The following is a 115,343-nucleotide window of genomic DNA, read 5'->3' as shown; positions in this document are numbered from 1 at the left end:
GTAAATATTCCTTGCAGCTAATGCAGACGCACCAACCCCAAAGACATAAATTGTCGCTGTCCTGAGTAAGCGGGCAACTACCCCTTGGCAAATGCCCTCCTGCAACAATTCCTTAGTGTGCTTCAAATTTTCAATTTCATTTTTCATCAACTTATTAGATATTTCAGTAAACGAATCATTAGCTGAAATATCCAGTTTTTCATCCGCATCCTGATCTTTTTGCCCCGCCAAATCAACCGAAATCATTACTTTCATTGCCGGATAAGATTCAATCTGCAAACTTTTCACTAGTCGCGAGACAGTTGCCGCACTGGTTCTAGAAGCTTGTGCCAGCTCATTGATGCTCATTTTGACGGCCTTTTTAGGATTTTGCAAAATATAATCAGCAATCTTTGCCTCAGAAGTTGTTAAATATCTGCGTGTAGCTTCCACCCGATTTTTAAAATTCATTTTTGTCCCCAATAATTCCCTAAATTCTATTTTAACAAGTTTCTTATGATTAAAGCGGTTAAAATAAAGAGTTATATTGCAATATATAAATACCAATCAAATATAGTTTTGAATGCGATTACATTATAAAACATCAAAAAATGCATTTCAACTTCAAATAATATTATTCGATAATTTTTTTCACAGCTTGAAAGTCTGTAATTCTATACTAAAATAGCAGTTTAGCCCGATCTATTAGCTAATTCTATTGATTTTCTGCTCAGACTTCTTATAAAAATCAAAAGTATACATTTTTATTTTCTACGGCAATTAAATTTTAGTTAGCGATTGCAAATAGCTATAAATTAGGAAATTATGCCAAAAATTAAAAAATAATAATTATATTTTCTTGTACACAATAAAAAGACTTTCAAATACAATCATCTATTAGTGTTATTTTATGATTTTCATTTATACAAAATTCCCTTGCTATTTTAAGCTTATCAATACATATATATTTAACTGATTTTGGTTTCTAATGTTATTTTGAAAAAATATGTACGTTTTAGTCCAAGAGAGTGCTACAATCTATGTTATGAGAGAAGTATTATGCGCAAGTAAAGACTTAATCTCTAGGTAAACTTTTTTATACAGTTTTTTCTAAGTGGAACTTTTAAAAACCCAACATATAATGGCATACGTATAATTTATACATTAATAATAACTTTGAGCACTTTTTATACTAGCTCATCCTTCCACTCTATTCTTTGAATAAATTTTTCCATGCTGTTTAAGAAAGTTTGCTGCTAAAAAAGTGCATTACCCCAATTTAGGTAATGCACCTTTTTATGCTTGATTAACTTTTTCAAAAATGATTGCCTGATTGGCATCAACTTGTGCTAGAAGCGGCAAATCAACCGCTATTACATGGCCTAAAACGTTTACCCGCTCGTCTGCTGGTAGATCGGTCTTGGTCACCTGTAATTCGCCTTGATAGCGCAAATAACGGCGATTATCGCAAGTAATTGTGCCTTGTGGCCGCGGCGCAACCTTAGACTGCGATTCCACGTCAAACAGCTGCCTTCTTCTGCCTTCAACTAAGCGAATAACATCCCGTGCGACATCAGGACGATTATGCCACTTTTGCGCCGTTAATTGCTCAGGAGCTTCAGTTACATGCAGAGTAATCGCACCATGCTTTAAATAATTAGTAAAACTGGTAATCGTGGCTGGTTTAAGACTAGGATCGCCAATAAAGACACGATCACAACCCAATTTTTGTAATTCTAATGTTGCAGCCAGTGGATTTTCATCACGTTGCTCTTCTAACGTTGGTAGACCAGCACCAATTGGACCACGCTTAAGATGATCGCCTGCGACAAAAGCCATCGTCTTCAGACCGTTTTGGTGCAGCCATGTGTTTTTTTCATTAAGCCACACGCGATCAAGTCCAGTTTCGGGACGCGGATAATAGTTGTGCCAAGCTTCAAGGTGGTCAAAATCAGCACCATGCTCGCGCAAAGAAGCAATATCTTGATTGCTAAGTGTACTGGCATTCAGTGCAAGCGGCATTTCCTTTGACAACTTAGCAACAACGCTAAAGTCAACACCATCGTCAATTCTTAATCCCGTTAAATTTAGTGCCTTGACCTGCGTGAGGTCTGCAATCGCCACACCTAATCTTGCTAAACCAACCTGTGACACATCTGCAATCACGTCAAGATCAAGATTACGGCACCACTTGGTTAACACATTTAGACGCTGCAGCACAATCTGCGCGTAGTCTTCTGGAATATGCAATGACGTAAAGACAGCCCCAAAACCGGCATTCCGCATTGCAATTAAGTAATTATAATCTTGAGCAGTCAAATCCTCGCCCAAGTAGATTGAAAAACCTATCATTTTTTCCTCTTTTTCAATACCAATGCTTATTTAGCCAATTAATCTTACCATATTTTTACGACAACAAAAAAGCACCATCAAAATTATGATAGTGCTTAATTTATTTTAGTTAATTATTTAGTAGTTGTTGCGTAATCTGCAATATTTAATGTTTGTTGGAAGCCATTAGCACCGGTAATCGTCAAAGTAGTATTGTTATTACTAAATTGTACGGCACTTGTGGCAACGTCATTAGTACTTGCAGCTAATTGAACAATTTGATTAGCTTCAGCGACTGTTAAATTATTCAAATCAGCGACTACTACCTTTTTACCATTAAGTGCACTCTTGGCAGCTGTCAATTTAGCCAAGGCATCCTTAACTTGACCAACTGTTGCAGTTTGTGAACTATTAATTTGGCTGGCAGATGCAGATGCAGTGTCATAAGCATCGCGTAAAGACTTAACGGATAACTTATAAGCGTCACTACTCTTAACTGTTGAATCTTGGTTCAAAGCAATTTGCAAGTCGCTCTTATCAGTGGCAGAAGCTACTGTAATTGCTTCTTGTGCAGCTTGCGGAGTGTTTACTGGTGTTAATTTGGCACCACTGATACCACTAACATCATCATCTTTGATGTAGCCATTCTTGTCGCTTTGCAAAGCATAGAACAATTCTGCCTTATTATCAGCGGCAACCCAAATATAACGTAATTCAGTTACGCGTGCAGTATGACCTTTAGGAAAAGTATTAGTTGCTTGGGCAACACCTTGGGCGTTGTAAACATGACTGTCACGACCCAAAGTAATTACAGTTGCATTATCATCAGCAGCAGGTTGACTGTTTTCTGGCTTTAATTGGCTGCCAGTAACTACACCAACATTGCTCTTCTTAACCCATTGGTCCTTACCAGGGTAATTACTGTCGTTAATCCGGTAGTAAAGCTTACTGCCAATGTATTTTAATTGGTCAACAGTAACTTGTTGACCCTTTTTGACCAATTTTTTAGCTGTATTGCCTTGACCATCATAAATATAAGCATTGCGGTTCAATGTGATTACCGTTGCGCCAGTCTGATTATTGTTGTCAGCTGGCTTAGATGGCTTTTGTTCAGGCTTGCTGTTAACTGGCTTTAATTCAGCAGAAGTCGATGCTACATTGCTTGACTTGATGAATTGATTGCTTTGACCGCTAATTCTGTAATAGAGTTTTGAACCAATGTAAACTAATTGGTCAACAGTAACCTTAGCTCCCTTTTTAACCATTTTCTTATCGGTTTTGCCCTTAGCATCATAGATGTAGGCATTACGCTTAAGTGTTGCTGTAACCGTTGATGTAGCAGGAGTTGAAGTTGTCGTAACCTTTTGACCATCAACATAACCAACATTGCCGGCCTTTACAAAGGCGCCATTACCCAATCCGTAATATACAGTGCCGTTAATTGTCTTTTTGCCAGTGTAATTAACAGTTACGCCCTTAGCAATCGTAGTGTACTTAGCACTACCCATGTACTTCTTCAAACGCTTGCCGTTCTTGTCATAAACATAAGCATTATGACTAAATTGAATTGTCCCCTTCTTTGAGGTGTTCTTATTAGTCGATGTTTTCTTAGCTGCTTGCACAGTAGCTGCTTGCATACCGCTGACAACTGGACCTGCACTAAGTAATACCGCAGCCGAAACGGTCATTAACTTATGATTAAATTTCATATATTTTACCTCACACTATCTTCGAAAATATTCAGACTCTATTGTAACCTAAAAACTTACTAAGTAAATCATTGTTATTCATTCTTAAGACAAATTAATTTAATTACACAAAATGTCCTACAAGCGCAACGTTAATTAACGCTTATAGGACATTCAACAACTATTGCCAATCCTCACCCTTAGATAAAGGTAACTTGTGCCAATAATCTGGTTTATTAACCTGCCGCCCACGGGCAATCGCCATATCATACTTAGCAACGTCTTTGGTAATCGTTGAGTCAGCAGCCACAAAGGCATGGTCGGCCACGTTAACCGGAGCCACTAAAGTTGCCCCAGAACCAATAAAGGCACGGTCACCAACGTTTGTATGGTCTTTTTGAACACCATCATAATTAGCAAAGATAGTGCCGCAGCCCACATTAACATCCTTACCTAAAGTAGCATCGCCAACATAGGTTAAGTGTCCAACCTTAGAATTTTGCCCAATTTCCGCATTCTTAACTTCGACAAAATTACCAATATGGGCACCTTCGCGAATAATTGCCTTCGGGCGCAAGTGTGAATTAGGCCCAATATCAGTGTGGTCGTCCATTTGCGCCTCTTCAAGTGTAGATGAAGTTACTGTCACATCGTTGCCAATCTTGGTATCGACAATTCTGGAACCAGACGTAATTAAGCAATCACTGCCAATGGTTGTCTTACCCTTAATAACAACATTTGCCTCAATTACCGTATCGTTACCAATTGTAACATCAGTATCAATATAAGCAGTCTCTGGGTCAACAAAAGTCACACCATTACGCATGTGTTCCTCATTAATCCGTTTTTGCATAATTTTACTGGCTTGCGCTAAAGCAATGCGATCATTCACACCCAGACTTTCACTAAAGTCAGGCATCTTATAAGCACCAACGCGTTCGCCGCTATTGCGTAAAATTTCCAAAACATCAGTTAAGTAATATTCACCTTGAGCATTGTGATTTGTAACTTGTCTTAGAGCCGCAAAAAGCTTTTGGTTATCAAAACAGAACACACCAGTGTTGATTTCTTTAACCTTAAGTTCTTCATGATTACCGTCTTTTTGTTCGACAATCCGTAAGACATTATCCTGGTCATCACGAATAATCCGGCCATAACCATAAGGATTAGGTGCTTGCGCCGTTAAAACAGTGGCTGCATTACCCTTTTTTTGGTGATAGTCAAACAGACTCTGAAAAGTTTGACTGGTAAACAGTGGCGTATCACCGGTAATTACCAGCGTGGCGCCATCTTGACCCGCTAATTGCTCTTGCGCCGTTAGGACCGCATCACCAGTACCCAATTGCTGCTTTTGCAGGGCAAATTCGGACTTGCCAGCCAATACTTTTTCAACTTCTTCAGCGCCGTTGCCGACAACGGTCACAATTTTATCGGGATTGATTGCTTGAGCAGACTCAACAACATGCTCAACCATCGTCTTGCCGCAAACTTGATGCAAAACTTTGTACAACTTGGACTTCATGCGGGTACCCTTGCCAGCAGCAAGAACAACTACAAACTTCTTCATTAAATTAACCTCGTTCTATTCTTAAATTACAACTAGATTACAGTATATCATTTAATACTAAAAGCGGTTAAAATCGGTATGTACCACAAAATTACCCGGTTCAGCCAAAATAACTCGTTTGGCAGCGTCAACCTTTTTAATTTTCACTAAAGAAAGGTGACCTTCAATTAACTTAACATCATCAAAGTCAGCCTCACACAAGACGCAAATTCCAGCAATATTACTGTTAAATTCCTTAACTAATTGCTGCATCCCTGTCAGCGTTCCACCGGCCATCATAAAGTCGTCTACAAGCAAAACATTAGAATTTTCATTCAATACTCGCGTCGGCAATTCCATCTTGGACACGCGATCAAGTGATGAAGAAATATAGTTGACAGATACTGTCGCACCTTCTGTGACCTTTGAACGCTTGCGGGCAATAATGAACGGAACATTCAAGTAGCGTGCAACTGCTTGAGCCAAGGCAATCCCCTTGGTTTCAATGGTCATCACAACGTCAATGTTTGAATAAGCATAACGTGTAGCGATTAACTTACCAATCCGTTCCAATTCTTGTGGATCGCCCAAAATATCGGACAGGTAAACAAAACCTCCTGCTAAAATTCGGTTCGGATCTTCAATCCGCGCAGCTAGGTCTGTCAGGTAATTTTGCGCATGCTTCTTCCCCCAAAAAGGAACATACCTTACCCCACCGGCAGCCCCAGCAACTGTCTCTAAAATACCATCTTGATTAGCAGCTAAAGTGTGCTTCAAAATGGCTAAATCTTCAGAAATTGATGACTTTGCGGCACCATATTGCTTGGCAAAAAACGGCAACGGAATTAACTCGTGTGGTCGTTCCATTAACCGCTTAGTCATATCAACTAATCTCTCTGAACGTTTCATAATTTCTCCTTCCTAATGTTTGCTTTTTTGCTTTTAATTACTATACTCTAAGCCATAAAAAAAGGCACCAACATTTTACAAAATGTCAATGCCAAAAAAATTTACTTTTCTAAATTATGCTTCGGCCGCATTAGCCCCATCATCAAATTTTAATGTAATATTTTTGGTTAACAAATCAGTATAACTATAAGAAACATGCTTAAAATTATTTTGATCTTGGTCTAAATCGACAACAAAGACTGCAGGGAATGTTTCTCTTAAAATTCCCCGTCTCTTAGTTATCTTCTTCCGACCGGCTCTTGCGACTACTGTTAAAGGATCACCTAAATGTGAATCTAACTCATGTTTAATGGTAATAATTGATGTTGGCACTAAATAACAACTCCTTTGTTCGGTATTTTACTACATTATGACAAATATTTCAATTGTTTTTCATAATTACCGAACAAAATTTTGTGGTTATTAGTGCTTGATTGCCGCCGCTATTTGCGCAAATTGGGCAATTGTGAGCTGCTCTGGACGAATACGTGCGTCAACGCCCAACGATGCAATCAATTGTTCTCTTTCAGCGGCATCAGGAATCAAGTTCTTTAAGTTATTATTCAATGTTTTACGACGTTGCGCAAAGCACATTTTGACTACCCAATTAAAGTGCTTCGCGTCGCCAACATCCGGCTTTTGCGTCAATGGCGTCAAGACAACTACACTTGAATCGACTTTTGGCCGCGGGATAAAGGCGGTGCTTTTTACGGTTAATGCTTCAGTTACATTCATCTCAATTTGCACTGCAATTGAAAGCGGGCCGTAGGCTTTGGAGCCAGGCTCAGCCCCCAAGCGGTCAGCCACTTCTTTTTGCATCATTAAAGTAAGGCTGGCAAAGTTCAACTCGGACTCATTCAAGAAGAAAATAATTGGTGTCGTGATGTAATACGGTAAGTTCGCAACTACCTTGATTGGCTTGGTTAAATCAAAGAAGTCTTTTAAGTCTTCCTTAAAATCGGCCTGCAGAATATCCTTCATCATTAACTCAAAGCGTTCCTTAATCGGCACGCCATTAATCTGTTTAGGTAATTCATTGTCTAATATTTCTGGCAGATCATCATCAACTTCATAGGCAAAGACCTTTGCCCCAGCAATTAGTAATTGTTCAGTTAACGAACCAATTCCCGGGCCAATTTCTATTACCTGGTCGCCAGGTTGAATTTGTGCTGCCTGCACAATCCCTTGAATTGCAGCCAGATCAACTAAGAAGTTCTGTCCCAGATTTTTCTTCGCCTTAACAAAATAACGGTTAATTATTGCCTGCGTCCTTATCGGCGAGCCAATAGGAATCTCATTATTCATCTTTTGCCTCCTCAACTGCCGCAGTTAATTCTGCTAGTGTTACCCCAAAGGTATGCAGCCGCTTATAAAATTGCTTGGCATTGCCATAGCCCACGCGCAATTTAATTCCAACCTGCTCACGCAGCTTGCGCGAACCTTGCCCGCTAGCTAGGCCTAATTGCTGGTAGGCTTCTTTAGTTAAATCACTCTGATCCAGCTTAACCTCGTGAAGATCACTTAAAGCCCGTGTTAAGGCTTCTTTTGATGCATGTTCAACGCCCAGTGAGTTGCCTCGCTTTTGCGGAACGCCTTCTTTACGGGTAATAAAGGCTTGTTTAGCATTGGGGACTGCTTCAGTTACCAACCGGCGAATGCGTTCGCCGTTTAAGTCTGGGTCGGTCAACACAATGACGTCCCGCTTTTTATTTAGTTCCTGTAATTCAGTTAAAACCGCTTGGGGCACATCTGAACCGTTGGTTTCAATTGTTTCAATCCCTGGGAAAAATTGCTTCAGTCGAATTGTGTCGTCCTTTCCCTCAACGACCACAACTGCATTAAATTGTTTTTTAGTTAAGACCATAAACTCTCACAGTATTTGCGTAAGTTGCCGCAGCAACTTCTTCTATTGGAATATCTTTCAGTTCGGCAATTGCCTGAGCCACATAGTAAACATTGCCTGGCTCGTTTTGTCTGCCGCGGTACGGTTTTGGTGTTAAAAACGGTGCATCCGTCTCAATTAATAAACGGTCAAGCGGTGTTTGTCTGGCAGACTCGTGGACTTCGGTTGCCTTAGTAAAGGAAACTACACCAGAGTAAGAAAAACAAACATTTAGCTCCATAAACTTTTTGAGCCAAGTAATGTCCCCATTAAAACTATGCAAAATCGCCCCGTATTCAAGGTTGCTATTTTTCAAAATATCATAGCAGTCGCTAAAAGCATCCCGCGTATGAATATCAACCGGCAAGTGCAATTGGTGAGCTACTTCAATTTGCCGCGTCATAACTTCACGCTGCTTGTCTCTTGGAGATTCATCCCAATAATAGTCAAGTCCAATCTCACCCATGGCAACAACACCAGGTGTCTGCAGCTGCTCAATCAGCAAATCTTCTGCTTCTTGATCGTAATCCTTAGCAACATCAGGGCAATAACCAACCATGGCATAGACGTTACTAAAGCGTTGACTAAGGTCAATTGCCCGCTTATTAAAATCTGGATCTTGCCCCGCACAAATCATCTTTGTAACACCTAGCTCTTGGGCCCGGTCAATGTAAAACTCTTCTTTGCCGCGAAACGGTTCATCCTGCAGGTGTGTATGGTTATCAATCAGTTCCATTAACCTAATTCGGCCCCAACTTCGTGTTCATCGCCGACTAAGGCTAATTTAACTTCACCATTCTTCTCGCTGGACAATAGCATCCCTTGACTAAGTTGGCCGACCATCTTACGCGGCTTCAAGTTAGTTACAGCTAATACTTTGCGGTCAAGCAGCTCACTAGCATTTGGATAATACTTGCGGATACCGCTCAAGATTTGCCGTTCGTCACCGTTACCGAAGTCAAGCTGGAATTTCAATAACTTGCTTGATCCTTGAACTGGTTCAACTGACAGAATTTTACCAACTCTAATCTTAACCTTGTCAAAATCATCAATAGTAATCTCTGGGTCTTTGCCTTGTTCACTGCGGCTTTGCTTCTTTGGCTTAGCCTTAGCCATCTCATCCTTGATGTACTTAACTTCTTCTTCTGGTTTTAAGCGTGGATAAATTGGGGTTGGCTTCTCTGTTACCTTAACATCCCAAGCGCAGTCGCCAAAGGCTAGTTTCTTTTGGTCGGCATTTTCCCAATCCAAACCAAGTTGTCTAAACATCTCTACTGGTGTTCTAGTCATGATTGGCGCAATTAATAAGGCAACAATTCGTAAGCTTTCAGCCAAGTTGGACATTACCAAAGACAATTCGTCCTTCTTGCCTTCCTTGTTCAAAGCCCAAGGTGTCGTTTCATCAATATACTTGTTGGCACGACCAATAAACTTCCAAATGCCTTCAATTGCTTGGGTAAAGTAAAGCTTGTCCATATTCTTCTTGTAGTCAGCAATCGTTTCTTCTGCAGCTGCAGCTAATTGTTTGCCCAATTCGTTTTGCTCTAAAGCAACTGGAGCAACGTGACCATCTTGATATTGGTTAATCATTGAAACAGTCCGGTTAAGTAAGTTACCTAAGTCATTTGCCAAATCATAGTTAACTCTCTCGACAAAGTCTTCTGGTGTGAAGACACCATCTGAACCAAACGGCAATGCCCGCATCAAGTAGTACCGCAAGGCATCAACACCATAACGGCTAGTGATTGATTCTGGATAAACGGCATTCCCCTTGGACTTGGACATCTTGCCATCCTTCATCAGAACCCAGCCGTGACCAATAACGTGTTCTGGCAGCGGCAAGTCCAGTGCCATTAACATAATTGGCCAATAAATTGTATGGAAGCGAACAATTTCCTTACCAACCAAATGAACATCAGCTGGCCAGTATTTCTTAAATAAGGAATCATCGTCAGAACCATAACCTAGTGCCGTAATATAGTTTGATAGGGCATCAATCCAGACGTAAACCACGTGCTTAGGATCACTTGGTACTGGAATCCCCCAAGAAACCGTCGTCCGCGTAACTGACAAGTCTTCTAGACCCGGCTTTAAGAAGTTGTTAACCATTTCTTTTTCACGAGAATGAGGCAGGATAAAGTCAGGATGATCCTTGTAGTATTGCTGCAGGCGGTCAGCATACTTACTCATCTTGAAGAAGTATGATGGCTCCTTAACTAATTGAACTTCGTGACCCGATGGCGCCTTACCACCAATCACATTGCCAGCATCATCTTTGTAAACCTCTGCTAATTGCGATTCAGTAAAGTATTCCTCATCTTCAACTGAGTACCAACCAGTGTATTCGCCAAGGTAAATGTCTCCTTGCTTTAATAGCTTTTCAAAAATCTTTTGTACACTCTTAACGTGTTCTTCGTCAGTTGTCCGAATGAACTTGTCGTAAGAAATATCAAGACTCTTCCACAACTTTTTATACATGACAACCATGTTATCCACAAACTCTTGCGGCTTAATGCCTTGCTTTTCAGCCTTTTGTTCAATCTTTAAACCGTGCTCATCAGTACCAGTTAAAAAGAAAGTATCGTAGCCTTGACTGCGCTTATAACGCGCAATTGTATCAGCAGCAATTGTCGTGTACGCATTACCGATCGTCAAGCGGCCGGATGGATAATAGATTGGTGTGGTAACATAAAAAGTTTTTTTGTCAGCCATATTTGTTTCTCCTTAGGATTTATTTGTTTTCAGTTCATTATACTACACTAAGATAGCTTGAAAATCGTATTATGAGGATTTTTATGGTATAATTTCATTTTTGTTTCATTAATAATTTAACAATATTCTTCACAGACAAAATAAAAAAGTCCAGAAATTCTGGACTTTTTTAATTAGGCGACCAAATTTAGATAATTCAATTTAACAATCTTGCGCCACAAAATCACAACTAATCCTGATACGGCCATACTGATTCCGTTTATAAGATAGCCCAGATTAATTAGGTTATGGGTAGCAGCAGAACTTTGCCCATAAAAGCTATATGGCAAAATATTTAAATAAACCACATGAATTTGCGCATCTGGCGAAGATATTCCGATCATAAAATGCGCTACCTGCGTTTTTTCAATCTGCCAAAAAAGAAAAATTTCAAATGCAATAACTAAGACAGTCGCAATTAAGATTAACGATTCACCGACAACAGCCTTTCTAATATTCTTAAAAATCATCGCAAAAGCAAAAAGCAACATATAAAAGCTTAATAATGATATCAACTTACTAAATAAATACTGCCCAATATCTAGTTTGACACCAGACTTGTAGACATTTATTTCTTGATAAACAATTCCCAAAACTGTTGTTAAAACCGAATAAATTGCTAATTCAATCAAAGTCAGCAATTCATTAGAAAACGGCAAAATGTTTATCAAATCATCGCTGCCCAGATAATAAATTTTTATTAGCTGGTATGCCGTTACAAATAAGATAATTGCCGTAATCGCGGCGTACCATAAATCATGAATCTCAGAAATTGTCGCATTATTTGGCTTGGCAATTCTAAGCAACCAAAAAACAATTTCGCTTCCAATTGAAATAATAAATAGCGGCAGAACTTTCTTTAGTCTTACACTAAGATATGCTCTCATCTTCCTACCTCCTCAAAGTAAGCTTCTTCAAGACTGCTATATTTATTCAAGATATTTGTTTTAGTATCTTGCAAAATCAAGCGACCATTTCTCATCAAGATTATCTCGTCAAACATGCTGCCCAAGTCACGCAACAAGTGAGTAACGATTAAAACTGTACTGTCTTTTCGTCGATAGCTTTTAATTGCTTCAATAAAAGCTGCCCGATTAATTGGATCAATTGACGACAATGGCTCATCCAGCACATAGAAGTCTGTGTTCCGCGATAAAATCAATGCTAAATGGATTGCTTCATGATTACCTTTAGAGCCATCATGAATTTTCATATTGGGATCAAGTTCAAAATGAGCTAGTATTTTTAAAGCGCGCGCTTCATCAAAGTCAGAAAAAGATTGCTTAAATAATTTTATTGCCTGCTTAACGCGCATATTTTCATAAAGAAAAAAGCGATCAGGCATATAAGCAATGCTTTCATCAACTGTTCTTGTCCCTTTAAAGCGATTTAGTCTTCCTAGTATTACATTGATTAGGGTCGTTTTACCGGCACCATTTTCACCAAGAACACCAATAATCTTCCCATTATTTGTAAATTCAACACTTAAATTATCTAAGGAAGTGTTCTTACCATATTTGACTGTTAAGTTCTTTAATTTCATCGTATCCCTTTCTAAAATAATAATGTTATAGTTTTACTGTACTATTATGTTGTAACACTATTACAAATAGAAAGCAAACTCACCTTTAATGAATACACAAAAAAGCGACTTAGATAAAAATCCAAGTCGCTTTTTGCATTAACCTTTAAATTAAGAATTTTTCGCCCTTTAAATAAAAGTGCTTAACAATTGTTGTTAACAAAATATAGAGAATTAAAATTCCCAGAATTATCCACATGTAGCTAAGTGGCATTGGACCAAACTTAAGTGCACCGGCAACACCTGAGAATGGCAACAATGTTCCGATAATCCCGGCACCGAAAGTTGCCAAGATAACCGCATAAGTTGCATGCTGTCCAATAAACGGTAAGTGCCGGTCACGCAATGCGTGAATAACCATTTCTTGGGTCCAGAGTGATTCAATGAACCAGCCTGTATGGAACAAGGCAATAAAGGCAACCTGTTGAGCTGGCGAAATTGCATTGAAGTTGCCGCCCACAAGCTTGGGACAAATGATGAAGTACAGTAACGCAAACGTCACAATATCAAAGACCGATGAGGTTGGGCCAAAGTAAAACATGAACTTCGGCAACTTCTTAGTCGACCAAGTCCGCGGCTGCTTCAAATATTCGTCTGACATTGTGTCAAACGGCAATGACAAACAGCTAGTGCCGTATAGCAAGTCTAAGATCAAGAGCTGCAGCGGCAGCATTGGCAAAAACGGTAGAAACGATGACGCCACCAAAATTGACAAGATATTCCCAAAGTTCGAGGACAAGGTAATCTTGATGTATTTCATCGTATTGCCAAAGACCTTACGACCAATTCTAACACCCTTTTCTAAAACGTTGAGATCCTTGTGGAGCAGAATAATATCAGCTGATTCCTTGGCAATATCAACTGCAGTATCAACCGAAATTGAAACGTCGGCAGCCTTCATTGCAGGGGCATCATTGATGCCGTCACCCATGTAGCCAACTGTGTGCCCATTTTGCTTGAGCAAATTAATAATCTTCGTCTTGTCTTCTGGCGACAACTTGACAAAAATGTTGCATTCTTCAACCATTTTAGCCAGTTCTTGTGGATTTTTACCATCCAAATCAGCACCAGAATAAACGGTATCAACGTTAAGACCAACTTGCAGACCGACAGTTCTAGTAACAGCTTCATTATCACCAGTTAAGATTTTGACATTAATACCATCATGCTTTAACTTGGCCAAAGCATTCTTGGCACTTTCCTTTGGCGGATCAAGGAAGGCTAAAAAGCCGCACAAAATTAAATTGCTCTCATCTTTAGTTGAGAACTCACCAACTGGCGCAGGATTAGGTTTATACCCCAGCATAATGACCCGCAGACCGTCATCATTCATGTCGTTAATCTTCGCCATGACCTTTTGCTTGCGTTCTGGTGTTAATGCCAAAATCTGCCCATCAACTTCAACACGGTTGGAAACAGCCATCATTTCTTCAGCAGCACCCTTGGTTACCAAAAGATGCTCACCGTGTTCACGATCCGAATTCTCAATGACAACACTCATCCGACGTCTAGAAAAGTCAAACGGAATTTCATCAATCTTATTATAATCACGCTGAATTTCGTTAACATCTAGTTCATCGCCGGCGGCTTCAATAATCGCCTTATCAATCAGGTTTTTCATCCCTGTTTGGTAGTAAGAATTAAGATAGCCTAGTTCCAAAATCTTCGACGTTTCGCGCAAATTCAAATCATAATGCCGTTCCAAAACCACCTTGTCCTGCGTCAACGTTCCCGTCTTGTCAGTACACAAGACGTCAGCTGAGCCGAAGTTCTGAATCGAGTTCATCTTTTTAACAATTGTCCCGTGCTTGGACATCTCAATCGAACCCTTAACCAGGTTAGTGGTCACAATTACCGGCAGCATTTCCGGTGTTAAGCCAACAGCCGTTGCAATCGCGAAGATTAAGGCATCAATCCAGTTACCTTTGGTTAAACCATTAATGATAAATACCAGTGGGGCAATAATTGCCGTCATGGTAATCAGCAATTTAGAAATATTTTTAATGCCAACGTCAAACGATGTATTCTTAACATCATTTCTAGCAATATCATGCGCCAATTTACCAAACATGGTATGCGAACCAGTCGCAAAGACAACGCCGCGGCCGGAGCCGGAAACAATCGTCGTCCCCTCATACAAAATATTAGGGTAGTCAAGATAATCGCGATCCTGACCTATAATGGGACGCTTAGAGGCAATCTTTTCTACTGGACTAGATTCACCATTCAAAGAGCTTGATGAGCAAAACAGGTCTTTACTGGAAAGCAGCCGCATATCAGCTGGCACTAGATCTCCAGCAGCTAAGCGAATAACATCGCCGACAACTACTTGGTCAGTCGGAATCTCCTGGTCTTTGCCATCACGGATAATATCCGTTGTCACTGACACCATCTTCAACAATGAATTAACGGCATTGGATGACTTAACGTTCTGAATAAAACTGGTAATTCCAGATATTAAGACCATTGTCACCATAATCAGCACGGTACTTAAGTCTTTTTGTCCAGCAGGAACAAAAATATAGTCCGTACACAGCGATAGTGTTGCCAAAACTAACAACACCAACGTAAACGGTGTAATAAAAGCCTCAGCTAAAAAACGCAGCTTAGAATCGTGTTTGTTTGAGGCAATTTCGTTTGATCCATATTCCTCACGATTTTTTTCAGCTTGCTTACTAGATAACCCATTACTGCTCGCATGGAGCCGCGCCAACGTTTCGGAACGTGTCTCCTTAGCAATTGCTTTAACCCGCTGCAAGTCTTTGCTTTCAGCTGAATCATTAGGTTTTTTCAGCATTCTCACCACTCCTTATTTAAAATCTTAAACAAACAAAAAAAGCCGCACACAAAAGCTGCAGGCGACCTTCTTTTAAACAAGGTATCATGTATCATAATATACTCGTCGTTCAGTTTTAACACTACGTGACGTAAGCACATGCTAGCTATCTGGATCTCGCCTTAAATCGACGACACCTATTTAACCCGTTGGCATCTCTGGATGTTTCTGGGCGATAGCGTGTGTTCACGTAGGAGTCTCACCTAACAGTTTATTTGTTTATTTAATTACATAGTGAGTGTAATCCATAATCGTGCACCAAGTCAACTGATTGGGTCACGATTATTTCTGAGCGCGATTTTTTGAGTAAAAATTACGCCGGAAAAAGTAATATAGTCCAGCAACAACAATAACTAGCGCTAGAGCAATCGGCAACGCCAACCGGTGCGGGTGGGTAATCTGCGAACGCTCATCATTAGTTAAGTCGTACTTGTCAAAGGAATACTGGTATTGCTGGTCAATCGTTGTTGCACAAGCGCGAAAGACAAACCGTAATCCCTTATTAAATTCAGACTTACTGCTGCTGCGCAATTGATCTGATTGAGAACGAATAATACTGCCGCGCGTATCTGCCGTAAAGGCGCCATGCAAGTCTTTACTTGAATAGATCTGCACATTACGCTTTTTACCCTTAGTACCTACAATAATAAAGACGGTCCGTTTAGATTTTGTCAAGTTATTCGGTGTTAATTTATCAATTCGATTAAGCGTCCGCACAACAATTTGAGGCTGCTCACCCGTTTGCCAATAACGGTCATTTTTAGCAACAATCAGGTCTTTAGTTGCACGCTCTAAAAGACGACCATTATCCTGAATATTGGCATTCGCAAAACCGGTTACTGTACAAAAAAGACCAACTAACGCTATCACAAATATTAGTTTAGTTTTCAGCGTCTTCCAGTTTATGTGCCAATTGTTCCACATACTTGCGGTCAATCTTAATTTGCTCATAGGGAACCCCACAATCTTTAAATAGTGCAATTACCAGTGGACTGTCATGATAATCAAAATAATAGTTAATTTTTTTGACTCCAGCCTGAACTAAGGCCTTAGCACAATTATAACAAGGAAAATGCGTGACATAAATTTCCGTATTGTCCGTTGAAACGCCATTCTTTGCACATTGGATCAATGAATTCATTTCTGAATGAATTGTCCGCACGCAATGCCCATCAACTAATTGGTGACCAACATCGTCACAATGCGGAGCTCCAGTAACAGAACCATTATAGCCCGTCCCAATAATGCGGTTATCTTTAACCAGCACATTACCGACAAGTGCCCGATCACAAGTTGAACGCTGGGCAATTACTAGGGCCTGCATCATAAAATATTGCTTCCACGGAATTCGATCACGCATCATCTTTACCTCTTAATCAAAGTAATTTAAGCCGATTGCTTCGCGAACCTGGTGTAAGGTTTCATTGGCAACTTCATTGGCCTTCTTTGAACCCTCGATCAGCATTTCATAAACCGCAGCCTCATCTTCGGCAAACTTAGCCCGACGTTCACGAATTGGTGCTAGTTCAGCTTCCAAAACCTTGTTTAAGTAGCGCTTAATTTTGACGTCACCCAAACCGCCTTTTTGGTAATCTTCCTTCAATTGCGCTACCTTATCCTTATCAGGATCAAAAATATCAAGATAAGTAAAGACAGTATTGCCTTCAATCTTACCCGGATCCTCAACGTGAATATGGTCTGGATCAGTGTACATTGACATGACCTTCTTTTGCACCGTTTCGGCATTATCTGACAAGTAAATGGCGTTGTTCAATGACTTGGACATCTTGGCATTACCGTCAAGACCAGGCAGACGGCCGCTGCCGCCTTCTGGGAAGTAACCCTTAGGCTCAACGAGCACATCACAGTTATACACCCGGTTAAAGGTGCGCACAATTTCTCGAGCCTGCTCAATCATTGGTTCCTGATCGTCACCAGCAGGAACAAGTGCTGCCTTAAAAGCAGTAATATCAGCTGCTTGTGAAACAGGGTAATTCAAAAAGCCAACTGGAATTGAATCGTTAAAGCCCTTTTGACCGATTTCGGTTTTAACAGTTGGGTTGCGTTCAAGGCGACTAACAGTTACTAAGTCCATGTAGTAAGCCGTTAATTCAAACAAAGCTGGAATTTGTGATTGTACAAAAATCGTCGAAATTTCCGGATCAATGCCAACAGCCAAATAATCTAAGGCCACCTGAATCAGACTGTTGCGAATCTTTTCAGGATTACGCGCATTGTCAGTTAAGGCTTGCGTATCAGCAATCATGATAAACGGACGATATTTGCCTGAATTTTGAAGCATAACCCGGTTCTTCAATGAGCCAATGTAGTGCCCAATATGCAATTTGCCAGTTGGGCGGTCTCCTGTTAAAATAACTTTCTTTTCCATTTGTTTTTGGCCTTCTTTAAAAATTAAAATCTTATTTAATATAATAGCTATACTTGATTTTACCAAAAATCAAGCAATGATTAAACCTAGAGGAAAAATGTGTAATCAATTCCAGCTGCCGAGTTTGGCAGAAATCAAAAAATATTTAGTCACTGACCTGAACTTGCCATTAGTTGAACCAACAAATAACCTGCCGCAAAGTCAGCCGGTCTTCCCTAAAGCCGCTGCCCCTGTTCTACTTTATCAGAATAATCAATTGCAATTAGTGCCCAAAACTTGGGGTTACCCCAGTCCTTTTGACAGTAAAAAAGTGATTTTTAATGCCCGCGTTGAACGCTTCTTTGAGACTAAACCTTCAATGTGGGATAAGTCATTTGCTAAATCACGGTGCATTATTATTGCTGAGCAGTTTTGGGAATCTGGACATCAAACTTATACCGCTAATCAGCGCACTTATCACGAGCGGTACAGTTTTCGCGACCCTAATGCGCCCTTGACCTTAATTGCCGGAATTTATCAAGACGGATATTTTTCAATGGTAACAACTAAGCCCAATTCTAACATGACACCAATCCATGACCGCATGCCCTTAGTCATTACTCCCGCAGAATTACGCCGCTGGCTGTTTCAAAATTTTACTAACCTGATTGACCGTAGCAGTATGCCCTTAGCTGTTAATAAAATGCCGCAGAGAAAATAAAATAGCAACAAAGTTTATTTATACTTTGTTGCTATTTTTCATTTATTATAATTGCTTGCCGTACATATATTTAACATCAGAAGCTTTAATAAATTTATCTACTGAATCATTGCTAGATTGCAATTGATAAAATAATTCAGATTTACTCTCATTTGAAAGTTTAATGTAGGTCTTTTTAATTACACTTTCAACTGTTCCCTTAAGTAAAGTCTGTGGTTCTTTAGATGCTTTCACAGAACTGTTTTTATTACCAAGTATAATTTCATTTGAATTAACTTTTGGAACATATTGTTCACCATTATTGGTGTAAACATTAGTATCCCTTATTACATAGACCTGCATATAATTGCTATATGGAAGTAAAGCTTGTCTACTATTAATATTAACAGCAGTATTCCATAAATACTGATCGTCTTGACCTTTGATACCATATAATACGGTACTACCGCCATTATTATCAGGATCAGTATTGCTAAGTTCATGATAATTAGATTGCCGATCTAAAATCACTTTTTGGCCTACCTTAAGATAATTTTTAGTTTGCTTACCGTTACCGTCAAGAATTACTTCTTTCCCGGGTTTTCTAGAATATTTTAGAGCCTTAACTGTCCCTGTAGCCTGATTTGTATACAAACTATCGCCATCAATCTTATCAACATTCACTGCTTTAACATAACCGCCATTGCCGATATTATAGTATTCTTGGCCCTTGATAATTTCATACGGCAAATATAGCCAGTTCCAGTCATCATCATGGAATGAATATCTAACTGTACTTGGATCAGCTATTGCTTGTACTTTTTTAGCATAACTGACTGTTGAGCCTTTTTTAAGTAAGCCATTCATTCTTTGATAAGAGTATATTTTCTGCCCTTTTTTATTATAAATTCGAGTATTGTGGTTTAAAGTTAAAGTCCCACCTGCTGTATTTTTATCTTGAGTTTGGTCAGTAGTTTGCGCTGCGTGAGCCTGATTATTAAAAATAGTTGAGCCTGCTAAAGTTGTTGCCAAAACTGCTGCTGCCAAACTAACTATTACTTTTTTATTTTTTTCATCTCTACACCTCATAAAAAACAAATAATATATTTATTAAATTATAGTTTATACTTCAAAGTGATAAGTTTCTACTGTTTTCCAAAAATATTGTATGGGGTTTCATAAATTTGGCTTAAATTACCGTAAGCGTAAAACAAAAAAGACGATCCTTTTAAGATCGTCACCGCGCGTTGTAAGTAATCAGCTCACCTGCACGTTTTAACTACTAAAATCGTAGTTAACTAGTTTTCACTATTATTATAACATGTTAAAATATTATTGCACGTTTTTAATGCGCTATCTTTAAAAGCCTAATCAGCTTTTATGAAAGGAGGTGGCGACATGCTAAAAGACGTAGTTATACTAGTTTTCATTTGGATTATCCTTAATCAAGCAACTAAATTCTTAAATACCGTAGTAAGTATTTTAAAAGAATTAGTTAAACTATTTAAGTAATCCATTTAGGAGCAGGGAGAGTTTCCTGCTTTTTATTTTTATTAATTTAGCATAAATGTATTACTTGGAAACTCTGATACAATGATATAGCACAATTAAAAATTATGCTTGGCAATGTTCTTGAAACATGATAAACTATTTTAGTAACGCGGGTATAGTTTAATGGTAAAATGTTAGCTTCCCAAGCTGAAGATGCGGGTTCGATTCACGCTATCCGCTTAACTAAAAAAGGCAATGATTGAAAAATCATTGCCTTTTATTTTTTATATCATAATCATTAAAATGATGCCATTGACCACGGCTAAGTAAACCGGCATCCACATAGTCTGCGTGTAGAGGTAAGACCACGCAAACAATGCACCAAACACCGCATTAATCACTAAAAGAGGCAGTGACATCTGCCAATTCAAAAGACTGAACAGAATGCCCGAGGTCACAATGCCCAAAACTGCCGTAAACATTGTGTTGCGCCTAAACGCGTAATTGAACAAAAACCCCGTAATCAAAAATTCCTGCAAAATCGGTAGGATAATTCCTAACGCTACAACCAAAAACCAATACATCTTGACTGACTCATGCTGTAAATATAGTGTTTGGAAACTATACGGCTTAACTTTGCCATAAGCTTGCAGCCACGAAACACCAATTCGCAACGCTGTTACCACCAAAGTTAAGCTAATAGTCATGCCAAAATTACCAAGCCATGACCCCGAAAAGCTACGGTCAAAAAAGCGCTGCTCGCGATTAAAGCGATAAATGAAGAACAGCAAAACCATTAAAGAAATTAATGCAAATAAGATTAAATCCCAAAGGCGAATTGGTAAATTTATAGTAACCAGCTTAACAGTGCCGGCAGCCATTAAATAGCCAATAAAATAAATAATGTAGCGGATTAAGTTGCCCTCTCTTGATGCTGGTGTATTCACAAAAATTACCTCTATCCATTTGTGTACTCTACAAATTCCATATTATAGCAAAAAAAGACAATTTTATGAAATTTCAACAGATTTTTTCTAATCCATTTCGACCATTTATCATCAATTATAATACATTAAAAACAGCTTTTATTACTTACTCATCGCTTTTTGCCGCATCAGTTTTTCACTTCTTGCTGTATATAGTAAAAAGACAATTGCTAGGCCTGAAGCGAGGTACAAAATTGTGTTGCTGGCAATCCAGCCAAATTGATTAACTAAAATCCCAATCAGAGCTGTAGCTAGAGTTTCACCAAAGATATACTGGAAAAAGCCCATAAATCCTGTTGACGCTCCCACGGCAAACTTAGGTACAACTTCATTAATCATTAGGCCCACCAAAGTCAAAGGCGCATAGATCAAGTTCCCCATAATAATCAGGGCCACAATAATTAAAGTATGATTATTGGTAAAGAAATAAACCGTTAAGCATAGTAATACGCCAATAACACAAGCGATTGAAACTTGTGCCCGCCGTCCTTTAAGCAAATCCGAAATTGCACCGATAATAATCACCCCCGGAACAGATGCTAATTCGAAAATTCCGATTACCCATTTCGCAACACCGGGATCAAAGCCCTTCGTTTGAACTAAATACGATGGAATCCAGCTTTGAATTCCATAACGTACGAGATAAAGCGACATAGAGGTTAATGTCACGGCCCAAACAAGCTTATTCTTCAAAATATACTTAACAAAAATTTGGATAATACTTAACTGAGTTGAATCAGAAGTTACCGTTTGTCCATCGTCCAAAACGACCTTGTCACCAGTGTAAGTAGAAATATCGGGTAACCCCACGACTGCTGGCCGGTCAGCTCCTAAAAGCAAAATCAAAATACAAATAATAAACGACACTACTGAGGCTGTATAAAAGACAGCTGGCAAGGAACCAGCAAACAAAAAGCTCGCTAATTGCACCACAGCAACACAGATAAATGACCCAGCATTATGGGCTGAAGACCAAATCGAATACATCGTTCCCCTCATTCTTGGTCCCCACCATAACTGAATCATTCGCTGACAGGCTGCTGCTCCCATACCTTGAGTTACAGCAATTAAAAACATCAAGAGCATCATAATGTATAAATTGCGACTGCTGCCCAAAAAGATATTTAAGACTGCCGACAATAATAACCCAAGCATTAGATAACGGTTGGCATCACACTTATCGGCTAATGCACCCATAAACAGCTTGGCAACACCATAACCAATGCCAAAGCACGACAAAATCAGACCAATATCAGCGGTTGTAAAATGATATACCTTCATAATATCGTTCTGTTCAGTCGTAAAAACTAGCCTAATGATGTAATACCCAATATAGCCAATGCAAGTTGCAAGTAAAACACCAAGTTGCCGTAACTTATAAGTTTTCCCAATTTTTTCCTGCGGCACTCGTTTTTGAGAATCTGGTCGCGCTAAAATCCACTTAAACATAAATCTTCTCCTCCTCTTGTATTAAGCTAATGATAGCACTATCAGGAAATTAATAATATCTATTTTTTCAAGCCTGTTTAATCGACTTTAACAATTGTTACTTGATATTCACCAGCAGGTGCCGCCACTGTTACTGTCGTCTTTGCCGTCTGTTTCATAATCGCCTGCCCTAATGGTGAGTCAAATGCAACTTTTCCTTCATCTAAGTCAGCTTCCATCCGGCCAACGATGCGATATTCTTCAACTTCATCATCACCAGCAAACTTCAAGGTCACGGTCTTGCCTAAATCAACCTTGCCGTCATCAGTTTTTTCCACAATTTCAGCATATTTTAACTGCTTATCCAAGTACCGCAAACGGCTCTGCAAGTGTCCCAAGTCACGTTTAGCCTCGGTATACTCAGTATTTTCAGATAAGTCACCTAAGCTGCGCGCTTCCTGCAAAATCTTAATTCGACGCGGCCGGTCTTTTTTCAAATCTGCAATTTCATCCTTGATTTTTTGGTAGCCCTCCGGCGTCATTTTTTGATAATAAACCATCAAGATTACTCCTCTACTTTTTTAAATTTATAATTATCCACAAGCAAAATAACTGATAACGACAGTATTTTTTATCTAAAATTAGCACTCTAAAATTAAGAGTGCTAAATATTTTCATTTTCCTAATCTGCCTACTATAATAATCAGTGTAAGGAAGAAATGAAAGTCTTCTCTACAAATAATTTAATTTTTGAAAGGAAGTTTTTACTATGGCACAAGATTTAACGAATCGTCACAATGACTTATTTGACGCAATGAATGATTGGTTTGACCTTCCACAGAAATTTTTTGATACTAACGAAATGGCAAAATTAATGCAGGCTGATGTTGCCGAAAACGACAGAAACTATGTTGTTAAGGTTGATATGCCCGGCATGGATAAAGAAAAGATTAATTTAAACTACAATAACGGGGTTTTGAGCGTATCTGGCTCGAGAAAATCATTTAAAGATTTATCAAAAGATAGCAGTATTATCCACCGCGAAAGAAGTGCCGGACACATTTCCCGCAGCTTTAGATTACCAAATGTAGTTGCAAGTGAGATTCATGCAAAGTATGATAATGGTGTATTGACTATCACACTGCCAAAGCAAACTGCCGGCAGTAGTGATAACTCGATTTCAATCGATTAACTTATTATTATATTTGCAAGAAGTCTTAGATAAGTTGCCAATACATGTAATTCTCTAAAACGAGTTCAGCTGTTGAACTCGTTTTTATTTTGTCCTAAAATAATTATTAATAATTAATTAAAAAAGGAGAATTAACTAATGAACCATCAACTTTCAATTCAAGAGTTGGCAAAGTATTCTGCCGACTTTAACAGCGATCCCCAAAATCAGGTCATTGCCCGTGCTGCCCAAAAGAGCGGAATTTTTGCAGCTTCTTATAATGAACAAAAGGCCAGCAATGACTTAAACCGCGTCTTTTCAACCGAATTAGATGTCGGCAAAGTTACCGCGCAACAGCATTCCGGACGCTGTTGGGAATTCGCAGCTCTCAACGTTTTGCGCCACTATTTTGGTAAAAAATATCATGTTAAGGACTTTACTTTCTCACAAAGTTATAATTTTTTCTGGGATAAAATTGAACGTGCCAATATTTTTTATAACCATATTATTGCAACTGCCGACCAATCACTTGACTCGCGAACTGTCCGCAAGTATCTGGCAAGTGCTGGTCAAGACGGCGGTCACTGGCAGCTGGCCGCATCCCTAGTGCAAAAGTACGGCGTCGTCCCTAGTTATGCAATGCCTGAGAGCTTCAACAGCAACAACACCGATGCCTTACAAATGGCTTTAGGTAAAAAGCTGCGCAAAGATGCCTTAGTCTTGCGCCAATTAAAGCAAGACGGCAAGGATGAAGAAGTTGCGCAAACACAAGATCGTTTCTTAAATGAAGTCTACCGGATGACGGCAATTGCTATCGGTGAACCACCTAAGAAATTTGATCTGGAATACCGCGATGATGACAAGAAGTATCATTTGGATAAGGATTTAACGCCGCAAACCTTCTACCAAAAGTATCTTGGTGACCTTGACCTAGATGACTATGTCGTTTTAACCAACTCACCTAACCACGAATATAACAAATTATACGGCTTTTCTGCCGATAATAATGTTGCGGGCTTATGTGAAATCAAGCTGCTCAACGTGCCAATGGAATACTTGGCTACTGCAACCATTCGCCAGCTTAAAGATGGTGAGGCTGTATGGTTTGGCAACGATGTATTGCACGAATTAGACCGACCAAAGGGCTACCTTGACTCTGAACTTTACCAAATGAACCATCTTTTTGACGTTGACTTAAAGATGAGTAAGGCTGATAGACTGCGCACTGGCGAAGCAAACTTCTCACACGCCATGACTTTTGTTGGTGTTGATGAAGACCAAGGCGAGGTTCGCCGCTGGAAAGTTGAAAATTCTTGGGGCGATCAAGTTGGTAAGAACGGCTACTTTGTAATGAGCAACGACTGGTTTAACGACTATGTTTACGAAGTTGCTGTCCACAAAAAGTACTTGACACCAGAGCAATTAGCTTTAGCAGAAGGCCCAATTGCTGAAGATTTACCAGTTTGGGATCCATTAGGCTAACAATAAAAAAACCGGGTTCAGTAATTGAACTCGGTTTTCTTTTAGCTTAAAATTAGAGAGTAATTCAAAAAAGATTAAAAAGGAGATCCGATATGGGACACAAATTAACTGTGCAAGAACTTGAACAATTCGCTGACAAGTTTAACGATAATCCAAAAAATCAAGTTGTTGCCCGCGCTGCTCAAAAGAGCGGTGTTCTAATGGCTTCATATAATGAACGTGTACAAGGTGAACTGACACGCGTTTTTTCAACAGAATTAGATACGGAAAATGTTACCAACCAACAACAATCTGGTCGTTGCTGGGAATTTGCAACATTAAATATTTTGCGCCACAATTTTGGTAAAAAATACCATGTTAAGAACTTTACCTTCTCACAAAGTTACAACTTTTTCTGGGATAAAATTGAGCGTGCCAATATTTTTTACGACAATATTTTAGCTAGTGCCGATGAGCCACTTGACTCACGAACTGTCAGAGCTTATTTACGTGATGCTGGCGAAGACGGTGGACAATTCCACATGGCAGCAGCTTTAGTTGAAAAATATGGTGTCGTACCAACTTATGCAATGCCAGAAAATTTCAATACCAATAATACGAACGCTTTTGCCAAAGCCTTGGGCGATAAAATGCGCAAGGATGCACTAGTATTGCGGGAATTGAAGCAAGCTGGCAAGGATGAAGAAATCGAGGAAACACGGCAGCAATTCCTAAGTGAAGTTTACCAAATGACAGCAATTGCTGTTGGTGAACCACCTAAGAAATTTGACTTGGAATACCGTGATGATGATAAGAAGTATCATTTGGACAAAGATTTAACACCACTTGAATTTTTGCATAAATATCTCGGTGACGTAGACTTTTACGACTATGTCGTTTTAACTAATGCCCCAGACCATGAATATGACAAGTTATACGGTCTACCATTTGAAGACAACGTTGAAGGTTCCTACCGAGTTAAATTCTTGAACGTACCAATGGAATATCTTGAACAAGCTGCTGTTGCCCAATTAAAAGACGGCGAAGCCGTTTGGTTTGGTAACGATGTTGGCGAGCAAAGCGACCGTAAACAAGGTTATCTTGATACTAACCTGTATCAATTAGATGACTTGTTTGGCATTAACTCCAAGATGTCCAAGGCCGACCAGCTGCGCACAGGTTCAGCTGCTTCAACCCATGCCATGACCTTAGTTGGTGTCGATGAGGATAATGGTCATATTCGCCAATGGAAAGTTGAGAATTCTTGGGGCGAAAAGAATGGCGACAAGGGCTTCTTCGTAATGACCAACGATTGGTTTAAGCAATATACTTATGAAGTTGTTGTGCACAAGAAGTACCTAACACCTGCACAAGTTGCTTTGGCTGAAGGTCCAATCACTGACCTGCCAGTTTGGGATACTTTGGCTTAAAACTAAATTTTAGCTTTAATATACTTAAAAAACGAGATTCGAAAATCGAGCCTCGTTTTTTTGTTGATTTAATTTTGCCGTCGCACTATTTACTTTGCTCCAATAATTCGTCAAAGCGCTTGAAGAACAATTCCTTGTTAGCCTTAGTAACTAAAGTGATTTCACGGCCATTTGGATCATCTTCCATTCTTCCTTGAGCAATTCCTGAAGTAATCACTCGAACTTTACGCTGTTCAACTTCCGAAACAACTTCAGGATACAATGCACTAATTGTGGTCAAAACATCCCAGAAATATAGTTGCGCTGTTTGTACCGGCGGATTAACCAATAAGCTGTAGCCTTGACCCACCAAGTCCATTGCTGGATACTTGCGTAAGCTCGCCCAATGCATCCGTAATTCATCAGTCAGCGGTAATTCTTCACTGCTTTCAAGCCCCACGATTTGCATTGGAATGTGTGATGCTAACACACGACTAACAGCCTGTGGGTCCCAGAAGGCATTCCACTCCTGGCTGCCATCAGCATTAACCATCACTACATTACCGTGGCCATCAAGTGAGCCGCCCATCCAGTAAAGCTTGGCAATTTTACTTTCAATTGTTGGGTCCTCATCAAGTGCCCTTGCCAAATCCGTTAATGGGCCCGTCATAACTAAGGTAATTGGCTCTGTTGCATTCTTGAGCTTGGCAACCATGTCTAAATGAGCCGGCAGTTCTGCTTGTTTGGTAATCATCTTGCCTGATTCATTTAAAATTGGCAAATAATTAAAGGAATACGAAGCCGTCCGCCATTCTTGTGGGAACTGGTTAACTGCTCGCGAATCTGACTTGGCGACTTCTAACTTATCACCACGCAAATTAAAGCGGTCGGTCATCTTCCGGCAAACCTCAACTGCCGGATCAACATAACCATCGGCATCAATCGCACCCACGCCTAATAATTTAATATCAGGTGCCTGCAAGAGCAGTAAATATGAGACTAAATCGTCAATATTTCCATCATGGTTAAAATAAATTTGTTTCATACAATCTCCTTATTTTGACTTGATATAATTTTGACCATCGGCAGCTGGCGCAACCGATTTACCAAAGAACAATACTAACACTACAATTGTAATCACATACGGTGCAATCTGCATATAAACAGCAGGAATATGGTTGAAAAATGGCAGTTGGTTACCAATAATACTGATACTCTGTGCAAAACCAAAGAATAATGATGCCAGCATTGCTCCAAGCGGATTCCACTTACCAAAGATTACTGCCGCCAAAGCCATAAAGCCTTGACCAACGATTGTAGAAACAGAAAAGTTCCCAGAAATTGCTTCCGCAAAAATAGCACCACCAATCCCGCCAAGAAAGCCGGAAATTAAGACGCCAGCATAACGCATCCCGTAAACATTAATTCCTAATGTATCAGCGGCTTGGGGATTTTCACCGCAAGAGCGCAGCCGCAACCCAAAGCGTGTCTTGTAGAGCACCCACCAAAGGATAATGGTCACAATAATCGCTACCCAAGCTGGTGCCGAAGTATTTTGAAAGAAAATTTGACCAATCACTGGAATATTAGCCAAGCCCGGAAAAGAAAAATAACCAAAGCTCTGACTGATATTCTCTGTTTGCCCTTTATCATAAATAGCCTTAATTAAGAAAACACCCAGTGGTGGTGCCATTAAATTGAGCACCGTGCCGCTGATAATATGGTCAGCGTGAAAGTTAATAGTCGCTACTGCATGCAATAGTGAAAACAGCAAGCCAACAATCCCGCCGACTAATGCACCCAGCCACGGCGTGATTTTGCCAAAAGTACCTGCAAAGGTCAGGTTAAATACAATCGACGAGAAAGCACCCATCGTCATAATTCCTTCAAGACCAATGTTAGTGACACCAGAATTCTCACTATAAACTCCGCCTAACGCAGTAAAAATTAGTGGCGCCGAATAGACAAAAGTCGATGACACTAGTAAAGATAAAATCGCTACCAAACTCATTATTTTTGCCTCCCGTTATCTGCCTGAACTTCTTTTTTAGTAACCGCTAAATTAGGCGACCGCTTATCCTTAAACAAGCGGCCAATCACATACTGAATGGCAATAAAGAAAATAATTGCGGCAATCACAATTGAGACGATTTCATAAGGAATACCAGCAATTGTCTGCATTCCCAAGCCACCAATTTTTAAAATTGAGAACAATAATGCAGCCAGCAAAATACCAACAGCCGTACTGCCGCCCAACAAGGCAACAGATAATCCATCCCAACCAATATCCAAACTCGTAGTCTGCGTAAAGTAGTTTTGGTAAGTTCCTAAGCCTTGAACAACACCGCCCAGTCCGGCAAAGCCACCTGATAAAAGCATCGACAGCATAATATTTTTCTTAGTCGACATGCCGGCATAACGACTGGCATAAGGATTGGTTCCAACTGACCGAATTTCAAAGCCAGTGGTCGTCTTTTTCATTAAATACCAGTAGACTACAACTGCAATTAATGCTATAAATATCCCCGCATTAATCCGCGAATCGCCAAAGAAAGAACTCAACCAGTCAATCTTCAAACTGCCATTAGCGGCGATTGTCTTGGTCGTATCCGTATCCAGCCGCAAACTACTTGGCATAATCTGCTGCATCAAATATTGACATGAGTAGAGCACAATATAATTAAGCATGATTGTAGTGATAACTTCATTCGTCCCAAATTGGGCCCGCAGCCAACCGGCAATCCCGGCCACAATCGCGCCAGCAACAATTCCCGCAATTATCGCCAGCGGCAGTAAGACAACTTTGGGTAAATTAGGATTAGCTAACACGACCCAGATTGAAGCTAGCCAACCAGCTTGTGCTTGACCGGGCAAACCAATATTAAAAAAGCCGGCACTGGAAGCAATCGCGAAGCCAATCGCCGTAAAAATTAACGGCGTGGCCTCCCGAATGGTTTCGCCAATACCATTCATGTTGCCAAGCGCACTAGAGAACATTGAGGAATAAGCCTGAATTGGATTGTAATTCCAAATTAACATAATTACTGCACCAATTAAAAAGCCAGCAAGAATGGAAATAACTGGTACTAAAATTCTTTTGGTTCTAGATGTTATTTTAAGCAAGAGCAGTACCTTCTTTCTTAACTCCGGTCATCAGCAGGCCTAATTCTTCATCACTGGTTTCTCCTGGCTTAACTTCACCAGAAATATTCCCATCATGAAGCACAATAATGCGGTCAGATAATTGCATAATCTCGTCTAATTCATAAGAAATTAACAAAATCGCCTTACCTTTTGCTCGCTGCTCTAATAATTGCTTGTGGATATATTCAATTGCCCCGACATCTAGTCCCCGTGTTGGTTGAAACGCAATGATTAAATCACTGTCACGGTCTAATTCTCGCGCAATAATCACCTTTTGCTGGTTACCACCGGACAAGTCACTAACCGGTAAATTAATTCCAGTAGTTCGAATATCAAACTTTTTCACCAACTTTTGCGCGTGCTGACTAATGACATCACGACGCAAGATATGATGACGTGAAAATGGCTCTTGATAATAATCCTGCAATGCCAAATTATCCGCAATTGAAAATGGCAAAATCAAACCATACTTTTGCCGGTCGGCGGGAATATGAGCCACGCCCCCTTGGGTAATTTTACGTACCTTTTGGTTGGTCAAGTCCTGACCATTAATGATAATGTTGCCCGCACTAACATGGCGCAAACCCGTTATTGCTTCTACTAATTCATCTTGACCATTGCCGTCAATTCCGGCTACTCCCAAAATTTCACCACCACGCAGGTTAAAGGATAACCCCTTGAGCGCCGCAACGCCTTGCTTATTTTTAACTTGCAGGTTGGTTACATCAAGAATGGTCTTGCCTAATTCTACTGCCGGCTTGGTCAGACGCATATTAACGTGGCGCCCAACCATTAATTCGGCTAAGTTATTGTCAGTAACATCAGCAACGTTAAAAGTGCCGACACTTTTCCCAGCACGAATAACGGTCACGCGGTCAGCTGCTCTTTTGATTTCCTCTAATTTATGCGTAATTAGAATAATTGACTTACCTTCTTTAGCCAGCTCCTTAAGAATCTGAATAAATTCCGTAATTTCCTGCGGGGTCAATACTGCCGTCGGCTCATCAAAAATCAAAATATCTGCGCCGCGATACAGCACCTTTAAAATTTCTACCCGTTGCTGCTGCGCCACGGTAATATCGCCCACTCTTTTATTAGGGTCAACATTCAGACCATAACGTTTGGACAACTCTTCAATTTGCGTTTGCGCCTTTTTTAAATCTAATTTAGGTCCCTTGGTTGTCTCATGACCCAAAATAATATTTTCTAAAACAGTAAAGGAATCCATTAGCATAAAGTGCTGGTGCACCATCCCAATGCCCAAATTTTTAGCTACTGTTGGATTTTTAACTGTAACTTGCTGACCACGCACCAGGATTTCACCAGCAGTTGGTGTTAATAACCCCGATAAAATGCTCATCAAGGTTGACTTCCCCGCACCATTTTCGCCAAGTAAAGCTAAGATTTCACCATGATGCAAGACCAAATTAATATCATCATTAGCCTTAAAACCATTGAAGTCCTTAACAATATGGCGCATCTCAATTACGTTCGTCATATTTTCCATTTTGCTTATTGATTTCCTTTTTGTTAAAAAACTCTTTGCTTACACAAAGAGTTTTCAATTATTAATTATTTAGTCGTTTCCCGAACATTAATTTTACCGGCAATAATTTGTGCCTTAGCACGATTGACTGCAGTCCAGGTCTTAGCGGACAAGTTACCGCGAGTTAGTGAAACACCGTTACCTTTTAAGGTATAAACTAGGTGCTTGCCTCCTGGGAATTTGCCGCGATAGGCATCATCAGCCAATGACTTCGAGGCAACATCAAGACCCTTCAAAACTGAAGTCAAAGTAAAGTTGTCCTTCTTGCCATCTTTAGTCTTGTAGTTACCCAAGTTAACCTGGTCAACATCAACGCCGATGACCCAAACTTTTTGACTGGCTGGCCGTGTTTGATTGCGATCCTTAGCTTCCTGGAAGACCCCATTACCTGCAGCACCCGCAGTTTGAAAAATAATATCGGTCTTATTGGCATACATTGATTGCGCTATTGACTTAGCCTTGTCAGTTGAAGCAAAATTCCCAACATATTCGGTTGAAACCTTAATCTTCTTTTGTAAAGCCTTTGCCCCGTCTTGCACTCCTTGCTTAAAGCCAGCTTCAAATTTATCAATGATGCTGGATTTAGCACCGCCGATGAAGCCGACCTTATTTGTCTTGGTCGTGTAAGCTGCTGCTAACCCGCCCAAATAAGAAGACTGGTTACTTTCAAATGTAACCGAGGCAACATTCTTTTGCCCTGTAATCACATCATCAATAATGACAAAATTCTTTTTGGGATTCTTTTTAGCTGACGCCTTAACTGAATCAGTCAACATATAACCAACACCAACAATTGTTTGGTAGCCTGACTTAGCAGCTTGATTAAAGTTAGGAGTAAAATCTGATGCACTACCTGATTGAAAGTATTGGTAGCCTTTGCCCCGGGTAAAACCGTGTTCTTTACCATAAGCCTTGAAGCCCTGCCAAGCAGCTTGATTAAATGACTGGTCATCAACCCCATTGTCATCAGTAATTAGAGCAATACTGCCTTTACTAGTTTGATTTCCCGAACTTTGCTTTTTGCCGGAGCATGCACTCAAAACCAAACTAACTGATGCCACAACTGTTCCTAAAGCTAACAACTTACTAAATTTACGCTGCAATTTTCTGCCCTCCATAAATAACGAACTATTCATAATTATTTTATCTTAAAAATACGTAATTGCAATAGTAATGTTTTTTATTTTACGGATAAAGCAGTTTTGTATGCGCTAAACAGCGAACTATTCTGCTGGGTGAATTGGTACTTTAATTGAACCAGCAATAATTTGCGACCGCGCCTCTTGGGCAATTTTCCAAGCAGCAGGAGTAATTTGTCCCCGTTTAATTGAGACACCATTGGTCTTGAGGCCATAAACAAGATGTTGTCCGCCAGGGAATTTACCGTTATACGCCCGATTAGCAATATCTTGGGTGGCAATATTGACGCCCGTAATTACTGAAGTTAAGACAAAGTTCGCCTTTTTGCCGTCCTTTGACTTGTAATTGCCTAAATATGACTGGTCGACATCAACGCCGATTGCCCAGACACGCTTAGAAGCAGGGCGATTTTGGTTAATTGACTTGGCTTCTTGGAATAGACCATCGCCAGTAGAGCCAGAAGCGTGGAAGATAATATCCGCTTTTTTGGCATACATTGATTGGGCAATTGCCTTGCCTTTATCCGCACTGGTAAAACTGCCAGCATATTGGTTCAAAAGTGTTACCTTTTTATGCAATCTTTTAGCTTCATCATTCACGCCCTTGGTAAAGCCAGCATCAAACAGGTCAATAATATTGCCGTGAACGCCACCGATAAAACCAATCACGTTCGTCTTAGTTTCTGCAGCAGCAACAACTCCTGCTAAGTAGGCTGCTTGCTCACTCTTAAAGTTAGCCGAAGCAACATTCTTTTGGCCGTTAATTACTTCATCAACAATCACGTAGTTCTTCTTGGGATTCTTCTTAGCTGCCGCACTGACAGCATCTTTTAAGTTGTAGCCAATCCCAAAAATCGTTTGATAGCCTGCTTTACTGGCCTGGTCAAAATTAGGCACAAAGTCAGCATCACTGCTTGATTGGAAATACTGGTAGCCATTTTTGCCGCGCTGCAAATTATGCTGCTTGCCATATGCCTTGAATCCATTCCACGCTGACTGATTAAACGAATTATCATTGACCCCAGCTGCCGTTGTTACCAAAGCAATGGAATGTTTGGCACTATCACCTGTATTACCACTGCCGCCCTGCTTTTTACCAGAACATGCTGTTAACACCAGACCGGCCGTAAAGACCAGTGCTGCTGTTGACCAAATTTTCTTGAACTTTATGCTCATGTTGTAACCCCCTAAATATCTTTTCAGTTATTAAAATATCAAGATTTAGTGGTTATGTCAAAATCGCACCACAAGATGAAGTGCTGATTTATCAAGATTCTATAATTGGTCTAGAACATGTTCTAAGACAGACACACCATTATTTTTGTATGCTTCAAAGCAGAATTTGAAAATTTTTCAAAATTTATCGACTTATGTAAAATTAGCCAAACAAAAAGACGCTTTCGCGTCTTAAAAAACTATTTTAATGATTGAGTGACCTTAACTTTTCCAGCAATAATTTGTGTACGCTGCTTTTGAACAGCTGTCCAAGCTGCGGCACTTAAATTACCCTTAGTAATCGCAACGCCGTTATTTTTCAAGCCATAGACTAAGTGCCGACCCCCAGGAAATTCACCCTTAGCAGCCAAATCCGCTAATGATTTAGTTGCCACACCTAATCCTTTCAAAACCGAAGTCAGCGTAAAGTTATCCTTCTGACCATTTTTAGTTTTGTAATTACCTAACCCTGCTTGGTCGACATCAACGCCAATTACCCACACTTTCTGGGCTGCTGAATGCATTTGGTTGTAATCCTTAGCCTCCTGAAAAATACCATTACCAGCCGTCCCCGCTGCTTGATAAATGATGTCACACTTATCTGAATACAGTGACTGGGCGATAGATTTTGCTTTATCAGTCGATGTAAAGTTGCCAATATATTCATTCTTAACCGTTATTTTTTTGTGCAGCATTTTTGCACCAGCTTGGACGCCTTGGCTAAAACCTGCCGCAAAAGAATTAATGATGCCAGATTTAGCACCACCAACAAAGCCGACAGAATTAGTTTTAGTCGTATAAGCTGCCGCAACACCGGCTAGATATGATGCTTCATTGCTTTTGAAAGTAACGGATGCCACATTTTTTTGGCCGGTAATCACATCATCGATAATGACAAAATTTTTCTTAGGATTTTTAGCTGCCGCTGCCTTCACCGAATCTTTTAGCGCGTAGCCGACACCAAAAATCGTCTGGTAGCCAGAACTAGCTGCCTGATTGAAGTTGGGGGTATAATCTGCTGCACTATTTGATTGAAAATATTGGTAGCCACTTCCACGCTTTAAATTATGTTCTTTACCAAAAGCCGTAAAACCACCCCATGCGGCTTGATTGAATGACTGATCGTCAACTCCGCTACTGTCAGTAATCAATGCGATACTATTTTTACTGATTTTAGCTTTAGAAGTATCCTGTTTCTTACCCGTGCAGGCCGTCATAACAAGACTTATTCCAAGAACAATTGTCAACCAGCGCCATCGTTTTTTATTCATACTTTAACCTCTGTGAATTTGCTAATAATTTTGTTCAATATTAATCCTAATTAAGGGTAATTAAAACAAAAAAGCACCAGCATCTTTATTAAAAAAGCTGGTACTTAATTTTTGAAATATTCACTGATTTTTAACTTCGCCTGTGGAGGCATTAAATTAAGCTGGGGTAATTGACTAATTTTTATCCAAGTTGGCAAATAAATGTTCGTCAAACTTGATCGCTCTTGCTCCTCACCACTAATCTCAGGTGTCGTCACTTGCAAAGATTGGGCACAGAAAAAGACTTCACATTCTTGCTCCTGTAAGACAAACAACGGGTGTAAATCTTTAGTTGTTAACTCTATTTGTAATTCTTCACGAACTTCACGGATTGCCGTTTCAATAGGCGTTTCTTGCCCCTTAGCACCGCCGCCTGGAACTACCCAATAATCACGGCCATCCTTCAAGCGATGAATTAGCAGTAAAGCCTGGGTTTGACGATTATAAATCACAACCCTAGCTCGCATTTCACACATCCCACTCTTGGATAAATTCGTTAACAAAATTACGCATATATTCAGTTCTAATGTGTGCTTCTTTTTTACCACCTGCTGTATTCATTAAATCTTCAAGCTGAAATAATTTTTCATAAAAGTGATTAATTGTCGTCTCCTGGTGCTGTCGATATTGGTCATGACTAACTAATTTTTGCGGCTTAATTGCTGGATCATAAATCATGTTGCCATGCGCACCACCATAAGTAAAAGCACGAGCAATCCCAATTGCACCAAGGCTTTCAATTCGATCTGCATCCTGAACGTATTGCCCCGAAACAGGTAATTGATAATGATGCTCAATATTTTTAGAAAATGACATATGCTGCATTGTAAACAAGATGTCCTTAATTTCTAAAGTCGTAAAGCCTACCTGCGGCAATATTTCTTGAATATTAGCCAAGACAATTTCTGGATCTGAGCAAACTTTTTCATCAATTGTGTCATGTAAATATCCGGCTGCTTCAATAATCGCTACCATGCGACTATCTTGGTGGGCATTGGGATTATCTTGTAAATACATTTGTTTCGCTAAGTGGGCTACGCGCTGACCGTGATAAAAGTCATGACCAGTTTTTTCATCTTTAAGCTGCCTTTTAACAAAATCGATTACCTCAGTTATCTGCACTTTAGGTGTCCTTTCTATTAATTTCAATGACATTAAGCCACTTCCCAGATTTGAACTGGGGACCTCCTCCTTACCACGGCGGTGCTCTACCTCCTGAGCTAAAGTGGCACCTCTATTGTACCAAAAAAGCATCCTGCAAACAGGAGATGCTTTATTTTTTATTTAGATTGCAGTCATTATTCTTCTGAATTAATAAATTTAACTGCTGTCCCATAGGCAACAACTGATTGCATGTCACTAGCAATTGAGCCAGAATCAAAACGCATCATTACAATTGCATCCGCACCCTTGTCGGCAGCTGCTTGACACATTCTTGCCAATGCCTTATTTCGCGACTCTTCCAGCATCTTAGTATAAGAACCAATTTCACCGCCAACCATTGATTTTAAGCCAGCACCAATATTCTTAATCATATTCTTAGATTGTGTAGTTAAGCCAAAGACTTCTCCCAGAATTTCATATTTCTTACCAGGAATTTGCTCTGTCGTTGTCACCATGATCTGTTCTGCGTCCATAATTATTCTCCTAAACTTATTCACTAACTAGGCACTCTTTAATTATATAATGTTAGTTTATAAATTTAAATTATTAATATAGCTGTTTAGTAAACAAAAAATAGGTATCCCATATTTGGAATACCTATCTCAACTATTTAATTGTAACTAACGTGTACTTTCTCTTACCCTTACGGACAATGACGTATTTGCCATCAAATGCCTTGTCTGGGTCAACATCAAAGTCAACGGATTGTTCCCGATCGCCATTGATGTAGATTGCGCCATTCTTGATATCTTCACGCGCCTGACGCTTGGAATCTTCAACCTTAGTCTCAACTAAGAAATCAACAATGTTCTTCACACTGCCATCTGTCTCAGCAGCTGGCGCACTCTTTAGACCTTCCTCAATTTGCTTAACCGATAAGTTCTTGATGTCGCCAGAAAATAGCGCGTCAGTAATCATTTGTGCTTCTTTTAAGCCGTCTTCACCATGGACGAACTTGGTTACTTCTTCAGCTAATTTCTTTTGTGCTGCCCGCTTCCAAGGTTCCTTCTTAGTAGCCTCATCCAAGGCATCAATTTCTTCATGACTTAAGAAAGTGAAGTACTTCAAGTATTTAACAACATCACGGTCGTCTTGATTAATCCAGAATTGGTAGAACTCGTAAGGACTTGTCTTTTCTGGGTCAAGCCAAACAGCACCACCTGCTGACTTACCAAACTTGGTACCGTCAGCCTTTAACATCAAAGGAATGGTCAAGCCAAAGACTTGTCTGTCTGAACCCTGCAACTTATGAATTAAGTCGATTCCGGCAGTAATGTTACCCCATTGGTCACTACCACCGATTTGCATTTGTACACCGTAATTCTTGTTCAATTCGTTAAAGTCAATCGCCTGCAAAATTTGGTAAGAAAACTCAGTAAAGGAAATCCCATTTTCTAATCGGCTGGCAACAACATCTTTATTAAGCATGTTATTAACTTGGAAATGCTTGCCGTAATCACGCAAAAAGTCAATTAAGGTTAGCTTGTCCAGCCATTCTGCATTGTTAACGATTTGAAAGTTTTCTGTACCAAACAGCTTTTCCATTTGCTTAGTCAAAGCAACTTCATTTTGGTGTAACTTTTCCGCATCCAGCAAGGTCCGTTCTGACTTACGACCAGATGGGTCACCGATTGTTCCTGTACCACCACCAATAACAATTACTGGGTGGTAACCGGCAAGCTGGAATCTCTTCAAAATCATAAAGGGAATCAAGTGACCAATATGAAGCGAATCACCAGTTGGGTCGGTCCCACAGTACAATGCCAAGTCGTCGTGCTCTTCTAAGTATTTGCGTAAACCTTCTTCGTCAGTTTCTTGGTTAATGGCGCCACGCCATTTTAAGTCTTCTAAAATATCAAAGTTTGCCATTATTTTCCTCCAACAAAAAACGCCCCTAGATTCAATTCGAATCTAGGGACGACTAAATTGCTTTTTAGCCGTGGTACCACCCACGTTTACACCTATTACAGTGCCTTGTCTGGTCTTTACGGGAACCACCCAACTCGTATTTCGTCACCTTCGACCTGTCTAGCTCACACCAACCGCTAGTTCTCTGATCGCTGAATCGAAGTGCTACTTCATCATGATGTTAAATGCATAATACTAATTTTTTATTAATTAGTCAACATTATTTTTTAATTATTTGTAAAAGCCCTTTGCCTTCAAGCCATATGCCTTACCCGAAGTCATGTCATACTGAATCATTTCGTAATCAGCAAGCAGCTTTTGTTGCTTCTTCGTTAATTTCTTTGGATCAACCATTTCACCCTTACGGTTAACTAAGTTGAAGCCCTTGTCGCCAGCAAAATTAATCGTAATTGCTGGCAATTCCTTGTGAACTTCTGTTAACAAGGCTTGGTACGGTGTGACCTTCGAGTCAGTCTGTTGCAGCATCATGGCAATGAAGTCACTGGTATTCACATAATTATTGTCCTTAGTTGACAGCTTCATCTTGGCGCCATGGTCACGAGCATACTTATTTGAGTAAATAAAGTAGCGCGTTGAGTGCATTTGTACCGGATACTTCGCCGTGTAACTTTGTGACAAAATACTTGGGTAGTGATCGCCATAAAAGACCAAGGTAATTGGCTTCTTAATCTTATCAATTTGCTTGATAAACTTCTTAACTGCTTTGTCGGTATATTGTGTACCCTTAACATAAGTAGCCATTTGTTCACGATCTGCGGCAGTCTTGAACAAGTCACCGGAAATCTTACCCATGTATTCATTCTTTGGATACCAATTGTCATACGGCATGTGGTTCTGAATTGAAATCAGATTAATAAACTGGCCGCCTTTACGCGAATTAATTTGACGTAAACCATTGGCATAAGTAGTGAAATCAGAATTATAGCTGCTGTGACCTAATTTCTTCTGGTCAACAATCTTATAACCTGAACCCAAGTAAGCAAATTTATTAAACTTGAAAATCCGATAGTCACCAATTCTTGAGTAGTAAGTCCCAATAAATGGGTGAATCGCAGACTTGTAATCAAAGTCCATCCCGATTGTTGGATAGAACTTGTAATTCGGTACGATTTGAACGTATGGCGTCAGCGTTGACTTGAACATTCCCATGTTCAGACCCGTCAGCGTCTCCCATTCCATGTTGGCCGTACCACCACCATAACCGGCACTAAGCATCGAGCCATAAGTTGACCGCTTCTTCATCGACTGAATAAACTTAACCGGATTTGGCGCATCACGGTCAAACTTAATTGTTGGGAAAGTATATGGATCAACAAAACTTTCACTCAAGTTGAAGATTACGGTTTGCTTATTAACGTCATTCTTCCGCATCTTATTGATTTTAGCGGCAACTTTAGCATACTTTTGGTTTAGCTGATTGATTGTCGTTGCTGAATAGCCATTTGGCTGATCCATAATTTGCAAATCAATGTAATTCAGGAAGTTCAAAACCGGCCCGTTAACCTGAATATCACGTTCAGGGTTACGGAATTTTTGGTGGTTATCAAAGCCAAGGTTAATGTAATAAATAAAACCATCATCGTGATTAAACCGCAATGGTGTCAAGAATAACAGCAAGCTGAGCAGTGCCCAAATTCCACGCCGCTTCCATGAACCGCGCTTTTTAATTGGGTACTTCTTCTCTAAAAAGATGTCCAGAACAATTACTACTACTAGGGCAACTAAAATAGCAATAACCATCCCCTTGCCGATCATTGGCAGCAAGGTCTTCCAGTTAACTATTTCGCTAATTTCAGTTGGATAAATCGGCTCACCACGCAAATTCATCTTAATCTTATTAGCAACAGCCCAGCCAATCCCAATAATGCTGACCAGCATGTTGGAAGTCCAGTAGCGCGTGGTAATGAAGTAAAGAATTGAGAACAAGGCATCAAGGAAGATTGTCGTTAGAACAATCGCAAAGAATTTGGTTCCCAAAAGATAAACAATTGCATTAATATTTTTGGCCGTACTAATCTGAATACGTAAATTATCGGATTCAATTAAGAAAGACGCAAAACTTAAAATGTAGAACCAGCCCCACGTTAAAAGATTAACGCGGTTAGTAACTACCCACTTAGTAAAGCCTTGCCAAGCAGTTTCACACACATTGGCCAAATTAGTTTCGTGGTCGAGATAGTCAAGTGCCTGTTTAAACGGCCGCCACTTAAACAGATAGCGGTCCAAGATAAAGTACCAGCCCCAAGCAATTAACATCATTAAGACAATCATAATGAGCTTGTTAATTGTCGAAGAATCGGTAAAGGTAAAGACCTTCATGAACTTGCTTGAAATTGGCGCATCCATGAAAATAATTACTGGGATAAAGTAGCGCATTTCCCGCGCGCTGAAGGTAACAATAACCTTTTTAAAGAGTAAAAAGGCTGCTGCTACCATCAAAAACATAAACGGTGATGAGGGATTATTCAAAAATTCCCTGTTCCAATCGCCGCCACCATTACCAGAAATTAATTGTGACCAATAAACAGCATCAAACCCCGGAACCCCAATTAAAACGACAAAGAAAGAAACTAAGCCGGCAAATAAGGAAGCTCCCAGCATTTTGCCATCAATTTTGACATTGGCGAGAAACATTCCCCAAGCAAAGAACAAAATCAAATACAAGCCGTAAAGCGAATATTGAAAAGTTAAATTACCAGCACTTAAAGCAAAACCTAATACCGTTAAGATACTCAACACTAGCAGGTTTTGCTTGTCACTTAACTTGTGCTGCAGATCATACAGGTATGGCTGAGCCAGCAAACTGAAGATTAATCCTGCAAACAAAACTGACGTACTGGTAATTACTGGGAAGAGCATTCCCCATACACGCCACATATTAAAGTGACTTGGCGAAATAATAAAGAATAACAGGTAATAAACAATTAAGGTCGTTACCCCTAACAGCCAGTACCTAAGACTCTCACTTGCACGTTGCTTTTTCTTACTGTAGACAGCACCAAAAACCATTGGGACAAGCATTATTGTTGCGTGATACAACATATTTGGCACAAACCGAATAAACGAAAAATGTGCTCTAGAAGCAATGCCTCGTAAGTTAAACATTTGTACTAACATGAAGAAAGTCGCAACCAGCAGGCAGATGGCCTGCACAGTCTTTAACGTTTTTTTATTTTTATTCATGTTTCTAGTATATACCCTCACTAAAAATTGATTTTATCTCTTATTGTACCTTTATACCCAACTTTTTCTTAATTGTGTATAAAACATCGACTTCTTTACCCTTACCGACAAAAAAGTCATGAAGATCATGCCTAAACTTAAAAGTCATAATTAGCGCAATCACTAATAGGATAATGCCGACTTCCCTAATTTTTGTCAATTCATAACAACTAAACAAAAATATAAAGACCAGCGGCGGTACTGTTAGATTCTTCATGATAATCACCAAAATTAAGGCAATCAGCAAGGTAGTAACACCTGCTGGAAAATCATAAATCAAAGCAAACAATCCCGCCACGGCAACTCCCTTGCCGCCTTGAAACTTATTTAAAATTGGGAAGCAGTGCCCCAGAATCAGCCCTAAAGCTGTATAAGCCAAATTAACGCGCCCTGGGAAAAGACTAGCAACTATTAATAGTGCAACGGCAGTTTTCAAAAAATCACCTAAACAGGTAATTATGCCCCATTTTTTACCAAAAACAGCACCGACATTAGCTGTTCCGGGATTACCAGAACCGACTTTGGTCGGATCTTGATGAAAAATAAACCGGCCAATTAACATTGCACCCAGCAAATTCCCCAGTACATAACCAATTAAGATTGACCACAAACGTGTCATCAATTATCATCTTCCTCCTGTGAATTTTGCTCTTGATAATCCTGATAAATAGTATAATCCTGTGTGGCTGGATCAGAAAAGTCAAAGCCTCCAGCAGAATTACGCTTATTCTGGTAAGTTTCATTATTGTTGATTGGCATTAGAGTTAATCCCAATTCACCGCGCAAGTAGTCAGAGACGCGCTGCAACTCTTTAGTTGACTGCACCTGATAAGAAGCATCCCCGATTGTTGCGTTATGGCCATGGAGGTAATCGTTTTTAACACTTTCAGTCGAGCTGCGATAATTAAGCGCAATTTCTTCTAGCGCTTTAAACGGTAAGTTAGTCTTAACGTTACCCGAAATTGAGGTCAACACTGAATCTAGCTTGGTCAAAGTGCTGATTGAAACAGCCTTCTTAATCAAAGTTGTAATAACCTGACGCTGCCGCTTTTGGCGACCATAATCACCTTCTGGATCGTCATAACGCATTCTTGAATATGCCAAGGCGCCGCCGCCACCCATGTGGGTCAGCTGATTTTTCTTAAAAACATAGCCGCCATACTCAAAGCTAAGGGTTGGTCTGACATTAATCCCGCCAACATAACGAATTAGGCGCATAATTCCCTTCATATTAACCAAGGCATAGTACTTGATCGGCACATTGATTAACTGCGAGACACTAGCCATTGTCATCTTGGCACCACCTATCCCATAGGCAGCATTAATCTTTTCAGTTTGAAATTCTTCCGCACCAACCATTTGCGCCATTGTGTCACGCGGAACCGACATCAACGTGTACCGTTTCTTTTGCGGATTGACAACAGCTAGAATAATCGTATCCGTATTACCGACTTTTTCAGTTCGATCTAGTGCCCCTGTATCAGTTCCAAGTAATAAGACGGCAAATTTTTTCTTACCGTTAAACTCACCCTTTTTAATCTGGACTTGATTGTTACTGTCGTACGTATTATCAACCGCCGTTTTGGTTCGATAATAAACGTATGCCGAATAAGCAGCTGCCGCTACAACAGCAACCGCAATAATACTTATTAGCCAGGTCCAAACTTGTCGCCGCCGATGATAGTCCTTAGCATGCAACTCTACCCGACTCTTACTCCTGCGCTTATCGTTATGATCCATTTTCTTACCCAAATATTAATTAACAATGAATGTATTATAGCAAAAAAAGCAAACCAATGCTGGTTTGCTCACAACTTCTTATTAAAATCATTACCATCTTTAACTAAGTGCTAAAGTTAACTGAAATTCGTTATCATTGTCCCCAGCCAGCAGCGCATTATCAATTGAGGCAACTACCTGCTCGCCTTTAGCAGTTAAAGCAAAATTAGCAGAATTTAACTTAATCGTTGCCTCCTGATTGGTTAATTCAACTTCATTGACACTTTCCTTAACCGTCCAGCCAGTAATTACCGGCAAAACAAAAGACAAAGAAAACGGCATTTCTTTATGTGAATTATTCTTTAAATAGCATTTAAGGTCAATTCGGTTACCCTCAAGCGCATAAGTCAAAATCATTTCAAAATGATACGGAAACTTCTTGTAGCTTACCGCATCATCAATCAAAGCCAAACTAACACGTGCGTCTCCCTTATCGACAACAGTCCAATGTAAGAGCTCCGCCCAATTTTCACCTTGATCCGCACTCGGAAAGACAACCGTCAACTTCTCCTGCGCAGCATCACTTTTGAAATAATCAGACTGATTACCATGATTTACCAAACTAAGCATTTGGGCACCATCTTCAGCAATTGCGACGCGCAAAAGAGAATTTTCAATTGTTTGCATAGTTCACTCCAAACTTTCTCCCACTTAAAAATAGCACTTTAACACCACTTATGTCAATTCAGCCCTTAAACTAGCGCTTTTTTGCAAAATAAGCACTCTAAATTAATAGAGATTACATTATAATAGAAGAAAAACATTTTTCACACTAAAAAGCGTCAGCTACAAGAAATTTATTACCCTTATCAATAGCAATCTTGAGCTTTATATAATATAATAATTGTGTTCCCAAGGATTATAAGTTAGTTTTTGGAACAAGTTAATAAAAGAGCACTCCGCGAGGAGTGCTTTTTTATATTTCATAATTAATTCGATCACGTGAAGCTTCTGTCAAATCAGCCGAAACCAGCGCAACAAATGAGCCGTCATCACCAGGATCAATCTCATCAAGTGCGCTGCATTTAGGTAATACCGCCTTATCATACAACCGACTCGCCAAAGTATCGGCCGCCATCTTTAATGATTCGCGCAAGCCTTCACCTTCGGTAATTGCTCCTTTGACATCAGGAAAACTAATCACATAGAAATTATCATCAAGTGGTTTAAAAATTGCCGGATATGTTACTATTCTATGATCCATTAAATATTCCCTCCATCTATAGTACTAATTAATATTAATGATATACCTAAAACCAAAGTTTGCCGTAGGAATTTGCAATTTATTTTAAATATTTATCATATTGCCCATTGAAAGCAGAAGAATTATAATTAGTGAAGTCATACACATTTTATTGTTTTTGTGGAGGAATTATATTATGAAAATTGTGATTGCCGGCTCTGGTGCAATGGGCTTACGGTTCGGCTTGCTTTTGAAGCGCGGCGGTAATGATGTCACTCTCGTTGACGGCTGGGATAAGAATATTGCTGCCGTTAGAGAAAACGGCGTTAAGGCTGATGTTGACGGCGAAACTCTTACTGCTACCATGCCGATTTATAAGCAAAATGAAATTGCTGAAGAGGTTAACAATGTTGATCTTGTCATTGTTTTCACCAAGTCAATGGCTCTAGGCTCAATGCTTGATAGTGTTAAGTCAGTAATTGGACCAAATACTTATATTCTTTGCCTGCTTAATGGCCTAGGACACGAAGAAGTGCTTGAGCAATATGTTGCTAAAGACCACATCATCATGGGTGTCACAATGAACGCTGCAAGCATGCCAGCTCCTGGTGAAACCAAATTTGATGGTAGTGGACCAACAGAATTGCAATGCTTGGCTGCCAGTGGCCAACAAGAAGTCCAAAAAATCGTCGATGTCTTCAATGAATCAAAGATTGAGGCCCTTTATAGCGAGAACGTCTTGTACTCTATTTGGCGCAAAGCCTGCGTTAATGGGGTCGTTAACTCCGTTTGTGCATTGTTAGAGGGGACTACCGTTGACTTCGGTCATGCACAAAATGCCGACGCAATTACACGCACCATTGTAGATGAATTTGCCGATGTTGCTGAACGCGAAGGTGTCTATCTTGACCGCAAAGAAGTGGTTGAACACGTTGAAAGTACTTGGACAATGGACCACTACCCATCAATGTACCAGGACTTAGTAGTCAATCACCGGCCAACAGAAATCGACTACATCAACGGCGCTGTTTGGCGCAAAGGACAAAAATACGGCGTGCCAACACCATATTGTGCCTGCATTACCAACTTAGTTCACGCTAAAGAAGGAATGTTAAACGTTAAATAAGTTTAAACAAAAGTAAAAAGCTTCGCAATTCGGATTTGAATTACGGAGCTTTTTTAAGTGTGTTTATGCTAGGAAAATTGTGTATATATAAGAGAAATTTATTATTTTGCTTCTAAGTCAAAGTTGGTCTTACCAAGGCCTGTCCAACGAACATAAGCTTGAGTTAAAGCAGTTGCTGATGGGTAATCTTGACCATCAAATTCGCTGATAACTTGACCTAATTTAACTGACTTGTAGTTACCAAGCCGTAAATCATAGTCTGCAGCTTCCTTGACTAATTCATCCTTGGTAATTGGGAAGAAGTTAATCATGCCGCGTTTGCTGTTTTCAAGCATTTCGCGGTAACTTTGTGCAAAGTAATGTGAATCGTATTGTGCGACAACGTATTCTGCCATTGTATTAGTCCTTTCTGCTATCTAAGCCTTTGAAACCAATGTAATCATGGTCACCAGCATTTGGATTAGCACCACCACGGTGGTCATTCAAGTAACCTAAGTCTCCCATCATTGATGAGTTTTGTAAGTAGCTAGCTTCACGTGGGTTGAAAGTTGCCATGAACATTTCAGCGTCCTTGGAATCTGAATGTTGCAATAATTCTCCACCCGGTGCGTAAAGACCAGAGTGACCGAACCATTGGTAACCATCATCACGACCAGCTAAGTTAGTGTAAGCAACGTAGAAGTTGTTGTGGTAAGCAGCTTCATGGTTAGTAATCATTGTTCCTTCTTGGTATGGATCCATGTAAGCAGAGATCCGAATTACCAAGTTGGCACCATTTTGCCGTGGAAGATCCCACATTTCGTGGTAGTCACCATCAGCACAAATGATTGTGGAAATCTTTGAACCTTCTGGACCGTCAAATGGCATTAAGCCTTCGCCCATTCCTGGGTGAGTTGGTTCAGCTGGGTTCCATGGGTGAGCTTTAGCGTAAATGTTAACTACTTTACCCTCATCGTTGATAGTAATGGCAACGTTTCTTGCTTCGTCGTCACCTTCGAATTGGTAGTAAGCACCAACAACAAGCCAAACGCCCAAAGTAGCACATTTATCTTGCAATTGCTTCATGAATTTATCGTTTTCGTGCAATGGGTAATCATGAGCAACTGGACTAAAACCGTGAGTGTAAGTTTCAGGAGTGATTAACATTTGGTAACCAGCGTATGAGATTGTGGCTCTGTCCATGTACTCAAATAATTGGTCCAAATTGTCTTGAATTTGCATTTCAGCAATTTCAGTAGCAGATTTGCTTGCTAAGTATTCCTTAACTTCTGCCTTTTGACTATCAGTCTTAAAGCGGAGCCATTCGTTCATTGAAGCTTCTGAAACATAACCAGAAACAGGAGTCCGAGCGCCAGCTTGCATAAAGACCAAATTTAAATAACCAGGTAATGCGTAATTTGTCGTTAACATCGTTAACTTCCTTTCTTAAAAAATAATAAGCTTATTTACCTTCGTACAACGTTACAAAGCCGAATGCTATAGCAACTAAAATTGCCGAAACAATAAACATAATGCCGACCATGTTTGAACCCATGTTCATAATTGAACCGGCAAGCGGCGCTGCAAAGAAGGTACCAGCGTTAAGACCGATATTCATAATACCGATCGCATTAGCTGATAATGGTGCCTTCTTAACAGACATTGGTGCAAGCGAATAAATTGTTGTCGGAATTGAACCATCAAAAATTGGGAAAATGATGATAATGGCCCAAGCTAAAGCCGTTGTGTGGATGAAGTTAAAGGCTACTAAACCAATAATTCCGTATAAAACAGCACAGCTTATCCCAAAAATCTTCTTACCGTTTTCTGATTTAATCTTGTCCAAAACAACTCCAGCAAGAATCGTGAAGAAAATCTCCAAGAAGTACATGCTGCTAAGCATTGTGTTGATTTGACCGCGAAAAAGTCCCGGTACATTTTGAACCCAAACTGATTGGATCCAAGAAACAAACGTAAATGAGCATAAAGCAAAGAAGAATGCCGCAATACCGATGAATACAGATGACTTACCTGCAGCCTTAATTGCCTTAAATTGTGTCTTGATGTTAATTGAATCAAGCACCTTACGGGCAGTTGAACGGTTATCTTTGCGGCCGTCGTGTTCCTCCACAATTTCTTGTGGTTGGTGAACGAACAGCAAGAAAGCAACAAAGCCAACGATTAAGAAGGCAATTGCTAAGCCCCACATCCCTTGCCATGAAAAGCTGCTGGTAATTGGTGACGCCGTGAAGAAGATGATTACTTGTGAAATCGTCATCCATGATGTCCAAATTGCCATAATGATACTCAATCCGTTTTTCGAATTGAACCATTGGGTAATTAAGACCGGCCCAATAACAGCAACGATACCAACACCGGTTCCTTCAATAACTCGTGTTAAGAGCATGAACCAGATATTGGTTGAAAACATGCCAAGCACGCCGCCGACAATCGTAATAATCAAAGCGAAGATACCGACTTTGCGAATTCCGATTGAGTCAGCAAGATTAGCAGCAGTCATTGACAACAAGACAGCGATCAATGAGAAACTTGAACTAATCCAGCCAGCAACAGACGCACTGGTGTGGAATTGCGTAATGATCATATTCATTACCGGCGAAACTTTATTTTGCGCTGTGGCAACAGCAATTCCAGCGATAACAACAGACAGGCCAATCAGCCATCTGTTATCGCGCCAAGTTTTGTGCACAGATGAGTGTGTACCTTGTCCCATATGAAAATTCCTTTCATGATTAACTAAATATTTTAAAAACTAATAAGCACAACAGGGAGCAATTATAAACACGCGGATTTATGAGCGTCAATTTTAGTGCTCATTGCTCTTAACCCTACAGCCAGTAAAAGCGCTGTTATTTTTATTTTCAAAAAAGCGATTAACGTATAGTCTTCATCACAAATGAACTGCTTTCAAAAAATCGCTAAATGCGCGCGCAAAATTTTTTGAAAAAAATTGCACGAAAATTTTGCAAAAATGTAAAATTATTCGTGCAATCAAACTTATTTTTAGCCAAAAAAAGACAGATCTCCTTAGAAATCTGTCTTTTTGATTATGTAAATTAACTTAGATTGGATTTTGTTCCGTCAGCATTTGGCAAAGCACTCGACCCACGTTTTGTAAAAATTGCACAGCGTGGGACTTTTCATTGGGCGTAAATTTAGTCATGGCAACACACTCAATCCATGAATCACCTAATTCTAAGCGTGCGGCATCATGTTGATAATTAATTAGGTCCCCCGTCTTATTGTAAGACTTAATTTGACTATATTCACCCATTGCCACTGGCCAAACCAGCCGGTCATAAAACATTTGGTTCTGCATACTTATCTGCACGGTCTGAGCGTATTCATCGTCATATTTAAACGCCGCATGAAGTAATTTCCCCAGACTTTTAGCATTAGCTAAGTTTTCACCATTTGTCGGCGGCATCATTAACCGGCGCTGCAATAAAACATTGGGATAATTTTTCTTAAGCCAAGCATTAATCTTATCCATGCCCCACGTCGTCAGCAGTGCATTGGTCGCCGTATTGTCCGACTGAATTAACATTAACTGCAATAAATCCTTGATAGTATATACCCTTGGCGAGACTAAATTTAAAGTCCCACCCGGAACAATATCTTCTGGCTGCAACGTGACTTTTTCTTCTAAAAGATTAGGTTGCTTAAGAAATAATTGCTGCCCATAAGCTGCAATCGCCAATTTAATCAAACTAGCCGTTGCCCACATTTGGTCTGTATTTACTTCATATTCTAGACCCCATGAACTATGTAAATATAGTTGAAAGTCAACCGCATGCTTCAAGCTTGCCAGTTCTTGTTCAAAGTTAACCATGATATTTCACCCGTAATTCTCAGACAGCAAGTTCCACTCGGCAAATCTACCATTTTCGTGGGTACTTGCAAATTAAAATTATCGTTTATTTAAGTCTTCATTGAGAATGACACTTAATAATTATATCAAATAGAACCAATTATGCCTGATAATCTACAAATAAATTAAACCTTTACTAAAAACTATAAATTTAATTAAAAATATAGCTTTTGAAAATGAAAGGTAGTACTATTTTGCTAAAGTAAATTTAACAGTATTATTTTAATAAGGAATACTAATATGGATAAAATAAAAATAATTATCGATTCTAGTTCTAACGAACTATCAAATAAACAAGAAAACATTGAAATCGTTCCCCTAACAATCACTATCAACCAGCAAAACTTTGTTGATGATGAAACGCTAGATTTAAACGAGTTAAGCACTAGCATGGCAGCCAATACTGAGGCTGGCAAGACAGCTTGTCCAAGTATTGATGATTGGCTTAGGGCACTAGCAGGCAGCACTCACGCGATTATGCTGACGGTAACTAGCGGACTAAGCGGCAGTTACTCATCAGCTTACCAAGCAAAAAAGATTTATGAAGAAAATCACCCTGAAAGTCGCATAATCGTTGTTGATTCCAAGTCTGCTGGCCCAGAATTGTCACTGACCTTGCACGAAATTCAGCGCTTGATTAAGAATCATGTCCGGTTTGTTGATTTTGAACAAAAAATCGCCCATTGGCAAACTCATACACACTTGTTGGCCGTTCTGCAGTCCTTGCACAATTTGTCATTAAATGGCCGCATTAGTCCAGCAGTAGCCAAAGTCGCCCAGATGTTAAAGATTAACATTGTTGCCCAAGCAAGTACTGAAGGCAAACTTGAGCCACTCGATAAAATCCGCGGCATGAAGCGAGCACTCAAAGACGTTATCAGCCGCATGGAAGAACGCGGGTTTCATGGCGGTGAAGTGATTATTGACCACTTCCACAACCTAAAGGACGCTACCTCGCTCAAGGAAAAGATTATTGCCAAATATCCCCAAACCAAGATATTGATTCGTCCAGTTAAGGGACTTTGCGGTTTTTATATTGAAAACGGCGGGTTGATGATTGGCTTCCAAGATTAAATCCCAAAGCAAAAAGAACTTGAAGCTGTAATGCAGCTTCAAGTTCTTTTTTGTTAACTAATTAATACTAATCTTTTTTAAATAGACGCCAGTCACTTAAAATAACTGTTACCAAACAAATGATAATCGAAATTAAGAAGACAATGTGCATCCCATAAATAAAAATTTCTGGCTGCTTAGGTAAGTATTCTGTTACCCGCACACCCTTTTTGGCACTCATTGCCGCAAACAGAACAGTTGTCGCACTAGAAATACCAATTACCATCCCCAAGTTACGGGAAAGTGAATTAATACTGCCGGCAACTCCCAAGTCTTTTTGCTCAACCGAACTCATGACTAGTGAATTATTCGGTGAACTAAAAATACCACTGCCCAGTCCCATAATGGCGATACTGACGATAAAGAGCCAAAGCGGTGAAGTTAAATTACATAGATAATAACCAATTTGACTTACAAGTAGTAACAACAACCCAATAAAAGTAATCAATTTGGGACTAATTTTATCAGAAATTGACCCCGCAACCGGTGCCGCAAATAATTGTACCAGCGGCAAAATCATCAAAATATAGCCAGCTTGACTAGGCGATAAGTGCCGCGCATTTTCCAAATAAAATGGGGTCACAACGTTGAAGAAAAAGTTGGTAATAAAAATCAATAATGCACATAGCAAGCTTACTGAGAAGTCGGGATTTTTAAACAAACTAAACCGCAATAAAGGATTAGTCGCATGATTTTCTGTATAAACAAACCAGCAAAAGCTGAGTAAGCCAATCGCCAGCATTAATAAAACTGCTGCTGCCGTGAAGCCAAGCTGTTGACCAAGAAAAATCCCGCCAAACAGGCTGACCATACCCAGCGCAAACGCAAATGAACCGGTTTTATCAAGTGGTGCCTTAGTGAAAGTGATGTCCTTAGGTAAAAAGATGGCACCAATAATTGCCGCAACAAGACCAACGGGAACATTCAACCAAAAGATGTATGACCATGACAAATGCGATAAAATCAACCCGCCAAGACCTGGTCCCGCAATCGATCCTAGGGCTACGAAGGACCCAATTGTCCCAAGGGCCTTCCCACGTTCAGTATGCGGAAAAATTTCCGTAATAATGCCGTTGTTGGTCGCCATCGTCATCGCTGCGCCGAAGGCTTGAATTGCCCTTGCGATCAGCAAAAATAACAAATTAACTTTAAAACCAGATAACAACGAACCGGCGATAAAGAAGATTGCTCCTAACCGAAAAATTTTAATTTTACCTTGCAAGTCACTTAACTTGCCGAAGAAAAGAATAAAACTACAGACAACAATTAAGTAAAGCGAAACTACCCATTCTGATTGGCTCATCGAAATCCGCAAATCATTACTAATTACGGGCAGCGCAATATTAACGATTGTCCCATCCAAGGTTGACATAAAGGTAAACAAACCCACTGCCACCAAAATCCACCAGCGATTTTTTTGCACTTTGGCATCAGTCTGGTAACTTAAATTCTGTGTCATTATTCCAAGTCCTTTCAACTACTTTCAATTTAGTTAGGTACCTTATGAAGATAAATTATACACTTTATTTAGTTCTTGCCAAGTAAAAAATAAATAGCAGTTACTCAACAATGAATAACTGCTATTTAATAATTAACTTTGCATTTCTAAAATTTGTCCTAATTTTTTAATTCAATCAAGATGACAGAAATTAAAACTAATTTAGTTAAATAAAAAGTTTACATTTTGTCTAACTTAACTTCTTTCGCGGACAGCCACTTTTGTACTACAATTAAGCTAACTAACTACCATTAAAATGATTACATTAGAAAGAACACAAATGATCGATAACACACCTCAAAAAATCAAAGCCTACATTGCCGGCGTCAACTTAAACGACCCTAACTTTGATTATTACATGACTGAGCTGGCCAATTTAACCATGGCTAATAATATGGAAGTCGTTGGTCAGTCACACCAAAATGCCGTCCAAGTTGTTGCTGGAACATACTTTGGCCTTGGCAAAATCAATGAAATTAAGGACCTAGCCCACGGACTAAAAGCCAAAGTACTGATTATCAATGATGAACTGTCCCCAGTCCAAATTCGTAATTTAGAAAAATTAAGTAAATTACGGGTAATTGACCGCACCGAATTAATTCTAGAAATTTTTGCCAGTCGCGCCCGCTCAAAGCAAGCTAAATTACAAGTGCAACTAGCCAGACTGCAATATGAACTGCCTAGACTGCATCCTTCTGAAAATAATCTTGACCAGCAGCGTGGGAATGGTGGTTCAACCGGCGGTGGGTTTGCCAACCGTGGTGCCGGTGAATCCAAACTAGAAATGAACCGCAGAACTATCGGCAAGCAAATTTCGGCAATTAAAAAAGAACTAAAGGCAATCACTAGTCAGGAAGAAATCAAAGCTAAACGCCGCAACCAAAACCACATTCCTAAAGTTGCCCTAGTAGGCTACACTAACGCCGGCAAGTCAACTACAATGAATGGTTTACTCCAAGAATTCACCAACGAAAACAGCGACAAGCAGGTATTTGTTAAAAATATGCTGTTTGCCACGCTAGATACCAGTGTTCGCCGAATTGAACTGGGGAATAATTTTAGCTTCATCTTATCTGACACTGTTGGTTTTATTTCCAAGTTGCCCCACAATCTGGTGGAATCGTTCAAAGCGACTTTGCAAGAGGCAAAAGATGCTGACCTACTAATTAATGTCGTTGACGCCGCTGACCCTAACATGATTCAGATGATCCGCACTACCCAGAATGTACTAGCTGAAATCGGCATCAAAGATATTCCGATGATTACCGCTTATAACAAGGCTGACAAGACCGACCGTAATTATCCGCAAATCGAGGGCAGCGACATTCTATATTCAGCAACCGACCCGGCTTCAATCAAAATGTTGGCGCAATTGATTACCAAACGAATTTTCGCCAATTACGAGCAGCTTGAACTATTATTGCCGTTAACCGATGGCAAGGCACTAGCCTACTTGCACGAACATGCCCAAGTGATGGACGAGCAATATCAAGCTGACGGCGTTCATGTCACCGTTCGTCTGGCACCAGAAAAGCAGGCCCAATTTCAAAAATATCTTATTTAAATAATTACAAGCAAAAAGCAGTTAGTTGACTTAACATCAACTAACTGCTTTTATTAATCATTTTATTGTAAAACTCGTTTAGCAACTGACGGATAGAAGTATGAACTAAGTGTCTGTAACACTACCCCTTGCTCAGGTGTTGCGGCACTAACATATTGATTGTTACCAACATAAATCGCCACGTGATATGGTGCGTCCGTCGAACCCCAAAAAAGCAAATCACCCGGCTGCAATTGACTCATATCAACTGTCGTACCAACTTTGACCTGATCTGTCGTCACTCGCGGCAAATTAACACCGCCGGCTTGGTTATAGACATACTGAACTAATCCAGAACAATCAAAATTGTCAGGACCATTGCCGCCCCAGGCATAACCTTTACCAACCTGGCTTTCAGCTAAGTTAACGACTGACTTGGCTTTTTGACTAGCATTACCACTCACTACCGTATTAGCAACTGTGGTTACATTATTAGTAGTATTATTGGCGGCTGGCTTGTCCTTAGCCGGTTTTGTAGCTGCCGGCTTGGGCTTAGTCGTAGTTGGTGCCTGCGTTTTTGCTGGTTTTGCTTTCTTAGGCTTTTTTGCCACCGAGGTCTGCTCTTGCGGTTTAGCAGCAGCGTTATCATCCGTTACTTCCGTTGTATAGCGGGCTTCAATCCATTCATCAACGCCAACTTTATACCATAATTTACCTTTTTTATCGACGGCTGTAGCAGCAACGTTCCACTTACTTTCATTTTTAGCACTAAAATCAATCGGCCGACCGCCATCATAATTTGTCCAGATTTTAATGCTTTTTCCAGGTAAATAATTAATCTGTACGCGCTTAATTGGTTCTTTTAGCGTTGCTGCATTAACTGCCTTTTGTGGAGCAACAGTAGCAATGCCTGTTAGGGTTAAGGCCGCCGCCAGACCCATCTTTAAAAAATTACGTTTCATTAACATTGACTCTCCTTTTTTGGTAGCGAAAAGTGATTATAATTTTACTTAATAACCTTATTTTAGTCGCCTGAAATTTTTAATCAAGTCATGTCTTTTAATAAAGAAAAAAGACACTTAGAAAATTGTTCTAAATGTCTTAATTTATTTGGGTTATTTAGTTAAGAACCCGCTTAGCAACTGATGGATAGAAGTATGAACTAAGAGTTGCTTTAATAACTCCTTGTGATGGTGTTGCCGCATGAACAAACTCGCCATTACCAATATAAATTCCTACATGGTATGGCGCATCTGCAGAACCCCAGAAGAGTAAATCACCTGGCTTCAAATCTTGCATTGAAACCGTTCGACCTTGCTTAACTTGAGTATAAGTTGTTCGCGTAACGTCCTTACCAGCAGCTTGATTATAAACATACTGTACTAACCCAGAGCAATCAAAACCGCTCGGATCATTGCCGCCCCAGACATAAGCCTTACCAACTTCTGACTTAGCTAATTTTACAATTTCTTTAGCTTGTTTATTAGTTGTAGCTGCAACGTGTTCACGTTTAACAGGTGAATCAGCCTTGACTGTATACTGTGATTCAATCCATTGGCCAGGGCCGATTTTATACCAAGTATTGCCCTTAGCATCATTCTTAGTCTTAAGGACATTAACAACCGTTCCGTGTTGAACTTTTTGACCCGTGAAACTAGGATTTTTGTAACTGCTCCAGATATTAACACCATATCCCGGAACATAATTAACCTTGACCTTCTCAGTCGCAGCTTCAACACTGGAAGTTGTAGAATTTGCATTAACAGCATTGACAGTCGCAATACCAGTAACGGCAAGAGCTGCAGCTGTAGTAAATTTAGCTATATTACTCTTAATTTTCAAAATCAAATTCTCCCAATTACACCAGATGGTTGTTACAAGCCAACCATCATTGTTACACTTCTATCATTACATTGTAAATTTTACTCGTGTTATGTTACATAAATATTACAAAATAGATACTAGTGTGTAAAAAAGCCTTTTCAGAAATAATATTTTCCGAAAAGGCTCAGTTAAATTTAATTGTAATTGTTAAAAAAGATTTTGCAGCGTCAACTTAATTAAGAATACGTTTAGCTGCTGATGGATAGAAGTAAGTACTAATTGTTTGTTCCTTAACACCTTGATCTGGAGTTGCGGCGTGAACGAACTTGTTGTTGCCTACACAAATTCCCACATGGTAAGGTGCATCAACAGAACCCCAGAAAAGCAAGTCGCCCTTCTTGAGATTATTTAAAGATACGCTCTTGCCAACTGTAACTTGTGAGTAAGTGGTTCTTGGCAATGTCGTATTACCAGCCTTGCGAAAGACATATTGAACTAAGCCAGAACAGTCAAAAGAATAAGGACCTGTGGCACCATAAACATAGCTCTTACCTACTTGCTTTTTGGCAAGCTTAGCAACGGCATTACGCTTTTTAGTAACTGCGCTAGCACTAACAACTTCACTTGAACTAGCAACCGCAGAAACGGCAGTACTACTGCCAACAAAGAATAATGATATAACTGTAATTAACTTAATTAAACTATGTTTGTGTTTCAAAATTCTCTCTCTTCTTCCAACTTACAATTTTTTGATTTTAATAGTTTAATGGTTCTTCCAACCGTCAGTTTATATATTACCCATCAAATGTTACACGTTTATGTCAAACAAGCTACAAAATCATGAGAATTCAATTATGACCTGTTTTCAAGCGGTTAAAAAGAGAAATTTTAGTTCAATTAAAGGCTTGTAACAATTGCCTTTAGCAATTTTTTAGTTTTAGACCAATCATCATTAACCAGGATATGTGCACTTGCCGCAAGCTTGTCCGGCAGCTGATTTAACTCATCGCCGCTCATTCGCTCCTGAATCTTAGCTGGATCATCCCCACGCTTAACCAGCCGCTCTTCCAATTCCTGCTTGCTGCTGGTTGTCACGTACAAAAAGTAAACCTGCTGCTTTAACTGCTCAAGATACGAACTAGCTCCCTGAATATCCACAATCAACGACACCAAGTCATTGTGCTGCCAAGCAGCGTCCAGTGCCTCCTTACTTGAACCGTATTGATATGAGCCATACCGTACATGCTCAAAAAAGTGTAATTTACTAAAAGACGCATCATCTTCAAAATGATAGGCTTGATGCTGCTTTTCACCCGGCCGTTTCGGTCTTGTCGTATGCGTCACCACCCGCGGAATCCCAAATTCCTTCGTCAAATATTCCGAAATCGTTGTCTTACCTGCACCACTGGGACCAGCAATTAATATTAATTTTCGCAAAATGTAGACTCCCTTTACTTGAAAACAATTGACTTTTATAATAATATCTTTCTATTATAATGAAACGTGGGAGAGAGAGGAAGAAGCATTTTGAAAAAAGCAGATGTAAAATTAGGTGACATTGTCAGCGCAAAATCAGAGGAAGAACTTACCAAGCCATTTATCGGTAAAGTAGAAAAAACCTACGAAAATTCTGCTATGTTAAAAATTATTGACTTCGATGAAGCCGATAGAACCGCCATCGGTGACTTAAACAACAAGCTTGTTGTCAACTTCAAAAATCTAAAAGCAGCCCCAAAGCGTAAAGTTAAGGAAATTCAATCTTTAGCTGATAATGATGTCAAAGTTGAAAAAATCGCTAAGGCTAAAGAAGACGACCAAGAAAATGACGAAAAAGCGAAATAAAAATATTTTTTGCTTAAAAAGCAGTGATCTTATCTCACTGCTCTTTTTTTTTACACTTTTTTTGCCTAAAATTAGGCTAACAAAATAATTATTGCAAAATGGAGAACAACATTGAAAGAAAAAGCAAAAACCATTTTATTTTGGTTCATTCTCAGTCAACCATTTTTGGACTTATATTGGTTTTACCATGGCCAGCTTGCCAATATCCTGCCCTTTACCTTGCCAACAATCATTCGGATTTTAGTTGTTGGTGTTCTGCTTGGACTCTTCTTAAGTCAGAAAAAATCATGGTCTAAACTTACTCAGCGTAAATGGCTGTTGGTCTATTTGGCGCTACTTGTCATCTATTCAGCACTGCATCTAGTTCACGTGCGCAATTTTACCAGCGTTAATCCTACAGGATACGGCTACTCAACGACCAGTGAAATCTTCTATTTAATTAGAATGGCATTACCACTCATTGTCTTATTTTTAACCGATGAATTTAATTTCGGCCAAAGACAGCTGCGGCTTGTAATTGAGGGCGTCTCCGGACTGTTCTCAGGAACAATTGTATTATCCAACCTATTTGTCGTTTCCCTTAAATCTTACGAGACCGGAACAATCAGCGCCAATATTTTCATGTGGTTCTTCAATTCTAATATTGGTTACTCACACATGGCTTCCAAGGGCTTTTTTAACTTTACTAATATGATCTCGGCTGTTCTGTTCATGCTGCTGCCATTAATGCTCTATTACCTATTTACAGAATTTAATTGGCGCACCGTCACCCTCAATGTCGTCCAAGCACTTGCCATGATTGAAATCGGCACCAAAGTCGCAGCAATCGGACTAATTGGCGGCATTATAATTAGCTGTTTGCTCTTTATTTTCCACAAGTTTATTATTAAGGACGTTAAAAAAGGCGGCTGGGCACTTTTAACCGCTGTTTTAATTGAACTTGGATCACTAGTAATTTTGCCGTTTGGTCCCGCTATCCAACGCTATAATTATGAAATCTACCTTGCCAAGCAATCCGATCATGACCTAACAAGCGAAACGCGCGAACTCAAAGCCGGACTAGCAAAATATCCCCAAGGCAAAGAGCGCGACGAATTTTTACGGCATTTTATCAAAAAGAATTATCAGGCTTATGCGCTCAATCCCAAGTTCGTCTTCAAGAGCTATCCCTACCAATACGACCCTGAATTTTGGCTCAAAATCATGAATGAGCCCGGGCAAACGCGCATGCAAAACCGCCATGTTGAGCAGGCAATGCTCAACCAAGTCATTAAGACTAATAATAATCGTTTAGACAAATTTTTCGGTATTTCATATACTCGAGAAAACAATATCTTCAACTTAGAGCGTGACTTTTCGGCACAAATATATGCACTCGGCTGGCTGGGAATGCTGCTGTTTGTTGGGCCATATTTAGTCGTTCTTGCATATGCTTTTTACCAGTGGCTTAGATATCGAGCAGCACGAACCTACCTCGTTAGTTCTCTCATCTTATCCAGTCTGTTTGTTCTACTTGCAGCCTTTTCTTCCGGTAACGTCCTAGACTTTTTGACCGCCAGTTTCTTACTCGCCTTTATCGACGGCAACTTACTCAGACAGGTCAAAAAACCAGAAAAATAATCAACTAAAAAACGGTGACCTCAATTTTGAAGTCGCCGTTTTTATTTTTGTTTAATGAATGATGCATCTGGAATTCTAATCAAGTAGTAGGTCATCGCGTTGTGTCCCGCGTGCATCCCGATTCCATTCTGCCAAATCTTCTTGTAAGTTGCGGTATAAGTAGCAACATAAGCCCGCTGATACTTCTTATCCATTCGCTTCAATTGCTTAACGCTATAAGGCACCCGCTCAGCATTCAAATCCAGCGGATTCTTGCCGTAAGCCACTGTCGCAAAATCACTGGAAACCTTGACCCGTTTACCCGCACGATAAAAGGTATAAGTCTGTGTGCCAATCTTTTTCTTCTTAGAGTTAATGGTCACATAGCTTGAATTACCAGTTCCCGTGTCCATAACCAGCGGCTGATAAACAATATTTGACGAGATTTTACTCGTATCCTCCAAATCGGGATTATCCAGCATGGTCTTGGCAAATAAGCCGCCAATCCCAACTAGTAAAACCACGATTTCAACAATATCTAGTAAAAAATTAGGCCAACTAAAGCGGCGGTGCTTATTAATAATCATCCTAATTCGGCGCTTGCGGATATTCTGCACTACAAATACAAAATAAAGGATAACAATTACCCATAACAAGATGCCAAGTAGATTCCAGCTAAACATAAAAATCCTCCTGTGATTGCTTCCATTATATTGTAAAAAGTTCATTTTGAATAGTTATCTACTAAAAAAGACTGGCAAAAATGCCAATCTTTTTCGCTAAGCTGAATAATGATTTTCTTTTAAATTGCGTTCAAGTAAATGCGTGAAGGCATCTTTTTGCAAAGTAGACGAAATATAGATAACGGTTATCAAGCTTTGCTCATCAATAATAAAGGCAACTCGTGCCGAACCAGTCTTTTTTAGATTTACCCGGCATTCATAAACGCAGTCGCCATTCACTCGCTCACTTGCTGCCCGCTTAACCTTGGACATCCCTGTTTCAACCTGAATAGTCAAAGCTTCTTCAATACAGTGCTTAATTAGCTTGATTTCGTTCTTATGCTTTTTAAAAAATTGCTTGCAGCCCGAGCGCTCATATTCAACCTTCATTAGTCAATTCTACTCTTTTTTGCTCTTAGCTTTACTGGACTTAGCAGCAGACTTCTTCGCCGTTTTTTTCTTAGTTTTAGATGCCGCTGCCTTTTTAGCAGGTGCTTTTTTAGCTGCCGGTGCCGGTTTTTCATATTCACGCACCTGCTTAAGCTTTTCGCTAATTGCAGCCGCTAACTTCGTAATAACTGCATCTTCATCTTGTAATTCAGCCTCAGTTGCTAGCTGGTCAATGCGAAATTTCGACGCATTTAGATAATCTGACGCAGTCTCAAAGTAAATATTGACTGGATAATCTTGTCCTTCTTCAAAAAAGTTGCTGATTTTTTTGTAATTACTGTAAGGCAAATTAATAATATTGGTTTCCAAGGCAAAAGTCACTGGCCGCTGTCCCGTTACTTCAAGTGCAATATGACTTAATGATCCCTTCTTAACAGCCGCAGCGGTCTCCTTGACCATATTAGCAGCAGCTTCCTTAATTTTAGCCTTCGACTTACTCAAATCGGCATACTTAACAGTTGCCAAATCTTGTAAATAATCTTCTTGTTCAATTTTTTCAGTTAAATTCTTCAAATTAATCTTCAAACTAAAAATTCCTTTTTTCATTGTGTAATCTAATTTATTATTCTTCTATACGATACTCAACATCGACGCTAAAAACAATTTATTTATTTTTATTTTTAAAAAACGTTAATCTTTAGTAAGTAGCGCTGTAAGCAAATAAAACGAGTTGTTTAAGACAAAAATACCACTACTTTTAACATATTTTTGTTTCTAATTAAATAACATTTGTTGCCAGTTTTTCTGAAAACTAGTGCCTTTTATAATCTTGGCATAAAATCATGATTTTAACCACTTTACAAGCGTTTTCAGCAAGAGTAAATTTAAGGCGTAATGAAATTTTTTAACTGAAAATTTTTTAACTGAAAGGTAGACGAATATGTCAGATAAAGTTTACACAGATTATTTTTATAATTCAGAAGACTTTGACAGAAATCACGGTATGGGTTACAAAGAACTCACTATCCCTGACAATGTTGAAGCTCAACCGTTAATCGTTCCACCAGTATTGGAACCAGATAAAGCTGAAAACAATGATGTTTGGTACACAATTGAGTCACAAGAAGGCGACTTCCAATTCTTACCAGGCAAGAAGACCCACACTTGGGGCTATAACTTCCCAGTTCTTGGTAAGACTATGGTCTTAACTCGCGGACAACACGTTCACGTAACTTTGAAGAACAGCTTGCCAGAATTAACTACTTACCACTGGCATGGTATGGAAGTTTCTGGACCAGGTAACGATGGTGCTTGTCACTCACCAGTTTACCCAGGCGAAGAAAAACACATTGACTTCGTTGTTAACCAACCTGCTGCCCTTACTTGGCTGCACGCTCACCCATGTCCATCAACTGCTTCACAAGTTTGGATGGGACTTGCAATGGGTGTTGTTGTTACTGACGCTAACGAAGCTGAATTACCAATTCCTAAGACTTATGGTAAGGACGAATTCCCAATTATTTTGCAGGACCGGACTTTCCACGAAGATAACCAATTTGACTACAAGGCTGATTACAATTCAATGGGTGTTTACGGTGATAACCCAGTAATTAACGGTGTTATTAAGCCTTACGTTGATGTTACTACGCAAAAAGTACGTTTAATCTTCTTAGGTGGTTCTAACCGTCGTGAATGGAGATTACACTTCGACAACGATTTAGTTATGACGCAAATCGCTGGTGACGACTCATTCTTAGAGCATCCAGTTAAGATGACTAAGGTCTTAATTGGGCCAGGTGAACGTCAACAAGTAGTTGTTGACTTCAGCGACTACAAAGACGGTGACGTTGTCAACCTTTACACTGATGACTTCAAGTTAGTTGAATTTAGAATTCATCAATATGAAAAAGATGACAGTGTCATTCCTGATACCCTATTTACACCACATGATCCAGTTGTAAATCCAAACGCACCAATTCCTCATGTTACTATGGACAACCACAACGAAATTAACGGTAAGTTGTTCTCCATGGAAAGAATTGACATGAAGCAAAACTTAATGGACGCTGAATACTGGGACGTAACTAACACCAATGATAAGACTCATGGTATGTTACACCCATTCCACGTTCATGGTGCCCACTTCTTAGTAGTATCACGTAATGGTCACGAACCATACCCTAACGAACGTGGCGTTTACAAGGACACAATCGAAGTTGCTCCTAAAGAAACTGTCCGCATCAAGCTTTACTTCCAAAACACTGGTGTCTTCATGTACCACTGCCACATCATCGAACACGAAGATGCTGGTATGATGGCTCAAATTCAAATTGTTGATCCAAAAGATCCAGACAAGAAGTATCATTTGATGGATATGAAGACTTTGAACACAGCATTAGCCGAAGAAAAAGGTGTGCCAATGGACGAAGTATTCTGCCCAGGAATGGACGTTGAAGGAATGCCTGTTAAGGGTGTAGATCACACGATGGACGCATTTTCAGGTGCAAGTCATCACTAATCTGACCTTCAATTAATAACCAAAAAAGCACTCATTAAATTGAGCGCTTTTTTGGTTATGGATAGTTTTTTATGATTAAATAGCATTTATGAAGAACAAAAAGTCATTCGCTAAATATTTATCTTTATTAATAATGCTCCTACTTCTTGGAGCAATTATTTTTGCCTTTAATTCCAAAAGTTGGCGCAATCAATATGCTTGGCTAACCCTAAAGTCTGAACAAAAACTGGACGTACCACTTGAAAATCAGTATCCTGACCTTCCTAATGGCTGTGAAGTCACCTCTTTAAGTATGCTGCTAAACTACTATGGCATCAAAGTTACTAAGCTGGACCTCTCCCAAAATATTGCCCACGTTGCTTCATTTACTGACAACGGCCAATATCGCGGTAATCCCCATAAGGGCTTCGTCGGCTATATGAGCCAGACCAATGCCGGGTGGTGCGTTTATAATGAGCCACTAGAGCAAGTGGCGCGAAAATATACTAACCGCATTCAAAATTTTACGGGGCATGACTTTATTCAAGTAATGAAATTGGTCTCAACTGACCATCCTGTCATGATTATTACCACAACCAACTTTAACCATGTCGGTGACATGCAAACTTGGAAAACAGCTCAAGGCAACGTTCACGTTACGCCATCATCGCACGCCTGCGTTATTACCGGCTTTAACAAAAGGGCGCGAATTGTTTTGGTTAATGATCCTTTTGGACATAAAAACGAGAAAATTCCGTGGACTAATTTAGAACGGAGCTATAACCAGCAGGGCAAGCAGGCTTTATACATCAAATAAACAAAAAAGAGCAGGTTCAACTAAGAACTTGCTCTTTTTAATCGAGGCTATTTTTCACAAAAACAGTTGGCTACTTCTGTTCACATCAGGTAGACCAAACACCAGTACTTCCCGTACCTGTCAGTTAAGACGGGTATCCTCATAACAAAATTACGCATCTCGCGTTTTTTGTCGGCTCGTATTATTCATTATACTCAGATTATGGGTTAACGCAACTGACAAATTTTTACAGTTCCAAAATTACATTAAATACTTCCTGCGGTAATTTAACTTCTCCTTGAGCTGCCCGCCTTTTATTTAAACTTTGGCGTCTTAATAGTGCTGCCTTTTTAGAGACACTCCGCTGATTACCGTCAACCGCAGCGTTTTTGCGCAGCGGCGGAACATCAACTCGGGCAATTGCTTTGCCTTCAACGATTGCTTGAACTGGTGTTGGATAAAGCCGCCGTGGCACCGTATACTTCAATTCCTTGACCAATTTTTGCGCCATTTGCGGTGCATCCATGCGGTGAACAACAAATGAAAGCGAGTCAACCGGAGCGTAGTTAATATCCACCTCAATCTTAACTAAGTCTGCATCCTCATAATCCAAGAACTCCGTATTAAGTGTGGCATAGCCATGCGACACCGACTTTAATTCAGAAAAGAAATGGTACGCCACTTCCGACAACGGCATCTTAACTGTCACCAAAATTTGCGCTTCATCATTATCTAAGTCCAGCAGCGTCCCCTTATGTTGCTCTGTTAATTTCAAAATTGCATTTAACGTCTCACTAGGCGTCATAATTTCGGCCTTGATAAACGGCTCTGTCACATGGTCAATCAGACCAAAAGCCGGATATTGCGCCGGATTATTGATTTTCATTTCTTGACCATTCTTTAAATAGACAAAGTATGTTACGTTCGGTGCCGTTGTTAAGACATCAATGCCATACTCATCCTGCAGACGCTCGCGAATAATTTCTAAATGAAAGGTCCCTAAAAAGCCGCAACGAAATCCTTGCCCTAATGCTTCTGAACGCTCCTCCACAAATGAAAAGGACGTGTCATTTAAACTCAGTTTGTTAAGTGCCTGCTTCAAGGCTGGAAAATCATTATTTTTAGGATAAATACCGGCAAAAACCAACTGTTTAGCCGGTTCATACCCTGGCAGTGCCTCTTTAGTTGGTTCCACTTTAGTTGTAATAGTATCACCAACCCGAATTTTTTTCGGGTCCTTGATGCCAGTCACAATATAGCCAACTTCACCAGCCTGTAATCCCTTTTGGGTTTGCATATTAGGTGTCAACACCCCAATGTCTTTGGGACGAAATGACATCTTTGCTTGCATTAACTGTAAGTCAGTTGCGGCCGATAATTGCCCGTCAATTAGGCGCACATCAATAATTACTCCTTGATAAGCATCATAAACTGAATCAAATACCAATGCCTTAAGTGGCGCCTGATTGTTTCCTTGGGGCGCAGGAATCCGAGTTCTAATTGCTTCAAGTAATTCAGGAACTCCCTGCCCAGTTTTAGCAGAAATCAATAGCGTCTGCTCCGGCGTAAAGGATTTGTCTAACTCCAGTAACTGCTGCTGCGTGCGGGCAACATCAGCTGAAGCAATATCCACCTTGTTAATCACCGGAATTAATGCCAAATTGTTCTTCTTAGCAATGCGATAATTCGCAATCGTTTGCGCCTGAATACCTTGAGTTGCATCAACTAATAGTAGTGCCCCTTCAGTAGCTGCCAAGCTCTTAGCAACTTCATAATTAAAATCCACATGACCAGGAGTATCAATCAAATTGTATTCATACTCCTGGCCATCCTGTGCCTGGTAAAAGTTACGCACTGTTCTTGCCTTAACGGTAACACCATGCTCTTGTTCAACTTCCATATCATCCAGCATTTGGTCACTAAATTCACGTTCACTGACCGTTTTAGTTAACGTCATAATTTGGTCAGCTAATGTCGACTTACCATGATCTATGTGGGCAATAATGGCAAAATTACGAATTTGTGCTTGTTTCATTATCTGTTTGTTCCTTAAAAAATCCTGTTAAATAATATCGCATCTGGGCTTCGGCTTCCCCTACTAAATCAATCGTAAAGTCTGGATAAGTCAAGGCAACCTCTTGATGATTAAAACTAGCCAGCGAAGACATATTCATTAAGCCGCTGATAATTGCACTTTGAATAACGAATAAATGACTAAATTGTCCCTGCGTTAATAACTGATTGCTCTTCACCGCCAATAACTCCCCAAGTTCATGGCTAAGTGCATACAGCTTATTGCGGCGCTTAATCGTCTCCGTCATATTGGCTTTACCTTCTAGCACCGGGCCGCGAATGGCATTTAAGCGAACCAGCTCCGCATGGTTATTAATTAATGCCCGTGTAGAACTAATCATCAGGTCAATGAACTGAGCTTGGGTTACTTCTGGCTGCTGCTTAACCTGCTCGATAATTTTTGTGAAAAACACGCAATAATCTTCCAGCAGGATACTCATAAATAAGTCTTCCTTAGTCGCAAAATAATTAAAAATTGTGCCCTTAGCTACTCCAGCTGTATCAGCAATTTGTTTCATTGTAATTTGGGTATAACTTTGCTTAGCAAAAAGCTGCATCGCTACCTGCATAATTAATTCACGTTTAGCCTGCTTTTGCTGCGTTGTATGAATATTTGGCATTTTTTCACCTCAGTTTAAAAGTATTATTACGCAAAAATGACCAAAGGTCAATTTTAATTAATAAAAAAAGATCAGTTTACCTGATCTTTCGTCTATTTGTTCATCGTTTCAATATCAATTGTCTTATCTACCCAGTTGCCTTCAAAGAAATCGCGCTCGTGACTAACAATAACTACCCCACCAGGGAAATTAACAATTGCCTTACGCAATGCGTCCTTGGTATCGCGATCTAAGTGATTGGTTGGCTCATCCAGGAACAGCAAGTTGGCCGGCTCAAACTGCATCTTCGCCAGCTTAACTTTTTCCTGCTCACCACCAGATAGTTTCTTCAACGGGCTCATTGCCTGCTGTGCCGTCACACCCATGCGTGCTAACGCACCACGTAATTCCTTTGGCTTTTGCCGTTCAAACTCTTCCTGCAGATATTGCAGCGGCGTCATGTTATTGTTTGGCCAAGTTAAATCCTGCTTAAAATAAGCTAATTTGGCAGTTGTAGATAATTCAAAATCACCAAAAATCGGCTTTAATTGTCCTAACAGGGTTTTCAGCAAGGTCGACTTACCAATTCCGTTAAAACCAGTAATTGCCACCTTCTCATTGCCGCCAACTGAAAAGTTAAATGCCTCTTTAACTAGCGCGTGGTCATAACCAATTACCAAGTCTTGGGTCTGCAGCAATAAGTTAGACGCTGTTGCCACATAAGGAAAGTCAAAGCGCGCACGCCGGTTAGATTTCGGCGGTGTCAAAACATCCATGTGAGCTAGTTGCCGTTCACGCGATTTGGCACTCTTGGAGCGAGTTCCCGCCTTATTTTTACGGATATAAGCTTCCGTTTTGGCGATTTTACGCTGCTGGTTAGCATAAGCCTTGAGATAAGTTTCACGGTTAGCTTCTTTTTGCCGCATTGCTTGCTTCAAAGTTCCCGTATAACGCGTAATTGTGCCGACATCAACATCAATAATACAGTTGGTAATCCGGCCTAAAAAGTCGTAATCGTGGCTGACTACAATAAACGCACCCGTGAAGTCATTCAAGTAGTCGACTAACCAATCAATGTGTGACACATCAAGATAGTTAGTTGGCTCATCGAGCAATAATACATCCGGATTTTGCAGTAATAATTTAGCCAAAATAATTTTGGAACGCTGACCACCAGAAAGTTGGGCCACATCATGATCGTAACCTAATTCTGCTAAGCCCAAACCTGACGCAACACGTTCAATTTCGGTATCAATCCCGTAAAAATTATTTTCTTCTAAGTAAGTTTGAACTTTACCGGCCTTTTCTAATAGCTCGTCGTTGCCACTTTCAGCATATTTAGCGTAAAGTCCGTTTAATTCGTCTTCTTTTTGATACAGCGACGCAAATGCCGTGCGCAAAAATCCGCGGATTGTTTCCCCCGGCGTTAACTTGGCATACTGGTCAAGATAGCCGACATCAACTTTGTTCTGCCATTTAACTTGACCTTCATCCGGCAGCATCTCACCCGTCAAAATCTTAATTAAGGTTGATTTACCAACCCCATTTTGTCCCGTGACCCCCATGTGATCCTCTTTATTAAGGACAAAATTTGCATCCTCGTACAAGGTTTTATCCACAAAACTTTGGCCAAGATTTTTAACCGTTAGTAAACTCATCGTCCATCCCTTTCGAACTAAAACAACTCGTTCTAGTATATAATAAAGTCGCACTTTTAGCTCGAACAAAAAGCTGACCGCTGTTATTTGCTTACCCCAGCACAAAAAATATGATTATCATTGCGCCACTTTATGATAATTAATATTTTTACAATTTAGTATTGAATATAGCAATAAATTATGCTTTAATTAACTACAACAAACAAAGTATCAATATTAATTATAATATTTTTGAACCTTTAATTTATCAGTCTGATAGCTTTTGCAATCAAGACACTGATAATCATAGATTTAGTCACCTGCTAGATTAAACACCTAGCAGGATTGAGCAAATATATGCTCTATTCATTAAATCACTTACAGAAAACGTGCTAGGCTTTTAGCCTAGCATATTTTCTTTTGAAATCTTTTAATTAAATAAATTACTAAACTAATAAATCCCCAATTATAAACTTGATTGTAATTGCGGATTTTTGTCTGCCTAAAAAGCACTCACAACAAAAATTCGCTAAAGTCTTTTACATATTTTTGAAAGTAGACACAAATTTCAAGTATGCTTCCTGTTCGTCAGTTTCAACTACACTAATCTGTTGCTGGTCAAATTCTCCCTCATGTAAGCATTCCTCAGGAAGGTATATATGGTGAGTAACCGTTGCATTACCAATTAGTTCAACCCAGTAATTATCAGTATCCGCGTGAATTTTTGTCTTGACCAAGCCGCCCGGATTATAAACTGTTAGCAATTCATCCGCAGCTACCTGCTTGGGATAGGTCAAGTGTCCTGCCAAGCTGGTCGCCGACATTCCCGTTCCACAAGCGTTGGTAAAACCGACACCGCGTTCGTATGTTTCCACAAATAATTTGTTAGGAGCTAAAATTTGCGCAAAACTAACATTCACCCCATCGGGAAAATATTGATTGGGATGATTTAGTTCCTGACCCAACTGCCCCAAAATTTCATGAGCTTCATGAATATCTGACACAAAACTAATTAAGTGTGGATTAGGTACTGCTAACGCTGTAAATTTTAAACGATCAGAAAAAGCCGGAATGGATTGATTAATAATTTTGCTGAAAGCTAAATTATGCCAGCCGACATCATCTGCCGCAAACGAAACCGGCGCAATCTCAACACTAAAAGCCGGTACACCAGAAGCCAAATCCGGATATTGCTGCACACGTAAATTCGCAGCAGCCGTCTGCACCAAAAACTCACGCTGATGAAATTTGCCAGTTAAATATCGTGCAACCGTGCGCAAGCCATTGCCGCACATCAATGCCTGTGAACCGTCCTTGTTAAAAATGCGCATTTGCGCGATAGCTGCTGGCGTGGTCGCCGGTTCAACCACTAATAAGCCATCGCTGCCGCCAAGCAGCCCTGTTTGCTCATCCGTCAATTTAATTGCCAAATTCTGTAATTCTGCAGTTGTCAGCGGCTTAACTAATTTAGTTTGGTCTAGCAAAAAGAAGCTGTTTTGCGAGCCATGAACTTTTTCTATATTAATCATTTATTTTTGCTCCTTGTGTGAAAAAATTGTTGTAGATTTGTCTAACCGCTGCTGGAGCATCCTTGCGTTTAGTTCCCAGCATAATTGAAATCCGTGAGGCACCCTGATTAATCATGTGAACACCAATGTTTTGTGCCGCCAGCGGTTCAATAATTTTGGCCATTACGCCAACTTTATTGCGCATTCCTTCGCCGACTACCATGATAATCGCATAATCATCAATCCACTCTAAGCTATCCGGCTGCAGCTGCGTCCTAATTTCTTGGCACATCTTTTCGCGAACGCCAGCGGTAAACTGCCGATCATCAAAAATCACGGTCAGGTCATCAATCCCTGACGGCATATGTTCGTAAGAAATATGGTACTTATAAAAAATCTGCAGCAGCTTCAGGGTAAAGCCAACCTCTTTGTTTAACAAATAACGGTGTAAGTACAGTGCTGAGAAGTGCGTTGCAGTTGCCACTCCCGTAATTACGTTCAGCGCATGAAAATCCTTTGCTGGAACAATCATTGTCCCTTTAAGATTAGGGTGATTGGTATTTTTGACATTAATCGGCACGCTACCAGCTATCGCCGGCAAAATTGCTTCATCGTGAAAAACTGAAAACCCGGCATATGACAACTCCCGCATTTCTCGATAAGTCATTTTGCTGATTGCCTTTGGGTGCCTGACAATTGCTGGATTAGCCGAATAAATCGCATCAACATCAGTAAAGTTCTCATACACCCGCGCATGAAAGCCGCGAGCTAAAACAGCACCGGTAATATCCGAACCCCCACGCGAAAATGTGGCGATTTGCCCCTTCTTTGTTAGGCCATAAAAGCCTGGCACAACCAAATAGCCGATCGGCAGATGATATTTAGCCAAATTGTCATAAGTTTCCGGCACAATCATGGCATCTTGTGGATTAGCCGTTACTTCAATACCTAATTCGCCGCTACCTGCAAAATAGGCATTTAAGTTTAATTGTTGCAATATTAACGTTAATAGGTGTGCATTTAATATTTCACCATGCGCCTTAAATTCTGCTAATAAATAATTATTATTTAGATATTCTTTTTTTGGTAAATTGAGCAAAATTTGCTTTAATACCGCCATTTTTTCAGTTGACACAGAAAAATAACTGCCGATTTCCTCATAACGCTGCCAAATCTGCTGCTGAATAGCAGTCAAACTCTGATTAGCAATAGTTTTATGTGCATAATCGATTAACAAATCCGTGATTTTACAATCAGTTTCATCCCGCTTACCAGGAGCTGAAGTCACAATGATTTTGCGCTCTGGATCCGTTGTAATAATTTTAATAATTTTTTCAAAATGTGGGCCGTCTGCTAATGAACTGCCACCAAACTTAACTACTTTCATTTTGGGTCAAATCCTTTTTGTAAAAAATCTAGTCTGTCTTTTCGCGAGTTTAGGTGCAATTCTAGCATTTATTTTTTTATCTGCAAGGAAAATATTTTTTTCAGCTTGCAAAGCATTTTAATTTTTAAATTAAAATCATTGACATTATTCTCAAAAAAATATAATATTTATGCAATCGAAGAGGTTGCAGTGACCATCAGTAAATTAGTCGAGTTTTGCTAAAACTATGACGCTAATTAAAAGGGGAAGCTGCCGAAGCGTTAATTCACAAGCAGGAATTAACAGCTGGGCCATGGCCAAATAAGTCATGGACTGTCGTAGAAAATCTACGGAGCGCTTCCGACAATTTGATACCAGATATTAATTCGGTTCTTTTGTTTCAGCGCAAACAAAAGAACCTTTTTTGTTAGCTAATTTTGGAGGAATCAACTTGGTTACCGTTAATTCACAAGGACATTTATCAATTGGTGGTTGCGATGCAATCGATCTCGCTAGCGATTTCGGTACACCACTGTACGTTTACGATGTCAGCCTAATTAGGCAGCAATTACAACAATTTCATAAAGCATTCAAAAAAGCCGGCGTTAAATACGCAATTAGTTATGCCAGTAAGGCTTTTTCAATTAGGGCCATCGACCAAGTTATTGCCCAAGAAGACGGTCACTTAGACGTTGTTTCGGCTGGTGAATTAATGACTGCTGTTGAGGCTAATTTCCCAATGGAAAACGTCAGCTTTCATGGCAACAACAAGTCACTTGCGGAATTGCAGTTAGCCCTCGACAATCATGTTGGCACGATTATCGTTGACAATTTTTACGAATTGGAATTATTAAACAAACTGCTGCCTGAGCAGAAGCAGCCGGTCAATATCATGCTGCGAATCGCGCCCGGTATTTCAGCGCATACCCACCGCTACATTCAAACTGGCCAAGTTGACAGTAAATTCGGCTTTGATGTTCAGTCAGGTCAAGCAGAACAGGCACTGCAGTTAGTCTTACAAAATCCCAAACTGAACTTACGCGGTTACCACGCTCATATCGGTTCGCAGATTATGGCAGTCGCAGGCTTTACCGCCCTAGTTCAAAAAATGGTACAACTTGCAGCCATGTGGCAGAAAAAATACCATTATCAGCCGCAAGTTTTAAATTTTGGCGGTGGTTTTGGCATTAAATACACCAATCAGGACCAGCCTTTAACACCACAAGAATTTATTAACAGTATGGTGCAAACACTAAGAAAAGAAATTGCCCAGACTAATTTAACGCTGCCAGAAGTTTGGATCGAACCCGGTCGCTCCATTGTTGGCGAAGCCGGCTACAGCCTCTATACAATCGGCGCCCGCAAAAAGATTCCCGGTATTCGCACTTACGTTAGCGTCGATGGCGGCATGGGCGATAATATCCGTCCTGCCCTTTACCAGGCTGAATACCAGGCAGTCTTAGCTGCTAATCCCCAAGCAAGGCCAGTCGAAACCGTGACAATTGCCGGCCGCTATTGTGAATCCGGCGACATCTTAGCAAAAGACCAACAACTGCCTTTAAGCGCGCCTGGTGATATTTTAGCAATTTTGGCAACAGGAGCTTACGGCTACTCGATGGCTTCCAATTACAACCGCGTCGGTCGCCCCGCCGTTGTTTTCGCCGAAAACGGTCACGCCAAATTAGTCGTTAAACGTGAGACGCTTGCCGATTTAACCAGATTAGACCTGAATTATCTTTAAGTAACACGAGGAGAAGCCATGAAGCAAACTGCACAAGAAATTATTAATTTTATTAGCAATGCCCCTAAAAAGACACCCGTTAAGGTTTATTTACAGGGCAATTTGGCAAGTCTAGCTGTCCCTGAAAATGTTGAGGCATTTTTAGATGACAAAATCGGAATTCTGTTCGGTAATTGGACAGATGTTCAGCCATTTTTAACCAAAAACAAAGCACAAATCACCCACTACCATGTTGAAAATGATGCGCGCAACTCCGCCGTGCCGCTACTTGACTATACGCAACTTGATGCCCGTATTGAACCCGGTGCGATTATTCGCGACCACGTCAAAATCGGCAAGCAGGCCGTGATTATGATGGGCGCTGTAATTAATATCGGCGCAGAAATCGGTGCCGGCACCATGATTGACATGGGAACCGTGATTGGCGGCCGGGCAATTATTGGTCAAAACGTACACGTTGGTGCTAATGCCGTTGTGGCAGGAGTAATTGAGCCGGTTTCAGCTAAACCCGTCAGAATTGGCGACAACGTCTTAATTGGTGCAGGTGCCGCAATTTTAGAAGGCGTTGAGGTTGGCGAAGGTGCAGTAATTGGTGCTGGTGCAGTTGTGACAAAAGACGTTGCGCCTAAGACAGTTGTTGCCGGCGTCCCAGCCAAAGTAATCAAGCAGGTTGATACCAAGACCAAAAGTAAAACTGGCCTAGAAGCCAGTTTGCGAAAGCTGTGATGACATGACTGAATTTACCGAACAGGAGTTAGTCAGAATTAGACACCAGCTCCACCAAGTTCCCGAGCTGGCATTAAAAGAAACGGCAACCCAAAAATTCTTACTGCAACTAATTAATGAATTGCCACAAGAATTTTTAACGATTAAAACTTGTCCCGCACTACCAACGGCAATTATGGTGCACGTCAGAGGGAAAAATGCTGATAAGACAATCGGTTATCGTGCAGACATTGACGGTCTGCCTGTTACCGAACAAAATAACCTTCCGTACCAATCGCAGCATCCCGGTGTCATGCATGCCTGCGGTCATGATTTGCACATGACGATTGCTCTTGGCGCTTTAAGCTACTTTGCCACCCAGCAGCCGCAAGACAATCTAGTCTTCTTCTTCCAGCCAGCCGAGGAAAGTGAAAGTGGCGCCAAAATCGCTTATGACCAGCAGCTGTTTACCGGTAAATTAGCCCTAGACGAAATTTACGCATTGCACGATACCCCACAATTACCAGTAGGAACAATTGGAACTAGGCAGGGTACCTTGTTTGCGGGAACAACCGAAGTCAACGTTGACTTTACCGGTCAAGATGGTCACGCTGCCTACCCGCAAAATGCCAATGACATGATTGTTGCCGCCGCGCAATTTATCACGCAAGTGCAAACCATTATTTCGCGCAGTATTGACCCACTAAAGGCTGGTGTCATTACTTTGGGCAAAATGACTGCTGGCAGTGTCCGTAATGCCATTGCCGGTAATGCCCATATCGAAGGCACGATTCGTGGTTTAACTCAGGAAATGATTGTTTTAATTAAGCAGCGCTTGCGTGAGGTTGCCGCCGGCATAGCCACAAGTTATGGCGCGGATATCAAGATTAACTTTAACCAAGGCGGTTATTTTCCAGTTGAAAATGACCCAAGCTTAACCGCAGATTTGATTAATTATCTTAAACAAGCGCCCCAAGTCAACTTTGTCGAAACAGAACCGGCAATGACTGGCGAGGATTTTGGTTATTTAACTAATCATATCCCGGGGGCAATGTTCTGGTTAGGTGTCGGTGAACATGGCTCCCTGCACTCAGCAAGTTTTAACCCTGATGAGCGAGCAATCCCAATTGGCGTGCAAGCCGTAACTGGCTTTTTAAAAAGACGAATGCAGCACAATTAATAGAAAGGATTAACAATGTTATTACAAGATGCAGAAATTTTAACAGCTATCGTCACCCCGTTTAACGATGATGACACGATTAATTATTCAGGGCTTGAGGAACTGGTCAATTACTTATTAGACCACGGCAGCCAAGGCTTCGTTATTGGCGGCACCACTGGTGAAGTCGCTACCTTATCTAATGAAGAAAAGTTAGAACTTTACCAAAAATTTGTTGAAATCACAGGCAATCGCGTGCCCGTAATCGTTGGTACTGGCTCTAACAACACGCAAGCTACGATTGAACTAAGCAGACAAGTCAGTCAGATAAAAGGACTGGCGGCACAATTAGTGGTCGTTCCCTACTACAACAAGCCTAATCAGCGAGGGATGATTGCCCACTTTACCGCAGTTGCAGCACATTCAACGCTGCCAATTATTATCTACAACATCCCCGGACGTACCGGTGTCACAATGAGCAACGCTACCATTTTGGAATTAGCGAAAAATCCCCAAATCATTGGTGTTAAGCAATGCACTACTGTTGAAGACTTGGAATACTTGGTTGAACATGCACCCGATGACTTTTTGGTTTTCAGCGGTGAAGATGCACAAAGCTTGGCGGCCAAAACAGTTGGTGCCCAAGGAATAATTTCCGTTGCTTCTCACCTCTACGGTGACCAAATGAAACAAATGTACCAAGCGCTAGCTGCCGGTAACATTGCCGAAGCTGGAGCTTGGCAACGTAAATTAACACCTAAGATGGCAGCCTTGTTCATGTTTCCATCACCATCCGGCGTTAAAGCTGCACTAAATGCCCAAGGCTTCCATACTGGCGGCTGCCGCTTGCCAATCGCTAACTTAAATGACGATGAACAAAAGCAACTCGCCCGCGCATTCGGAATGCCAAACGATGATTTAAGTCAACCGATCAGATTACAGTTAGGAGATTAAGCATGATTAAAGTTTTAATTGCTGGCTTCAATGGGGCAATGGGACAGCGAGCTGTCAAGCTAGTGCAAAAATTGCCAAACTATCAACTAGCAGCAGTCCTATCGCCTCACCTAAATAGCCTTGATCCAAGTGACTATCATTTAGACCAAAGTACTGCAGTTTTTACCAAGCTGGCAGATATTACTGGGCAATACGACATCTGGCTTGACTTCACCACTCCCAGTGCCGTTTACGCCAATACCAAGTTCGCAATTGAGCACCAGATTAGACCCGTTATTGGCACCTCAGGATTAACTGATAGCCAAACTACCGAGCTGCAGACTTTGGCAGGGAAGCTCAAAGTTGGCGGCATTATTGCCCCCAACTTCGGCCTGTCAGCAGTCTTATTAATGAAGTTTGCCAAAATGGCAGCGGCATATTTTCCCAATGCAGAAATTATTGAAATGCACCATGCCGACAAAAAAGACGCACCATCAGGAACAGCGATCAAAACTGCCCAAGAAATTGCCCAAAATCGGGATCCGCAAACAACCGATGACTTTAACGACAACCCCGCACGCGGCGGCGATTATTACGGCGTGCCTATTCACGCGGTCCGCTTACCCGGTTACGTTGCTCACGAGCAAGTTTTGTTTGGCGGCGCAGGAGAAGCTTTAACTATCAGACAGGACTCATTTGACCGCAATTCATTCATGTCTGGTGTTGAACTCGCCCTAAAGCAAGTTCTACAGCTCGATGAACTGATTGTTGGTCTTGAAAACTTAATTTAACCTGAAGGAGTATATTTTATGCCAGAACTAGCTGCTAACTTAGAAGCAATTGCCAATCAGCGTTTACTAACCACAACACCATCAGCCATTCGTAAATTTGACCAAGAGATTTCTGGGATTCCCGGAATTATTAAATTAACTGTGGGCGAACCTGACCTAGACACACCAGAACATGTCAAACAAGCCGCGATTGCCAGCATCAACAATAATGAATCGCATTACGGTAGACAAATGGGCGATCTTAGACTAGCTCGCGCAATTAGTGAATATCTAAAACGCAAACAGAATTTAACCTATGACCCTGAAACAGAAGTGACTGTCACCGTTGGAGCTACTGAAGCCATTGCGACCACGATTGTTTCGCTCTTTAACGCCGGCGATGAAGTCATCGTTCCCACACCCACTTTCGCGCTTTACTTTTCACTGCTGCACCTATTTGGCGTTAAGGCAGTTACTATCAATACAGCTGAAGATGATTTTTTATTGCAGCCAGAGAAATTAGCGCAAACTCTAGCAGCACATCCTAATGCCAAGGGCATCATCCTGAATTATCCCAACAATCCAACTGGACGTGAATATCCCGAGAGTTTAATCAAAAAATTGGCCGCTATTTTAGAAAAACACCAGCTATACGTTATTTCCGATGAAATTTATAGCGAACTAATTTATGATGCCAAGCATTATTCCATTGCGCGCTGTCTCCCTAAGCAAACAATCTTAATCAGCGGCTTGTCCAAGTCTCACGCCATGACCGGTTACCGTGTCGGCTACATCGCCGCTCCGCAAAAAGTAACTAAACTGCTGACTACGACGCACGGACTGTTAGTAACTGCCGTCCCCAATATGACGCAAGCTGCTGCCGCCGAAGCATTATCAGTAAACGGCGATTCCGATCCGCAAAACGCCAGCAAAATTTACGCTGAACGCAAAGACCTGATTAGCACTGGTCTAAGTCAACTAGGTCTTGAGATTATCCCGCCAGAAGGTGCATTTTACTTATTCGTCAAAATTCCCGCTGAATATGGCACTGACGATATAAAGTTTGCGTACGACCTAGCACAAAAAGCCCGCGTCGGTTGTATTCCCGGCAGTGCCTTCGGCGATGGTGGAATTGGCTATGTTCGCTTTTCTTACGCAGCCAATCCCGAAAAGATTCGCAAAGCACTCACAAGAATAGCCGAGTTTTTAAATAATTAAGGAAGTAATAATATGAATGGTTATAACGTTGCAATCTTAGGAGCTACCGGCGCTGTCGGCAGCCGCTTAATTAGTCAATTGGCGCAGTCGAATATTCCCGTTAAAAACTTAAAACTGCTCGCTTCTGCCAGATCAGCTGGTAAAGTCCTAAAATTCAAAAATGAACCCTTAACAGTCGAAGAAACGACGCCGGATTCATTTAAAAACGTCGATTTAGTTTTGGCATCTGCTGGCGGCAACGTCTCCCAAAAGTTTCTTCCCATTGCCGTTCAAAGTGGTGCCGTCTGTGTCGACAACACCAGCGCCTTTCGTATGGACCCTGATGTCCCGCTCGTAATTCCAGAAGTTAATCGCGAAGCGCTAAAAAGACACCACGGGATTATTGCTAACCCCAATTGTTCAACTATCCAAATGGTAATTGCCTTGGCACCAATTTATCATGCTTTTGGCCTGAAACAAGTTATCGTCTCAACCTACCAGGCGGTTTCCGGTGCCGGTCAAGCTGCCTGGAACGAAATGCTGCATCAAGCGCAGCAGCGCCTAAATAATGAAGCAATGACGGCTAAGATTACGCCAGTTAAAGGTGAACCACACCACTATCCATTAGCCTTCAACCTCCTGCCGCAAATTGACGTTTTTGAAGATAACGGCTACACTCACGAGGAATGGAAGATGATCCACGAGACCAAAAAGATTTTACTGGACGACATGGATAGTCCCGACATCAAGGTCACCGCAACCTGTGTCAGAGTCCCAGTGGAACTTGGCCATGGCGAGTCAGTTTACATTGAAGTTGCTGATAAAAAAGCAACAGTTGCAGGTTTACGACAGCAATTAACCAGAATGCCAGGAATTATTGTTCAAGACGATCCAGCAGAGCAGCTCTACCCGCAGCCGCTCACTGCTGCGGGCAAGCGCGAAACTTTTGTCGGTCGTTTGCGTGCCGATGAAGAAAATCCCGGTGCCTTCAATTTGTGGATTGTTTCCGACAATTTGCTTAAAGGCGCAGCTTGGAACACCGTTGAAATCGCCGAATGCTTGGTCGAAGATGGTTTAATTTAACTAAAAAAGCAATACCTGATTTTGAATCAGATATTGCTTTTTTCTATTATAGTCCTGCCTGTTTACGTTCCTGCTCATACTTTTGCAGTGCCTGCAGAACCTGCGGCCAATAACGTTTAGGCAAAATTAATTGTAATTTGTCTTGATAAACCGGAAAATCGCTAGCCTTCATTCCCGTAATCCGGGCCAGATCTTGGTCGGACAAGTGATATTCTCTGGTAATCCGCTTAATCTCAACAGATGCATGCCCGCGAAACCACGACCAGACAAAAAAGACTAAAGCAAAGCCGCCCGCAGTTAACCCCGCATTGGATACCGTCCAGCCAAAGCTGCGCAGGCAGACAAAAAAGGCAGCAATAAAGGCAATCAATGCCGAAATTAAGCCATAAATAACTGGAAAAAGTGATTTTTTATGCATTTTGCCCTCCTAAAAAGCTAATTACCAAAAATATTATTATTGCTGCTATTTGAATTTGAATCGTCAGCCGGATCGTCATTATTAGTATCATTAGAAACAACCGAGGAATAAATCTGATAATTAGTGAAAGCATTGGGATCCTTCCACTTAATACTATTTCGTTCTTCGTTTAACTTATTAAGCCGTGTCTCATCATTATCTAAAGTCTCCGTTTCAAGACCCAAATTAGTCCGCAATTGATCCGAAGTTTTTTGCAAAATAGCAGTTGGGGCAACCTGAATTGATGAGCCATTAATCCAGGCATCATGGCCTTGGATATAGCCGCTCTCCAGATTGTCCATGCAGCCGCGATAGTTCATTGCTAAAGCAAGCATATCATTGAAAGTTAAATTGGTTTTGACATATTTAGTAAAGATCTTAACCAGCTTACGGTAATTAGTAAGCGTATTAACTGACATTGCCTTGTGGACAACTGCCGTAATTACCTGCCGCTGACGCATCTGCCGGCCATAATCGCCGCGAGGATCATCGTGGCGCATCCGAACATAAGCAACTGCATGCCGGCCATTTAAATGTTGCTTTCCTTTATGAAAATCGCACCAGTCATACGAGAACTTAAATGGTACGTTGACATCAACACCGCCGACGGCGTCTACCAAGTTCTTCAGTGCCTTCATATTAACTTCGATGTAATAATTAATCGGCACATTAACGAGCGCCGAAACAGTCTTCATTGATGCACTACTGCCGCCGACACCATAAGCCGAATTAATTCGGAACATATTATATTTATCGCCTGGGTCACCCAAGATATTAACCAAAGTATCACGAGGAATCGAAGTCATCGTCGCTTTATTCTTATCAGGATTAGCCGTCGCTAAAATTAAGGTATCAGAATTTCCCTTGTCATGACGGCCTTCAATTCCCTGGTCAACGCCAAGAATTAAAACCGATATCGGCTGTTTATTAGCAATTCGCGCGGAAGTTGCAGTGTTACCATCTTGACCGTCAATTGCGCTATGCAGGCTAAAATACATGTGTGCTGCCCAAGCTAAACCGCAGCTAACACACAGAACCGCAACAATCCCCACAATGCGCAAAAACGCATTTCCTTTTAAAGCAGCGGCCGGAGCCGCGAAGGCATGATTGCGATGAAGATTTAAAGAAGAGCGGTGGTGATAGTCTTCTCTTCGTTTAGAGTTTGGATTCATTCCTTTATCTATTCCCTTCCAATAACTGTCCAATGTATTTGTAACACTTTTAAACTTGAATTAAAATATTATCAAATATAATTAATAATATCTTATTTTTTGCTTTTTAGCATAATCATTATTAACATTAATTAGATACACAAAAGGAGAATTTTTTAATGACAATTCCAAAAAGAACCGCCGTTGACGAAGAATTAAAATGGGACTTAACCCGCGTTTTTAAATCTGATACTGACTGGGAACACGAATATACAACAGCCAAAACAAAAATACAAACTTTAAGCAAATTGCAGGCGAATTTTACCAGCTCAGGACACGACTTATATGATGGCCTAACCGAGATCTTAACAGTTGGCCGTAAATTGGAAAAACTCTACGCCTATGCGACATTGTCCAGCGATGTTGACACGAGCAATGCCCACTATTTAGGTTATGTTGCCCAAGTTCAAGCCTTAGCCAGTCAATTTGATGCCGCAACTTCTTTTATTAATCCCGCAATTTTGGGAATTTCTGAAGCAAAACTAAGCCAATTCAAAGAAGAAGAACCGCGACTTAAAAATTACGACCACTGGCTCGACCAGATTACCCAAATGCGGCCGCACACCTTGTCAGCTGCAGAAGAAAAACTAGTAGCCGATGCCGGCGATGCCATGAGTACTTCCGAAAACACCTTCAACGTTCTCACCAATTCCGATATGGAATACGGCTACGTCCAAAATGATGATGGCGACATGGTGCAGCTTTCTGATGGTTTGTATTCTTTATTAATTCAATCGCAAAATCGCGACGTGCGCCAAGATGCTTTTGATTCAATGTATGCTACTTACGGTCAATTCGAAAATTCGCTGGCTTCAACACTTTCTGGTGTCGTCAAGGAACATAATTACAATGCCAAAGTACATAATTATGATTCTGCACGCAGTGCCGCTTTACATGAAAATGGCGTCCCAACCGTAGTCTATGACACTTTAATTAAAGAAGTTGATGCCCACCTTGACCTGCTTCACCGCTATGTTGGTTTACGCCAAAAAATTCTTGGTTTAGACGATTTGCAAATGTGGGACATGTACGTGCCATTAACTGGTAAGCCGCTAATGTCCTACACCTTTGATGAAGCCAAACAAGAAGCCAAAAAGGCTTTGGCCCCATTAGGTGCTGACTACTTAAAGCACGTTGACTATATTTTCAATAACCGCGTTATCGATGTCGTTGAATCACAAAATAAAGCTACCGGAGCATATTCTGGCGGCTCTTACGATACTGACCCCTATGAATTGCTCAATTGGGAAGACAATATCGATTCACTTTACACACTGGTTCATGAAACTGGGCACTCCGTCCACAGTATGTACACGCGCGAAACTCAGCCTTACGTGTACGGTGATTATCCTATCTTTGTCGCTGAAATCGCGTCAACAACTAACGAAAATATTCTAACAGAATACTTCTTGGATCATGTCACTGACCCCAAAACCCGCGCCTTTGTCTTAAACTACTATCTCGATTCCTTCAAAGGGACACTCTTTAGACAAACTCAATTTGCGGAATTTGAACAGTTTATCCACGAGCAAGATGCTCAGGGTGAGCCATTAACTGCTGACAGACTTAATAGTTTCTACGGTGATTTAAACCAGCGCTACTACGGCAATAGTGTTGAACCTGGCGGCGACATTGCTAAAGAATGGGCACGGATTCCCCACTTCTACTATAACTTTTATGTTTACCAATACGCCACCGGCTTTGCGGCGGCAACTGCCCTAGCTAATAATATTGTCCATGGAACTGATAGCCAGCGTGAAGCTTATCTTGGTTATCTGAAGTCCGGTTCCAGTGACTATCCTGTAGAAATCATGAAGCGCGCCGGCGTTGATATGACCAAACCTGATTACTTAGAAGATGCTTTTAACACCTTTAGTAAACGATTAGATGAATTCGAGCAAATTGTCGCAAACAACTTTACAAAGTAATTTATTAATTTAATTGACTTTGTTTTTTAAGTATTTTATAATTTACACATTAAGAGTTGGAGGTAATTCTGATGAATACAATAGCATGTCGCGGATTACAATTGAATACTCGTTTTTACTTTAGCTATTTTAGATAATGTTTGAGTTCATCTAGGTGAATTCAAACGGAACGCAAGTTTGAATTTATCTATGATGGCTAAAGCAGTTTTGTTGCAATTAGTCACATACTTCTAAGTGGCTAATCACAACAATTATTTGAAGATGATTTTGAGATACCCACTTAGAAATAAGTGAGTATTTTTTTATGGAGGAAATCACAATGAATCATCGTCTCAAGAAATTAATTACTGGTGTTAGTCTAGCAGGTCTACTATTACTCGGCGGCTGCAGTCAAAACAAAACTAGCAAAACAGCCGTTAAGCATGTCGGGGTCTTGCAGGTTGTCCAGCACCCATCCCTTGATGATGCTTATAAAGGCTTCAAAGAAGGGTTAAAAGATGGTGGTTACGTCGAAGGCAAAAACCTAAAAATTGATTACCAAAATGCCCAAAACAGTCAGGATAATCTGAAGAGTATGAGTGATAAATTAATTAATGAAAAATCTGATTTACTATTGGGTATTGCCACTCCAGCTGCGCAGAGTTTAGCTAACGCCACAAACAAAATCCCAACTGTTGTTACTGCCGTTACCGACCTTAAGGCCGCAAAACTTGTTAATTCCGAAACTAAACCAGGAAGAAACGTTACGGGAACCACCGATATGGTCTCAATTGACAAGCAAATCAAATTACTGCTGTCCATTGTCCCGAAGGCTAAGACGATCGGAATTATGTACAATGCTGGTGAAGCCAATTCTAAAATTCAGGCTGACCTAGCAATTGCCGCACTTAAGAAGGCCGGCGTTAAGGTTATTGTCAAAACAGCCAATTCAACCAACGATGTGCAACAAGTTACAGAAACATTAGCAGATAAAGTTCAAGGAATATACGTTCCAACAGACAACACTTTCGCTTCAGCTTCTTCACTAATTGGTAAAGTCGTTAAGGAAAAGAAGATTCCATTAGTTGCTGGTTCAACTGACCAAATCAAAGATGGCGGCTTAGCCTCAATCGGAATCGACTACGAAGCCCTTGGCAGACAAACCGGTAAAATGGCCGCTAAAATTTTATCAGGCAAAGCTAAACCAGAAAACATGCCTGTTGAAAAAGCAAACAATCTAAAATTAGTCGTTAATAAGAAGATGGCTAAGGCATTGGGGATCAATCCTAACTCAATTAAAGCACCTAAATAATTAAACTAGATAAGGAATAATAATTTATAATGAATACTTTTGGAGATTTACTTATTTCAGCCACGTCCCAAGGTCTGCTCTGGTCACTGATGGCAATTGGTGTTTACTTGACATTCCGAGTTTTAGACCTAGCTGACATGACGGCTGAAGGCAGCTTCCCGCTTGGCGGGGCAATTACTACCATGTGCTTAATTCAGGGCGTTAATCCAATTCTCGCCACAATTGCCGCATTTGGCGGCGGCATGGTCGCCGGATTAATCACGGGCGTCTTGAACACTAAGTTAAAGATTCCCGACTTACTCGCTGGGATTGTTACCATGACCGGCTTATATTCAATTACTTCTCGTGTAATGAAAAATGCCGCCAATGTCTCCTTATTAGGCAAAGATACAATCTTTACTCTTGCCCAAAACTGGGGCCTGTCACGCACCAATGCGGTAATTGTAATGGGCGCGATTATTGCTTTATTAGTAATTATTATCTTAATTGCCTTTTTTAGAACTGAGATTGGTTTAGCTATGCGGGCAACTGGTGACAATCCAGAAATGAGTGCAGCTAATGGTATTAAAACCCAAAGCATGAAAATTTGCGGTTACATGATTTCTAACGGTTGTATCGCTCTTTCCGGTGCCCTGCTCGCGCAAAATAACGGCTTCGCTGACCTTAACTCCGGTGTTGGGACGCTGGTTGTTGGTCTTGCCTCAATTATTATTGCAGAAGTGCTGGTTCATAATTTGGGGATTGCCGCGCGTCTACTAACACTGGTCTTAGGTGCGATTATTTACCGGATAATTCTGGCATTAGTCTTCCAGATGAATGTTCAACCTTCGGATGCTAAATTAGCTTCAGCTTTGGTCTTAATCATCTGCCTTGCCCTACCTAACTTTCACTTACACAAGAGAGGAACTAAGAATGTCTCACGTACTAAAAATTAAAAATCTCCACCAAACTTTTGAACAGGGCACAGTTAATGAAAATCGCGTCTTGCGCGGCATTGACCTCGAATTAAACGCAGGCGACTTTGTCACAATTATCGGCAGTAATGGGGCCGGCAAATCGACTTTGCTCAACAGTATTGCTGGAACCTTGCCAATTCAAGAAGGGCAGATTATCCTAAACGGCGAAGATATTACCAAGCTGTCAGTTACCAAAAGAGCCAAAAACATCAGTCGGGTCTTTCAGGACCCCAAAATGGGGACCGCTGTTCGCTTAACTGTTGAAGAAAACCTTGCCCTTGCAATGAAGCGCGGACAGCATCGAACTTTTCGTGCTGGTGTTAAAGGTCAAGACCGTGAATTTTTTAAAAAGCAGCTTGCCCAACTTGACCTAAACCTAGAAAATCGCTTAAATGCCGAAATTGGCCTACTCTCTGGGGGCCAGCGCCAAGCAATTACCTTATTAATGGCCACCCTCAAACGCCCCGACTTAATCCTACTTGACGAACACACTGCTGCTCTTGACCCTCAGACTTCAATCACGGTTATGCAATTAACCGAAAAATTAATCAACGAACAAGAATTAACTGCCTTCATGGTTACGCACAATATGGAAGATGCAATCCGTTACGGCAATCGATTAATTATGCTTCATCAAGGTAAAATCGCACTCGACCTTGCTGGTGAAGAAAAGAAAAAGATGACTGTCCCTAAGTTAATGGATCTTTTCCAGCAGCACGTTGGCACTGAATTAAAAGACGATGCGGTTTTACTTGCCTAAAGTAAACATTCAATTACAAATAATACTTGCAGGTTATGCAAAAAAATAATATAACTATTAAAGGAAACAAAAAAGTTTCTCACATCAAGAAAACGACTTCTGCTTAAGAAGTCGTTTTTAGTTTATAAACAAAACTATTACGATTAAAATTTTACAATCAATAATCTCTTTAAAGGATCAAATTTATGAAAAAGCACTTCCATACAGCCGCTTGGCTGCTATTACTTATCTTGATCGCTGCAGTAGGATACCTATGTTTCTCCCCCAGCCTACCTGTCAATTTGCCCGCTGGTAATCAGCAAATTTCCTATATTATGGTTGGTCAGGCTCCCATAGCCTACGTTCCCTTTCAAGAAATTGGTCAACTAGGATTTTGGTTAAATATTTTAATGACTATTCCCTTAGGGATAATTATTGCAGCAATAACAAAATACCGGTGGCAATTAAAGCTAATCACGATTACCGGTATTGCAATTGGCTGCTTCATTGAAGTAACTCAGTTTATTTTGGATAACCTATCACTTGCAGCCCGCTGGGTTGACATCAATGACGTGATCGCTAATGGCTTAGGCTTCATTATGGGCTACTTGCTAATTAGAGCTATTGCAAAATTGTTTTCTAAATAAGCTAATTAACCAACTTTTTAAAAACTGTTAAGATTGAAGCTTTTAGAACAAATAATACTGCTAAATAAACAACAAATCCCACCATAACTTCGACTATTAACATTGACCAACTAGTAGCAACCACGCGGTCAAGCCACAGAACACATACGTACATAATTAAGCCTGCAAATAAATACTTATCAAACTCATGGAATAATTCACGAAAGTTCACTTGTCTTCGAATTACCCAAAGTTGATAACCAGTTATTGCCGCTTCCGAAATAACTGTTGTTAGTGCAGCACCAACTGCACCATTTAAGATAATAAAAATAATATTGCCCAGTACGTTGACAACTGCCCCTAAAATAACCGAAATAGTATAGTTTCTATTTTGATTAGTTGGCAACAAATACTGGTTACCAAGCACGTTACTCCAAGCAATCGGCAAGACTACAAAAGATTCAACCATCATAATTGGAATTACGTCAGTAAATTGGACCGTTAAAAATAACGGAATAAGTTTATGTGCAATTACTAACAATCCAAAGGTCATTGGCACTGAAATTGCAGAAACAAACGAAAAACTTTTATACAGATATTCTTTTGTTTTACGATAATTTCTATTGGCAAAGGCATTGGCAACGTGCGGCAGCATCACTGTTCCCGTTGCTGTGACTATTCCTAACAGCATCTTCACAATCTTGTCTGACTGATCAAAATAACCTGCTGCTTGAACGCTCTTTAACGATCCCAGCATAGTTTTATTCAATACCCAGTATATCTGTGAAGCCACTTGCGGAATAAATAAAGCTAGTGCTGGTTTAAGGTGGCGCAAAATAGCTAACGACCTAAAGTCAGGGTGACCAACGTACTTTTTTAAACTCGGAAACATTGTCAAGTTGCCAATTAATAGTGAAACCGATGAAATCAGGATATATTTGACCAAATCTGCAGGAGATTTAACAAAAATAAAGATACTAATAACCGTTAGTATCTTTACAATAAAGTTTCTGATAACAGTTACAGAAAAATTTTCCACACCCATAAAAAGCCATGAAATATCAAGAGCAGAGGCAACCAGCGAAAATGATTGTGCCCAATAATAGATGTGATATTGCTTAATGCATGACAAAAAAATCAGAAATAGTAAAAACGATAAAATACTTGTACCAATTTTTAAAAATAAAATTTCATAAAAAGTTTGTGTGACTAACTTATGGTTATCGCGAACAAAAGCGATTTGCCGTTCAGCGTATAAATTAATGCCAATACTACCTAGCAGAATAAAGTATTGCATTGTCGCAGTAGTAAAGGAACTAATTCCTACACCTCGAGGCCCAACAACTTGCGCAATATACGGCGTAGTAACTAAAGGTACAAGTACAATAAAAATCTGGTAAATAATATTATATAAATAGTTTTTAACGACTTTCATGTATCGGCCTTTAACTTAGTTCGGGTTGCACTTGCACATCTTTACCCTGCCACGCACTAGATGCTAGCAATATTGCAACAGGTATAAACAGTTCAAAGTGCTGCAGGGAAGTTTCAGTGAAGCCAAGCAGGACGTACATGGTGAAGATCAGTATATCTTTAATCCGCATTTTTTTAATTTGCCACCCCATCATCACCAAAATATATAGTAATTGCACTGTAAAAATTATTCCTTTTGCAAGTAATGCCTGCAAATAACCATTATCAAACATTGCCGATTCTAGCTGTGGGGTTTTTAACAGATGGATACCATACATTGAATAAAATTGTTTGTACAGGGCTAACCTGCCTGACAGCATATTATTCAATAGTGGCGAATATTGGTAAAACAAAGTACACAAAGAAAGCACAAAGAGTGCAATCGGTATTAGGCAAACTAATTTTGAAACAGTCGCATTAACTCTCAGATAGATTTTATTCCCCAATATAAATGCGATCAGACAATAAAGCAAAATAACATAAGTTGAAGTTCTAGACTGCGTCTGCGTATAAATAATGTAGGTCAGAATACCAACAGCCAAGTTAGCCACACGTTCAAATTTTGCTCGTTTAATAGCACAGAAATCCAGCACCACTGCCAGCCATAATTGCATCGCTACGTTAGGATGAGTAAAGCCCAAAGATTTTCTAAAAACATAACCATTGCCGCGCCACATTTCAAAGTTATTTGCACCCCGACCGGTTAATAAATTAGCTAATACTATTAGACCAAATGATACCCCCGAGATAATTGCCAACCACTTCAATATTTTGTTGGAATCAATACCAACTGTCGTATGCAGTACATAAATAAAGGTAATCATCAATGTACCCGAAATCATATACATCGCGCCATTTATTAGACAAATAAACAGTGACAACAAAAATAGAAAAATAAAAGAATAACTAAATTTATTATTTGAAAATAGAATTGCGAGCATTACCAGCATACTCACAACTGCTTGAATCGCACTTGAAAGTGAATTAGAAATTAGCCCTGCCCCACTTAGAATTGCCATCATCGAAACAATAACAGACATCATGATAATTAATTTAGTTACAGTAGTTACTTTCAAACGTAAATCCCCATCATCAATTATATAGCCGCAAAATCACTTGATTAACCGTTTAATTTTGTTATACGTACCATAACCCAATAGAAAATCAATATAATGCTTCAGATACTTCTTCATCACTAGCACCTTACCATTCCTATTCTTTTCATCTTTCCAAGAAGCAGCATAATGGTGGATTGAAATTGTATTCGGCTTAATCGTTAATTTTCCCTGCCAAAAATTTACAGGACAAAAATATGAACTTGGATAGATAACTACATTATCAATCTTTTGCTTAGTTCCGTTAAATTTAAATCCTCTTTTTGCCAGCAAGTGTGTTGTTATATCCGTACAAATCATTTGGTTAAACGTGCCGTCATGATTAATAAAATGCAGCTTCTGATACTCATTAAGATTAGCCCAGATAAGTTTATTACCCTTGACGGCGCCAAAACCCCCACCAGTATTAATTGTCAGCCGATCTTCACAGCCAAAATAAGCTTCCGCAGCCAGAACCGAATCTAAACTCTTAATTAGCTCAACATCAGTATCCAAATAAATGCCACCATGATGATAGATTATGTCTAACCTTGCGACATCTGAGACAAAAGCCCATTTTTGTTTTTCATAGGCTTCCCTTGTAAAATCGTACTTATTAACATCAAAATTACTTTCATCCCACCGCACAATCGCATAATCTGGGCAATATTTTTGCCAGGAACTTATGCAGCGCTGAACTTCGGATGGCAGAGGTGCCTTACCAAACCAGCAGTAATTAATAACTTTGGGTATCATTTGCGTATTCCTCAAAATAATTGCCTCACCAAAGTTTCCAAATTCTGATTGAACTTTTGATTATTACTATGAAACTTAGGCTGCTTATTATCTTTTTCAGCACGAATTGCTTCAGCCAAATCTTCAATATTAGTAATAACTTTAATGGGAAAACCGCGCTTTTGTAAGTCAGTACAAAAGATTAATTGATGATTATTAACATGTTCGTTGAATTTTTCCTGACGCGGAACCACAATTGGCGTCTTCCCCTGTCTAATGACTTCAATAAAAGACGATGGACCGCCATGAGTAATAATTACCGAAGCCTGGTTAATTAGCGCCTGCATTTTGGCCGGTGAAATGAATTTTTCATACCGGCAATTTTGGGGCAAATAAGTACTATAGCCAATCTGAATAAATACTTCATCCGTAATTTTATTCTGGGCCTTTAGTTGGTCGACTTTCTTGATTAAGCGGTTAAATGGTTGTTCGTGCGTCCCGACAGTTACAAAAATCATCAAAAAATACTTCCTAAATTTTTTGCCTTAGGATAGACCTGCTTCATTTCTTCCCACTGAACAATAAATAAGTCAGTGACAGGATAAACAAGTCTTCCCGTTAATGTCGGCTTGTTTATTCTGTCAAATACTTCAATATAAACAGTCTTCATTCCCAATAGCTTGCCAACATAAAAGAACGGAACGGCAACCGCTGCACCAGAAGAAATTATCAAATTTGGTCGTTCTTTTTTAAGAATTTTAATTGCCAAAAAAGTATTCCTAATTAAATTTTTCAAATTCCGATTAGTTGGAAAATAACACGGATACATTTTTTCCTTAGCCAATAAATTTACTGCATCTTTTTTGGGAAAAGTCACCCAAAAACGGTCCTTATCCCGCCAAAATTTTTCAAGCAGATATAAATGAGTTAAGTGCCCACCACTAGAGCCAACCAAACAAACTTTCATTAGTAATTCCTTTTTTATCTAATAGGTTGTATTAGGAAAGCAAACAACAACGACAGTTTTTAGCAAAATTTGCATATCTAGCCAAAGATTAGCTTTATTGATGTAGATAATATCTATTTGGACCATTTCATAAAAACTAACCGCATTTCTTTCTGTCACTTGCCACAAACCTGTACAGCCTGGCTTAACTACCAGTCTTTGCATATCAAAATTTGTATACTCAGTTAGTTCACGCTCTAATGGTGGCCTAGGGCCAACTAGAGTCATGTCCCCTTTTAATACATTCCAGAGCTGTGGCAATTCATCTAAACTATGCTTCCTAATTATTCTTCCCACTTTAGTCACGCGCGGATCATTCTTCATTTTAAACATTGCCCCAGCAACTTCATTTTTATGAAGCAAACCATTAAATTGTGCATCCGCATCGACCACCATTGACCTAAATTTATACATTCTAAATTTACGGCCGTTTTTGCCAATTCGAATTTGAGAATAAAAAATTGGCCCAGGTGAACTCTTATCTAATTTAATCGCAACAGCAATTACCAGAAAAAGTGGACTTAAAATTATTAGCGCCAGCAGACTTAACGCAATATCAAAACGTCTTTTTAAAAAAAGATACATATTCCGTCCATTAATCATATTTTGATCTAGCAAAATTTTATTTTTAAGTTCCATTGGCCCTCTTCCTTACTACAACAAATTTAAAATCTCTTGGATTTTCTAATATTGCTCAATCTTTTATTGAGTAGTTCGGAATTTTCTGAAAAATTTCGGATTACATGTTAGCTGAGTAATTACCGCCATCATTTATCGCTGCTTCATTCAGAAATCATTTACATTACGACCTGTTTTTTGGCACCACATCATTTAGTACGTAGCCTAATAAATTAGCCTTAGCGATTTGCAAAAGTTCCACAGACTTCTTAACAGCAACCTTTTGCGCTTGACCTTGACGAACAACCAACACAACACCATCCACTTTTGGAGAAATAACTCGAGTATCAGCTACTGTGAGTACTGGCGGAACATCCAAAACTAGCAAGTCATAATGATTTCTAAAATAAGCAAGCAATTTTTCCATTCGTCTTGATCCTAAAAGTGCCGCTGGATTAGGTGGGATAGGGCCATTAGTAATTATTGCTAAATTATTAATTGGACTCTGATGTACTACCAAATCAAAACTTGCATCACTTGCTAAAATTGTTGACAAACCGTGGCGGCTATCGTGTAAGCCAAATGCGCTTTGAATTGTTGGCTGACGCAAATCCGCATCAATAAATAAAACTTTTCGCCCTTGCTTGGCCCAAGCAACTGCTAAATTCGCGGAAACAGTCGACTTCCCTTCATTAGCTTGCGAAGAAGTAATTAGAATTGTTTTCAATTCATGATTAACCGCCGAAAAATTTATATTTGTTAGAATCGTTCGAAATTGTTCAGAAACAATATTTTTCGAATCAGTGTCAGCAATTAGCTTGATTCCTTTTTTGCTACTTGTAGTAGATTTTTTGCTTTTTTTGCGATGAAACATCTTCATAAATATCCTTGCTAATTAAAACTCACCGATGCCGCTTATAATTCTGAACTGGCTGGATTCTAAAAATATGACCCAAGTTCGGCAACCCAAGTTCAGTCGTTAAAAACTCGTCACCCTTAACAGCCGTATCGGTTATTTCTTTGATAAAGGCATAGCTCAAACCGATTAACAATCCAACACCCGCACCAATTAATAACATTACTGAGGTTTTGGGAAATGTTTTTTGCTTTACCGGTAAGGCTTTAGAAACAATCATCACGTTGTCAATGCTCATTATTTTACTGATTTTACTTTTAAACACACTGGCAATCTCGTTAGCAATCGTCGCTGCTTCATCTGGATCATGACTTTTTACGTTTAAAGCAAAGATCTGTGAATTTTGATTGCTGGTAATTGAAATATCTTTTCGAAGCTGCTTAACACTGACATAATAGGGTTTTATGGTATCACTTGGATTAGCCAAATTTTGACTGGCAGCTTTTAAGACCACTTGATTAGTAATAATATCTTTATACGTATTAATCATTTGCACATCAGCTTGCTGGCCCTGATAGATGCCATTAAGGTCAGAGCCAACTTTCTTTTGGTTGACCAATATTTGTGTAGTTGCCGTATATTGCGGCGCGATGACAAATTTTCCTATGCCTATTGCAGCAGCTAAACAAACTACAAAACTAGTTATAATAAAAATTATATGTTTGCGAATTATTCCAAGTATTTGATAAAAATTCAAATAGTCTTCCATACTATTCCCCAAGTCTCAAAAAGTTAATCTGCCTAATTCCAAGCTATTGAAATTTTATATTTAGGGCAAAAAAATAAATCCTCTATATTACTAATAAAGAGGATTAACCAAAAATTCTAAATAATATTTAAGCTAGCAAGTAAAATTTAATAGCTTTTGACTAATTCATCGGCAAGCATATCATTATTGGTAACATATATACATAGCTAGTTATAATGTATAACTATCCATGAATAATGTCAAATCATATTTGCCATAGCAATTGTAAACGTGTGCAAGTTTCGAATACTATATATTAATATAATTTATTTATTAATTTTAGCTTCAACGTAACGAGTAAAAAGCCACAGATCAACTGCCATCACAATCGCGTCATAAAATAAAAAGAGCCAAAAATCTCCAATTATGCCGACTTTGGGTACTATCATTTCCATATCTTGGTAAGAACTGCCAGTCAAAAAATGACTGATATTGGCAACTACATCCCACCAAATGTTATAACTAATCACCAATAACCAGCTAACTAGAATAATCATTACTAACCGCACCAGCCAAGTGATAATCCGGTGCGACTTACCAAACCAAAAGTCAATCACAGCATGACTGCTAAAATTCAAACAGCTGACTGTCAGATAAATTGCTAATCCAATAAGCAATAATAACAGCGCCGCTAATAGTAACTGCCCACATTTTAACAAGGTTAAGTGCGTGACCCAATAGCCAAAAGCTGCTATCTGCTGCCTGGTATATTCATCAACTGGATAAAGCAGCACTAGCATTGATGCCAATTCAATACCCAATAAAAAATCAAGATAAATAAACGCAATACCAGAAGAAATCGTATTAGTTAAATATAATTGGTCATCATGTAGTGGGATTAACCGCCACGTCTGGTCATGATTAAATTTTTCATTTTGCCAACAAGTAATTCCAAGATAAATTAAATTTGCTAATAAACCAAACAAAATAAAGATAATTTGCAAATCATAGGTATATGATTCCCACCGGTTTGCCTGCAGCGTCGTAAAGATCATTATTAATGAACAAACGACTGTAGCCAATAATTGTATGCCAAATACGCGATAAGTTAAGCGTGTTTTTTGTCTAAATAAGACTTTAAATAGCCGCCAACATTTTTTCATCAGATTTTTCACCTCAATTAATTTTAACACTATATACTGCTTAACTTTCAAGGATAATAAAAGGACCAAAATCAATCATGACCTTGGTCCTTTATTGTTATTTTGCATATTCCTGCCAGAACTTCCAAGCCAAATCTTGGTAAAGCTTGCAGCCAGCTAAATAATTACTTACTGGTGTATACTCATTAGGTTCGTGGGCAACATCCCCCGGCGCTGGTCCCATAATTACAATTGGAAAGTCGCCAGCAGCCCGGATATATTCCGACGCATCAGTTGCACCCGTATCGGCGACAAAATCACCACCATAAGTCATCGTTTCCTTAATGACAGCTTGCGTTAACTTGGCGAGCTTGGTGTGCTTCTGGTTAGGCAGCGGTACTTCTGGGAAACTATAACGAATTGTCAGTTCTGCTCCCTGCTGGTTCAACTCAGCCACAATTTCTTCAAGTTCCTTGTAAATTTGGTCATTCGGATAAAGCGGCGTTGTTCTGATATTGCCCGAAAGCCAAGCACTATCTGGAACCGAATTAATTTGACTGCCGCCCTGAATTTGACTAATCACATGTGTCAATGGTCCTAAGACTGGGTCTACTTGATCGTGACTATCCATCTTGGCTTGCGTTTTTTGAGCAAAAGCAACCAGCGGCATAATGGCATTTTTACCCTTTTCCGGTGTTGACGAATGAACTGTTACACCTTTGGCAGTCACATAATAATCAATAACACCCTTGTGCGTCACCACAATGTCACAGTTAGATGCTTCGCCGATAATTAACCCATCAAGGTCGTCGGCGTAACCTTCTTTAGTTAGTTGGGCTGCACCATATTCGCCTGTTTCCTCACCAACTGAGGCTAATAAACGAATCCGTCCCGGCAATTCTTGACCACTTTCTAGTAAATCAAGCATCGAAACAACCATTGCAGCTAATCCTGACTTCATGTCACTAGCACCGCGGCCATATAAGTTGCCATCTTTAATAGTTGCGGTAAACGGTGGCGTTTGCCAATTATCTAAACTACCTGCGGAAACCACATCTTCATGACCAGAAAAGCCTAATAGTGGTCCCTGTGTCCCCATGTCAATGACCAAATTATCACGATCTTCGGCATAAGTAACCCGCGTGATCTTTACTGGATAATCTTTGAACAACTTAACTAGGTAATCAGCCACTGCCGTTTCGTGATCGTTGGCCGATTCAATACTGATTAAGTCAGATAATATCTTAAGTGCTTTTTTGTCTTCCATTATATAGCCTCTATGCTTCCAACACTTTAGCCAAAAAGTCCTGTGCCCGTTCGGTCTTTGGGTGAGCAAAGAACTCACTTGGTGTTGCCTTCTCCTGAATATAACCGTCCGCCATAAACCAAACTTGATTGGCGACATTCTTGGCAAAGCCCATTTCGTGGGTAACAACAACCATCGTCATCCCTTTTTGAGCCAAATCCTGCATAACCTTCAGTACTTCGCCAACCATTTCTGGATCAAGTGCCGAGGTTGGTTCATCAAACAGCATCATTTCTGGATCCATTGCCAGTGCCCGCGCTATCGCGACCCGTTGCTGCTGACCTCCCGATAGACTACTAGGAAACGCATCAGCCTTATCAGCCAGTCCAACTTGCGCAAGTAACTCTTTTGCCTTAGTAGTTGCCGCTTCATCAGTCACATGCTTGACCTTCATCGGTGCCAGTTTTAAGTTTTCCAAAACACTCATATGTGGGAAGAGGTTAAATTGCTGGAACACCATGCCCATCTTTTCCCGCAAAGTATTCAGTTCATCTTCACTTAAGGCAGTTAATTCTTTATCTTCAAAAATTACCTTCCCAGAAGTTGGTTGGTCCAGTAAATTCAAACACCGCAAGAAGGTACTTTTACCAGCGCCTGATGGTCCAATCAAACAGATAACCTGACCATCTTTAACTTCAGCGTTAATATCTTTTAAAACTTCGTTATTACCAAAAGTCTTTTTTAAATGCTCAACTTTAATCAGTGGTTGTTCGTTACTCATGTTTCATCTTCCCTTCAAATACTTTCATCAGACTAGACAAACTAAACGTAATGATAAAGTATAGAATCATCGTAATTACTAATGGCATTACGCCCCGGTAAGTATCGGCCTGCACGATTCTTGATTGGTAAATCAAATCTTTAACCCCGATAACCGATACGATTGAACTTTCCTTAATTAAGGAAACAAATTCATTCCCCAGAGCTGGCCAAATATTTTTCATTGCCTGCGGCATAATGACGTAACGCATTGTTTCTGTTCTTGACATTCCCAAGGACCGCGAAGCTTCGGTTTGTCCGGGGGCAATTGAGTTAATCCCTGAACGAATAACCTCCGCAACATACGATGCCGAATTAAGTGAAACTGCAATAATCCCAGATAATAATGCCGGAATATTAACCACCAGTCCCAAGCCAAAGTAAATAAAGAGCAATTGCACCATCAGTGGTGTACCACGAACAAATTCAATATAAGCCGTGGCAATTGAATGGGCAACTTTATTACGGCTCAGACGCATTAAGGCAAGAATTGCACCTAATAAGAAGCCAAAGAAGACAGAAATTACAGAAATAAACAAGGTGTAGCCCACGCCAGCGACAAAGAAGTCTTTGTATGCCCACATGGAATTATCAATTTTAGCCGATTTTTTAGACTTGCCATTTGATGCCAAGTATTTACCTGCCATTGGCAGATAGTCTTTTTTAATTAGGTCTTTTGCTTTAATTTCATCAATTGACTTATTAGCCGCATTGACTAAACTTTGGGCACCCTTATGAAAGGCAACGGATGAGCCAACTGACTTATCCTTGAAGCCCGAACGAATATTGATAATCCCCGTTGTATTTTTAACATAAGCATCGGCTGAAGCTGAATCAACTGCAACCGCATCAAACTTATGTGTCTGCAATGCCAAAATCAGGTCGCTATCTTTATCCATTGTTTTCAGCGTGACCTTGGGTGCTTGCTTCTTAATTAAATCACTTTGTAAACTACCTGTTTGGGCGGCAATTGCTTTACCATCAAAGGAATGAAAATCGTGGTACTTGCCTGCATCGGCTTTTCTGATAATCAAATCTTGACCACTGGCATAATAGACCTGACTGAAGGCAACGCTCTTTGCCCGTTTAGGTGAAGCCGACATCCCGGAAATAACCATGTCAACTTTGCCAGTTTCTAGAGCTACCAGCAGCGAATCAAAGTCCATGGTCTTAACAACGAGCTTAACACCCATGTCATGGGCAATCTTTTTACCGACCTCAATGTCCATGCCATATACTTTTGACTTACCATTAACATTCTTTACAAATTCATAAGGCGGAAAGTCGGGACTAGTCCCCATAATCAACTCGCCCTTTTGTTTGACCTTTTGTAAATAATTATCTGTTGCTTTTGGTGCTTGAGCTGCCTGCACACCGCTAACACAATTGACTAACATAGTCAGTGTTACCAGCATTACTAAGGCAGCCTTGAGCCATTTAATTGCCTTTTTCATTGCTTATTCCTCACTTCTTGCTCTTAATCTGATTAAAAATGAACTCTCTTGGTTATATCGTCGTTTATTTTCTAAATTCATTTTTAACCTCCTAGATATAAAAAAACTCGCCCCTTCTTACATTCTTGTAAGAAGAGACGAGTTTTTACCCGCGGTACCACTCTTATTGATACAAAGTATCCGCTTATTAATTGACTGCATTATTGCCTAAGCACGCCTTCATCCATCTTCTAATTTGCCTTCCACTCTACGCAAATTCGCTTAATAGAAAAATGAATTACTACTCCTAAGCTATTTAACTAGCAATTATAACAGAAAAATCTGGATTGTCCATTATTTTTTGACTGAATGTTAAAAAATAATGATTAATAAGTGAGATTAGCAATTATTTAGTAAAACTAAATTCAGCCAACCTTTGCAAATAAAAACTGATGAAGAATGTTCCCCATCAGTTTTTATTTTTTAAATTAATTAAGCTTGTGAAGCACCAGAAACAGCGTCTGATTCGTCTTCCTTCATTTGGTTATCCTTAGTTACAGGGTAAGGCTTAATTCTTGAAGGATCTGTGTTTGACTTCAAATCATCAGTGGTGTAATTGAAATGTGTCAAACGTGCTTTCTTAACATCTTCAATTGTCTTGCAGCCAGTTAATTGCATATCAATTACTAATTCATCGTTCAATTGTTTAATAACTGATTCAACACCCTTAGCACCACCAAGAGCTAATGCATAAAGGTAAGGACGGCCGATACCAACAAGGTCAGCACCTAAAGCTAAAGCCTTGAAGACATGTGAACCACGACGAACACCAGAATCAAAGATAATTGGTACACGGTGATTTACTGCCTTGGCGATTTCTGGCAACATATCAATTGTTGCAGGACCACTATCAACTTCACGGCCACCATGGTTAGTAACGTAAATACCGTCAGCACCAGCACCCATTGCTAAGTATGCATCTTCAGCACAAACTACACCCTTAACGAAGACTGGAAGACCTGACATTTCCTTAATCCGTTTAACATCATCTGGACCAATCTTTTGTGCAGATGAAGCATACATTTGGGCAACGGTTTGACCTTCACCCTTACCACCTTGGTAACGAGTAAAGAAGTCTAGTGGTACTGGATAAGCAAATTGAGTTCTCAAGTTAGCTTCACGATAGCCTGATACCAAAGCATCAACAGTTAAGAAGATACCATTGTAACCAGCCTTCTTAATTGCATCAAAGACCATCTTGTTAAATTCCCAATCTTTACTTAAGTAAAGTTGGAAGAAACGTGGTGCGCCTGGGGCTGCTGCTGCAATTTCTTCAACACTCTTATTGCCATAAGTACTTGATGAGAATAATGCTCCAGCTGCTGCTGCACCCTTTTGAGTAGCAACTTCGGCATCCTTATGAGCAATTCCATGACAAGCAATAGGTGAAATCATAATTGGGGTCTTCAAATTCATCCCCATAAATTCAGTATCAGTTTGCGGATTATCCATATTAGTTAAAGCCCGCGGTACAATTTGAAAATGATTAAAAGCAGAGGTATTGTTCCGCCATGTCCACTCATTTTCTGAACCCGAGGCAATATAATAGTATGCGCCTTCTGGCATGACTTCTTTTGCACGTTCCTCAAGCTCATCAACGTTAATCATATTAATAGCTTCGTCACGATCACTTTGGGGAAATCCATTATAATATGCTGTCATTTTAAAAACTCCTTTATGTAAAACTTTTACATCTCTATTATACATGCAAATGCTTACAGTAGTTAGTGAAATTTCTCAAGAATGTTAAAATAACGCCAATAAGACTGCTTGTTTTTTCACAAGCAAAAAGAAAGCGACCTGTAAATCACTTTCTAATTTTGATCTTCCCTTATAAATTATACCTAATTAAATGAGTGAAATAAGTAACAAGATAAATAAAAACTTCAATGACGGCAATAAAAAAAGTTACCGGCAGATTAGTTACAAAACCTAAATACAATCCTAGCCAGACACCAACTAAAGCAAAGAAGACTGACCAGGCAATCATTGAACCAACCGTCTTGCCAAGATAGTTAGCAGTTGCCGGCGGCAATGTCAGTAATATAAACACTAATAGTGAACCCACAATTTGGGCACCAACCGAAACCGACATCGCTAATGCAATCAGAAAAATCAGGCTGACCATGCCCGTCTTTACCCCATGAGCTAATGCACCAATATGGTCAAACGAATCAAAGTTTAATTGTCGTTGAATCGCAAAGATTAACAGCAAAACAATTACTGACAAACCAACTAATTGAATCACGCCTTGACGGTCAACACCAATAATACTGCCGAATAAAATATTCGTCGCATAATTACTATTAGCACCAGAAATAGCCAAAAATAAAACACCTAGTCCAATAAACAAGGCAGAAATTGCACTAATTGACGATTCTTTTTGCTCACTATGCAGCGATAGTTCACCAACACTGATTGATCCCATCAAGGTAAACAAAAGCATCCCCCACAACGGATCTATCCCTAGCCATACAGCAAACGCCGCGCCAGCAAAGCCAATTTCCGACAAAGTATGCGCCAAAAAGCTAAAATTACGAGCCACGACATAGACGCCAACAGTCCCACAAGTGATGGCAATAAACGTGCTGGCCAAAAAGGCGTTGCGCATAAATGGTAATGCAAACATTATTCGTACGCCTCCTCAAACTGAGCCATCTTGCCCTGCTCAATCGTACCAGAATTTAAATACAGATAATCCTTCATATATTTACGTGCCAGCGGCACATCATGGGTCACAAATAAAACGGTAATTTGATGTTTTTCATTTAAATGCTGAATTAGACCCATCAATTCATCTTTAGCTACCGGGTCAAGACTGGCAGTTGCTTCATCCAAAATAATCACGTTGGGATTATCAAGCAGAGCCTGCGCCAAGTATGCGCGCTGCTTTTGCCCACCAGAAGCTTCGCCCATTCGAGTATTTCTAATAGGGTATAAATTAGTTTCTTCAAGTTGGGTTTTAATCGCCTGCTTAATTTTACCGGTTTTAATCACCGGCGTGTTTAACGCGATAAAGGCCTCAATTGACAATGGATATTCCGCATCGATATTGCGAAATTGTGGTACATAACCTAACCGAACCCCCTGGGCGAACTTAAATGATCCACTTGTCTGGGCCAGCATCTTCATCAAAATATTAATCAGCGTCGTCTTACCAGCACCATTAGGGCCCAAAAGTGCTGTCATCGAGCCCGCTTTTAATTTGAAACTTAGATCAGTAAAAACTTTCTGTTTATCAAATCTCATCCCGAGATTATTTACTTCTAAAATATCGGCCACGCTTGCACTTCTTCCTATCTTACCCTAAAAATTACCAACTTTAACAAATTCATTAACATCAATCTGGTAGTACTTGTGACCCGCAATCTTCACTCTGCCGCCGTAAGTTCTTACATAGTTACGCCGATATAGTTTACTGCTGCCAATTCGATAGCCATTAGCATTGTATAGATAAGCATTATGTCTAATTTGACGCAACTTGCCCTCAACGTTGCTGGCAACAACAAATTGATTTGAACCAATTTGCAGATATTTTCTGCCGTCAATTGTCTGGTCGCCATACAAAGTTAACTTAGTACCGGCCTTTTTCATTGCGGCATCGGTAACGTTGCCTTTTTCATCATAGACTAAGGCATCGTGCATCAAAATTTTAGTTCCAGTTGGCTTAGGTAAAGTTGCTGCTGGTTTATTATCAGCTGGCTTGTTGGCTGGCTTATCAGTAGTTGCGCTAGTAGTACCAGTTGGTCCCTGTTGGTCGTAATAATACTTCACAAGGTTATAGAAGTCATCCATTGAATAACCCCATTTGGCAAAGTAACCGTCGGGATCCGTGTGGTCAGTGCCGCCCAAAAATTGACTAACAGCGTGGTGTGACCAGATTGTGCCTTGGCCATCATGAACGGCATTATCTGGCTGCAAACCATAATGGTGCAACAGATTGGCCGCATAAATGGCATCATTATTAACGCCTTTAGCAAAGTCAGCGGCGTTATTTTCCTCACATAATTCTACATGGATAAAACGATCGTTAGCTTGCGGTCCCGCACCCCAAGTACCATTATCAGGCGACATCATTTGGATAACGCCCGTGCGGTCAACAAAGGCATGTACGTACGAATAGATATTCATCCATTCACGATTAAAGTAAACTGCTTCATCATGAGCCGTTGCATTTGGCGTTGCCGTCTCGTGAATCACAATCCCTTCTGGCTTACCATTGCGATAAGGGACTTCGCTTCCAGCAAAAGAATTATACTTAATGCCCTCTTGTGCCAGCATTTTGTCCGCATAAGTCACACCACCATAACTGTCTTGCTTAGCCAGATCATTGGTCGAACTAGCTTGAACTTGAACTGCCAGTGGAGCAGCTTGAGATGCTGTGGTAACTGTCGCTGCTAATGCCAAAGCCGTAATTAATTTTTTCATTTTGAATGTTCTCCTTTAATTATTTGCGTGCCACTTGGGCTAACTTTTGATAATTTGCCGTCATCCAATCGAGATACGTCATGTTATCGGGTAATGTTTCCCGCACTTTTAAAATTGGAATTTGTTGTTCTTGAGCCAGTTTAACAAAATTATTCACCGTTGAACTTGAAGTTTGTTCATTATCAACAAAGAAGGCGATCTTCCGTTCTTTAATTGCAGTCGTCATTTTTTGAATTGTCTCTGGACTAGGATCAGTATTATTCTGGATTGCCTGTTCAAAGTCGCGATCGCCCACCTTCAGATGAGCCGCAGCCAACGCGTAGTCAAAAACGGGTTCACTTACATAAACTGGCTTGCTGCTTTGACCGTCAATCTTACTGGCAATCTTTTCAATCTTGACCACCTTAGCCAAATAATGCTGACCATGATTGCGGTAATATGCCGCATGCTTAGGATCCTTCTTGCTTAACTTCGCTACTAAATAATTAACATATTTTGTTGGCATGTCTAAGTTGTACCAAATATGCGGATTATCACCTTTTTTCAGGCCCATTAAGTCTTCGCCAACCCAAACCGGCTTTTTTTCAACCGCGGAAGATAGCTTATCCATCCAGCTATCATAACCTAAGCCGTTCGCCACAACAATATCTGCCATTGATAATTCCTTAGCATCGTTAGTTGTCGGTTCAAAATCGTGCGGATCCATTGCCGCCTTTTTGATAATAGCATCGGCCTTACCATATTTACCCACAACATTTTGAGCAATATCTGCATAAATATTCGTCGTCGTGACAATTGAGATTTTGGCACTCTTTTTTGGCTGCTGCACGCACCCACTGAGTGTCAATATCAGGACAGCAAATAGACTTACCACAGCAAACCATTTTTGTGATTTCTTCATATCCATCTCTTTTCTCGCTGTTAATTTTCTACGCTAAATTCTATTTCAATCTATATAAGTATTAATCATAATTAAAAACCATTATACACTAAAATCTGTGCTGCTATTGTAGTTACCAGTTAAGCAAAACGGATTTTAACAGATAGCTGCATCCTTAATCGTAATTAATACTATTTAAGTTAAACGCTATCTGTATTTTTTGTCAACAGCCACTATGTCAGCTTAAATTTCAGCTGCCGCTAACCTTAGCTAGATTAAATCGTAACTAAGTCTATTTGGTAAAAATACCTACCATCAATCTTGAACCTGATTAGTTTTTTATGAATAAAGATGTTAAACTAGTAATGCTAAATTTTGCACATCACACGAGCACGGGAGCATGATTAATGGATAAATTGACAATCGCGTTAAATATTTTAAAAACTAATCATTATAAATTAACCAAGCAGCGTCAAGAGCTGCTTACTTATCTCTATCAGTACTCGGATTACTACCTATCCTTAACCCAGCTCGATAAACATTTACGCCAGCATTTTTCTAAGATGAGTCACGACACAATTTACCGCAATGTTAAGGAAATGCAGGAAATTGGCATTGTGGAAACCAAAATGTTTCCCAATGGTCTCCGTGTCAAATTCCAATGCGACTTTATCGCTTCTAACCACAGCCATTTTATTTGTCAAGAATGCGGGCGCACGATTGAGTTACCATTGCCCAACTTTAACAGCGTGAACGTGCAGCTGGTCGGATTTCAAATTGATGATTACCAAGTAGAAATTCACGGTTTATGCGATCAATGTCAACTTAAAAGCCAACAAAAATAGAGCAGCAAGTCAGCTGCTCTATTTTTATTTTCAATTTTACTTATCCACCGGTTTTTTCCACAAGCCTAAGATCACTCCAGCAACAAGCGAACCAATAATTGTTGCCACAAAGTATAAAACAATGTGGTTAGCCAGTGGCGATACCCACAAGCCGCCGTGAGGTGCAGGCACACCAATCCGCCAAAGACCAACTAAGGCACCACCAACAGCTGAACCAATAATACACGATGGAATAACGTGACCAGCATCAGCTGCCGCAAACGGAATTGCCCCCTCAGTAATAAAGGAGAAGCCTAAGATCCAGTTAGTAACACCGGCGTGGCGTTCATCTTCAGTGTACTTGTTCTTAAAGAATGTTGTCGCAATCGCAGTCGCAAACGGCGGTATCATCCCTCCGACCATTACGGCAGCCATCATCACAGCGGCAACCGTTGAGTGCGGGTCATTAGCAAAGGCACCAGAAGCAAAGACATAAGCAGCCTTGTTGAACGGGCCACCCATATCAATTGACATCATCGCTGCTAAGATCATGGTCAAGACAACCAGGTTGCCGGTTCCCATTTTATTTAAGAAGTTAGTAATCGCAAAGTTAATACTACTGAAAATCGGGTTAACAATGTAATACATAATTAAGGCGATCAATAACAAACTCAATATCGGGTATATCAGCATTGGCTTCATTCCCTCAAGCGACTTTGGTATCTTGGTACATAACTTCTTTAAGCCAACTACTAGGTATCCAGCAATAAATCCAGAAGCTAAACCGCCCAGAAAACCAGCCGGTGATTTGGCATTAGTGATTACGTTGGCTACATAAGTGCCACCGTAAGAGCCACTATAAACAGTCGCCATAAACCCACCGACAAAGCCGGGCATCAATGCCGGCAAATCACCGATTGACTCAGCGATATAACCTGACAAAATCGGCACCATAAAGGCAAAAGCCATGTTTCCGGCATTATTAAGAAAGATGAAGGCTGGTGATTTTGGTCCACCGGCATAATTTTCTACAATAAAGGAAATCGCCATCAAAATCCCGCCGCCGATAACAAACGGCAACATGTGAGAAACACCATTCATCAAATTTTGATAGATTGATCCCCAGACGCCCTTCTTTGAGCTGTCACTATCATCAGCCTTACTGTCTGAATGATAAACATTTGCCTTACCGTCCAGAATGGTTTCAACCAACTCGTCGGGTTTATTAATCCCGTCAACTACCGGTCGACTAATCAATGGTTTGCCATCAAAACGTGGCATATCAACCTTTTTATCGGAAGCAATCACGACACCTTGTGCGCGACTGATTTCTTCAGGAGTCAGTTTATCCTTAACGCCTTCTGAACCATTAGTCTCAATTCTAACGTCGGCGCCAAGCTTGTTGCCGGCTTTAATCAGAGCTTCTTGCGCCATGTAAGTGTGGGCAATCCCGTTAATGCAGGCTGTTACCCCAACAATTAGCGGCTTATTGCTGGCGCTACTTTTTGCTTGACTTGCCGCTTGCTTTTCGGCATCACTCTTAGATTCAGCTTGTTCAAACAGGGCGATTACTTCCTTAGGTGTTTGTGCCAATTTCAGTGCACTAACCAAATCGGGATTAATTAGTAGTCCCGATAACTTAGCTAAGGCTTCAAGGTGCGTGTTATCAGCACCAGCTGGCGCGGTAATCATGAAAAACAGGTAAACAGGCTTGCCATCAAGTGAATTATAATCAATTCCCTGTTTACTTTTAGCAAACAACACCCGCGCCTTATTAATTGACTTGTTGCGCGCATGCGGCATCGCAATGCCATCGCCAATCCCAGTTGTCGACTCATCTTCGCGCTCCCAAATCGACTTAATGAATTCATCTTCATTATTGACAATTCCGGTCTGCACTTCGAGGTCGGCCATCTCCTTAATCGCATCTTCCTTATTCGTTGCCTTCAGCGACATAATCATAGATTCAGGAGCTAAAATATCTTTGATTTTCATAGCTAATTCTCCTTTTTATGAAATCTGCTCTACCTTAATTTGCGGCAAAACCGCATCAATCTGACTTTTAACCGCAATATCCTTGGTAAAGGCAGTCGCGGCACCACAGGCCATCCCAATACGAAAACTTTCTTTAGGATTACCACTCTTGACATAACTGCCAACAAAGCCAGCAATCATTGAGTCTCCAGCACCAACGGAGTTAACGGCTGTACCAACAGCAGCCGGGGCATGATAAACATGTTCTCGCGTTATTAAATAGCCTCCCTGAGCAGCCAGCGACACCATGACATTTTGGGCTCCCTTGTCTAGCAGCTTCCGGGCACAAGTCAGCATCTCTTGGTCGCTGTTAAAAGTCGTATTAAACATCTCTGCCAATTCATGATGATTGGGCTTAACTACCAGCGGCTCATAACTCAAAGTATCTAAGAGTGCTTGCCCAGTTGTATCAATTACAAATTCAGCACCAGCCTTTTTAATTAGTGGCAGCAACTTTTGATAAAAATTGACCGGCAAATTTGGCGCCAGCGACCCACTTAAAACAACAATGTCGCCAGCTTGTAAATCGCTAAAGCGGTCTTCAAAAGCCGCAACTTCTGCAGGTGCAATCGCGGGACCGGCGGCATTAATTTCCGTTTCCTGCTCGGCATGCACCTTAACGTTCACCCGCGTCAAATCTTTGATGGTCACAAAATCGTTGACAATTCGGCGCTGATTCAATTGGCGCACTAATTCCTTACCAGTAAAGCCACCGACAAATCCCCAAGCTGTGTTTTCAATTCCTAGCTGATTAAGAATTTGTGACACATTAATGCCCTTGCCGCCAGCCAAAAAGGTCGCATCTTGTGTACGGTTCACTGCACCAGGAATAACTTTTTGCGGCTGCATGACATAATCCAAAGCTGGATTAACAGTAACTGTATAAATCATTATTTTGCCTCCTTTAAATCAATTTCGTGGGGTAGTATCTGCCTTTGCTCATTCGTTAAGTCAGCCGTAATTACGCTGACATCTTGACTATTAGCAAAAATCGCGAAGTTGCGTTCACCAATTTTAGAAGCATCAGTCAAAACATAAGTACGTCGCGCCTGCAGAATTTCCATTTTTTTCATCGCTGCTTCTTCTGGATCAGGTGTGGTCAAGTTGCCTTCCTGATCTAACCCGTTAGTCCCAACAAAGCTAGCGGCAAATTTCATCCCCTCTAGCTGCCTAATCGCTGATTGACCAACAACCGCGTGAGTATCATCTTTGACACGCCCGCCTAATAAGATCGTGTCAATTTCATGATTTAATGCCCCTAATGCTGTCTCCAGACCATTAGTCACAATCGTAACGTGAGGAATATCCGCCAAAAATGGCACCATTTCATAAGCCGTCGTCCCCGCATCAATAAAGATATAATCATTTTCATGAACAAAATGTTCCACTGCATAACGGGCAATTTTTATTTTCGCTTCATGGTTCATACTAAAACGAATATGCTGGGACACATCATGCGCGAAATTTTTCACAGATTGTGCACCGCCATGGATTCTTTTAAGTAATCCCTGTTGCTCTAACTGAATCAAATCACGGCGAATTGTCGATTCTGATGTGTTGGTAATCGTCGATAAATCCTTAACCTGACACATTTCGTGCTGATTCACATAATTCTCAATAATTTTTTGCCTTTCTTGCGTTAACATTCTATCCACCTCTTGCACATATTGTATTCGGTTCCATCACCAAAATCAATCATTTTAGTTCAAAAACATTCATTTTTATTCAAAGATGCGCATAAATAGCTATAAAAAGAGCACTAACCCGAAAAGATTAGCGCTTTTTAATTAATCTAACAAATAATCAACGGTTGCCATGCCGGCTGCTTTTGCCGCAATCAACATACAACGTTCATCCAGCATAAAGTTAGGACTATGGTGCGGATGGGTCTGACCATCAGCCACATCACAACCAACATATAAGAAAGTACACGGCTTTTGCAGAGCATAATAAGAAAAATCTTCGGAAGGATCTTGGGCGCCAAAATCTCTGACTTCTTTAATTTCCGGAATATTCGGCAGTTCCTTTTGCAAGTTGGCAACAACCTGCTTAGTAAAATCGGGATCATTATATAGCACTGGCACATCCTTGATAATTTCATATTCAGCTTTAACGCCAAACATTGCCTCTGTTCCCGTAATTAACTGCTTGAGCCGCTCATGAATAAGTGTCCGCGTCTTTTCCTTCATGATCCGAATATCACCCTTCAGTGTGACCGCCTCTTTAATGGCATTACTAGTGCCAACGCCATCAAACGAACCGACCGTAATACTAGCATGATCGGCTGGCTCAACTCGCCGAGAAACGATTGTTTGTAAGGCAGTCACAAAGTAAGATCCAGCAACAATGGCATCATTTGACAATTGCGGCATTGAGCCATGACCGCCCTTGCCGATAAATTTAACCGTAAAATTCGAGCGACCAGTTTGACTTTCACCTAAATGATAAGCAACCGAACCAACAGGCATTGTTGACATCACGTGAATCCCGATCACATTATCAACATTATCCAAAACGCCGCCGGCAATCATTGCTTGAGCACCACTTGGAGCCTTTTCTTCGGCTGGTTGATGAATAATCCTAATTGAACCCCGCAATTTATCCTTGAGTGCGATTAGATTTTTAGCTAAAACCATTAAATAAGCAGTATGAGCATCATGACCACAGGCATGCATTACGCCAGAATTTTGCGACTTAAACGGCAGCTGATTGTCTTCCTGAACAGCCAAGCCGTCAAAATCAGCCCGCAGCCCAAGTTTGCGTCCGGGTTTGCCGCTGTCAATATCTACAGTAATGCCAAACCCTGACCCGCAATCCTTAACCGTGCAGTCTAAGCCATCATAAAAATGCTTAATATAATCATGAGTTTCTTGCTCTTCATTTGATAATTCTGGGTGAGCATGTAAATGCCGACGAATTTCGATCATTTCGGCTTGGTCATGATCTAATCGCTCTAATAATTCTTCTTTAACAGTCATTTTATCCTCCTTATTAATCCTAAGACATCACAGTTAATTCAATTATACGTCACAATTTTGCTAGTACTAAAAATGGACTGGCTTCTTGTGCTAAAATTAAAAGGTTGTCTTTGATAAATAGTAAGGAAGTTTAATCAATGGAAGAAAACGAACCACAGATACGACGACACCACATTTCTGCCAGCCACCACATGAAAATTCAATGGAAAGAATTTTTCAAAAGTCCTGATGATACCCTAATTAAGGACACAACCTTAGTTGAAAAGGGGTCGCTAGTTGGCAGAATCGGCATTATGCTACTGGAATGCGGCACGGGTGCTTGGCGCGTGCGCGACTCAATGAACACCGTGGCGCGTGCACTTGACATTACTTGCTCAGTTGACATTGGGCTAATCTCAATCGAATATACCTGCTTCGATGTTAATAACAAATCATATTCGCAGACCCTAACATTGCCGACCACTGAAGTTAACATGAACAAGTTAAATAAAATGGAGCAATTTGTCCGCCAATTTGAAAATAATAATGACCATTTGTCAATTGGCGAAATTCATCACCGGTTAAATGAAATCGAACGCCACACAGCCAACTATCCTGTGATTATTGCAGCCTTAAGTGCCGGATTAGCCTGTGGGAGCTTCATTTTTCTCTTAGGCGGCGGTCTCCCGGAAATGATCTGTACCTTCTTTGGTGCCTTAGTCGGCAATTACGTGCGCGGCGAAATGAGTAAACGCAAAATTACACTTGTTGCCAAAATCGCCGTTGGTGTTGCCATTTCTTGTGCTGTTTACTTTTTATGCTTTATGCTGGGACAAAAACTTTTAGGCTGGAATCACGATCATGCTTATGGCTATATCGGTGCGATGCTCTACGTTATCCCTGGTTTTCCTTTCATTACTTCTGGTCTTGACATGTCTAAGCTCGATATGCGCTCAGGACTAGAGCGCTTGGCTTATGCCTGCTTAGTAATCATGACGGCAACAATGGTTGGGTGGGGCGTTGCAATTAGCCTGCACCTAACGCCCGGCGCAATGCCGAAGCTTAATTTAACGCCGACTGTCCTAACCTTTTGCCGGATTATTGCAAGCTTTTGCGGTGTCTTTGGCTTCTCCGTCATGTTCAACGCTAAGCCCCAAATGGCGCTTGTGGCTGCCATAATCGGTGCTATTGCTAACACCTTGCGTCTAAGTCTAGTTGACTATAACCATTTACCGGCAGCTCTTGCCGCCTTTATTGGTTCCCTACTTGCCGGGTTATTAGCCAGCTTTGTTCGCGAAAAGGTGGGCTTCCCTAGAATTGCAATTACTGTCCCTGCAATTGTCATCATGGTACCTGGGCTTTATATGTACCGCGCCGTTTTCAACTTTGGCATCACTAACATTAATGTTGGTGCTTATTGGATTATGAATGCATTAATGATTGTGGTCGCCCTGCCAATTGGCTTGTTAACGGCCCGAATCTTAACCGATGCTAAGTGGCGCCACGCCGACTAAACATTCTTAGATAAAATAAACGCTCATTTGTAATGAGCGTTTTTAATTTATGATAGAAAAAAAACGGACAAGACTTTCGTCTTGTCCATTTCTGTGTAAGTAAACATTAGCTACTAAATATTAATAAAACTAATAAATTTTTACAACCTATTTGCCTGTCCCAATCTATAAGCCCATCATATGAGCAAAAACCGGAACAAGCAAATTATCAACTAAGCCAGTAGCTACAACCGCAACTGCTGCCATGGCCCCTTGTACAGAGCCAAGTTCCAAACCGAAAGCTGAACCAATTGTGTGACCAGCAGCACCTAAGCCTAGGCCAGTTCCCATTGGGTCACTATCAAGTCTGAACCATCTAACCATTTGCTTACCTAAGGCATAGATGACAACCGCATTCAAGATGCAGGCCATTGCCGTAATTGAAGCATTACCACCAATTGCTGTCGTTAATGGCATAGCAATCGCTGTTGTAGCTGACTGACTAAGCATTGATCTGATACCTACTTTATCAAGTCCAACTGCCTTAGAAACTAAGGTAATCAGAACCAATGAAATAAAGGTACCAATAATCAAGCTCAATAAGATGATAACCCAATTCTTTTTAACAACGTCGTTACGTTTATATAACGGCACTGCAAAAGCAATTGTGGCTGGGGTAATAAACCAAAAGATAATATCGCCACCAGGCTTGTAAGCTTGGGTATAAACTTGAGCTGTTGAAACATTAAAGCACTTAGCTAATACCATCAAGATTACAATTCCCAAAACCATTGCAACAAACAATGGTTGGAAAATAAATAAACCATGAGATTTTTTAAACAACCACTTACCAATTAAAAAGACGAGCAGTGATAAAAAGACTCCGAACAAAGGATTACTGATATAAGCCATTATTTGCCATCTCCTGTCTTAACATCTTTAGAAACTGAACCTAATTTGGCTGAGGTCAACTTCTTTTTTACCCAAAGCAATGCTCTTGTTGTATATGCAGTTACAACTAACAAGATAACTGTTGCTAATAAAATAACTATAATTAGCTTAACTCCTTGGGCCTTCATAATGTCTAAATTACCCGCAATGGAAATTCCAGAGGGAACAAACATAAAGCTAATTAATGAAATGAGGGCACTACCAAATGAATCAACCCATTCAAGTTTAACAATATGAGTTGTTAATAGTACATATAATAGGACTAAACCGATAACTGGTGTTGGTACCGGGAAGCTCTTCGGCATTACTTCTGAAATTAATTGTGATGCAAACAAGATTGCTGCATAGACCAGCATTTGGAATAAAAGCGGCGCTGATTTATGTTCAGATTCTTTATTTTTCATCTTACTCATCCTTTCGCGTTTTCCTTATCTTCACGGATAAAGATACTAGAGAGAAGGCAGTTTGTGAGCAAAATTAGGCTGAACTGCAAAAATCAGACCGTGAACTGCAAATGAGCGAAAGTGAATGTTATTGCACTTAAATGCGCTTACATCCCTAACCTTTGACTTAAATCCTTTCTATATGAACGGCCAACCTGGACCTTTTCACCATTACTCATCACCAATAACAATGTGTTATTGAACCACGGCTGAACCTCTTTAACTTCCTCAATATTAACAATTGAATTACGGTGAACCTGCATGAACTTAGCCTGATTGAGGCGCTCCTTTAACCAAGCCAAAGTTTCATGAGTTTCATAATTATTTTGAGCTGTTGAAATTGTCAAGACACCACTATTAATCGTCGCCATAATCAAGTCGTTCTTCTTAATTACAACATTACGATCATCGAGTTCAATGCTAAGCATTTCATTAACCACATGATGCTGCTCCTTACTAATTTGCGGTTGCTCACGCGAGCCCATTACATTTCGCACCTTAGTTAAGGCCTGATCGATCCGTTCCTGCTCAAATGGCTTTAGGACATAGTCCAAAGCACCAACATCAAATGCCTTTACGGCATACTCATCATATGCCGTTGAAAAAATAATAATCGGTGAATAATCCGCGGGCTTCAATTCATTAGCTAATTCAAAGCCGTTTTCTTCATTAAGTGAAATATCCAAAAACATTAAGTCAATTTTGTTTTTAAGTAGTTCCATCTGTGCCTGCTTAATGTCTTCTGCCTGATAAATAGACAGCGCCATCCCACTAACACTGGGGCTTTTGGTAATTAAATACTCTAACTCTGTTCTTGCCAGCGGCTCGTCATCAACCAATAAAATTTTCATAATTCACACCTCTTTATTAATTATTATCAACCAGACTAGCTGGTGATTTACTCTTCAATGGAATAACCGTTTTAAAAATCGTACCACTGTCACTAGTTTCAATTTGCAGTTGACTGCTAGTGCCATACAATCCCTTAAGTCGCATATTCAAATTATATAGTGCTGTGCCCGTTCCACTGCCTTTTTTTGATTCGCTGACCGGCTTTTTACCTAAATATTTCAGAACATCTGGATCAACACCGTTACCGTTGTCAATTGCCGCTATTTCCATATGCTTGTTGTCTAATTTTTTAAGCTGGATAATAATTCGGTTACCCTGCTTTCGGCCCTTAAATGCGTGACGCACCGCATTTTCGACAAAGATCTGCAGACAAAACGATGGCAAAAGTGTATCGTCAGGAACACCAATTTGGTAATCAATTGTAAATTTATTAGGAAAGCGCAGTTTTTCAATGCTCATATAGGAATCGACATGCCGGCGTTCCTGATTCAGCGTTACTTCCTTTTCCTGACCATTACGCAAACTTGACCTGAAAAAGACACTTAACTGCATTAATGCCTGATGTGCTTTTTCCACGTTCACTCTCATTAATGCTCCAATCGTGTTAATCGCATTAAAGAAAAAGTGCGGGTTGATCTGGACTTGCAAGGCCTTAATCTCCGCTTCATTGAGTAAGCTCGTCTGCTGTTCGGCAATCCCAATTGCCAATTGTCCTGAAAAAATCATGGCTAACCCACGAACCAAGTTTTCTTCAACGACCGTCATTTTACTCCCCTCGCAAAAGTACAGCTTAAGGGCACCAATTGTCTGATTATTAACACGTAAAGGAAATACAATTGCCGAGGTTAATGGGCAAGATGATTCTGGACAGCCGATTTCTTTTTTCGAATAGGCCAACTTTTCCTTTCCCGTTAAGATAGCAGTCTTGGATAAATCAGTTATTACGGGTTCGCCTGCAATATGGTGATCTTCACCAGCACCAACGTGAGCCAGAACATTAACCCGGTCGGTTAGCCCTACCGCGTCAAAGTTAGTGTATTGCTTAATAATTTGACAAACGTGCTTGGCCGAATCAAAGTCAAGTCCCTTCCGAAAATAAGGCAGCGTTTTGTTAGTTAATTCCAAAACATCTTTAGTTTGAACCGCCCTCAACTGGCGCTCATTTGACAGGTAGGTCTTCAAAATCTCGATAAATAAACTTGCACCAATGGTATTTAACAGAACCATCGGAACAAAAATCAAGTTTACTAGACCTATACCATGGAAAGTAAAGATGAAGGCCATCTGAATTAATTCCGCAAAAAAAGCTAAGACAGCTACCCATGGTGTTGATGGGTAAAGGTTGTCGCCCTTAACGCGATCGCCGCATATTCCAACAAGATAACCAATTAAGACCGAACTAAAAATATAAAAATAATCAGAAAAGCCGCCAAAGACAACCCGGTGCAGACCACCTATTAGGCCAACCATCATCCCAACATACGGTCCACCAGTTAAACTAGCTGCTGTAATCACTAGAATACGCGTATTGGCGATCGAATCCGATTGCGGCAAACCCGTTATAATCAACGGCGTAACTACTTCCTTGGAACTAGTAATCTCAACCCCCGTCAAATTCGCCATCACAACAAAAATTGCAAAAATAATCGTCAGCCAAATTTGCGATTTTAACGTTCTTTTTTCAATTAAGTTCCTAAAAAAACGCATGTTAACAAGCAAAAATGCCAGCAGCATAATAATGCCCAGCCGTTCCATCAGCAAAATAAATAAGTTAAACATTGTCAATTACTCCCGTTGTGTTTTATTACATTTATTATTGCACAAATCAAAGTATTTTCTTTAAGCAACTTTTTATTGCACTGTCTTAAGTAAATAAAAAGTATTCTAAACTATACAATTTAGAATACTTTAACCTACTAGGTATTATATTTACAAATATAAAACTATGAAATTTCGACATCGCCTTCTTTAGTAGTTATCTTTACTAAAGGCTGACCGGAAACCGTCTTTGAAAAATGTTTACCCTTGTTAGAACCATGATATTTAATATCACCTTCAGGGGTTGATGCTGTGTAGCTGACACTTGGTGCATGCTTAATATCAACATCACCTTCCTTAAGCGTTAGCGTACTATTGCCAGTGAATTTTGTGCCGGAAAATTCAGCGTCACCTTCAGTTAATTGGGCAATCAGCTTTAATGCACCCTTGGTCACATCGAGGTCGCCTTCTTTTAAAGCAATTTTTGCACTTGAAGCTGAGACATTCTTAAATTCAACGTCGCCACCAGTATTTTTAATATACAAACTGCTTAACTTCAGATTTTTCAACTCAATATCGCCATCTGAACTAGTACTTGAGATCTTCGTCAATTTGCTCTTAGGAACAGTAATGCTAATATCGGCATCATCGTCGTCATCATCATCGCCGCCTTTTTGAGAAACATTTAATTGACCCTTAGTGACAGATGCATGCAGAGCGTGGTCGTCATCATCAAACTTGACTTGATACTTACTACCGGCATGAATCGAAACATCTGCCTCTTTCAAGTTAAGTTTAATTTTACTAAATGATCCAACTTCAACAGTCCGCCAATCATCAGAATCTGCTGCTACCTGTATACTAGTTTTTGAACTGAACAGTTGACCAGTTGCAATTGCACCAACTGCCATAATCATAGTTATAACTTTTGTACTCTTTTTCATTTTATCTCTTCCTAACAAACACAATTTATTATAACGTAGAAGATTTTAATATAAACTTTTTAAAAATTCAAATGTCTAACCAAATTCTGTCTTTTAGGAGCATGTTATTAAAGTAATTAAGCTATATTTAATTAGATAACTATATATTATATAAGACTATTTATTCTCTTCTTTAGCTGTTGGCAAACCAAATGAACCGATTAAGCCAATTACTGCAAAGATGAGCATTAAGATAAAGCCCCAATGGTAACCTGTTGCCAAAGCAGCAGCTTTATTCACCCCTGCATTAGCAGAACCAATAGTCACAACCAGCATTGCCAAGGCTGTTCCCAGTGACCCACCAATCTGGCGAATTGTTGACGAGCCTGCATTGGCGTGGGCCGTCATGCTTGACTGTACCTGGTTAATTCCCGCGGTAAAGGTTGTCATCATCGTAAAGGAAATCCCGACCATCCGCAAAGCGTAACATATACCAATCATCACTAAGCTAGTTTGCGCTCTGAAAGTCAGCATCGGTACCGTACCAAGAACTAGCATTGCAAAACCAAATAGTGATAACTTTTTAATTCCTAACTTGTCATACAAAGTCCCCGAAATTGGGTTGCAGATAATCATCAACAATGCCCCAGGCATCATTACAAGCCCAGAAGTCAAAGCTGTTTCGCCGCGTGTTGTCTGCAAATATAGTGGCAAGACCAGTTCAATTCCGACCATGGCTAAGTTACTGATTGTACTTAATAGTGTACAAAGGTTAAACTGCCAATTTTTAAAAACGCGAATATCAAGTAATGGTTCTTCTAAATGTAATTGTCTCCGGCAGAAAAGATAAATAACTACCAAACCAATAATAAAAATGAGAGCTAAGGTAAACGTGATTTTGCCAGTGTTACCAATTTCTGACAAAGCATACAAAATTAGCCCGAAGCCAAAAATTGATTCTAAGAATGAAATCACATCTGTTGTACTCATGTGCGGTGTCGTAATATTTTGCACCGTAAAGATTGCCAAGAGAGCCACAAGACCACTGGTAACACTCAAAATGATAAAGAGCATCTGCCAGCCAGAATATTTTAAGATCAAGCCAGAAATTGTCGGGCCTACTGCTGGACCAAAGCCAATGACCAATCCCGTAATTCCCATTGCCATGCCGCGCTTTTCAGGTGGAAACATCATCAAAATCACGTTCTGAATAAATGGCATTAAACCACCAGCCGCAATTGCCTCAATAATCCGTCCTGTTAACAAAACATAAAAATTAGGTGCGAAAACACAAATTATCGAACCAATAAAGAAAATTCCCATCATGGTTAGATAATTTTGCTTCATACTAAATGATTCAAAAATCCAAGCTGACATTGGAATCATCAGCCCAACTACTAATAAGTATGCAGTTGTCAGCCATTGGGCCGTAGATTGGCTGACGCCAAACGCAGCCATAATTGTTGGCAACGCATTATTTAGAAAGGTTTCTGCTAATAGCGCCACAAAGGCACCAAACAGCAGCACCGCCATCATTAAATTTCGCTTTTTTCCAGAAATTTGTTTTATTTCTCGTGTCATC

The 115,343-nt window shown here is 40.2% G+C and carries 107 protein-coding genes, 2 tRNA genes and 2 riboswitches (1 of these 111 cut by a window edge); of the genes, 26 read left to right on the top strand and 83 right to left on the bottom strand.

The genetic code is table 11. The features are described from left to right. From PT278_RS04120 to trpS, 16 genes are all read right to left on the bottom strand, one after another. Nucleotides 1–450 carry the 5' portion of a MurR/RpiR family transcriptional regulator gene (locus PT278_RS04120; protein WP_277130493.1) on the bottom strand. It extends 417 nt beyond the left edge of the window, so only the first 450 of its 867 coding nucleotides appear in the window; its start codon is at nt 448–450; its stop codon lies off the left edge, out of view. 825 nt (nt 451–1,275) lie between these two features. Further along, the gene (locus tag PT278_RS04115; RefSeq protein WP_277130492.1) at nt 1,276–2,331 is read right to left on the bottom strand and encodes a MupG family TIM beta-alpha barrel fold protein; all 1,056 of its coding nucleotides are present in this window, start codon (nt 2,329–2,331) and stop codon (nt 1,276–1,278) included. Nucleotides 2,332–2,444: 113 nt separating this feature from the next. Next, the gene (locus PT278_RS04110) at nt 2,445–4,019 is read right to left on the bottom strand and encodes an SLAP domain-containing protein (RefSeq protein WP_277130491.1); all 1,575 of its coding nucleotides are present in this window, start codon (nt 4,017–4,019) and stop codon (nt 2,445–2,447) included. A 160-nt stretch (nt 4,020–4,179) separates the two neighbouring features. Beyond that, a complete protein-coding gene (glmU, locus tag PT278_RS04105; protein WP_277130490.1) occupies nt 4,180–5,565 on the bottom strand; it encodes a bifunctional UDP-N-acetylglucosamine diphosphorylase/glucosamine-1-phosphate N-acetyltransferase GlmU in 1,386 nt (461 codons plus the stop codon). A gap of 57 nt (nt 5,566–5,622) precedes the next feature. Continuing rightward, nucleotides 5,623–6,453 carry a pur operon repressor gene (purR, locus tag PT278_RS04100; protein WP_277130489.1) on the bottom strand — a complete coding sequence of 277 codons (831 nt, stop codon included), beginning with the start codon at nt 6,451–6,453 and terminating at the stop codon, nt 5,623–5,625. Nucleotides 6,454–6,567: 114 nt separating this feature from the next. Next, on the bottom strand, nt 6,568–6,825 hold the full coding sequence (locus tag PT278_RS04095; protein WP_277130488.1) for a Veg family protein: 258 nt from the start codon (nt 6,823–6,825) through the stop codon (nt 6,568–6,570). Between the two features lie 90 nt (nt 6,826–6,915). Next, a complete protein-coding gene (gene rsmA / locus PT278_RS04090; RefSeq protein WP_277130487.1) occupies nt 6,916–7,797 on the bottom strand; it encodes a 16S rRNA (adenine(1518)-N(6)/adenine(1519)-N(6))-dimethyltransferase RsmA in 882 nt (293 codons plus the stop codon). Continuing rightward, entirely contained in the window at nt 7,790–8,356 is a 567-nt protein-coding gene (gene rnmV, locus PT278_RS04085; RefSeq protein WP_277130486.1) for a ribonuclease M5, read from the bottom strand. Before rnmV ends, rsmA begins: the two co-directional genes overlap by 8 nt. Continuing rightward, complete coding sequence (locus tag PT278_RS04080; RefSeq protein WP_277130485.1) at nt 8,343–9,110, bottom strand: TatD family hydrolase; 768 nt, start codon at nt 9,108–9,110, stop codon at nt 8,343–8,345. Before PT278_RS04080 ends, rnmV begins: the two co-directional genes overlap by 14 nt. Next, complete coding sequence (gene metG / locus PT278_RS04075) at nt 9,110–11,086, bottom strand: methionine--tRNA ligase (RefSeq protein WP_277130484.1); 1,977 nt, start codon at nt 11,084–11,086, stop codon at nt 9,110–9,112. Before metG ends, PT278_RS04080 begins: the two co-directional genes overlap by 1 nt. Nucleotides 11,087–11,259: 173 nt before the next feature. Further along, nucleotides 11,260–12,012: a hypothetical protein gene (locus PT278_RS04070; protein WP_277130483.1), complete on the bottom strand. Its 753-nt coding sequence runs from the start codon at nt 12,010–12,012 to the stop codon at nt 11,260–11,262. Then, a complete protein-coding gene (locus tag PT278_RS04065; RefSeq protein WP_277130482.1) occupies nt 12,009–12,668 on the bottom strand; it encodes an ABC transporter ATP-binding protein in 660 nt (219 codons plus the stop codon). The genes PT278_RS04070 and PT278_RS04065 overlap by 4 nt, the downstream gene beginning before the upstream one ends. 145 nt (nt 12,669–12,813) lie before the next feature. Then, entirely contained in the window at nt 12,814–15,504 is a 2,691-nt protein-coding gene (gene mgtA, locus PT278_RS04060) for a magnesium-translocating P-type ATPase (protein ID WP_277130481.1), read from the bottom strand. 93 nt (nt 15,505–15,597) lie between these two features. Then, nucleotides 15,598–15,761, bottom strand: a riboswitch (M-box (ykoK) riboswitch). 64 nt (nt 15,762–15,825) lie between these two features. Continuing rightward, complete coding sequence (locus PT278_RS04055; protein ID WP_277130480.1) at nt 15,826–16,494, bottom strand: TPM domain-containing protein; 669 nt, start codon at nt 16,492–16,494, stop codon at nt 15,826–15,828. After that, nucleotides 16,424–16,903, bottom strand: coding sequence for a deaminase (locus tag PT278_RS04050; RefSeq protein WP_277130703.1), 480 nt, complete (start codon nt 16,901–16,903; stop codon nt 16,424–16,426). The genes PT278_RS04055 and PT278_RS04050 overlap by 71 nt, the downstream gene beginning before the upstream one ends. Nucleotides 16,904–16,915: 12 nt before the next feature. Then, nucleotides 16,916–17,932, bottom strand: a complete 1,017-nt coding sequence (trpS, locus tag PT278_RS04045; RefSeq protein ID WP_277130479.1) for a tryptophan--tRNA ligase — start codon at nt 17,930–17,932, stop codon at nt 16,916–16,918. 97 nt (nt 17,933–18,029) lie between these two features. Here trpS and PT278_RS04040 point away from each other — a divergent pair, with 97 nt between their 5' ends. Beyond that, nucleotides 18,030–18,632, top strand: coding sequence for an SOS response-associated peptidase family protein (locus PT278_RS04040; RefSeq protein WP_277130478.1), 603 nt, complete (start codon nt 18,030–18,032; stop codon nt 18,630–18,632). 45 nt (nt 18,633–18,677) lie between these two features. Here PT278_RS04040 and PT278_RS04035 read toward each other — a convergent pair whose 3' ends face one another. Beyond that, complete coding sequence (locus PT278_RS04035) at nt 18,678–19,658, bottom strand: SLAP domain-containing protein (protein WP_277130477.1); 981 nt, start codon at nt 19,656–19,658, stop codon at nt 18,678–18,680. 613 nt (nt 19,659–20,271) lie between these two features. Here PT278_RS04035 and PT278_RS04030 point away from each other — a divergent pair. After that, nucleotides 20,272–20,342, top strand: a tRNA-Gly gene (locus tag PT278_RS04030). 44 nt (nt 20,343–20,386) lie between these two features. Here PT278_RS04030 and PT278_RS04025 read toward each other — a convergent pair. The 3 genes from PT278_RS04025 to greA all read right to left on the bottom strand — a co-directional run bounded on the left by PT278_RS04025 (nt 20,387) and on the right by greA (nt 23,076). Further along, nucleotides 20,387–21,049, bottom strand: a complete 663-nt coding sequence (locus PT278_RS04025) for a CPBP family intramembrane glutamic endopeptidase (RefSeq protein WP_277130476.1) — start codon at nt 21,047–21,049, stop codon at nt 20,387–20,389. Nucleotides 21,050–21,190: 141 nt separating this feature from the next. Further along, a complete protein-coding gene (locus PT278_RS04020; protein WP_277130475.1) occupies nt 21,191–22,537 on the bottom strand; it encodes an MFS transporter in 1,347 nt (448 codons plus the stop codon). A 77-nt stretch (nt 22,538–22,614) separates the two neighbouring features. Then, complete coding sequence (gene greA / locus PT278_RS04015) at nt 22,615–23,076, bottom strand: transcription elongation factor GreA (RefSeq protein ID WP_277130474.1); 462 nt, start codon at nt 23,074–23,076, stop codon at nt 22,615–22,617. 209 nt (nt 23,077–23,285) lie between these two features. On the opposite strand from greA, the gene PT278_RS04010 reads away from it, so the two are divergent. The 3 genes from PT278_RS04010 (at nt 23,286) to PT278_RS04000 (ending at nt 26,578) form a co-directional block, all read left to right on the top strand. After that, nucleotides 23,286–23,708 carry an Hsp20/alpha crystallin family protein gene (locus tag PT278_RS04010; protein ID WP_277130473.1) on the top strand — a complete coding sequence of 141 codons (423 nt, stop codon included), beginning with the start codon at nt 23,286–23,288 and terminating at the stop codon, nt 23,706–23,708. A 138-nt stretch (nt 23,709–23,846) separates the two neighbouring features. Next, nucleotides 23,847–25,169: a C1 family peptidase gene (locus tag PT278_RS04005; protein WP_277130472.1), complete on the top strand. Its 1,323-nt coding sequence runs from the start codon at nt 23,847–23,849 to the stop codon at nt 25,167–25,169. 92 nt (nt 25,170–25,261) lie between these two features. After that, nucleotides 25,262–26,578 carry a C1 family peptidase gene (locus PT278_RS04000; RefSeq protein ID WP_277130471.1) on the top strand — a complete coding sequence of 439 codons (1,317 nt, stop codon included), beginning with the start codon at nt 25,262–25,264 and terminating at the stop codon, nt 26,576–26,578. A gap of 85 nt (nt 26,579–26,663) precedes the next feature. On the opposite strand, the gene PT278_RS03995 is transcribed toward PT278_RS04000, so the two are convergent. From PT278_RS03995 to PT278_RS03915, 17 genes are all read right to left on the bottom strand, one after another. Next, nucleotides 26,664–27,602, bottom strand: coding sequence for a nucleoside hydrolase (locus PT278_RS03995; protein ID WP_277130470.1), 939 nt, complete (start codon nt 27,600–27,602; stop codon nt 26,664–26,666). Between the two features lie 9 nt (nt 27,603–27,611). After that, on the bottom strand, nt 27,612–28,568 hold the full coding sequence (locus tag PT278_RS03990) for an ABC transporter permease (RefSeq protein ID WP_277130469.1): 957 nt from the start codon (nt 28,566–28,568) through the stop codon (nt 27,612–27,614). Next, nucleotides 28,568–29,680 carry an ABC transporter permease gene (locus PT278_RS03985; RefSeq protein ID WP_277130468.1) on the bottom strand — a complete coding sequence of 371 codons (1,113 nt, stop codon included), beginning with the start codon at nt 29,678–29,680 and terminating at the stop codon, nt 28,568–28,570. The genes PT278_RS03990 and PT278_RS03985 overlap by 1 nt, the downstream gene beginning before the upstream one ends. Then, on the bottom strand, nt 29,673–31,208 hold the full coding sequence (locus PT278_RS03980) for an ABC transporter ATP-binding protein (RefSeq protein WP_277130467.1): 1,536 nt from the start codon (nt 31,206–31,208) through the stop codon (nt 29,673–29,675). Before PT278_RS03980 ends, PT278_RS03985 begins: the two co-directional genes overlap by 8 nt. A gap of 65 nt (nt 31,209–31,273) precedes the next feature. After that, entirely contained in the window at nt 31,274–32,350 is a 1,077-nt protein-coding gene (locus PT278_RS03975; protein ID WP_277130466.1) for a BMP family ABC transporter substrate-binding protein, read from the bottom strand. Between the two features lie 120 nt (nt 32,351–32,470). Then, complete coding sequence (locus PT278_RS03970; RefSeq protein WP_277130465.1) at nt 32,471–33,562, bottom strand: BMP family protein; 1,092 nt, start codon at nt 33,560–33,562, stop codon at nt 32,471–32,473. Between the two features lie 239 nt (nt 33,563–33,801). Then, the gene (locus PT278_RS03965) at nt 33,802–34,872 is read right to left on the bottom strand and encodes a BMP family protein (protein WP_277130464.1); all 1,071 of its coding nucleotides are present in this window, start codon (nt 34,870–34,872) and stop codon (nt 33,802–33,804) included. A 104-nt stretch (nt 34,873–34,976) separates the two neighbouring features. Next, complete coding sequence (locus PT278_RS03960) at nt 34,977–35,378, bottom strand: NUDIX domain-containing protein (RefSeq protein WP_277130463.1); 402 nt, start codon at nt 35,376–35,378, stop codon at nt 34,977–34,979. Nucleotide 35,379: 1 nt separating this feature from the next. Continuing rightward, on the bottom strand, nt 35,380–36,033 hold the full coding sequence (locus tag PT278_RS03955) for an HD domain-containing protein (RefSeq protein ID WP_277130702.1): 654 nt from the start codon (nt 36,031–36,033) through the stop codon (nt 35,380–35,382). Between the two features lie 35 nt (nt 36,034–36,068). Next, a tRNA-Thr gene (locus PT278_RS03950) sits at nt 36,069–36,141 on the bottom strand. Between the two features lie 68 nt (nt 36,142–36,209). Next, the gene (locus tag PT278_RS03945) at nt 36,210–36,548 is read right to left on the bottom strand and encodes a heavy metal-binding domain-containing protein (protein ID WP_277130462.1); all 339 of its coding nucleotides are present in this window, start codon (nt 36,546–36,548) and stop codon (nt 36,210–36,212) included. 133 nt (nt 36,549–36,681) lie between these two features. Continuing rightward, complete coding sequence (tyrS, locus tag PT278_RS03940; RefSeq protein WP_277130461.1) at nt 36,682–37,944, bottom strand: tyrosine--tRNA ligase; 1,263 nt, start codon at nt 37,942–37,944, stop codon at nt 36,682–36,684. 270 nt (nt 37,945–38,214) lie between these two features. Continuing rightward, the gene (locus tag PT278_RS03935) at nt 38,215–41,187 is read right to left on the bottom strand and encodes an LTA synthase family protein (protein WP_277130460.1); all 2,973 of its coding nucleotides are present in this window, start codon (nt 41,185–41,187) and stop codon (nt 38,215–38,217) included. Nucleotides 41,188–41,227: 40 nt separating this feature from the next. Next, entirely contained in the window at nt 41,228–41,845 is a 618-nt protein-coding gene (locus tag PT278_RS03930) for a glycerol-3-phosphate acyltransferase (RefSeq protein WP_277130459.1), read from the bottom strand. Further along, nucleotides 41,845–42,966 carry an LCP family protein gene (locus PT278_RS03925; RefSeq protein WP_277130458.1) on the bottom strand — a complete coding sequence of 374 codons (1,122 nt, stop codon included), beginning with the start codon at nt 42,964–42,966 and terminating at the stop codon, nt 41,845–41,847. The genes PT278_RS03930 and PT278_RS03925 overlap by 1 nt, the downstream gene beginning before the upstream one ends. A gap of 99 nt (nt 42,967–43,065) precedes the next feature. Then, nucleotides 43,066–43,632 (bottom strand): aldose epimerase, encoded by a 567-nt coding sequence (locus tag PT278_RS03920; protein ID WP_277130457.1) that lies wholly within the window; start codon nt 43,630–43,632, stop codon nt 43,066–43,068. Nucleotides 43,633–43,921: 289 nt separating this feature from the next. Beyond that, entirely contained in the window at nt 43,922–44,209 is a 288-nt protein-coding gene (locus PT278_RS03915; protein WP_277130456.1) for a type II toxin-antitoxin system HicB family antitoxin, read from the bottom strand. A 175-nt stretch (nt 44,210–44,384) separates the two neighbouring features. Between PT278_RS03915 and PT278_RS03910 the strand changes: the two genes are divergently transcribed. Further along, entirely contained in the window at nt 44,385–45,314 is a 930-nt protein-coding gene (locus tag PT278_RS03910; RefSeq protein ID WP_277130455.1) for a 2-dehydropantoate 2-reductase, read from the top strand. A 101-nt stretch (nt 45,315–45,415) separates the two neighbouring features. On the opposite strand, the gene PT278_RS03905 is transcribed toward PT278_RS03910, so the two are convergent. The 4 genes from PT278_RS03905 to PT278_RS03890 all read right to left on the bottom strand — a co-directional run bounded on the left by PT278_RS03905 (nt 45,416) and on the right by PT278_RS03890 (nt 49,146). Beyond that, a complete protein-coding gene (locus tag PT278_RS03905) occupies nt 45,416–45,709 on the bottom strand; it encodes a hypothetical protein (RefSeq protein ID WP_277130454.1) in 294 nt (97 codons plus the stop codon). 4 nt (nt 45,710–45,713) lie between these two features. Next, entirely contained in the window at nt 45,714–46,724 is a 1,011-nt protein-coding gene (locus tag PT278_RS03900) for a nitrilase-related carbon-nitrogen hydrolase (RefSeq protein WP_277130453.1), read from the bottom strand. A 31-nt stretch (nt 46,725–46,755) separates the two neighbouring features. Then, nucleotides 46,756–48,027: an MFS transporter gene (locus PT278_RS03895; protein WP_277130452.1), complete on the bottom strand. Its 1,272-nt coding sequence runs from the start codon at nt 48,025–48,027 to the stop codon at nt 46,756–46,758. Nucleotides 48,028–48,375: 348 nt separating this feature from the next. Continuing rightward, nucleotides 48,376–49,146 (bottom strand): serine hydrolase, encoded by a 771-nt coding sequence (locus tag PT278_RS03890; RefSeq protein ID WP_277130451.1) that lies wholly within the window; start codon nt 49,144–49,146, stop codon nt 48,376–48,378. 279 nt (nt 49,147–49,425) lie between these two features. Here PT278_RS03890 and PT278_RS03885 point away from each other — a divergent pair, with 279 nt between their 5' ends. Continuing rightward, nucleotides 49,426–50,259: a DegV family protein gene (locus tag PT278_RS03885; RefSeq protein ID WP_277130450.1), complete on the top strand. Its 834-nt coding sequence runs from the start codon at nt 49,426–49,428 to the stop codon at nt 50,257–50,259. A 67-nt stretch (nt 50,260–50,326) separates the two neighbouring features. Here the strand turns inward: PT278_RS03885 and PT278_RS03880 are convergent, their stop codons facing one another. Beyond that, nucleotides 50,327–51,757, bottom strand: coding sequence for an MFS transporter (locus tag PT278_RS03880; RefSeq protein ID WP_277130449.1), 1,431 nt, complete (start codon nt 51,755–51,757; stop codon nt 50,327–50,329). A 319-nt stretch (nt 51,758–52,076) separates the two neighbouring features. Between PT278_RS03880 and hflX the strand changes: the two genes are divergently transcribed. Next, nucleotides 52,077–53,360, top strand: coding sequence for a GTPase HflX (gene hflX / locus PT278_RS03875; protein WP_277130448.1), 1,284 nt, complete (start codon nt 52,077–52,079; stop codon nt 53,358–53,360). A gap of 62 nt (nt 53,361–53,422) precedes the next feature. Here hflX and PT278_RS03870 read toward each other — a convergent pair whose 3' ends face one another. From PT278_RS03870 to PT278_RS03855, 4 genes are all read right to left on the bottom strand, one after another. Further along, entirely contained in the window at nt 53,423–54,301 is an 879-nt protein-coding gene (locus tag PT278_RS03870) for a C40 family peptidase (RefSeq protein ID WP_277130447.1), read from the bottom strand. 157 nt (nt 54,302–54,458) lie between these two features. Further along, nucleotides 54,459–55,181, bottom strand: coding sequence for a C40 family peptidase (locus tag PT278_RS03865; protein WP_277130446.1), 723 nt, complete (start codon nt 55,179–55,181; stop codon nt 54,459–54,461). A gap of 214 nt (nt 55,182–55,395) precedes the next feature. Further along, nucleotides 55,396–55,881 carry a C40 family peptidase gene (locus PT278_RS03860; protein WP_277130445.1) on the bottom strand — a complete coding sequence of 162 codons (486 nt, stop codon included), beginning with the start codon at nt 55,879–55,881 and terminating at the stop codon, nt 55,396–55,398. 179 nt (nt 55,882–56,060) lie between these two features. Next, entirely contained in the window at nt 56,061–56,600 is a 540-nt protein-coding gene (locus PT278_RS03855) for an AAA family ATPase (protein WP_277130444.1), read from the bottom strand. Between the two features lie 90 nt (nt 56,601–56,690). On the opposite strand from PT278_RS03855, the gene PT278_RS03850 reads away from it, so the two are divergent. Then, nucleotides 56,691–57,005: a DUF2187 domain-containing protein gene (locus PT278_RS03850; protein WP_277130443.1), complete on the top strand. Its 315-nt coding sequence runs from the start codon at nt 56,691–56,693 to the stop codon at nt 57,003–57,005. A 111-nt stretch (nt 57,006–57,116) separates the two neighbouring features. After that, the gene (locus PT278_RS03845) at nt 57,117–58,625 is read left to right on the top strand and encodes an O-antigen ligase family protein (protein ID WP_277130442.1); all 1,509 of its coding nucleotides are present in this window, start codon (nt 57,117–57,119) and stop codon (nt 58,623–58,625) included. Between the two features lie 41 nt (nt 58,626–58,666). Here PT278_RS03845 and PT278_RS03840 read toward each other — a convergent pair whose 3' ends face one another. The 3 genes from PT278_RS03840 to PT278_RS03830 all read right to left on the bottom strand — a co-directional run bounded on the left by PT278_RS03840 (nt 58,667) and on the right by PT278_RS03830 (nt 60,301). Further along, on the bottom strand, nt 58,667–59,287 hold the full coding sequence (locus PT278_RS03840; protein ID WP_277130441.1) for an LVIS_2131 family protein: 621 nt from the start codon (nt 59,285–59,287) through the stop codon (nt 58,667–58,669). Between the two features lie 96 nt (nt 59,288–59,383). Continuing rightward, nucleotides 59,384–59,716: a hypothetical protein gene (locus tag PT278_RS03835; protein WP_277130440.1), complete on the bottom strand. Its 333-nt coding sequence runs from the start codon at nt 59,714–59,716 to the stop codon at nt 59,384–59,386. 9 nt (nt 59,717–59,725) lie between these two features. After that, a complete protein-coding gene (locus tag PT278_RS03830) occupies nt 59,726–60,301 on the bottom strand; it encodes a hypothetical protein (protein WP_277130701.1) in 576 nt (191 codons plus the stop codon). Nucleotides 60,302–60,656: 355 nt separating this feature from the next. On the opposite strand from PT278_RS03830, the gene PT278_RS03825 reads away from it, so the two are divergent. Together PT278_RS03825 and PT278_RS03820 are read left to right on the top strand one after the other, a co-directional pair. Further along, complete coding sequence (locus PT278_RS03825) at nt 60,657–62,234, top strand: multicopper oxidase domain-containing protein (protein ID WP_277130439.1); 1,578 nt, start codon at nt 60,657–60,659, stop codon at nt 62,232–62,234. 133 nt (nt 62,235–62,367) lie between these two features. Continuing rightward, the gene (locus PT278_RS03820) at nt 62,368–63,030 is read left to right on the top strand and encodes a C39 family peptidase (RefSeq protein WP_277130700.1); all 663 of its coding nucleotides are present in this window, start codon (nt 62,368–62,370) and stop codon (nt 63,028–63,030) included. 226 nt (nt 63,031–63,256) lie between these two features. Here PT278_RS03820 and lepA read toward each other — a convergent pair whose 3' ends face one another. The 5 genes from lepA to PT278_RS03795 form a co-directional block, all read right to left on the bottom strand. Then, nucleotides 63,257–65,044 carry a translation elongation factor 4 gene (gene lepA, locus PT278_RS03815; RefSeq protein WP_277130438.1) on the bottom strand — a complete coding sequence of 596 codons (1,788 nt, stop codon included), beginning with the start codon at nt 65,042–65,044 and terminating at the stop codon, nt 63,257–63,259. Then, nucleotides 65,022–65,702, bottom strand: a complete 681-nt coding sequence (locus PT278_RS03810) for a TetR/AcrR family transcriptional regulator (RefSeq protein ID WP_277130437.1) — start codon at nt 65,700–65,702, stop codon at nt 65,022–65,024. The genes lepA and PT278_RS03810 overlap by 23 nt, the downstream gene beginning before the upstream one ends. A 92-nt stretch (nt 65,703–65,794) precedes the next feature. Next, entirely contained in the window at nt 65,795–67,339 is a 1,545-nt protein-coding gene (locus tag PT278_RS03805; protein WP_277130436.1) for an ABC-F family ATP-binding cassette domain-containing protein, read from the bottom strand. 518 nt (nt 67,340–67,857) lie between these two features. After that, a complete protein-coding gene (gene dapF, locus PT278_RS03800; RefSeq protein WP_277130435.1) occupies nt 67,858–68,847 on the bottom strand; it encodes a diaminopimelate epimerase in 990 nt (329 codons plus the stop codon). Continuing rightward, a complete protein-coding gene (locus PT278_RS03795; RefSeq protein WP_277130434.1) occupies nt 68,840–70,213 on the bottom strand; it encodes an aspartate kinase in 1,374 nt (457 codons plus the stop codon). The genes dapF and PT278_RS03795 overlap by 8 nt, the downstream gene beginning before the upstream one ends. Before the next feature lie 170 nt (nt 70,214–70,383). Next, nucleotides 70,384–70,560, top strand: a riboswitch (Lysine riboswitch). Nucleotides 70,561–70,637: 77 nt separating this feature from the next. On the opposite strand from PT278_RS03795, the gene lysA reads away from it, so the two are divergent. Genes lysA through PT278_RS03760 form a run of 7 tightly spaced genes read left to right on the top strand, consistent with a single transcriptional unit; the run spans nt 70,638 to nt 77,780 of the window. Beyond that, a complete protein-coding gene (gene lysA / locus PT278_RS03790; RefSeq protein ID WP_277130699.1) occupies nt 70,638–71,933 on the top strand; it encodes a diaminopimelate decarboxylase in 1,296 nt (431 codons plus the stop codon). Between the two features lie 18 nt (nt 71,934–71,951). Beyond that, nucleotides 71,952–72,659, top strand: a complete 708-nt coding sequence (gene dapD / locus PT278_RS03785; RefSeq protein ID WP_277130432.1) for a 2,3,4,5-tetrahydropyridine-2,6-dicarboxylate N-acetyltransferase — start codon at nt 71,952–71,954, stop codon at nt 72,657–72,659. Between the two features lie 4 nt (nt 72,660–72,663). Beyond that, on the top strand, nt 72,664–73,818 hold the full coding sequence (locus PT278_RS03780) for an N-acetyldiaminopimelate deacetylase (protein ID WP_277130431.1): 1,155 nt from the start codon (nt 72,664–72,666) through the stop codon (nt 73,816–73,818). Nucleotides 73,819–73,833: 15 nt separating this feature from the next. Beyond that, nucleotides 73,834–74,751, top strand: a complete 918-nt coding sequence (gene dapA, locus PT278_RS03775; protein WP_277130429.1) for a 4-hydroxy-tetrahydrodipicolinate synthase — start codon at nt 73,834–73,836, stop codon at nt 74,749–74,751. A gap of 2 nt (nt 74,752–74,753) precedes the next feature. Then, on the top strand, nt 74,754–75,521 hold the full coding sequence (gene dapB, locus PT278_RS03770) for a 4-hydroxy-tetrahydrodipicolinate reductase (protein WP_277130427.1): 768 nt from the start codon (nt 74,754–74,756) through the stop codon (nt 75,519–75,521). An 18-nt stretch (nt 75,522–75,539) separates the two neighbouring features. Continuing rightward, nucleotides 75,540–76,718 (top strand): aminotransferase class I/II-fold pyridoxal phosphate-dependent enzyme, encoded by a 1,179-nt coding sequence (locus tag PT278_RS03765; protein WP_277130425.1) that lies wholly within the window; start codon nt 75,540–75,542, stop codon nt 76,716–76,718. A 12-nt stretch (nt 76,719–76,730) separates the two neighbouring features. Then, complete coding sequence (locus PT278_RS03760; protein ID WP_277130424.1) at nt 76,731–77,780, top strand: aspartate-semialdehyde dehydrogenase; 1,050 nt, start codon at nt 76,731–76,733, stop codon at nt 77,778–77,780. 46 nt (nt 77,781–77,826) lie between these two features. On the opposite strand, the gene PT278_RS03755 is transcribed toward PT278_RS03760, so the two are convergent. Both PT278_RS03755 and PT278_RS03750 read right to left on the bottom strand, forming a co-directional pair. Continuing rightward, a complete protein-coding gene (locus PT278_RS03755) occupies nt 77,827–78,198 on the bottom strand; it encodes a hypothetical protein (RefSeq protein ID WP_277130422.1) in 372 nt (123 codons plus the stop codon). A gap of 17 nt (nt 78,199–78,215) precedes the next feature. Next, complete coding sequence (locus PT278_RS03750) at nt 78,216–79,409, bottom strand: LCP family protein (RefSeq protein WP_277130420.1); 1,194 nt, start codon at nt 79,407–79,409, stop codon at nt 78,216–78,218. A 158-nt stretch (nt 79,410–79,567) separates the two neighbouring features. Here PT278_RS03750 and pepF point away from each other — a divergent pair, with 158 nt between their 5' ends. The 5 genes from pepF to PT278_RS03725 all read left to right on the top strand — a co-directional run bounded on the left by pepF (nt 79,568) and on the right by PT278_RS03725 (nt 85,009). Further along, nucleotides 79,568–81,376 carry an oligoendopeptidase F gene (gene pepF / locus PT278_RS03745; protein ID WP_277130418.1) on the top strand — a complete coding sequence of 603 codons (1,809 nt, stop codon included), beginning with the start codon at nt 79,568–79,570 and terminating at the stop codon, nt 81,374–81,376. Between the two features lie 319 nt (nt 81,377–81,695). Further along, nucleotides 81,696–82,667: an ABC transporter substrate-binding protein gene (locus PT278_RS03740; protein WP_277130417.1), complete on the top strand. Its 972-nt coding sequence runs from the start codon at nt 81,696–81,698 to the stop codon at nt 82,665–82,667. A 29-nt stretch (nt 82,668–82,696) separates the two neighbouring features. Next, complete coding sequence (locus PT278_RS03735; protein WP_277130415.1) at nt 82,697–83,602, top strand: ABC transporter permease; 906 nt, start codon at nt 82,697–82,699, stop codon at nt 83,600–83,602. Then, nucleotides 83,580–84,383, top strand: coding sequence for an ABC transporter ATP-binding protein (locus PT278_RS03730; RefSeq protein ID WP_277130413.1), 804 nt, complete (start codon nt 83,580–83,582; stop codon nt 84,381–84,383). Before PT278_RS03735 ends, PT278_RS03730 begins: the two co-directional genes overlap by 23 nt. A gap of 185 nt (nt 84,384–84,568) precedes the next feature. Beyond that, on the top strand, nt 84,569–85,009 hold the full coding sequence (locus tag PT278_RS03725) for a VanZ family protein (RefSeq protein WP_277130411.1): 441 nt from the start codon (nt 84,569–84,571) through the stop codon (nt 85,007–85,009). A 1-nt stretch (nt 85,010) separates the two neighbouring features. On the opposite strand, the gene PT278_RS03720 is transcribed toward PT278_RS03725, so the two are convergent. From PT278_RS03720 to PT278_RS03640, 17 genes are all read right to left on the bottom strand, one after another. Beyond that, a complete protein-coding gene (locus PT278_RS03720; RefSeq protein WP_277130410.1) occupies nt 85,011–86,423 on the bottom strand; it encodes a flippase in 1,413 nt (470 codons plus the stop codon). Between the two features lie 10 nt (nt 86,424–86,433). Beyond that, nucleotides 86,434–87,537 carry a polysaccharide polymerase gene (locus PT278_RS03715; protein ID WP_277130408.1) on the bottom strand — a complete coding sequence of 368 codons (1,104 nt, stop codon included), beginning with the start codon at nt 87,535–87,537 and terminating at the stop codon, nt 86,434–86,436. A 36-nt stretch (nt 87,538–87,573) separates the two neighbouring features. After that, nucleotides 87,574–88,311, bottom strand: coding sequence for a glycosyltransferase (locus PT278_RS03710; RefSeq protein ID WP_277130407.1), 738 nt, complete (start codon nt 88,309–88,311; stop codon nt 87,574–87,576). Between the two features lie 11 nt (nt 88,312–88,322). Next, nucleotides 88,323–88,808 (bottom strand): glycosyltransferase, encoded by a 486-nt coding sequence (locus PT278_RS03705; protein ID WP_277130405.1) that lies wholly within the window; start codon nt 88,806–88,808, stop codon nt 88,323–88,325. After that, the gene (pssD, locus tag PT278_RS03700) at nt 88,808–89,257 is read right to left on the bottom strand and encodes a PssD/Cps14F family polysaccharide biosynthesis glycosyltransferase (RefSeq protein ID WP_277130403.1); all 450 of its coding nucleotides are present in this window, start codon (nt 89,255–89,257) and stop codon (nt 88,808–88,810) included. The genes PT278_RS03705 and pssD overlap by 1 nt, the downstream gene beginning before the upstream one ends. A gap of 18 nt (nt 89,258–89,275) precedes the next feature. Continuing rightward, nucleotides 89,276–89,935 (bottom strand): sugar transferase, encoded by a 660-nt coding sequence (locus PT278_RS03695; RefSeq protein WP_277130401.1) that lies wholly within the window; start codon nt 89,933–89,935, stop codon nt 89,276–89,278. Nucleotides 89,936–90,098: 163 nt separating this feature from the next. After that, nucleotides 90,099–90,794 (bottom strand): CpsD/CapB family tyrosine-protein kinase, encoded by a 696-nt coding sequence (locus PT278_RS03690; RefSeq protein WP_277130399.1) that lies wholly within the window; start codon nt 90,792–90,794, stop codon nt 90,099–90,101. Between the two features lie 22 nt (nt 90,795–90,816). After that, a complete protein-coding gene (locus tag PT278_RS03685; protein WP_277130398.1) occupies nt 90,817–91,539 on the bottom strand; it encodes a Wzz/FepE/Etk N-terminal domain-containing protein in 723 nt (240 codons plus the stop codon). A gap of 305 nt (nt 91,540–91,844) precedes the next feature. Next, on the bottom strand, nt 91,845–92,681 hold the full coding sequence (locus PT278_RS03680) for a hypothetical protein (RefSeq protein WP_277130397.1): 837 nt from the start codon (nt 92,679–92,681) through the stop codon (nt 91,845–91,847). Between the two features lie 97 nt (nt 92,682–92,778). Continuing rightward, nucleotides 92,779–93,927 (bottom strand): ArgE/DapE family deacylase, encoded by a 1,149-nt coding sequence (locus tag PT278_RS03675; protein ID WP_277130395.1) that lies wholly within the window; start codon nt 93,925–93,927, stop codon nt 92,779–92,781. A 10-nt stretch (nt 93,928–93,937) separates the two neighbouring features. Then, nucleotides 93,938–94,687 carry an amino acid ABC transporter ATP-binding protein gene (locus PT278_RS03670; protein WP_277130393.1) on the bottom strand — a complete coding sequence of 250 codons (750 nt, stop codon included), beginning with the start codon at nt 94,685–94,687 and terminating at the stop codon, nt 93,938–93,940. Continuing rightward, complete coding sequence (locus PT278_RS03665; protein WP_277130391.1) at nt 94,680–96,179, bottom strand: ABC transporter substrate-binding protein/permease; 1,500 nt, start codon at nt 96,177–96,179, stop codon at nt 94,680–94,682. The genes PT278_RS03670 and PT278_RS03665 overlap by 8 nt, the downstream gene beginning before the upstream one ends. Before the next feature lie 471 nt (nt 96,180–96,650). Next, nucleotides 96,651–97,880, bottom strand: a complete 1,230-nt coding sequence (locus tag PT278_RS03660) for a lactate oxidase (RefSeq protein ID WP_277130389.1) — start codon at nt 97,878–97,880, stop codon at nt 96,651–96,653. 169 nt (nt 97,881–98,049) lie between these two features. Continuing rightward, complete coding sequence (locus PT278_RS03655) at nt 98,050–98,847, bottom strand: metal ABC transporter permease (protein ID WP_277130387.1); 798 nt, start codon at nt 98,845–98,847, stop codon at nt 98,050–98,052. Next, a complete protein-coding gene (locus PT278_RS03650; RefSeq protein WP_277130698.1) occupies nt 98,847–99,467 on the bottom strand; it encodes an ATP-binding cassette domain-containing protein in 621 nt (206 codons plus the stop codon). The genes PT278_RS03655 and PT278_RS03650 overlap by 1 nt, the downstream gene beginning before the upstream one ends. A gap of 57 nt (nt 99,468–99,524) precedes the next feature. Beyond that, nucleotides 99,525–100,646 carry an SLAP domain-containing protein gene (locus PT278_RS03645; RefSeq protein ID WP_277130385.1) on the bottom strand — a complete coding sequence of 374 codons (1,122 nt, stop codon included), beginning with the start codon at nt 100,644–100,646 and terminating at the stop codon, nt 99,525–99,527. A 19-nt stretch (nt 100,647–100,665) separates the two neighbouring features. Continuing rightward, the gene (locus PT278_RS03640) at nt 100,666–101,547 is read right to left on the bottom strand and encodes a zinc ABC transporter substrate-binding protein (protein WP_277130383.1); all 882 of its coding nucleotides are present in this window, start codon (nt 101,545–101,547) and stop codon (nt 100,666–100,668) included. 386 nt (nt 101,548–101,933) lie between these two features. Here PT278_RS03640 and PT278_RS03635 point away from each other — a divergent pair, with 386 nt between their 5' ends. Then, nucleotides 101,934–102,371, top strand: coding sequence for a Fur family transcriptional regulator (locus PT278_RS03635; RefSeq protein WP_277130381.1), 438 nt, complete (start codon nt 101,934–101,936; stop codon nt 102,369–102,371). 36 nt (nt 102,372–102,407) lie between these two features. Here the strand turns inward: PT278_RS03635 and PT278_RS03630 are convergent, their stop codons facing one another. The 4 genes from PT278_RS03630 to PT278_RS03615 all read right to left on the bottom strand — a co-directional run bounded on the left by PT278_RS03630 (nt 102,408) and on the right by PT278_RS03615 (nt 107,362). Next, nucleotides 102,408–104,345, bottom strand: coding sequence for a fructose-specific PTS transporter subunit EIIC (locus PT278_RS03630; protein WP_277130379.1), 1,938 nt, complete (start codon nt 104,343–104,345; stop codon nt 102,408–102,410). 15 nt (nt 104,346–104,360) lie between these two features. Further along, on the bottom strand, nt 104,361–105,275 hold the full coding sequence (pfkB, locus tag PT278_RS03625) for a 1-phosphofructokinase (protein ID WP_277130377.1): 915 nt from the start codon (nt 105,273–105,275) through the stop codon (nt 104,361–104,363). Next, nucleotides 105,275–106,030 (bottom strand): DeoR/GlpR family DNA-binding transcription regulator, encoded by a 756-nt coding sequence (locus PT278_RS03620; RefSeq protein ID WP_277130376.1) that lies wholly within the window; start codon nt 106,028–106,030, stop codon nt 105,275–105,277. Before PT278_RS03620 ends, pfkB begins: the two co-directional genes overlap by 1 nt. 141 nt (nt 106,031–106,171) lie before the next feature. After that, nucleotides 106,172–107,362 (bottom strand): amidohydrolase, encoded by a 1,191-nt coding sequence (locus tag PT278_RS03615; protein WP_277130374.1) that lies wholly within the window; start codon nt 107,360–107,362, stop codon nt 106,172–106,174. A gap of 137 nt (nt 107,363–107,499) precedes the next feature. Between PT278_RS03615 and PT278_RS03610 the strand changes: the two genes are divergently transcribed. Further along, entirely contained in the window at nt 107,500–108,855 is a 1,356-nt protein-coding gene (locus tag PT278_RS03610) for a threonine/serine exporter family protein (RefSeq protein WP_277130372.1), read from the top strand. A 165-nt stretch (nt 108,856–109,020) separates the two neighbouring features. Here the strand turns inward: PT278_RS03610 and PT278_RS03605 are convergent, their stop codons facing one another. From PT278_RS03605 to PT278_RS03580, 6 genes are all read right to left on the bottom strand, one after another. Further along, on the bottom strand, nt 109,021–109,746 hold the full coding sequence (locus PT278_RS03605; protein ID WP_277130370.1) for an LrgB family protein: 726 nt from the start codon (nt 109,744–109,746) through the stop codon (nt 109,021–109,023). Continuing rightward, on the bottom strand, nt 109,746–110,189 hold the full coding sequence (locus PT278_RS03600) for a CidA/LrgA family protein (protein WP_277130368.1): 444 nt from the start codon (nt 110,187–110,189) through the stop codon (nt 109,746–109,748). Before PT278_RS03600 ends, PT278_RS03605 begins: the two co-directional genes overlap by 1 nt. A 146-nt stretch (nt 110,190–110,335) precedes the next feature. Next, nucleotides 110,336–111,079, bottom strand: a complete 744-nt coding sequence (locus PT278_RS03595) for a LytTR family transcriptional regulator DNA-binding domain-containing protein (RefSeq protein WP_277130366.1) — start codon at nt 111,077–111,079, stop codon at nt 110,336–110,338. Nucleotides 111,080–111,095: 16 nt separating this feature from the next. Further along, a complete protein-coding gene (locus PT278_RS03590) occupies nt 111,096–112,859 on the bottom strand; it encodes a LytS/YhcK type 5TM receptor domain-containing protein (RefSeq protein WP_277130364.1) in 1,764 nt (587 codons plus the stop codon). A gap of 164 nt (nt 112,860–113,023) precedes the next feature. Then, nucleotides 113,024–113,782, bottom strand: a complete 759-nt coding sequence (locus PT278_RS03585) for a DUF4097 family beta strand repeat-containing protein (RefSeq protein WP_277130362.1) — start codon at nt 113,780–113,782, stop codon at nt 113,024–113,026. 156 nt (nt 113,783–113,938) lie between these two features. Then, a complete protein-coding gene (locus tag PT278_RS03580; protein WP_277130360.1) occupies nt 113,939–115,342 on the bottom strand; it encodes an MDR family MFS transporter in 1,404 nt (467 codons plus the stop codon). Between the last annotated feature and the right edge of the window lies 1 nt (nt 115,343).

Source organism: Lactobacillus sp. ESL0703 (assembly GCF_029433435.1).
Taxonomy (GTDB): domain Bacteria; phylum Bacillota; class Bacilli; order Lactobacillales; family Lactobacillaceae; genus Lactobacillus.
This window is presented reverse-complemented; position numbering and strand designations above follow the sequence as displayed.

Coding starts and splice junctions, on each gene's coding strand:
- PT278_RS04115 (WP_277130492.1), bottom strand. CDS start 2,331: ATGATAGGTTTTTCAATCTACTTGGGCGAGGATTTGACTGCTCAAGAT.
- PT278_RS04110 (WP_277130491.1), bottom strand. CDS start 4,019: ATGAAATTTAATCATAAGTTAATGACCGTTTCGGCTGCGGTATTACTT.
- glmU (WP_277130490.1), bottom strand. CDS start 5,565: ATGAAGAAGTTTGTAGTTGTTCTTGCTGCTGGCAAGGGTACCCGCATG.
- purR (WP_277130489.1), bottom strand. CDS start 6,453: ATGAAACGTTCAGAGAGATTAGTTGATATGACTAAGCGGTTAATGGAA.
- rsmA (WP_277130487.1), bottom strand. CDS start 7,797: ATGAATAATGAGATTCCTATTGGCTCGCCGATAAGGACGCAGGCAATA.
- rnmV (WP_277130486.1), bottom strand. CDS start 8,356: ATGGTCTTAACTAAAAAACAATTTAATGCAGTTGTGGTCGTTGAGGGA.
- PT278_RS04080 (WP_277130485.1), bottom strand. CDS start 9,110: ATGGAACTGATTGATAACCATACACACCTGCAGGATGAACCGTTTCGC.
- metG (WP_277130484.1), bottom strand. CDS start 11,086: ATGGCTGACAAAAAAACTTTTTATGTTACCACACCAATCTATTATCCA.
- PT278_RS04070 (WP_277130483.1), bottom strand. CDS start 12,012: ATGAGAGCATATCTTAGTGTAAGACTAAAGAAAGTTCTGCCGCTATTT.
- PT278_RS04065 (WP_277130482.1), bottom strand. CDS start 12,668: ATGAAATTAAAGAACTTAACAGTCAAATATGGTAAGAACACTTCCTTA.
- mgtA (WP_277130481.1), bottom strand. CDS start 15,504: ATGCTGAAAAAACCTAATGATTCAGCTGAAAGCAAAGACTTGCAGCGG.
- PT278_RS04055 (WP_277130480.1), bottom strand. CDS start 16,494: ATGAGCAAATTAAGATTGACCGCAAGTATGTGGAACAATTGGCACATA.
- PT278_RS04050 (WP_277130703.1), bottom strand. CDS start 16,903: ATGCGTGATCGAATTCCGTGGAAGCAATATTTTATGATGCAGGCCCTA.
- trpS (WP_277130479.1), bottom strand. CDS start 17,932: ATGGAAAAGAAAGTTATTTTAACAGGAGACCGCCCAACTGGCAAATTG.
- PT278_RS04040 (WP_277130478.1), top strand. CDS start 18,030: ATGTGTAATCAATTCCAGCTGCCGAGTTTGGCAGAAATCAAAAAATAT.
- PT278_RS04020 (WP_277130475.1), bottom strand. CDS start 22,537: ATGTTTAAGTGGATTTTAGCGCGACCAGATTCTCAAAAACGAGTGCCG.
- greA (WP_277130474.1), bottom strand. CDS start 23,076: ATGGTTTATTATCAAAAAATGACGCCGGAGGGCTACCAAAAAATCAAG.
- PT278_RS04010 (WP_277130473.1), top strand. CDS start 23,286: ATGGCACAAGATTTAACGAATCGTCACAATGACTTATTTGACGCAATG.
- PT278_RS04005 (WP_277130472.1), top strand. CDS start 23,847: ATGAACCATCAACTTTCAATTCAAGAGTTGGCAAAGTATTCTGCCGAC.
- PT278_RS04000 (WP_277130471.1), top strand. CDS start 25,262: ATGGGACACAAATTAACTGTGCAAGAACTTGAACAATTCGCTGACAAG.
- PT278_RS03995 (WP_277130470.1), bottom strand. CDS start 27,602: ATGAAACAAATTTATTTTAACCATGATGGAAATATTGACGATTTAGTC.
- PT278_RS03990 (WP_277130469.1), bottom strand. CDS start 28,568: ATGAGTTTGGTAGCGATTTTATCTTTACTAGTGTCATCGACTTTTGTC.
- PT278_RS03980 (WP_277130467.1), bottom strand. CDS start 31,208: ATGGAAAATATGACGAACGTAATTGAGATGCGCCATATTGTTAAGGAC.
- PT278_RS03970 (WP_277130465.1), bottom strand. CDS start 33,562: ATGAGCATAAAGTTCAAGAAAATTTGGTCAACAGCAGCACTGGTCTTT.
- PT278_RS03965 (WP_277130464.1), bottom strand. CDS start 34,872: ATGAATAAAAAACGATGGCGCTGGTTGACAATTGTTCTTGGAATAAGT.
- PT278_RS03960 (WP_277130463.1), bottom strand. CDS start 35,378: ATGCGAGCTAGGGTTGTGATTTATAATCGTCAAACCCAGGCTTTACTG.
- PT278_RS03945 (WP_277130462.1), bottom strand. CDS start 36,548: ATGGACGCAGAACAGATCATGGTGACAACGACAGAGCAAATTCCTGGT.
- tyrS (WP_277130461.1), bottom strand. CDS start 37,944: ATGGCAAACTTTGATATTTTAGAAGACTTAAAATGGCGTGGCGCCATT.
- PT278_RS03935 (WP_277130460.1), bottom strand. CDS start 41,187: ATGAATAAAAATAAAAAAACGTTAAAGACTGTGCAGGCCATCTGCCTG.
- PT278_RS03930 (WP_277130459.1), bottom strand. CDS start 41,845: ATGACACGTTTGTGGTCAATCTTAATTGGTTATGTACTGGGGAATTTG.
- PT278_RS03925 (WP_277130458.1), bottom strand. CDS start 42,966: ATGGATCATAACGATAAGCGCAGGAGTAAGAGTCGGGTAGAGTTGCAT.
- PT278_RS03920 (WP_277130457.1), bottom strand. CDS start 43,632: ATGCAAACAATTGAAAATTCTCTTTTGCGCGTCGCAATTGCTGAAGAT.
- PT278_RS03915 (WP_277130456.1), bottom strand. CDS start 44,209: ATGGATCATAGAATAGTAACATATCCGGCAATTTTTAAACCACTTGAT.
- PT278_RS03910 (WP_277130455.1), top strand. CDS start 44,385: ATGAAAATTGTGATTGCCGGCTCTGGTGCAATGGGCTTACGGTTCGGC.
- PT278_RS03905 (WP_277130454.1), bottom strand. CDS start 45,709: ATGGCAGAATACGTTGTCGCACAATACGATTCACATTACTTTGCACAA.
- PT278_RS03900 (WP_277130453.1), bottom strand. CDS start 46,724: ATGTTAACGACAAATTACGCATTACCTGGTTATTTAAATTTGGTCTTT.
- PT278_RS03895 (WP_277130452.1), bottom strand. CDS start 48,027: ATGGGACAAGGTACACACTCATCTGTGCACAAAACTTGGCGCGATAAC.
- PT278_RS03890 (WP_277130451.1), bottom strand. CDS start 49,146: ATGGTTAACTTTGAACAAGAACTGGCAAGCTTGAAGCATGCGGTTGAC.
- PT278_RS03885 (WP_277130450.1), top strand. CDS start 49,426: ATGGATAAAATAAAAATAATTATCGATTCTAGTTCTAACGAACTATCA.
- PT278_RS03880 (WP_277130449.1), bottom strand. CDS start 51,757: ATGACACAGAATTTAAGTTACCAGACTGATGCCAAAGTGCAAAAAAAT.
- hflX (WP_277130448.1), top strand. CDS start 52,077: ATGATCGATAACACACCTCAAAAAATCAAAGCCTACATTGCCGGCGTC.
- PT278_RS03870 (WP_277130447.1), bottom strand. CDS start 54,301: ATGAAACGTAATTTTTTAAAGATGGGTCTGGCGGCGGCCTTAACCCTA.
- PT278_RS03840 (WP_277130441.1), bottom strand. CDS start 59,287: ATGTTTAGCTGGAATCTACTTGGCATCTTGTTATGGGTAATTGTTATC.
- PT278_RS03835 (WP_277130440.1), bottom strand. CDS start 59,716: ATGAAGGTTGAATATGAGCGCTCGGGCTGCAAGCAATTTTTTAAAAAG.
- PT278_RS03825 (WP_277130439.1), top strand. CDS start 60,657: ATGTCAGATAAAGTTTACACAGATTATTTTTATAATTCAGAAGACTTT.
- PT278_RS03820 (WP_277130700.1), top strand. CDS start 62,368: ATGCTCCTACTTCTTGGAGCAATTATTTTTGCCTTTAATTCCAAAAGT.
- lepA (WP_277130438.1), bottom strand. CDS start 65,044: ATGAAACAAGCACAAATTCGTAATTTTGCCATTATTGCCCACATAGAT.
- PT278_RS03810 (WP_277130437.1), bottom strand. CDS start 65,702: ATGCCAAATATTCATACAACGCAGCAAAAGCAGGCTAAACGTGAATTA.
- PT278_RS03805 (WP_277130436.1), bottom strand. CDS start 67,339: ATGAGTTTACTAACGGTTAAAAATCTTGGCCAAAGTTTTGTGGATAAA.
- dapF (WP_277130435.1), bottom strand. CDS start 68,847: ATGATTAATATAGAAAAAGTTCATGGCTCGCAAAACAGCTTCTTTTTG.
- PT278_RS03795 (WP_277130434.1), bottom strand. CDS start 70,213: ATGAAAGTAGTTAAGTTTGGTGGCAGTTCATTAGCAGACGGCCCACAT.
- dapD (WP_277130432.1), top strand. CDS start 71,952: ATGAAGCAAACTGCACAAGAAATTATTAATTTTATTAGCAATGCCCCT.
- PT278_RS03780 (WP_277130431.1), top strand. CDS start 72,664: ATGACTGAATTTACCGAACAGGAGTTAGTCAGAATTAGACACCAGCTC.
- dapA (WP_277130429.1), top strand. CDS start 73,834: ATGTTATTACAAGATGCAGAAATTTTAACAGCTATCGTCACCCCGTTT.
- dapB (WP_277130427.1), top strand. CDS start 74,754: ATGATTAAAGTTTTAATTGCTGGCTTCAATGGGGCAATGGGACAGCGA.
- PT278_RS03765 (WP_277130425.1), top strand. CDS start 75,540: ATGCCAGAACTAGCTGCTAACTTAGAAGCAATTGCCAATCAGCGTTTA.
- PT278_RS03760 (WP_277130424.1), top strand. CDS start 76,731: ATGAATGGTTATAACGTTGCAATCTTAGGAGCTACCGGCGCTGTCGGC.
- PT278_RS03755 (WP_277130422.1), bottom strand. CDS start 78,198: ATGCATAAAAAATCACTTTTTCCAGTTATTTATGGCTTAATTTCGGCA.
- PT278_RS03750 (WP_277130420.1), bottom strand. CDS start 79,409: ATGAATCCAAACTCTAAACGAAGAGAAGACTATCACCACCGCTCTTCT.
- pepF (WP_277130418.1), top strand. CDS start 79,568: ATGACAATTCCAAAAAGAACCGCCGTTGACGAAGAATTAAAATGGGAC.
- PT278_RS03740 (WP_277130417.1), top strand. CDS start 81,696: ATGAATCATCGTCTCAAGAAATTAATTACTGGTGTTAGTCTAGCAGGT.
- PT278_RS03735 (WP_277130415.1), top strand. CDS start 82,697: ATGAATACTTTTGGAGATTTACTTATTTCAGCCACGTCCCAAGGTCTG.
- PT278_RS03730 (WP_277130413.1), top strand. CDS start 83,580: ATGTCTCACGTACTAAAAATTAAAAATCTCCACCAAACTTTTGAACAG.
- PT278_RS03725 (WP_277130411.1), top strand. CDS start 84,569: ATGAAAAAGCACTTCCATACAGCCGCTTGGCTGCTATTACTTATCTTG.
- PT278_RS03720 (WP_277130410.1), bottom strand. CDS start 86,423: ATGAAAGTCGTTAAAAACTATTTATATAATATTATTTACCAGATTTTT.
- PT278_RS03710 (WP_277130407.1), bottom strand. CDS start 88,311: ATGATACCCAAAGTTATTAATTACTGCTGGTTTGGTAAGGCACCTCTG.
- PT278_RS03705 (WP_277130405.1), bottom strand. CDS start 88,808: ATGATTTTTGTAACTGTCGGGACGCACGAACAACCATTTAACCGCTTA.
- pssD (WP_277130403.1), bottom strand. CDS start 89,257: ATGAAAGTTTGTTTGGTTGGCTCTAGTGGTGGGCACTTAACTCATTTA.
- PT278_RS03695 (WP_277130401.1), bottom strand. CDS start 89,935: ATGGAACTTAAAAATAAAATTTTGCTAGATCAAAATATGATTAATGGA.
- PT278_RS03690 (WP_277130399.1), bottom strand. CDS start 90,794: ATGAAGATGTTTCATCGCAAAAAAAGCAAAAAATCTACTACAAGTAGC.
- PT278_RS03685 (WP_277130398.1), bottom strand. CDS start 91,539: ATGGAAGACTATTTGAATTTTTATCAAATACTTGGAATAATTCGCAAA.
- PT278_RS03680 (WP_277130397.1), bottom strand. CDS start 92,681: ATGAAAAAATGTTGGCGGCTATTTAAAGTCTTATTTAGACAAAAAACA.
- PT278_RS03675 (WP_277130395.1), bottom strand. CDS start 93,927: ATGGAAGACAAAAAAGCACTTAAGATATTATCTGACTTAATCAGTATT.
- PT278_RS03670 (WP_277130393.1), bottom strand. CDS start 94,687: ATGAGTAACGAACAACCACTGATTAAAGTTGAGCATTTAAAAAAGACT.
- PT278_RS03665 (WP_277130391.1), bottom strand. CDS start 96,179: ATGAAAAAGGCAATTAAATGGCTCAAGGCTGCCTTAGTAATGCTGGTA.
- PT278_RS03660 (WP_277130389.1), bottom strand. CDS start 97,880: ATGACAGCATATTATAATGGATTTCCCCAAAGTGATCGTGACGAAGCT.
- PT278_RS03655 (WP_277130387.1), bottom strand. CDS start 98,847: ATGTTTGCATTACCATTTATGCGCAACGCCTTTTTGGCCAGCACGTTT.
- PT278_RS03650 (WP_277130698.1), bottom strand. CDS start 99,467: ATGAGATTTGATAAACAGAAAGTTTTTACTGATCTAAGTTTCAAATTA.
- PT278_RS03645 (WP_277130385.1), bottom strand. CDS start 100,646: ATGAAAAAATTAATTACGGCTTTGGCATTAGCAGCGACAGTTACCACA.
- PT278_RS03640 (WP_277130383.1), bottom strand. CDS start 101,547: ATGAAGAAATCACAAAAATGGTTTGCTGTGGTAAGTCTATTTGCTGTC.
- PT278_RS03635 (WP_277130381.1), top strand. CDS start 101,934: ATGGATAAATTGACAATCGCGTTAAATATTTTAAAAACTAATCATTAT.
- PT278_RS03630 (WP_277130379.1), bottom strand. CDS start 104,345: ATGAAAATCAAAGATATTTTAGCTCCTGAATCTATGATTATGTCGCTG.
- pfkB (WP_277130377.1), bottom strand. CDS start 105,275: ATGATTTATACAGTTACTGTTAATCCAGCTTTGGATTATGTCATGCAG.
- PT278_RS03620 (WP_277130376.1), bottom strand. CDS start 106,030: ATGTTAACGCAAGAAAGGCAAAAAATTATTGAGAATTATGTGAATCAG.
- PT278_RS03615 (WP_277130374.1), bottom strand. CDS start 107,362: ATGACTGTTAAAGAAGAATTATTAGAGCGATTAGATCATGACCAAGCC.
- PT278_RS03610 (WP_277130372.1), top strand. CDS start 107,500: ATGGAAGAAAACGAACCACAGATACGACGACACCACATTTCTGCCAGC.
- PT278_RS03605 (WP_277130370.1), bottom strand. CDS start 109,746: ATGGCTTATATCAGTAATCCTTTGTTCGGAGTCTTTTTATCACTGCTC.
- PT278_RS03600 (WP_277130368.1), bottom strand. CDS start 110,189: ATGAAAAATAAAGAATCTGAACATAAATCAGCGCCGCTTTTATTCCAA.
- PT278_RS03595 (WP_277130366.1), bottom strand. CDS start 111,079: ATGAAAATTTTATTGGTTGATGACGAGCCGCTGGCAAGAACAGAGTTA.
- PT278_RS03590 (WP_277130364.1), bottom strand. CDS start 112,859: ATGTTTAACTTATTTATTTTGCTGATGGAACGGCTGGGCATTATTATG.
- PT278_RS03585 (WP_277130362.1), bottom strand. CDS start 113,782: ATGAAAAAGAGTACAAAAGTTATAACTATGATTATGGCAGTTGGTGCA.
- PT278_RS03580 (WP_277130360.1), bottom strand. CDS start 115,342: ATGACACGAGAAATAAAACAAATTTCTGGAAAAAAGCGAAATTTAATG.